General features: G+C 54.8%; 112 protein-coding genes, 7 tRNA genes and 1 pseudogene (2 of these 120 running past the window's edge). 53 read left to right on the forward strand and 67 right to left on the reverse strand.

Going from position 1 to position 113973, the window contains the following annotated elements; translation table 11 throughout:
* The 3 genes from fadJ to ACXIZX_RS13095 all read right to left on the reverse strand — a co-directional run.
* Positions 1–1699: the 5' portion of a fatty acid oxidation complex subunit alpha FadJ gene (gene fadJ / locus ACXIZX_RS13085; protein ID WP_479404326.1), read on the reverse strand. It extends 431 nt beyond the left edge of the window; 1699 of the gene's 2130 nt are visible here — the first part of the coding sequence; it begins with the start codon at positions 1697–1699; its stop codon lies beyond the left edge, outside the window.
* The gene (fadI, locus tag ACXIZX_RS13090) at positions 1699–3009 is read right to left on the reverse strand and encodes an acetyl-CoA C-acyltransferase FadI (protein ID WP_479404327.1); all 1311 of its coding nucleotides are present in this window, start codon (positions 3007–3009) and stop codon (positions 1699–1701) included. The genes fadJ and fadI overlap by 1 nt, the downstream gene beginning before the upstream one ends.
* Positions 3010–3175: 166 nt before the next feature.
* Positions 3176–3472, reverse strand: a complete 297-nt coding sequence (locus tag ACXIZX_RS13095; RefSeq protein WP_479404328.1) for a YfcZ/YiiS family protein — start codon at positions 3470–3472, stop codon at positions 3176–3178.
* A 359-nt stretch (positions 3473–3831) separates the two neighbouring features.
* Between ACXIZX_RS13095 and fadL the strand changes: the two genes are divergently transcribed.
* The gene (gene fadL / locus ACXIZX_RS13100; RefSeq protein ID WP_008101276.1) at positions 3832–5115 is read left to right on the forward strand and encodes a long-chain fatty acid transporter FadL; all 1284 of its coding nucleotides are present in this window, start codon (positions 3832–3834) and stop codon (positions 5113–5115) included.
* Between the two features lie 49 nt (positions 5116–5164).
* On the opposite strand, the gene ACXIZX_RS13105 is transcribed toward fadL, so the two are convergent.
* Positions 5165–6070 (reverse strand): LysR family transcriptional regulator, encoded by a 906-nt coding sequence (locus ACXIZX_RS13105; RefSeq protein ID WP_179449990.1) that lies wholly within the window; start codon positions 6068–6070, stop codon positions 5165–5167.
* 107 nt (positions 6071–6177) lie between these two features.
* Here ACXIZX_RS13105 and ACXIZX_RS13110 point away from each other — a divergent pair, with 107 nt between their 5' ends.
* Positions 6178–7689 (forward strand): MFS transporter, encoded by a 1512-nt coding sequence (locus ACXIZX_RS13110; protein ID WP_479404329.1) that lies wholly within the window; start codon positions 6178–6180, stop codon positions 7687–7689.
* A gap of 30 nt (positions 7690–7719) precedes the next feature.
* On the opposite strand, the gene mlaA is transcribed toward ACXIZX_RS13110, so the two are convergent.
* The 10 genes from mlaA to ccmA are packed head-to-tail and all read right to left on the reverse strand — an operon-like array spanning position 7720 to position 15478.
* The gene (gene mlaA / locus ACXIZX_RS13115; RefSeq protein WP_479404330.1) at positions 7720–8487 is read right to left on the reverse strand and encodes a phospholipid-binding lipoprotein MlaA; all 768 of its coding nucleotides are present in this window, start codon (positions 8485–8487) and stop codon (positions 7720–7722) included.
* 35 nt (positions 8488–8522) lie between these two features.
* On the reverse strand, positions 8523–9734 hold the full coding sequence (ccmI, locus tag ACXIZX_RS13120; protein ID WP_061717874.1) for a c-type cytochrome biogenesis protein CcmI: 1212 nt from the start codon (positions 9732–9734) through the stop codon (positions 8523–8525).
* The gene (locus tag ACXIZX_RS13125) at positions 9734–10189 is read right to left on the reverse strand and encodes a cytochrome c-type biogenesis protein (RefSeq protein ID WP_008101286.1); all 456 of its coding nucleotides are present in this window, start codon (positions 10187–10189) and stop codon (positions 9734–9736) included. Before ACXIZX_RS13125 ends, ccmI begins: the two co-directional genes overlap by 1 nt.
* A complete protein-coding gene (locus tag ACXIZX_RS13130) occupies positions 10186–10743 on the reverse strand; it encodes a DsbE family thiol:disulfide interchange protein (protein ID WP_061717875.1) in 558 nt (185 codons plus the stop codon). Before ACXIZX_RS13130 ends, ACXIZX_RS13125 begins: the two co-directional genes overlap by 4 nt.
* The gene (locus ACXIZX_RS13135) at positions 10740–12698 is read right to left on the reverse strand and encodes a heme lyase CcmF/NrfE family subunit (protein WP_479404331.1); all 1959 of its coding nucleotides are present in this window, start codon (positions 12696–12698) and stop codon (positions 10740–10742) included. Before ACXIZX_RS13135 ends, ACXIZX_RS13130 begins: the two co-directional genes overlap by 4 nt.
* On the reverse strand, positions 12695–13180 hold the full coding sequence (gene ccmE, locus ACXIZX_RS13140; protein WP_008101293.1) for a cytochrome c maturation protein CcmE: 486 nt from the start codon (positions 13178–13180) through the stop codon (positions 12695–12697). Before ccmE ends, ACXIZX_RS13135 begins: the two co-directional genes overlap by 4 nt.
* Positions 13177–13410 (reverse strand): heme exporter protein CcmD, encoded by a 234-nt coding sequence (gene ccmD / locus ACXIZX_RS13145; protein ID WP_061717878.1) that lies wholly within the window; start codon positions 13408–13410, stop codon positions 13177–13179. The genes ccmE and ccmD overlap by 4 nt, the downstream gene beginning before the upstream one ends.
* Complete coding sequence (locus ACXIZX_RS13150; RefSeq protein ID WP_061717879.1) at positions 13407–14147, reverse strand: heme ABC transporter permease; 741 nt, start codon at positions 14145–14147, stop codon at positions 13407–13409. The genes ccmD and ACXIZX_RS13150 overlap by 4 nt, the downstream gene beginning before the upstream one ends.
* Before the next feature lie 57 nt (positions 14148–14204).
* Positions 14205–14864, reverse strand: coding sequence for a heme exporter protein CcmB (ccmB, locus tag ACXIZX_RS13155; RefSeq protein ID WP_008101298.1), 660 nt, complete (start codon positions 14862–14864; stop codon positions 14205–14207).
* Complete coding sequence (gene ccmA / locus ACXIZX_RS13160) at positions 14864–15478, reverse strand: cytochrome c biogenesis heme-transporting ATPase CcmA (protein WP_061717880.1); 615 nt, start codon at positions 15476–15478, stop codon at positions 14864–14866. The genes ccmB and ccmA overlap by 1 nt, the downstream gene beginning before the upstream one ends.
* A 243-nt stretch (positions 15479–15721) precedes the next feature.
* Here ccmA and ACXIZX_RS13165 point away from each other — a divergent pair, with 243 nt between their 5' ends.
* The 3 genes and pseudogenes from ACXIZX_RS13165 to ACXIZX_RS13175 all read left to right on the forward strand — a co-directional run.
* Positions 15722–16636, forward strand: coding sequence for a formate/nitrite transporter family protein (locus tag ACXIZX_RS13165; protein WP_479404332.1), 915 nt, complete (start codon positions 15722–15724; stop codon positions 16634–16636).
* An 87-nt stretch (positions 16637–16723) separates the two neighbouring features.
* A tRNA-Arg gene (locus ACXIZX_RS13170) sits at positions 16724–16795 on the forward strand.
* A 163-nt stretch (positions 16796–16958) separates the two neighbouring features.
* Positions 16959–17764 (forward strand): annotated as a pseudogene (locus tag ACXIZX_RS13175) (tyrosine-type recombinase/integrase); the annotation flags it as partial.
* 91 nt (positions 17765–17855) lie between these two features.
* Here ACXIZX_RS13175 and ACXIZX_RS13180 read toward each other — a convergent pair.
* The 7 genes from ACXIZX_RS13180 to ACXIZX_RS13210 all read right to left on the reverse strand — a co-directional run bounded on the left by ACXIZX_RS13180 (position 17856) and on the right by ACXIZX_RS13210 (position 21858).
* Complete coding sequence (locus ACXIZX_RS13180; RefSeq protein WP_479404333.1) at positions 17856–18362, reverse strand: hypothetical protein; 507 nt, start codon at positions 18360–18362, stop codon at positions 17856–17858.
* Complete coding sequence (locus ACXIZX_RS13185) at positions 18359–19207, reverse strand: ParA family protein (protein WP_479404334.1); 849 nt, start codon at positions 19205–19207, stop codon at positions 18359–18361. The genes ACXIZX_RS13180 and ACXIZX_RS13185 overlap by 4 nt, the downstream gene beginning before the upstream one ends.
* A gap of 670 nt (positions 19208–19877) precedes the next feature.
* A complete protein-coding gene (locus tag ACXIZX_RS13190) occupies positions 19878–20150 on the reverse strand; it encodes an ogr/Delta-like zinc finger family protein (protein WP_479404335.1) in 273 nt (90 codons plus the stop codon).
* A complete protein-coding gene (locus ACXIZX_RS13195; protein WP_479404336.1) occupies positions 20084–20293 on the reverse strand; it encodes a hypothetical protein in 210 nt (69 codons plus the stop codon). Before ACXIZX_RS13195 ends, ACXIZX_RS13190 begins: the two co-directional genes overlap by 67 nt.
* Positions 20294–20318: 25 nt before the next feature.
* The gene (locus ACXIZX_RS13200; RefSeq protein WP_479404337.1) at positions 20319–20549 is read right to left on the reverse strand and encodes a hypothetical protein; all 231 of its coding nucleotides are present in this window, start codon (positions 20547–20549) and stop codon (positions 20319–20321) included.
* A gap of 21 nt (positions 20550–20570) precedes the next feature.
* Positions 20571–20801 (reverse strand): hypothetical protein, encoded by a 231-nt coding sequence (locus ACXIZX_RS13205; RefSeq protein WP_036647387.1) that lies wholly within the window; start codon positions 20799–20801, stop codon positions 20571–20573.
* Positions 20802–20988: 187 nt separating this feature from the next.
* Entirely contained in the window at positions 20989–21858 is an 870-nt protein-coding gene (locus ACXIZX_RS13210; protein WP_479404338.1) for an AraC family transcriptional regulator, read from the reverse strand.
* Between the two features lie 180 nt (positions 21859–22038).
* On the opposite strand from ACXIZX_RS13210, the gene ACXIZX_RS13215 reads away from it, so the two are divergent.
* Positions 22039–22938 carry a DMT family transporter gene (locus tag ACXIZX_RS13215; protein ID WP_479404339.1) on the forward strand — a complete coding sequence of 300 codons (900 nt, stop codon included), beginning with the start codon at positions 22039–22041 and terminating at the stop codon, positions 22936–22938.
* Positions 22939–22976: 38 nt separating this feature from the next.
* Here ACXIZX_RS13215 and ACXIZX_RS13220 read toward each other — a convergent pair whose 3' ends face one another.
* On the reverse strand, positions 22977–23216 hold the full coding sequence (locus tag ACXIZX_RS13220) for a hypothetical protein (RefSeq protein WP_008101313.1): 240 nt from the start codon (positions 23214–23216) through the stop codon (positions 22977–22979).
* Positions 23217–23485: 269 nt separating this feature from the next.
* Between ACXIZX_RS13220 and ACXIZX_RS13225 the strand changes: the two genes are divergently transcribed.
* Positions 23486–24703, forward strand: a complete 1218-nt coding sequence (locus ACXIZX_RS13225; RefSeq protein ID WP_479404340.1) for an L-lactate MFS transporter — start codon at positions 23486–23488, stop codon at positions 24701–24703.
* A 514-nt stretch (positions 24704–25217) separates the two neighbouring features.
* Here ACXIZX_RS13225 and ACXIZX_RS13230 read toward each other — a convergent pair.
* The 4 genes from ACXIZX_RS13230 to ACXIZX_RS13245 all read right to left on the reverse strand — a co-directional run bounded on the left by ACXIZX_RS13230 (position 25218) and on the right by ACXIZX_RS13245 (position 27809).
* Positions 25218–25499 carry a putative periplasmic lipoprotein gene (locus ACXIZX_RS13230; RefSeq protein WP_154190406.1) on the reverse strand — a complete coding sequence of 94 codons (282 nt, stop codon included), beginning with the start codon at positions 25497–25499 and terminating at the stop codon, positions 25218–25220.
* A 251-nt stretch (positions 25500–25750) separates the two neighbouring features.
* Complete coding sequence (locus ACXIZX_RS13235) at positions 25751–26554, reverse strand: hypothetical protein (protein ID WP_479404341.1); 804 nt, start codon at positions 26552–26554, stop codon at positions 25751–25753.
* Positions 26555–26563: 9 nt separating this feature from the next.
* Complete coding sequence (locus tag ACXIZX_RS13240) at positions 26564–27016, reverse strand: universal stress protein (RefSeq protein ID WP_101763602.1); 453 nt, start codon at positions 27014–27016, stop codon at positions 26564–26566.
* A 7-nt stretch (positions 27017–27023) separates the two neighbouring features.
* Entirely contained in the window at positions 27024–27809 is a 786-nt protein-coding gene (locus ACXIZX_RS13245; protein ID WP_008101326.1) for an IclR family transcriptional regulator, read from the reverse strand.
* Between the two features lie 150 nt (positions 27810–27959).
* On the opposite strand from ACXIZX_RS13245, the gene ACXIZX_RS13250 reads away from it, so the two are divergent.
* The 3 genes from ACXIZX_RS13250 to ypdK all read left to right on the forward strand — a co-directional run bounded on the left by ACXIZX_RS13250 (position 27960) and on the right by ypdK (position 30870).
* On the forward strand, positions 27960–29561 hold the full coding sequence (locus ACXIZX_RS13250; protein ID WP_479404342.1) for an MFS transporter: 1602 nt from the start codon (positions 27960–27962) through the stop codon (positions 29559–29561).
* A 5-nt stretch (positions 29562–29566) separates the two neighbouring features.
* Positions 29567–30595 carry an HlyD family secretion protein gene (locus tag ACXIZX_RS13255; RefSeq protein WP_479404343.1) on the forward strand — a complete coding sequence of 343 codons (1029 nt, stop codon included), beginning with the start codon at positions 29567–29569 and terminating at the stop codon, positions 30593–30595.
* Between the two features lie 203 nt (positions 30596–30798).
* Positions 30799–30870: a membrane protein YpdK gene (gene ypdK / locus ACXIZX_RS13260; protein ID WP_099686956.1), complete on the forward strand. Its 72-nt coding sequence runs from the start codon at positions 30799–30801 to the stop codon at positions 30868–30870.
* 41 nt (positions 30871–30911) lie between these two features.
* On the opposite strand, the gene alaC is transcribed toward ypdK, so the two are convergent.
* Together alaC and ACXIZX_RS13270 are read right to left on the reverse strand one after the other, a co-directional pair.
* On the reverse strand, positions 30912–32150 hold the full coding sequence (alaC, locus tag ACXIZX_RS13265) for an alanine transaminase (RefSeq protein ID WP_008101332.1): 1239 nt from the start codon (positions 32148–32150) through the stop codon (positions 30912–30914).
* Positions 32151–32268: 118 nt separating this feature from the next.
* Complete coding sequence (locus ACXIZX_RS13270) at positions 32269–32793, reverse strand: GNAT family N-acetyltransferase (RefSeq protein ID WP_479404344.1); 525 nt, start codon at positions 32791–32793, stop codon at positions 32269–32271.
* Positions 32794–32917: 124 nt separating this feature from the next.
* On the opposite strand from ACXIZX_RS13270, the gene ACXIZX_RS13275 reads away from it, so the two are divergent.
* The 3 genes from ACXIZX_RS13275 to ACXIZX_RS13285 are packed head-to-tail and all read left to right on the forward strand — an operon-like array spanning position 32918 to position 35514.
* A complete protein-coding gene (locus tag ACXIZX_RS13275) occupies positions 32918–33073 on the forward strand; it encodes a hypothetical protein (protein ID WP_479404345.1) in 156 nt (51 codons plus the stop codon).
* Positions 33074–33100: 27 nt separating this feature from the next.
* Entirely contained in the window at positions 33101–34792 is a 1692-nt protein-coding gene (locus ACXIZX_RS13280; protein WP_036647392.1) for a sensor histidine kinase, read from the forward strand.
* Positions 34789–35514, forward strand: coding sequence for a LytR/AlgR family response regulator transcription factor (locus tag ACXIZX_RS13285; RefSeq protein ID WP_008101343.1), 726 nt, complete (start codon positions 34789–34791; stop codon positions 35512–35514). The genes ACXIZX_RS13280 and ACXIZX_RS13285 overlap by 4 nt, the downstream gene beginning before the upstream one ends.
* A 31-nt stretch (positions 35515–35545) precedes the next feature.
* On the opposite strand, the gene glk is transcribed toward ACXIZX_RS13285, so the two are convergent.
* Together glk and ACXIZX_RS13295 are read right to left on the reverse strand one after the other, a co-directional pair.
* The gene (gene glk / locus ACXIZX_RS13290) at positions 35546–36511 is read right to left on the reverse strand and encodes a glucokinase (RefSeq protein WP_061717891.1); all 966 of its coding nucleotides are present in this window, start codon (positions 36509–36511) and stop codon (positions 35546–35548) included.
* Positions 36512–36671: 160 nt separating this feature from the next.
* Entirely contained in the window at positions 36672–38324 is a 1653-nt protein-coding gene (locus tag ACXIZX_RS13295) for an alpha-keto acid decarboxylase family protein (RefSeq protein ID WP_479404346.1), read from the reverse strand.
* Between the two features lie 214 nt (positions 38325–38538).
* On the opposite strand from ACXIZX_RS13295, the gene mgrA reads away from it, so the two are divergent.
* Both mgrA and ACXIZX_RS13305 read left to right on the forward strand, forming a co-directional pair.
* Positions 38539–39528, forward strand: a complete 990-nt coding sequence (mgrA, locus tag ACXIZX_RS13300) for an L-glyceraldehyde 3-phosphate reductase (protein ID WP_479404347.1) — start codon at positions 38539–38541, stop codon at positions 39526–39528.
* 159 nt (positions 39529–39687) lie between these two features.
* Positions 39688–40044 (forward strand): DUF2502 domain-containing protein, encoded by a 357-nt coding sequence (locus ACXIZX_RS13305; protein WP_008101350.1) that lies wholly within the window; start codon positions 39688–39690, stop codon positions 40042–40044.
* Positions 40045–40089: 45 nt separating this feature from the next.
* Here the strand turns inward: ACXIZX_RS13305 and ACXIZX_RS13310 are convergent, their stop codons facing one another.
* Positions 40090–41331 (reverse strand): Nramp family divalent metal transporter, encoded by a 1242-nt coding sequence (locus ACXIZX_RS13310; RefSeq protein ID WP_479404348.1) that lies wholly within the window; start codon positions 41329–41331, stop codon positions 40090–40092.
* A gap of 369 nt (positions 41332–41700) precedes the next feature.
* On the opposite strand from ACXIZX_RS13310, the gene ACXIZX_RS13315 reads away from it, so the two are divergent.
* The 4 genes from ACXIZX_RS13315 to ACXIZX_RS13330 all read left to right on the forward strand — a co-directional run bounded on the left by ACXIZX_RS13315 (position 41701) and on the right by ACXIZX_RS13330 (position 46377).
* Entirely contained in the window at positions 41701–42891 is a 1191-nt protein-coding gene (locus tag ACXIZX_RS13315) for a NupC/NupG family nucleoside CNT transporter (protein ID WP_008101354.1), read from the forward strand.
* Positions 42892–43083: 192 nt separating this feature from the next.
* Entirely contained in the window at positions 43084–44172 is a 1089-nt protein-coding gene (locus ACXIZX_RS13320) for an LLM class flavin-dependent oxidoreductase (protein WP_479404349.1), read from the forward strand.
* A gap of 5 nt (positions 44173–44177) precedes the next feature.
* A complete protein-coding gene (locus ACXIZX_RS13325) occupies positions 44178–44768 on the forward strand; it encodes a cysteine dioxygenase family protein (RefSeq protein ID WP_479404350.1) in 591 nt (196 codons plus the stop codon).
* Positions 44761–46377, forward strand: a complete 1617-nt coding sequence (locus ACXIZX_RS13330; protein WP_479404351.1) for a rhodanese homology domain-containing protein — start codon at positions 44761–44763, stop codon at positions 46375–46377. The genes ACXIZX_RS13325 and ACXIZX_RS13330 overlap by 8 nt, the downstream gene beginning before the upstream one ends.
* Positions 46378–46503: 126 nt before the next feature.
* Here ACXIZX_RS13330 and ACXIZX_RS13335 read toward each other — a convergent pair.
* Positions 46504–46579 (reverse strand) — tRNA-Ala (locus ACXIZX_RS13335).
* Between the two features lie 42 nt (positions 46580–46621).
* Positions 46622–46697: transfer RNA gene (locus ACXIZX_RS13340), tRNA-Ala, on the reverse strand.
* Between the two features lie 362 nt (positions 46698–47059).
* On the opposite strand from ACXIZX_RS13340, the gene ACXIZX_RS13345 reads away from it, so the two are divergent.
* Together ACXIZX_RS13345 and ACXIZX_RS13350 are read left to right on the forward strand one after the other, a co-directional pair.
* Complete coding sequence (locus tag ACXIZX_RS13345) at positions 47060–47848, forward strand: formate/nitrite transporter family protein (RefSeq protein WP_008102137.1); 789 nt, start codon at positions 47060–47062, stop codon at positions 47846–47848.
* A 111-nt stretch (positions 47849–47959) separates the two neighbouring features.
* Complete coding sequence (locus ACXIZX_RS13350) at positions 47960–48313, forward strand: YfeC-like transcriptional regulator (protein ID WP_008102134.1); 354 nt, start codon at positions 47960–47962, stop codon at positions 48311–48313.
* A gap of 35 nt (positions 48314–48348) precedes the next feature.
* On the opposite strand, the gene gltX is transcribed toward ACXIZX_RS13350, so the two are convergent.
* On the reverse strand, positions 48349–49770 hold the full coding sequence (gltX, locus tag ACXIZX_RS13355) for a glutamate--tRNA ligase (RefSeq protein WP_258143715.1): 1422 nt from the start codon (positions 49768–49770) through the stop codon (positions 48349–48351).
* Between the two features lie 273 nt (positions 49771–50043).
* On the opposite strand from gltX, the gene ACXIZX_RS13360 reads away from it, so the two are divergent.
* From ACXIZX_RS13360 to ACXIZX_RS13380, 5 genes are all read left to right on the forward strand, one after another.
* Positions 50044–50119, forward strand: a tRNA-Val gene (locus ACXIZX_RS13360).
* Between the two features lie 49 nt (positions 50120–50168).
* Positions 50169–50244 (forward strand) — tRNA-Val (locus ACXIZX_RS13365).
* A gap of 40 nt (positions 50245–50284) precedes the next feature.
* Positions 50285–50360 (forward strand) — tRNA-Val (locus ACXIZX_RS13370).
* A 4-nt stretch (positions 50361–50364) separates the two neighbouring features.
* Positions 50365–50440: transfer RNA gene (locus ACXIZX_RS13375), tRNA-Lys, on the forward strand.
* A gap of 162 nt (positions 50441–50602) precedes the next feature.
* Positions 50603–50932: a FlxA-like family protein gene (locus ACXIZX_RS13380; RefSeq protein WP_154155757.1), complete on the forward strand. Its 330-nt coding sequence runs from the start codon at positions 50603–50605 to the stop codon at positions 50930–50932.
* Here ACXIZX_RS13380 and ACXIZX_RS13385 read toward each other — a convergent pair.
* Positions 50929–51849 carry a LysR substrate-binding domain-containing protein gene (locus tag ACXIZX_RS13385; RefSeq protein WP_479404352.1) on the reverse strand — a complete coding sequence of 307 codons (921 nt, stop codon included), beginning with the start codon at positions 51847–51849 and terminating at the stop codon, positions 50929–50931. The genes ACXIZX_RS13380 and ACXIZX_RS13385 overlap by 4 nt on opposite strands.
* A 102-nt stretch (positions 51850–51951) precedes the next feature.
* Here ACXIZX_RS13385 and ACXIZX_RS13390 point away from each other — a divergent pair, with 102 nt between their 5' ends.
* Positions 51952–52953: a bile acid:sodium symporter family protein gene (locus tag ACXIZX_RS13390; protein WP_008107781.1), complete on the forward strand. Its 1002-nt coding sequence runs from the start codon at positions 51952–51954 to the stop codon at positions 52951–52953.
* Between the two features lie 31 nt (positions 52954–52984).
* Here the strand turns inward: ACXIZX_RS13390 and ACXIZX_RS13395 are convergent, their stop codons facing one another.
* The 3 genes from ACXIZX_RS13395 to zipA all read right to left on the reverse strand — a co-directional run bounded on the left by ACXIZX_RS13395 (position 52985) and on the right by zipA (position 56269).
* Positions 52985–53203, reverse strand: coding sequence for a DUF3820 family protein (locus tag ACXIZX_RS13395; protein WP_061717899.1), 219 nt, complete (start codon positions 53201–53203; stop codon positions 52985–52987).
* A gap of 1 nt (position 53204) precedes the next feature.
* Positions 53205–55223, reverse strand: coding sequence for an NAD-dependent DNA ligase LigA (gene ligA, locus ACXIZX_RS13400; protein WP_154155753.1), 2019 nt, complete (start codon positions 55221–55223; stop codon positions 53205–53207).
* Between the two features lie 68 nt (positions 55224–55291).
* Positions 55292–56269, reverse strand: coding sequence for a cell division protein ZipA (zipA, locus tag ACXIZX_RS13405; RefSeq protein ID WP_479404353.1), 978 nt, complete (start codon positions 56267–56269; stop codon positions 55292–55294).
* 217 nt (positions 56270–56486) lie between these two features.
* On the opposite strand from zipA, the gene cysZ reads away from it, so the two are divergent.
* The 5 genes from cysZ (at position 56487) to crr (ending at position 61433) form a co-directional block, all read left to right on the forward strand.
* A complete protein-coding gene (gene cysZ, locus ACXIZX_RS13410; RefSeq protein WP_036649317.1) occupies positions 56487–57245 on the forward strand; it encodes a sulfate transporter CysZ in 759 nt (252 codons plus the stop codon).
* A gap of 140 nt (positions 57246–57385) precedes the next feature.
* Positions 57386–58357 (forward strand): cysteine synthase A, encoded by a 972-nt coding sequence (cysK, locus tag ACXIZX_RS13415; protein ID WP_008107790.1) that lies wholly within the window; start codon positions 57386–57388, stop codon positions 58355–58357.
* A 388-nt stretch (positions 58358–58745) separates the two neighbouring features.
* Positions 58746–59003, forward strand: a complete 258-nt coding sequence (gene ptsH, locus ACXIZX_RS13420) for a phosphocarrier protein Hpr (protein WP_008107792.1) — start codon at positions 58746–58748, stop codon at positions 59001–59003.
* Positions 59004–59160: 157 nt separating this feature from the next.
* Positions 59161–60888, forward strand: a complete 1728-nt coding sequence (ptsI, locus tag ACXIZX_RS13425) for a phosphoenolpyruvate-protein phosphotransferase PtsI (protein WP_008107802.1) — start codon at positions 59161–59163, stop codon at positions 60886–60888.
* Positions 60889–60929: 41 nt separating this feature from the next.
* Positions 60930–61433 carry a PTS glucose transporter subunit IIA gene (gene crr / locus ACXIZX_RS13430; protein WP_008107804.1) on the forward strand — a complete coding sequence of 168 codons (504 nt, stop codon included), beginning with the start codon at positions 60930–60932 and terminating at the stop codon, positions 61431–61433.
* Between the two features lie 114 nt (positions 61434–61547).
* On the opposite strand, the gene ACXIZX_RS13435 is transcribed toward crr, so the two are convergent.
* From ACXIZX_RS13435 to ACXIZX_RS13485, 11 genes are all read right to left on the reverse strand, one after another.
* Entirely contained in the window at positions 61548–62909 is a 1362-nt protein-coding gene (locus ACXIZX_RS13435; protein ID WP_008107807.1) for an ATP-binding protein, read from the reverse strand.
* Entirely contained in the window at positions 62906–63586 is a 681-nt protein-coding gene (locus ACXIZX_RS13440; RefSeq protein WP_061717906.1) for a response regulator transcription factor, read from the reverse strand. The genes ACXIZX_RS13435 and ACXIZX_RS13440 overlap by 4 nt, the downstream gene beginning before the upstream one ends.
* A 177-nt stretch (positions 63587–63763) precedes the next feature.
* Positions 63764–64645 (reverse strand): cysteine synthase CysM, encoded by an 882-nt coding sequence (gene cysM, locus ACXIZX_RS13445; protein WP_479404354.1) that lies wholly within the window; start codon positions 64643–64645, stop codon positions 63764–63766.
* Between the two features lie 72 nt (positions 64646–64717).
* The gene (gene cysA, locus ACXIZX_RS13450; protein ID WP_008107812.1) at positions 64718–65806 is read right to left on the reverse strand and encodes a sulfate/thiosulfate ABC transporter ATP-binding protein CysA; all 1089 of its coding nucleotides are present in this window, start codon (positions 65804–65806) and stop codon (positions 64718–64720) included.
* Entirely contained in the window at positions 65796–66668 is an 873-nt protein-coding gene (gene cysW, locus ACXIZX_RS13455) for a sulfate/thiosulfate ABC transporter permease CysW (RefSeq protein ID WP_008107814.1), read from the reverse strand. Before cysW ends, cysA begins: the two co-directional genes overlap by 11 nt.
* A complete protein-coding gene (cysT, locus tag ACXIZX_RS13460) occupies positions 66668–67501 on the reverse strand; it encodes a sulfate/thiosulfate ABC transporter permease CysT (RefSeq protein ID WP_008107816.1) in 834 nt (277 codons plus the stop codon). The genes cysW and cysT overlap by 1 nt, the downstream gene beginning before the upstream one ends.
* Positions 67501–68517: a sulfate ABC transporter substrate-binding protein gene (locus tag ACXIZX_RS13465; protein WP_154155744.1), complete on the reverse strand. Its 1017-nt coding sequence runs from the start codon at positions 68515–68517 to the stop codon at positions 67501–67503. Before ACXIZX_RS13465 ends, cysT begins: the two co-directional genes overlap by 1 nt.
* 208 nt (positions 68518–68725) lie before the next feature.
* Entirely contained in the window at positions 68726–69622 is an 897-nt protein-coding gene (locus ACXIZX_RS13470) for a Dyp-type peroxidase (RefSeq protein WP_479404355.1), read from the reverse strand.
* A gap of 102 nt (positions 69623–69724) precedes the next feature.
* On the reverse strand, positions 69725–70345 hold the full coding sequence (locus ACXIZX_RS13475) for an RpoE-regulated lipoprotein (RefSeq protein ID WP_479404356.1): 621 nt from the start codon (positions 70343–70345) through the stop codon (positions 69725–69727).
* Between the two features lie 63 nt (positions 70346–70408).
* Complete coding sequence (locus ACXIZX_RS13480; RefSeq protein ID WP_479404357.1) at positions 70409–70870, reverse strand: DUF2919 domain-containing protein; 462 nt, start codon at positions 70868–70870, stop codon at positions 70409–70411.
* Complete coding sequence (locus ACXIZX_RS13485) at positions 70870–71295, reverse strand: GNAT family acetyltransferase (RefSeq protein ID WP_007889032.1); 426 nt, start codon at positions 71293–71295, stop codon at positions 70870–70872. Before ACXIZX_RS13485 ends, ACXIZX_RS13480 begins: the two co-directional genes overlap by 1 nt.
* Positions 71296–71506: 211 nt before the next feature.
* Between ACXIZX_RS13485 and amiA the strand changes: the two genes are divergently transcribed.
* A complete protein-coding gene (amiA, locus tag ACXIZX_RS13490) occupies positions 71507–72364 on the forward strand; it encodes an N-acetylmuramoyl-L-alanine amidase AmiA (protein ID WP_008107837.1) in 858 nt (285 codons plus the stop codon).
* Between the two features lie 48 nt (positions 72365–72412).
* A complete protein-coding gene (hemF, locus tag ACXIZX_RS13495) occupies positions 72413–73324 on the forward strand; it encodes an oxygen-dependent coproporphyrinogen oxidase (protein ID WP_479404358.1) in 912 nt (303 codons plus the stop codon).
* Between the two features lie 48 nt (positions 73325–73372).
* Here the strand turns inward: hemF and maeB are convergent, their stop codons facing one another.
* A complete protein-coding gene (gene maeB, locus ACXIZX_RS13500) occupies positions 73373–75652 on the reverse strand; it encodes an NADP-dependent oxaloacetate-decarboxylating malate dehydrogenase (RefSeq protein ID WP_479404359.1) in 2280 nt (759 codons plus the stop codon).
* A 341-nt stretch (positions 75653–75993) separates the two neighbouring features.
* On the opposite strand from maeB, the gene tal reads away from it, so the two are divergent.
* The 3 genes from tal (at position 75994) to ampH (ending at position 80339) form a co-directional block, all read left to right on the forward strand.
* Complete coding sequence (gene tal / locus ACXIZX_RS13505) at positions 75994–76944, forward strand: transaldolase (protein WP_008107843.1); 951 nt, start codon at positions 75994–75996, stop codon at positions 76942–76944.
* Between the two features lie 69 nt (positions 76945–77013).
* On the forward strand, positions 77014–79023 hold the full coding sequence (gene tkt / locus ACXIZX_RS13510) for a transketolase (RefSeq protein WP_479404360.1): 2010 nt from the start codon (positions 77014–77016) through the stop codon (positions 79021–79023).
* A 146-nt stretch (positions 79024–79169) separates the two neighbouring features.
* The gene (gene ampH, locus ACXIZX_RS13515) at positions 79170–80339 is read left to right on the forward strand and encodes a D-alanyl-D-alanine-carboxypeptidase/endopeptidase AmpH (protein WP_008107847.1); all 1170 of its coding nucleotides are present in this window, start codon (positions 79170–79172) and stop codon (positions 80337–80339) included.
* Positions 80340–80379: 40 nt separating this feature from the next.
* On the opposite strand, the gene ACXIZX_RS13520 is transcribed toward ampH, so the two are convergent.
* Positions 80380–81453 carry a DUF1176 domain-containing protein gene (locus ACXIZX_RS13520; RefSeq protein ID WP_179449946.1) on the reverse strand — a complete coding sequence of 358 codons (1074 nt, stop codon included), beginning with the start codon at positions 81451–81453 and terminating at the stop codon, positions 80380–80382.
* Positions 81454–81943: 490 nt separating this feature from the next.
* On the opposite strand from ACXIZX_RS13520, the gene ACXIZX_RS13525 reads away from it, so the two are divergent.
* The 8 genes from ACXIZX_RS13525 to ACXIZX_RS13560 are packed head-to-tail and all read left to right on the forward strand — an operon-like array spanning position 81944 to position 89870.
* Positions 81944–82774, forward strand: a complete 831-nt coding sequence (locus ACXIZX_RS13525) for a DeoR/GlpR family DNA-binding transcription regulator (protein ID WP_154190452.1) — start codon at positions 81944–81946, stop codon at positions 82772–82774.
* Positions 82775–82786: 12 nt separating this feature from the next.
* Positions 82787–83770, forward strand: a complete 984-nt coding sequence (locus ACXIZX_RS13530) for a substrate-binding domain-containing protein (RefSeq protein WP_061717926.1) — start codon at positions 82787–82789, stop codon at positions 83768–83770.
* 2 nt (positions 83771–83772) lie between these two features.
* Positions 83773–85278, forward strand: coding sequence for a sugar ABC transporter ATP-binding protein (locus ACXIZX_RS13535; protein ID WP_479404879.1), 1506 nt, complete (start codon positions 83773–83775; stop codon positions 85276–85278).
* Positions 85271–86260: an ABC transporter permease gene (locus tag ACXIZX_RS13540; protein ID WP_271461319.1), complete on the forward strand. Its 990-nt coding sequence runs from the start codon at positions 85271–85273 to the stop codon at positions 86258–86260. Before ACXIZX_RS13535 ends, ACXIZX_RS13540 begins: the two co-directional genes overlap by 8 nt.
* 16 nt (positions 86261–86276) lie before the next feature.
* Complete coding sequence (locus ACXIZX_RS13545) at positions 86277–87326, forward strand: ABC transporter permease (RefSeq protein WP_179449942.1); 1050 nt, start codon at positions 86277–86279, stop codon at positions 87324–87326.
* Entirely contained in the window at positions 87326–88018 is a 693-nt protein-coding gene (gene alsE, locus ACXIZX_RS13550; RefSeq protein WP_061717928.1) for a D-allulose 6-phosphate 3-epimerase, read from the forward strand. Before ACXIZX_RS13545 ends, alsE begins: the two co-directional genes overlap by 1 nt.
* Positions 88015–88908, forward strand: a complete 894-nt coding sequence (gene alsK, locus ACXIZX_RS13555; protein WP_061717929.1) for an allose kinase — start codon at positions 88015–88017, stop codon at positions 88906–88908. Before alsE ends, alsK begins: the two co-directional genes overlap by 4 nt.
* Entirely contained in the window at positions 88908–89870 is a 963-nt protein-coding gene (locus ACXIZX_RS13560) for a ribokinase (RefSeq protein ID WP_008107858.1), read from the forward strand. The genes alsK and ACXIZX_RS13560 overlap by 1 nt, the downstream gene beginning before the upstream one ends.
* Positions 89871–89953: 83 nt before the next feature.
* Here the strand turns inward: ACXIZX_RS13560 and nudK are convergent, their stop codons facing one another.
* The 8 genes from nudK to ACXIZX_RS13600 form a co-directional block, all read right to left on the reverse strand.
* Entirely contained in the window at positions 89954–90532 is a 579-nt protein-coding gene (nudK, locus tag ACXIZX_RS13565) for a GDP-mannose pyrophosphatase NudK (protein ID WP_061717931.1), read from the reverse strand.
* Positions 90533–90680: 148 nt separating this feature from the next.
* Positions 90681–91265, reverse strand: a complete 585-nt coding sequence (gene napC, locus ACXIZX_RS13570; protein WP_455852742.1) for a cytochrome c-type protein NapC — start codon at positions 91263–91265, stop codon at positions 90681–90683.
* A 7-nt stretch (positions 91266–91272) separates the two neighbouring features.
* Entirely contained in the window at positions 91273–91704 is a 432-nt protein-coding gene (gene napB / locus ACXIZX_RS13575) for a nitrate reductase cytochrome c-type subunit (RefSeq protein ID WP_479404361.1), read from the reverse strand.
* An 11-nt stretch (positions 91705–91715) separates the two neighbouring features.
* A complete protein-coding gene (gene napA, locus ACXIZX_RS13580) occupies positions 91716–94202 on the reverse strand; it encodes a nitrate reductase catalytic subunit NapA (RefSeq protein ID WP_479404362.1) in 2487 nt (828 codons plus the stop codon).
* Positions 94199–94477, reverse strand: a complete 279-nt coding sequence (locus tag ACXIZX_RS13585) for a chaperone NapD (protein ID WP_008107865.1) — start codon at positions 94475–94477, stop codon at positions 94199–94201. The genes napA and ACXIZX_RS13585 overlap by 4 nt, the downstream gene beginning before the upstream one ends.
* Entirely contained in the window at positions 94467–94937 is a 471-nt protein-coding gene (gene napF / locus ACXIZX_RS13590; RefSeq protein ID WP_479404363.1) for a ferredoxin-type protein NapF, read from the reverse strand. Before napF ends, ACXIZX_RS13585 begins: the two co-directional genes overlap by 11 nt.
* A 163-nt stretch (positions 94938–95100) precedes the next feature.
* Positions 95101–96591, reverse strand: a complete 1491-nt coding sequence (gene ansP / locus ACXIZX_RS13595) for an L-asparagine permease (protein WP_008107869.1) — start codon at positions 96589–96591, stop codon at positions 95101–95103.
* Between the two features lie 296 nt (positions 96592–96887).
* Positions 96888–97160 (reverse strand): YdgH/BhsA/McbA-like domain containing protein, encoded by a 273-nt coding sequence (locus tag ACXIZX_RS13600; RefSeq protein ID WP_008107875.1) that lies wholly within the window; start codon positions 97158–97160, stop codon positions 96888–96890.
* A gap of 237 nt (positions 97161–97397) precedes the next feature.
* On the opposite strand from ACXIZX_RS13600, the gene narQ reads away from it, so the two are divergent.
* The 3 genes from narQ to acrD all read left to right on the forward strand — a co-directional run bounded on the left by narQ (position 97398) and on the right by acrD (position 103153).
* Positions 97398–99086, forward strand: a complete 1689-nt coding sequence (narQ, locus tag ACXIZX_RS13605) for a nitrate/nitrite two-component system sensor histidine kinase NarQ (protein ID WP_479404364.1) — start codon at positions 97398–97400, stop codon at positions 99084–99086.
* Between the two features lie 123 nt (positions 99087–99209).
* Positions 99210–99842 (forward strand): response regulator, encoded by a 633-nt coding sequence (locus tag ACXIZX_RS13610; RefSeq protein ID WP_179449931.1) that lies wholly within the window; start codon positions 99210–99212, stop codon positions 99840–99842.
* A 194-nt stretch (positions 99843–100036) separates the two neighbouring features.
* Positions 100037–103153: a multidrug efflux RND transporter permease AcrD gene (gene acrD / locus ACXIZX_RS13615; RefSeq protein WP_061717936.1), complete on the forward strand. Its 3117-nt coding sequence runs from the start codon at positions 100037–100039 to the stop codon at positions 103151–103153.
* Between the two features lie 290 nt (positions 103154–103443).
* On the opposite strand, the gene ypfM is transcribed toward acrD, so the two are convergent.
* Positions 103444–103506, reverse strand: coding sequence for a protein YpfM (gene ypfM, locus ACXIZX_RS13620; protein WP_139221414.1), 63 nt, complete (start codon positions 103504–103506; stop codon positions 103444–103446).
* Between the two features lie 406 nt (positions 103507–103912).
* Here ypfM and ACXIZX_RS13625 point away from each other — a divergent pair, with 406 nt between their 5' ends.
* From ACXIZX_RS13625 to ACXIZX_RS13635, 3 genes are read left to right on the forward strand one after another with little or no spacing between them, the layout of a single operon-like run.
* The gene (locus tag ACXIZX_RS13625; RefSeq protein WP_008108371.1) at positions 103913–104281 is read left to right on the forward strand and encodes an ArsC family reductase; all 369 of its coding nucleotides are present in this window, start codon (positions 103913–103915) and stop codon (positions 104279–104281) included.
* Between the two features lies 1 nt (position 104282).
* Positions 104283–105410, forward strand: a complete 1128-nt coding sequence (gene dapE / locus ACXIZX_RS13630) for a succinyl-diaminopimelate desuccinylase (protein ID WP_479404365.1) — start codon at positions 104283–104285, stop codon at positions 105408–105410.
* 21 nt (positions 105411–105431) lie between these two features.
* Positions 105432–105620 (forward strand): YpfN family protein, encoded by a 189-nt coding sequence (locus tag ACXIZX_RS13635; RefSeq protein ID WP_008108368.1) that lies wholly within the window; start codon positions 105432–105434, stop codon positions 105618–105620.
* 46 nt (positions 105621–105666) lie between these two features.
* Here ACXIZX_RS13635 and ypfH read toward each other — a convergent pair whose 3' ends face one another.
* The 6 genes from ypfH to dapA form a co-directional block, all read right to left on the reverse strand.
* Positions 105667–106362, reverse strand: a complete 696-nt coding sequence (gene ypfH, locus ACXIZX_RS13640) for an esterase (protein ID WP_179449923.1) — start codon at positions 106360–106362, stop codon at positions 105667–105669.
* 73 nt (positions 106363–106435) lie between these two features.
* Positions 106436–108394, reverse strand: coding sequence for a tRNA(Met) cytidine acetyltransferase TmcA (locus ACXIZX_RS13645; RefSeq protein ID WP_479404880.1), 1959 nt, complete (start codon positions 108392–108394; stop codon positions 106436–106438).
* Positions 108394–109266 (reverse strand): KPN_02809 family neutral zinc metallopeptidase, encoded by an 873-nt coding sequence (gene ypfJ / locus ACXIZX_RS13650; protein ID WP_061723539.1) that lies wholly within the window; start codon positions 109264–109266, stop codon positions 108394–108396. Before ypfJ ends, ACXIZX_RS13645 begins: the two co-directional genes overlap by 1 nt.
* A gap of 165 nt (positions 109267–109431) precedes the next feature.
* Complete coding sequence (gene purC, locus ACXIZX_RS13655) at positions 109432–110145, reverse strand: phosphoribosylaminoimidazolesuccinocarboxamide synthase (protein ID WP_061718438.1); 714 nt, start codon at positions 110143–110145, stop codon at positions 109432–109434.
* Between the two features lie 266 nt (positions 110146–110411).
* Positions 110412–111440 carry an outer membrane protein assembly factor BamC gene (bamC, locus tag ACXIZX_RS13660; protein ID WP_436332558.1) on the reverse strand — a complete coding sequence of 343 codons (1029 nt, stop codon included), beginning with the start codon at positions 111438–111440 and terminating at the stop codon, positions 110412–110414.
* 14 nt (positions 111441–111454) lie between these two features.
* A complete protein-coding gene (gene dapA / locus ACXIZX_RS13665; protein WP_007884824.1) occupies positions 111455–112333 on the reverse strand; it encodes a 4-hydroxy-tetrahydrodipicolinate synthase in 879 nt (292 codons plus the stop codon).
* 143 nt (positions 112334–112476) lie between these two features.
* Here dapA and ACXIZX_RS13670 point away from each other — a divergent pair, with 143 nt between their 5' ends.
* Both ACXIZX_RS13670 and bcp read left to right on the forward strand, forming a co-directional pair.
* A complete protein-coding gene (locus tag ACXIZX_RS13670; RefSeq protein ID WP_036649519.1) occupies positions 112477–113043 on the forward strand; it encodes a glycine cleavage system transcriptional repressor in 567 nt (188 codons plus the stop codon).
* 141 nt (positions 113044–113184) lie between these two features.
* Positions 113185–113652 carry a thioredoxin-dependent thiol peroxidase gene (bcp, locus tag ACXIZX_RS13675; protein WP_008108351.1) on the forward strand — a complete coding sequence of 156 codons (468 nt, stop codon included), beginning with the start codon at positions 113185–113187 and terminating at the stop codon, positions 113650–113652.
* Positions 113653–113686: 34 nt separating this feature from the next.
* Here bcp and ACXIZX_RS13680 read toward each other — a convergent pair whose 3' ends face one another.
* Positions 113687–113973: the final stretch of an AI-2E family transporter gene (locus ACXIZX_RS13680; RefSeq protein WP_479404366.1), read on the reverse strand. The gene runs 787 nt beyond the window's last position; the window shows 287 of its 1074 coding nt (coding positions 788–1074); its start codon lies off the right edge, out of view — the gene reads right to left on this strand; the stop codon is at positions 113687–113689.

Consider the following 113973-nt stretch of genomic DNA (forward strand, 5'->3'; position numbering starts at 1 on the left):
TGGCGTTCGCGGCGTTGGGTGCGCTGAAGCGAGAACCGTAAGCCTGCTCAAGAATCGGGCTGATTTTGCTGCCGACATCAATCCCCACTTCGTCCAGCAGTTGCAACGGCCCAACAGGAAAACCGAATTTCACTAAAGCACGATCAATATGCTCAATCGGCTCACCTTCCTGCAAACATTGCATCGCTTCATTTATATAAGTTGCGAGAATGCGGTTAACGTAAAAGCCGGGACGATCCGCCACTACCACCGCTGTTTTACCCTGTTGCCGCGCCAGCTGCACCGTGTTCGCCAGCGTTTGCGCCGAGGTATTGGCGTGCGGAATCACCTCCACCAGCGGCATTTTGTCCACCGGGCTGAAGTAATGCAGGCCGATAATATTTTCCGGTCGCTGCGCATGGGCGGCAATGTCGGCAATCGGTAGCGACGAGGTATTGGAGGCGAATATGGTGTGCGCCTGGCAATGACTTTCGATTTCGCTGACCATCTGCTGCTTGAGCGCCAGATCCTCAAATACCGCTTCGATCACCAGATCGCGCTGGCTGAACCCTTGATAATCGATGCCGCCGCTGATGCGCGCCATCTGCTGCTGACGTTCAGCCGCTTTCATTTGACGCCGCTTCACCTTGTTGCTCAACAAGTCCCAGCTGTATTGCAGCGCATGATTCACGCCATTGAGATTGATGTCTTTAATGCGCACCGGCAAACCGGCTTTCAGCGCCGTGACGCTGGCGATGCCGCCGCCCATCAATCCGCCGCCAAGCACGCCAATCTGCTTCAGCGCTTGCGGTTCAACACTGGCCATCGACTCTTTCTTTAAGGCGGTTGAGGCGAAGAACAGGCTGCGCAGCGCTGCCGATTCTGGCGTCATCGCCAGTTGACCAAAGGCGCGCGCTTCCGCTTCGTGTCCGGCGCTGCTGCCCTGCTCCAGACCGATGCGCACCACTTCAAGAATACGGTCAGCCGCAGGATAGTTGCCCTGGGTTTTGCTGTGGGTTTGACGCTGTGCCAGTGAAAACAGCACCTGACGCGCAATCGGTCCCTGCAGCAAACGATCGCGGCGCGAAAGTTCACGGCGAGCGCCTTTTCCTTTATGTACGCGCGCAATCGCCGTTTCCAGCAGAATCGATTGCGGCACCGCGTCATCCACAATCCCGAGCTTGAGCGCCTGTTTGGCGCGCAGCTGTTTGCCAGTGAGAATCAGCGGCAGCGCCTGCTGCACGCCAATCAGGCGCGGCAAACGTTGCGTACCGCCAGAACCCGGCAGCAAACCGAGCTGTACTTCCGGCAAACCGAGGCGCGTTTTGTCATCCAGCGAACAGATGCGCGCATCGCAGGCCAGCGCCAGTTCGAGGCCGCCGCCAAGGCAGGCACCGTGAATCGCCGCCACCACCGGAAACGGCAGCGCGGCAATCATCGCCATCACATCTTGTCCCTGCTTTGCCAGCGCTTCAGCTTCTTCAGCCGTTTTGCAGCTGGCGATCATGCTGATATCCGCACCGGCAACAAAGTTGTCTGGCTTGCCGGAGATCAACACTAATCCGGCTAAATCATGATGGCTGCGCGCTTCATCCAGCACCGCTTTGATCTGCGGCACAAATTCGGCCTTCAGCGTGTTCATCTTCTCGCCTGGCACATCGATGGTAATCACACCGACATGGTCGAGGCGCATATGTAAATGAAAGGCGGATTCGCTCATTATTCGGCCTCCAGAACCATTGCCGTGCCCAGGCCGCCCGCCGCGCAGGCGGTGACCAATCCTAAACCGCCGCCGCGCCGCCGCAGTTCCTGCAGCGTTTGCGTGATCATACGCGCGCCGGTGGCGGCAAACGGATGACCATAAGCAATCGATCCGCCGAGCACGTTAAAGCGTTCTTCATTCACTTCGCCCAGCGCATGCGGACGATTCAACACCTCGCGCGCAAAGCGTTCATCGCGGAACATTTTCAGGTTGGCTAAGGTTTGTGCGGCAAAGGCTTCATGCATATCAATCAGCGTCAGATCGTTGAGCGTGATGCCAGCGCGGTCCAGCGCCAGCGGCGAGGCGTACGCCGGTCCAAGCAACATGTCCTGCCAGACATCAATCGCCGTAAAGGCGTAGCTGCGCAGATAGCCGAGCGGCTGGATGCCGAGTTCACGTGCGCGCCTTTCGCGCATCAGGATCACTGCCGCCGCGCCATCGGTCAGCGGCGTGCTGTTGGCGGCGGTCACTGAACCGTGGCGACGATCAAATGCCGGACGCAGTTTGGCGTAATCGGCGGCGCTGGCGTTGAAGCGAATATTGTTGTCCTGCTCGATGGGCGCTTTCCACGGCGGCACAAATGCCGGCATCACTTCCTGAGTTAGCACGCCCGATAGCCAGGCGCGCGCCGCATGCTGGTGCGAACGCAGCGCTAACGCATCCTGCTGTTCACGCGTGATGCCGTGACTTTTCGCCATCTGCTCGGCGGTATCGCCCATGCGTAATCCGGTGGAATACTCCGCCACCGCCGGTGGCACTGGCAACAAATCGCGCGGACGCAAACGACGCAGGATGCTGAGTTTTTGACTGAAGCTGCGCGCTTTATTGAGATCCACCAGCGCACGCGCCAGCGTTTTACTGACGCCGATCGGCAGCACCGAGGATGAATCCGCGCCACCGGCAATGCCGACATCAATGGTGCCCGCCATCAAACTTTCCGCGACGTTTGCCACCGCCTGAAAACTGGTGGCGCAGGCGCGACTGACGCTATATGCATCGGTATGCACGCTTAATCCGCTGCTCAGAACAATTTCACGCGCAATATTCGGCGCTTCCGGCATCTGCACCACCTGGCCAAACACCAGTTGATCGATAACCTCGACCGGTAATTCACTGCGCGCCATAAGTTCGCTGATCAACATGCGTCCCAACTCCAGCGCGGGAATGCCGTGAAAATCGGTCGCCTGACGGGCAAAAGGGGTGCGTAATCCGTGGGTTATGGCGATACGTTCGCCCTGACGCGTCAGCAGCGGCTGCGCTTTGCTCATTGCAATCACCTGTAATTTTCGACCGGGGCATCATTGCCAAACAGGTCTGACCTGATCATCAGTGTTAACTAAATGTTGCTAAGTAGCCAATACGCAGAGGAAAAAAGTGCGAGGGAATACACGAAAATGAGTTAAGGCTGCCGAAGGGGTTTCGGCAGCGGCGGGATTAGCGTAGGCCGAGTTGGAAAATCAGGGTTTCCGCCTGGCAGGCAAAGGTGAAGTCGATAGACAGGCGCACTGCATCGCCTTCATTGGCAAATTCTGCACAAATATCGCAGGGATCGGATTCCACCTGACGTGCGCGCTCCGTCAAATGCGCCAGCATCGCATCTGCCGCATGACGATCGGCAAACACGCCAGACCAGCTGGCGGTGCAATCGGTATTGTCCATCACGGTTCCCACATCTACGCAGCAGCAGGCGGCCGTTTCGTTCGCACTACATTTTTTAATGGCATCAGTCATGGTTTTCTCCTGACGATAAATTCAACACAATCGGATCATTTTCTGCCGCAAAGTGTACGCCTGCTGGGTTTTCACATCCACGATCAAGCCGCTAAGTGACGAATATCACACTAAAAATTGATCCAGAACAAAATTGAAAGCTATGTTGAAGGCGAACCGCTAAGATTTTGTTAAGCAGATCTGATTTTATCGATCAAATCAGAAATATTTAAAAAACAATATTGCAACAAATACACAGGTCGGACCTATACTCGTCGCACTGGTCTGATATGTGGTTTTGACGTCAGTCCCTACAATTCGCCGCTCTTTGTTACGCGACGTAACAACGTTAAATAATAAATCTAGATGAGGTTGTGGTCATGAACCATAAAAACCTGTTTGCAAAGTCAGCTGTGGCAGCTGCAGTAACGCTCGTCTGTTCTCATGTTTACGCCGCGGGCTTTCAACTTAATGAATTCTCAGCAATTGGTTTAGGTCGTGCGTATTCCGGTGAAGGTGCGATGGGTGATACCGCCGCCTCTGCCAGCCGTAACCCGGCAACCATGGCGTTAATGGATCGCCCTTCTTTCTCGATTGGTGCGGTTTATATTGATCCTGAAGTCGATATTAGCGGCCAAAGCCCGTCTGGTCGCAGCCTTGATGCCAAGAATATTGCACCGAATCAGTGGATCCCTAATCTTCACTACGTGCATCCGATTAACGATCAGTGGTGGATTGGTGCGTCTGCAACCTCCAACTATGGTCTGGCAACCGAATTTAATAATGGCTATACCGCTGGTGGTTATGGCGGCAAAACCGACCTGATGACCGGCAACTTTAATATCAGCACCGCTTATCGACTGAATGAGAATTTCAGCTTCGGTATCGGCTTTGATGCGGTTTATGCCAAGGCGAAAATTGAGCGTTATGCCGGTGAATCTGGCGCAGCGCTGGGCATTCCTGCCGATACCCAAATTGCCCATTTAAAGGGCGATGAATGGGGCTACGGCTGGAACGCCGGCATTTTGTATGAAGTGGATAAGAACAACCGCTTCGGTTTCACTTATCGTTCAGAAGTTAAAATCGACTTTGACGGCGATTACAAAAGCAGTCTGCCGGGTTACGTGAACTCCCTGCCGCAGGCGCAGTTGTTAGGTCTGCCTTACGGTACCGGCGGCTCAACCATTCCGGGTTCTCTGACGCTGAATCTGCCTGAGATGTGGGAATTGTCCGGCTACCATAAAGTCGCACCACAATGGGCGGTTCACTATAGCCTCACGTATACCAGCTGGAGCCAATTCCAGGAGCTGAAAGCCACCGGCAGCAATGGCCAGACGCTGTTCTATAAGGATGAAGGCTTCCACGATGCTTATCGCATCGCGTTAGGTACCTCGTACTTCTATGACGACAACTGGACCTTCCGTACCGGTATCGCCTTTGATGACAGCCCGGTTCCGGCCGATAAGCGCTCTATCTCCATCCCGGATCAGGATCGTCTGTGGCTGAGCGCCGGTGCGTCATACGCGTTCAATGAAGATGCTTCCGTCGACTTGGGTATTTCTTACATGCACGGTCAGAAAGTCACCGTCAAAGAAGGCCCGTATACCTTTAACTCTGAAGGTAAAGCCTGGCTGTACGGCGCGAACTTCAACTACAAGTTCTGATGTGCAGATAGCAATGAAAACGGCGACAGTGATGTCGCCGTTTTTATTATTAAACCTGCACGCGATGTACCATCGGCCAGTGAGCCGCAAGAAAATCGACAAAGCAGCGCACGCGCGGCGACAGATAACGGCTGGCGGGCCAGATAGCAGAAAAACGGCTCTCCCGCACGCAACTGCCCGGCAACACTTCCTGTAACTCGCCTCTTTTCAGCAGTTCACCCACGACAAAATCCGGCACATAGCTGATGCCCATTCCTGCCAGTGTGCTATGCACCATCGCTTCGATGTTGTTGACGGTTAATAGTTTTAACGGCTGGAATTCGCCAGTCACACGCAAATTTGCCAGCTCCCAGCTTTGAAGCAAGCCGGTTGCCGGGAAGCGAAACAGAATGCAGTGATGTCGGGATAACTCGTCGCTGCGCTTTGGTGGCTGATGGCTTTGCAAATAGCCAGGACTGGCGCACAACACAAAGCGAAACGCGCCCAGCGTGCGCGCCTGCAGGCGTGAATCCTGCATTTCACCGCTGCGAATCGCCACATCAAATCCTTCATCAATGACGTTCACCAGCCGATCGCTAAAATCCAACTCCAGTTCAATATCCGGATAAAGCCGGCTGAAGTGCGGCAGCAGCGGCGTGATCAGCCGATAACCAACCACCGGCAGCGAAATGCGCAGTTTGCCACTGGGATGGCTTACCGCCTGAGTGATCTCCGCTTCGACATCGCGAATTTGTTCGAGGATAAGCCGCGATCGTTCCAGCAACAATGCGCCCTCAGCCGTCAGGCTGACACTGCGCGTACTGCGATGGAACAGGCGCACGCCAAGCTGCTGCTCTAATCGTGCCACATTCTTCCCCACCGCAGACGCGGAAATGCCAAGCAGCTGCGCCGCTTGCACAAAACTCAGCGTCTCTGCAGTACGCACAAAGGAAGTTAACGACGTCAAACTGTCCATGCTGATAAACCTTTTGTCCGCAAAGAATGGATATCCACCCCATTTATTCATCTTTATATCCGCAATAGCATCCTTCGTCATCCCTTCACTTTTTGCGAGACCCTTTGATGACGGAAATCAGTACGGCACTTACTATCAGCGCTAAAAGCAGTGCAACGCTGGCGATTCTGCTGGCAGCGTTATTATTGCCACTGAGTTTTACCGGCGGTGTTGTGACAACACCGGCGATCAGTCACGAACTGCAGGGCGGACCGCTTTCTCTGGCCTGGCTGACCAACGGCTTTATGCTGACCTTCGGCAGCGGTCTGCTTGCTGCAGGCGTCGCCGCCGATAAGCTCAGCTACAAACGCATTTTTATCGCCGGTCTGGCGCTGTTCGCTGTTAGTTCTCTTTTGATTTTTCTCACCCAAAGTGCGTTTGCCCTCGGCGTCTATCGCGCGCTGCAAGGCATTGCCGCCGCCATGACGTTAGCGGGAGGCGCTACCGCGCTGGCGCATCTACACAGTGGTAATGCGCGTACGCGGGTGTTCAGTTTGCTCGGTACGCTGTTTGGTGTCGGATTGGCATTTGGTCCGTTGATGATGGGATTGATTACCGATGGATTTGGCTGGCGCTGGGTTTATCTGGTGCTGGCGTTAATAGCCACGCTCATCGCGTTAACCAGCCAGCTATTCCTCGCCGCACCGCAGGTGCGCGCATCCGGACCTGTGGATATGCGCGGCACCGCGCTATTCAGCATGGCGCTGCTGGCCTTCACCATTGCGCTAATTCTGCTGCCGCAATACGGCGCGATTTCATGGCCGCTGCTGCTGTGCGCAGTATTAACGCTGCTGGCGGGCGGGGAATTTTATCGTCATACCAAGCGGGCTGAGATGCCGGTGTTTAGTTTGACGCTGCTGCGCCAGCCGCACTTTGCTGGCGTGCTATTGCTGCCCGTCGCCACCTGTTACTGCTATGTGGTGCTGCTGATTGTTATCCCGCTGTTTTTGATGGGCGCACAGGGATTGAGCGAAACGCAAAGCGCCGTCACTTTGCTGTCACTGACCGCGCCGATGCTGATTTTTCCCGGTATCGCGGCCTGGCTAACACGCTGGTTCCGTGCTGGCAATGTAGCGGTATTTGGCTTGCTGCTGGCGACATTGGGATTGCTGGGCATGGCACAGGCCATCGCAACTGCCGATATCACCGGATTAAGTATCGCGATGTTCGTTACCGGCGCAGGCGCGGCGTTGCCCTGGGGTTTGATGGATGGATTGGCGGTTTCTGCCGTATCGGTAGAACGAGCGGGCATGGCGGCCGGTTTGTTTAATACGGTACGTGTGGCCGGTGAAGGTATTGCGCTGGCGGTAGTGATGGCGCTGCTGACGCTGTTCAATCAGTGGCAACTTCACCAGACATTACCTGCGCTGGACGCCAGCACGCACGAGGCCGTGGCTGGCTGGCTTTCCGGTAGCCATATCGCAGAAGCCAGCAAGTTGCTGCCGCAACTGACGGCTCGCGAACTGGTGCACAATGTTCAATATGCTTATCAGGTTTTGTTGTACGGATTAGCGGCGATCACGCTGGTGTGTACAGGGATGATTGGATTTTTACTGACACGGCCAACGCTACCGAGATAAAAAAATGGCGACTCAATGAGTCGCCATTTTTTATTGCGAATCGATATCTTTCAGATCATCCTGAATCGCGCTGGCGTTCGGATTATCTTCCGGCTTCAGCTTACCGCCGTTGGCGATAAAGTCATGTCGCTGGAAGTAGGCATTACGAATGAAGGCATATGGATCTTGCTGCTGACGCAAAATGGCGTCTGAATCCAGCAACTGCGCACGGGTTTCAATCCCTTCCAGCGTCCATTTGCCCACCGAAATCGGCCAGCTCAACCAGCTTAATACCGGATAGAGCGTATCAACGAAGTCACCGCCATCTTCACGGATGGTGAAGCTGCCGTAGGCCGGCAATTCAACATACGGACCATAACCGACGCCATAACGTCCCAGCGTGCTACCAAAGCGATGCGGCACTTCACGCGCCAGCTCCGGATTGGCTTTGCCCGCCACGTCGATAAAGCCACCCAGCCCTAATACGGTGTTCAGGAAGAAGCGGGTAAAGTGGATACCTGCCTGGCGCGGCTCACCAACCAGAATGGCGTTGACCATGCTGGCAGGTTCTTCCACGTTAGCTAATACATTACTTATGCCGCTACGTGCCGGAACCGGCACATAATCGCGCCAGGCTACCGCCACCGGGCGCAGAACATACGGATCCAGCACGTTGTAGTTGAAGTTAAACATCGTGCGGTTAAAGCCTTCCAGCGGATCGCTGCGCTGCGCAGGTTCCGTATTGTCAGCCGGTTTTGAGCTGGCACAACCTACCAGCAGTAAGCTGGCTAACGCCAAACTTGTCAGGCGGTTATTCATTCTTCTCTCCCTGTGCGGATCAGTAAGGTATCGCTTCAGGGCTGCTGTTGATTAATTTCCACAGCCAGTTGCTGATGACCATTCCAGGGTGTGACCGCGCTTAATCCAAACCAGTCGCCAGACTGCGGATTGGCACTGCCGTCGCGCGAAATGCGCACCCTGACTTGCACCTGATGCTGCGCCGAAAGCAGGCGATCGGGCATCATGGCATTGCTGTCATCTAGCGTGAGCGATAACGGGAAGTGGCTCAGCGGTAAACGCTTCACAGCCACAGGCACCGGTGAAACACCGTCAGACACAGAAATATACAACACTCCGCCTTGCGGTAACATTTTTTCTGCCTGCGGCGTCAAACTCACCGTCAATGCCAGATTACTATTTTGCTGTCCCGCGTCGGTTTTCGCTTGTTCAATGCTGCGCTCGATCATGGTGATGCGGCGGTCGCCTGCCGGTAACAGTTTCAGCATCACCTGCCACGCACCAATCGCCTCGTTGTACTGCTGCTGTTCAAAGGCGTTAAACGCCAGCAGACTCAGCGTGCGCACATCGCTGTGATCGCGTTTGAGCAGCTCTTTCAGCAACACGTTGGCCTGACGATTGTCCTGCGGATCGCTGGAGCGCGTCAGCACTTCGGCGTAATCCTGCTGCAGTTCGATATTGTCTGGCGCCAGCTGCAGCGCATGTTCAAATGCCTGGCTGGCATCGGTGGCGTTATTCAGCACCATGCCAAGTCGGCCCAGCATCGCCCAATCGTTAAGGTTCGTAGAGTCATTTTGCAGCGAACTGCGCAGACCCAGCTGCAGACGCGCCAACTCTTCCATAGTCAGCGGCTGCGCTTTGGGATCCATCACGCGCGCACGTAAGGCAGGATACTCTTGTTGCACGCTAACAAACGCGGTTTGCTGCGCCAGTCCGCCGGTTTTCAGATACATGCCAACCGACACCACCAACAGCACAATCACGCCCGGCAGCAATACCCAGCGGCTGCTGCGATGAATGGTGGCAGCATCCTGCTGCGGCACATCGGTTAACAGCGTTTGTTGCAGCTCGCGCACCATTTCCGGGCGCTCAGCCACCACGCCCTCTTCTTCATCACGCTCCAGCTCGCGCAGGCGCTGCTGATAGAAATCGGTGTTGAGACGATCGCGATCGCCACTGCTGGCCTCGCGCTGACGCCAGCCGGCACGCAGAAACAGCGCGATAGCCGCCAGCAGTAAAATAATCAGGGTAATCCAGAATCCAGTCATTACGGCTTCCCGTCACGCTTAAGTAACGCCGCAAGGCGCTGTTGTTCACTGTCGTCGAGTTCGCTACGCGCTCTGCCGCGGCGATTGCGCAGAATAATGATCAGCGCGCCCAGCACCACAAACAGCGCTGGACCCACCCACAAAATCAGCGTGGAAGGTGTTACCGGCGGCTCATACGTCACGAAATTACCGTAACGCGCCACCATGTAATCAATGATCTGCTGGCGATTTTCGCCCTGCTTCATCAACTCGTAGACTTTGAGCCGCATATCAGCCGCGATCATCGCATTGGAATCGGCAATGCTGTTGTTCTGGCATTTCGGGCAACGCAACGATGCGGTGAGATCGCGGTATTGCTCTTCCTGCTGCACCGAATCGAATTGATAAGTATCAATCGCCGCCCACAGGCTAGTGCTGAGCAGTATTCCCGCTAAAAGGAGAAGCAGCCGTTTCATACGCCCGCCTCCTTGCTGTATTTGTCCCACAGCGGTTTCACTTCTTCGAGCCAGACGCGATCGTTCATGTCGCCTGCGTGGCGATAACGAATGATCCCTTTGCCGTCGATCAGGAAAGTTTCCGGCGCGCCGTAAACGCCAAGATCCAGACCAAGCATCCCGTTGCCGTCATACAGGCTAAGCGCATACGGATTACCCAGCGTGTTCAGCCAGGTCACCGCTTTGGTACGATCGTCCTTATAATTCAGGCCAACCACGCGAATGCCTTTTTCCGCCAGCGTATTGAGGTATTGATGCTCAGCGCGGCAGGTTGGGCACCAGGTCGCCCAGACATTGAGTAGAATCGGCTTGCCGTCGGTTAGCACCTGCTGATCGTAGATTTTACCGGGCTGATCCAGCGCTTCGAGTTTGAACACTGGAACCGGCTTGCCGATCAGCGCCGACTCAAGACGCGTGGGATCATCGCCGTTGGCGTTGCGCGACAGCTGCCACAGCAGCGCCGCAGCCAGCAGCAGAAACAGAACTAACGGGATAAACAGGATTTTTTTGTTCATGCCAGCTCCTCGCGCTCTTCTTTTTTACGTGAGCGATAGCGCGGATCGAACAGGCAGAACAAGCCGCCCACCGCCATAAACACGCCGCCGTACCAGATCCAGCGCACGAACGGTTTGTAGTAAATCCGCACTGCCCATGAACCGTCGTCCAGCTCTTCGCCCAGCGCCGCATAGAGATCGCGGGTGAAACCGCCGCTGATCGCCGCTTCGGTCATCATGGTGCGCGCTGCTGCATAGAAGCGTTTTTCCGCCTGCATCACCGCTTCCAGCTTACCGTTGCGCGTCACTTCAATCACCGCCACGCCGCCGCTGTAGTTCGGCCCTTGCAGATTGCGCACGCCGTGGAAGGTAAAGTGGTAATTGTGGATATCGACGGTATCGCCCGCCTTCATGCGTACATCACGCTCAACGCTGTATTGAGTGCTAAAGGCGATACCGACCACGGTCACCGCCACGCCCAAATGCCCCAGCACCATGCCCCAATGGCTGCGCGACAGATGACGCAAACCTTTGAAGAAGGCGTGACGATTGGTGGCGCGCTCGTGCAGTTCCATCAACGTCAGCATGATCACCCAGATCGACATCAGCAGGCCGATAACCGTCATCGCCTCAATGCGATCCTGCAGCAGCCACGGCAGCGCGATCGACAGAATCAGCGTGACCAACAGGCCAACGCCAAGGCGTTTCCACAGTTTCTGTGGCTGGTCACGACGCCAGCGCACCAGCGGACCGATACCGAGCATCAGCGCGAACGGTGCCATCAGCCAGGTAAACATGGTGTTAAAGAACGGTTCGCCCACCGAGATGCTGCCGAGACCCAGCTGTTTATGCACCAGCGGCAGCAGCGTGCCGAGTAACACCACCAGCATCGCGGCGATCAGCAGCACGTTGTTACCCAGCAGGAAGGATTCGCGTGACCAGGCTTCACTCTGCACACGGCTGCGCACCTGACCGCCTTTCAGCGCGTACAGCAGCAGCGAACTGCCAATCACAATCACCAGGAAGGCGAGAATAAACATGCCGCGCGCCGGATCGGAGGCGAACGAGTGCACGGAAACCAGCACGCCGGAGCGCACGAGGAAAGTGCCAAGCAGGCTTAATGAGAACGCGGTGATCGCCAGCAATACCGTCCACGATTTGAAGCTACCGCGTTTTTCCGTTACCGCCAGCGAGTGCATCAGCGCGGTACCGGCCAGCCACGGCATAAAGGAGGCGTTTTCGACCGGATCCCAGAACCACCAGCCGCCCCAGCCGAGTTCGTAATAGGCCCATGCCGAACCGAGCACGATGCCGATGGTCAGGAACACCCACGCGGCGGTGGTCCACGGACGTGACCAGCGCGCCCATGCGGTATCCAGACGTCCGGCCATCAGCGAGGCAATGGCAAACGCAAACGCCACCGAGAATCCAACGTAACCCATGTACAGCAGCGGCGGATGGAAGATCAGACCGATGTCCTGCAGCATCGGGTTGAGGTCGCGCCCGTCAATCGGGAAGTTTGGCAAAGTGCGGGTAAACGGATTCGAGGTGAGAATAATAAACAGCAGGAAGCCGAGATTAATCATGCCCATCACCGCCAGCACGCGCGCCAGCGCATCCTGCGGCATGCCGCGACTGAAGATCGCCACCGCCAGCGTCCAGGTGCTGAGCAGCAGCACCCACAACAACAGTGAACCTTCGTGCGCGCCCCAGGTTGCGGCGATGCGATAGTAAACCGGCAACAAGGTGTTGGAGTTGGTGGCGACATAGCCAACGGTGAAATCATTCACCACAAAGGCGTGCACCAACACGGCAAAGGAGGCGGCGACACAAATAAACATGCCCCAGGTTAGCGGGCGCGCCATCGCCATCAAACGTGCATCCTGACGCGCAGCGCCCCATAGCGGATAGACACTCAACAGTAGCGCTAAACCCAGCGCCAGACACAGCAGGAAGCTACCAATTTCCGGCATCATGATTGCGCACCTGACTGCTGATAAGCTGCCGCAGGTCCCGTGTGATTCTTCTTCATCGCATCTTCAATTTCAGGTGGCGTGTATTTCTCATCGTGTTTCGCCAGCACTTCTTTGGCGTTCACCAGATTGCCCTCTTCGAGCACACCTTGCGCCACCACGCCCTGCCCTTCACGGAACAGGTCCGGCAGAATGCCTTCATAAGTAACACTGACCACGCCGTTGGCGTCATACAGTTTGAAAGAGACCGCGAGGGTTTTTGGATCGCGCTTAACGCTGCCCGGCATCACCATGCCGCCAATGCGCAGGCGCTGGCCCGGCTCAGGCTTCTGATGATCTTCGCCCTTGCCGTTGATAATTTCACTCGGGGTATAAAACAGGTCGATGTTGGAACGCAGCGCGTACATCACCAGCGCGGTCGCCAGGCCAAGCCCGATCAACACCGCGATCGCCACATATAGGCGATTACGACGACGGATATTCACACGGATTCTCCCGCTGCTTCATCGGCAGCTTTTTTCGATTTAGCCGCGCGAATGCGGCGCTCCCTGGACTGACGCTGGCGAATGTCCGCCAGCAAACGGCGGCGGAACAGCACGGTGTGCAGCACCAGGCCGAATAATGGGATCAACGTGAGGATAACGGCAAGCCAGACGTAAAAGGCATAGCCGCCCATGGCGAAGAAATCGCTCCACGATGCAAAGGCTGGCGTCATGATTTGCTTCCTCGCTGCGCCACATCAATCGCCCACGGACGATGACGCTCAGTAAACAGAATCAGGTTACGCAGGCGCATTAAGGTCAGTGCACCAAACACCAGCAGATAGCCGAGAATGGACCAGCGCAGCGGTGTGCGCATGCTCGGATCGATGGCCTGCTGCAGAATACCGGATGAGCCCTGATGCAGCGTGTTCCACCACTGTACCGAGAAGTGAATGATCGGCAGATTAACCACGCCAACCAGAATCAAAATACCGGCAGCGCGCCCGGCGGTGCGGCGATCTTCAAAGGAGTGATAGAGCGCGATAACGCCCATATAGAGGAACAGCAGCACCAGCTCGGATGTCAGGCGGGCATCCCAGATCCACCAGGTTCCCCACATCGGTTTACCCCAGGCGGAACCGGTGATCAGCGCGACAAAGGTGAACACCGCGCCAATTGGCGCCATCGCCGCTGAAACCAGATCGGCCATCTTCATCTGCCACACCAGGCCGATAAACGCTGCGATAGCCATTGACGCGTACACGCCCATCGACCACATCGCCGCAGGCACGTGAATGTACATAATCCGGAAGCTGTTGCCCTGCTGATAATCCGCCGGTGCAAAGCCGAAGCCCCAAACCCAACCGAGTAACAGCGTGCCAACACCCAGCACCGCGAACCACGGAATTAAGCGACCGCATAGCTGGTAAAGCCGCTCAGGCTTTGCCCACTGGTGTAACCATTTCCACATTTTGCATAGCTCACAATAAAGAGAATTCAGGTTTCGGCCGCTCTGAGGCGACACGATTTAATGCAGACTGATACGCAAAGCCGCTGCTGTCGCAAACGGCGACAGCGTTGCGCTGACGGCCAGCATCGCGCCGAGAATCGCCAGATAACCACCAATCGGCAATCCCATTCCGGCGGCATCAATCGCCGCGCTGGCGAATATCAAAACCGGTATCGACAACGGCAATACCAGCAAACTCAGTAATACACCGCCGCGCCGCAGCCCAACGGTTAATCCGGTACCAATTGCGCCGAGAAAGCTCAGCGTTGGCGTGCCAAGTAGCAGCGTTAATGCCATCGCGCGCCAGCCGGCAAAATCCAGCGACAGCAACAATGCCGCCAGCGGCGACAGTAAAATCAGCGGTAGCCCGGTAATCAGCCAGTGAGCAATCACTTTGCCCAGCACGGTGACCGGCAACGGCGTTGGCAACAGAAGTAGTTGCTCAAGCGAACCATCAAGAAAATCGTCACGAAACAGCCGCTCCAGCGCCAGCAATGAGGCCAGTAACGCGGCAACCCACGCTACGCCCGGCGCAATGCGCGCCAGCTGCTGCGGCTCCGGTCCGATACCTAACGGAAACAGCGTGATAACAATCAGGAAAAACCACAGCGGATTGATCACTTCCGCGCCGCTGCGAAAGGCGATTTTTAATTCGCGCTGAATGACCCGGCCTAACATCAAGCCCACTCCGAAGTAAGACGAATTTTACGCACGCGCGCGCTGTTATCGGGCAGATCCTGATGCGTGGTCAGAATCACCGCTCCGCCGTTATCGGCATGGGTGGCGAATCGCGCCATTAATTTTTCTACGCCGCCTTTATCGATGGCGGTTAAGGGCTCATCGAGGATCCATACCGACGCCGGGCTGAGCCACAGGCGGGCTAATGCCACGCGCCGCTGCTGTCCGGCAGAGAGTTGCGCCACCGGCACCTCTTCAAAACCCAGCAGATCGACCTGCTCAAGCGCATCAAAAATCGCGTCTTCATTGCTGCTGCCGTGCCAGAAATGCAGGTTCTCCAGCGGTGAGAGTACCGATTTCACGCCGGGGTGATGGCCGAGATAGAGCAGATTTTGTTGCCATATTTCGCGCTGCTGACGAATAGGCTGTGACTGCCACATCACGTCGCCCTCTTCCGCCCGGCTTAATCCCGCCAGCAGGCGTAGCAGCGAGGTTTTCCCGGCTCCGTTTGGCCCTTCAATTTGCACAATGTCACCCGGTTGCACACGGAAGCTCAACCCATGAAACAAGGTTCGCTCATCACGAACGCATGAGAGATTAATGACTTCGAGCATAGAAGGGAGAATCACGGCAATGAATGAGGCGGCGATAATACCACATTGAATCTGTGGGCCGAAGTCTGTGAGCTGGCTCCCACTTACCCCAAATGGGGTATTCGTGCGCATCAGATCAAGAAATTGCTCAAAAAACCGACTCGGTTAAAATTTCGTTACTCTTAAATTGAATCTTCGTAACAAATTGACCTTGCCAAAACCAGCTACGCTTATTACGCAATGGCATTATCACCCGAGGGAAACATGAAACAATCACCATCGATTTCAAAGAGTGACAACGATGTAGAGAGTGAAGAGAAGGAGCAAGGCAAGGAGATTGAAGTCGATGAAGATGCTCTGCCCTCGCAGGCTGCTGCAATTCATGAGGAGATACGTCAGGACGGTGAAAAAGAGCTTGAGCGCGACGGTATGGCGCTGCTTTGGTCTGCGGTAGCGGCGGGATTGTCGATGAGCGCTTCGCTGATGGCGAAAGGCATTTTTCAGGTCCACCTCAAAGGCGTGCCCGGCGCATTTTTACTGGAAAATTTGGGTTATACCTTTGGCTTTGTCATTGTGATTATGGCGCGCCAGCAACTGTTCACCGAGAACACCGTTACCGCCGTTTTACCGGTAATGCACAAACCCACCGGCAGCAACTTTGCGCTGCTGTTGCGTCTCTGGTGCGTGGTGCTGCTCGGCAATCTGATTGGTACCGCATTGGGCGCGCTGGCCTTTAATCATATGCCGATATTCGACGATGCGACGCGTCAGGCATTTACCGCCATCAGTGAAAAAGTGATGGTCAATTCACCCAGCGAAATGTTCGCCAATGCGGTGATTTCCGGCTGGATTATCGCCACCATGGTGTGGATGTTCCCGTATGCGGGCGCAGCAAAAATTGTGGTGATCGTCATGATGACCTGGCTGGTGGCGTTAGGGGATTTAGCGCATATCGTGGTCGGTTCGGTCGAGGTGCTTTATCTGGTGTTTGCCGGCACGCTGCCGTGGTACGAATTCTTCTGGCCATTTGCTCTGCCAACGCTGCTTGGCAACATCACGGGCGGTACGCTGATATTTGCCTTGATTAGCCATGCGCAGATTCGTAACGATATGAGTGAAGCGGCGAAAGCCAAAGCGCGTGCGGAACAGAAGCGGAAAGAGAAGCAAAAACAGGCGTAAGCCTGGTCTTAAATTGCTGATAGATTGAGCAAACAACCGCTGCATAGTTAAAATCAGGTTCGCGGTGCGCTATACTGCGCGCCCGGCGTCTCCTTAGTTAAATGGATATAACGAGCCCCTCCTAAGGGCTAGTTGCAGGTTCGATTCCTGCAGGGGACACTTTTTGCAAGTCTCAGCTTGTCTCGTAAAGCCTAAAATCCCTTCTAAAACATACTTATACACCACGCATCATGTCCAGCACCGTCCAAGAAAGTTCAATGTAATCTATACACAGATGTGTATAAAATTGCGTATAACTCAGTTCGATCTTTTTTCTATACACATGCTGCTATCTGATATTCAAATTAAACGTGCTAAGCCGCAAGACAAGCCCTATACGCTCAACGATGGCGCAGGGCTGTCTCTGTTGGTTGATGTCAATGGTGCTAAGGGCTGGCGCTTCTGTTACCGCTTTGTAGGCAAACCCAAAATGATCTCATTTGGCGTTTACGGGGAAGTTTCGCTTGCCGAGGCACGCCGCAAAAGTGAGGAGGCGCGTGCGATGCTAGCTAAGGGGATCAATCCCAGCGACGCACGTAAAGCCGATAAAATAGCGCTGCGTTTCTCGCATGAGAATAGCTTTGAAGCCGTTGCCAGAGAATGGCACAGCGGTAAGAAGTCAACCTGGACGGATGGCTATGCTAAAGAAGTTTTAGGCTGCCTTGAACGCGAAATTTTTCCTTACATTGGCCACAGGCCCATTGAGCTAATAGAGCAGCTAGAGCTATTGGCCGTGCTGCAAAAAAAAAGAGAACCGAGGCCCACTTGAGCAGGCAAGCAAGATCCGCCGCCGCTGCGGTGAAGTCCTGCGTTTTACTGTTGTAACTGGCCGAGCAAAGTACAATTTTGCTCCCAATTTGGCCATCGCCTTAAACAAGCCAAAACAGAACCACTTCCCATTCCTGACATAAAAAAGAAATCCCAGCTTTTGTTGAAGCGCTTGAAGGCTATCAGGGCAGCTTAATGACTAGATACGCAACTCAGCTACTTATGCTTACTGGTGTCCGCACTGTTGCACTCCGAGAGGCTTCATGGTGTAAGTTTGATTTGGATAACGCTCTATGGGAAATCCCGAAAGAACGAATGCAATATCTAACAGGAAGGCGTGAGGTGATTAAATGGTATAGTAACATGCTTCTAAATTTATTTGGTTGTGACTGTCACATCACAACCAATTATCTTATTTTTTTGGTGAGATTATATAATTAGCCAGTTCATTAAAACCCTTATCATCAGTGTTAGATGGAGCTTTAATCTTACCTTTAATTATATCTCTAATATCATTCAGGTTTTTCCTTGAGAGATAAATCAAAATATTATTAACGGTTGATGATTTATTAGTTGAAATCAATGACACCTGATCAATTCTTGCAAGAAAATCTTTGACATCATTGAAGTTCTTTAAAATAACCCCAGATCTAATGCTTATTTTCAGATCATTTAAAAGGATGTATTTATCTGGATCACTTAATTTCAACTTATTTAAGACATTCTCCGCACTTATAGTTGCGCTGACATTATCTCGCTTTGACTTAGCAGTACTGGATTCAATTTTGTTTTCAGAGAATATATCGATCACTGATATTCTGTTGACCTCAGCGATTACATTAGCATATTCAGTAGAAGTTAAACCTTCTTTGATAGCTAACACTTGTAAAATTGCGATTTTTTCTTTCTTACTAATCATAGACCGACCTCATTGAGGAATTCTTCTGCAACTAAATCGAACTCATCTTTAACGTAATCCCTAGCATGCTTAGTCCTGAAGATAGGACTACCATCCCTTGAGCCTGTTGGATACGAATCAGAGTGGTACGCCTGATTAGCCAAAACGGGCCAATTGAATTGTAGTGCCAACTCCTTCACATTGCTAATTGACTGGATGTGCTCTGGAGAGGTTCCCGTTCTCTTCGAATCATTGAACACAATTCCAGCCATGTCTAAGCTTTGCTTAGGATTTCTCAATTTAAATTCATTCACTGAGCGGGCTAATAAAGGGAGACCAATTGTTGCTAAAAACTCAGGTTTTACTGGAACAAATATGTATCTACTTGAAAGGTACGCAGCTGTGGTTAAAATCGATTCTGTTGGAGCACAATCAATCAAAATCAAATCATATCGGTCTGCAACCTTTGCTATAAACTGAGGAAGCAGGCTAGCTTTTTCTGTTGGATTCTTTAAAGTCCATGCTAACTCTAGACTAGAAGCAACAAGATGAATACAACTTTCATCAGCCCAATCTTTAAACTCATGAATCATATCATCTGGATTTAATACAGCAGGAGATCCAGTTTTCCTATCAGGGGATGAATATTGTTCAAAGATTTCAACAACAGTCTTATTTTGATCATTAAGGAAGCTAAGATATTTTTCAGCTCCCATAAAATATTGGCTGAGATTAGCTTGCGGATCTAAGTCAATCGCCAAAACCTTCAAATTTCTGATCCATGCAGAGTACCATGCTAAATTAAAAGTTAATGTAGTTTTACCAACACCACCTTTCATATTAATCATTGAAACAACTACTGCCATTATAATCTCCTTATTTAACGATGAGTTAATAACTAAATATATGTATTTAACAAACCTAATGACAACAGGTCATAGATTAACGTCTAAACATAAAAAAATCTTTACATTTTTAATGTTCATCGTCGTTACATCATTTAACGCAAATTTAAACGAAAAAACTATGATATGACCAAAACGGCGCTACACCGCACCCGCCTGCGGTTTCTGTATCAAGAAATTATTTCATTTTCGCTTTTCTTCAAAGCACCATTTCCGCCCGCTGCAGCAGGGGGTTTACGACTCATACCCCTAACTGAAATTAATGAAAGGAATCTCACTCTTTTCAGTTTTGCAACAACTTCAAGTCACCCAAAATTAGTTCAACTTATTGATATTTATTGAAATTTTATTTTTACGTGATCAAGAAAATGAATCTCAGTCAAAATGAATGGCATATAATGCATTGATATTTAATGACTTTATTAAAAGGTCTACTGAGATATTTCATCCAAAAAGTAAGCCGGGCGCTCACGTTCTACCCGGCATAGTAATTAACTCTTAATCTCTTCCTCTTTGAGTAACTCAAGCACCTGTTTACGCTCATCCCGACCAAGTGCGTTTAGCAGCTCCCTTACCCTCCCATCTCCAGCTAACGCACTGGGACTGATGGTTTGTGAAAGCGAGACGTTCATTAAAAGGTGTGCCCACATTCCAGATTTGTGCACTGGCAATAAACATCCGACAGCTGAGGATGCTTTCTGTTGGTTTTGCGTATCGTTGCGTCCGCTAGACAAACTGGGCAAGTCATTTTCATTATTCGCATGGTGGTTCCTTCAAACATGCCCGCCAGAATGAAGGCATTTGGCACGGCACACCAGATTCTCATCGTTCTCCCGCTTAAAACAGCCATCTCGCCAGAGCAAGTGTCAGTCCAGCGGTACTCATTATTCCCGCCACAATCCATTTCGTTTGTTGGTTTATCGCCTGATGAAGATCGCTTTTAGTGGCATAGTTCGATTTGATCACCGCAATGTCCGTTTTCATCAGCGCCATATTGGTTTTGATATCGTCGATATCCGCTTCCAGCATTGAAACACGCTTTTCCATGATCACTCCTTACTCATCAATTCACTCAAAACAACCAGCGAGCCAGTGCCAGCGTCATACCCGCAGTACTCATCATCCCCGCGACTATCCATTTTGTCTGCTTGCTCAACTCCTGATGAATTCTCCCAATATCCTGATGCACTTTACCGAACGCCTGATAAAGATCGCTCTTGGTGACGTAATTCGATTTGATCACCGCGATATCCGTTTTCATTTCATGAATATCCGCTTCAAGCTTTGATACGCGCTTTTCCATGTTCACTCCTTGATCATTCACTTAAAACAACCAGCGAGCCAGCCCCAACGTCATACCTGCGGTGCTCATCATGCCCGCCACGATCCATTTCGTCTGTTTGCTGATCTCCTGGTGAATTTTGCCGATCTCCTGATGAAACTCACTTTTGGTGACGTAATTCGATTTGATCACCGCAATATCCATTTTCACCTGGGCCATATCGGTTTTAAGACCATCAATATCCGCTTCCAGCTTTGAAACGCGCTTTTCCATAATTACGGCCTCTCGTAACTTGTCATTGTAATCAATGCGATAGCTTAATACTCCTGCGAAGCATCCTACTCCAAAATCCATGGAAAAAATGCCCTACTGAATGTGAGAATGCCTAACTGAGAGATGTGTTCAGAAAAAAACAGGGATTATTGCAGCGGATTACATCGGTTTAAGAGTGAGATCGTAATCAGGCCTGATCATGCCGCCATGCCGATGGCGTTACGCCATATAGTTGACGAAAGCGGTTACTGAAGTGACTTGAGGAGTGAAAACCGCAGCGCAGCGCGATTTCTGTTAGCGGTAAACGGCTGAATTTCAGTAGCTGCAACGCAGCATCCATGCGGCAGCGCATCACATATTGGTGCGGTGCCTCGCCAACGCTGCTACGGAACATGCGTGCAAAATGGTATTCGCTCAGTGCCGCTTCGGCAGCCAGCTGCGCCAGCGTTAACGGCTGATCGAGCTGCGCATCAATATACGCCATCACTCGCCTTAACACGGCGGGCGCCAGTCCGCCACGCACCTGCGGCGCTTGCCATTGCACATCGCTGTAGCGTTGCAACAGATGCGTCATCAACAAGGTTGAGGCGCTGCTGAGCATCAATTGATTCGCCGGCTGTTGCCAGTCACTGCTCAGCAAGAAGTGACGATAAAGTTGGGTGATACGATCGTCCGCCGCGAAGATCTTTTCATGCAGATTGAGCTGCGACGGACTGCGGTCCCAGATCTGTTCGCCCAGATGGCGCAGATGTTCATCGGTGCAGTAGAGATGCACAAACGATAAATCGGCACGAATATCCCACACCGATTCAACTCCGCTCGGCATCAGGCAAAAGCGATCCGGGCCACCGCCGTTGCGCCAGCCGTGCTGGGTTTTATGCCAGGTTTCATAGCCGTCGGCGGTATACAGGCTCAACGTGTGATGATCGCTAAGATTGGTGACGCGATCGCCGCTGTTAAACCAGGCCGCCAGCTTAATGCCGCTCGACAACTGCACGCTGTCGCGCAGCTGCGCTTTGTGGCGCTGTAGCATGTTGAAGGTCTGGTAATCGGCCATGGTTGATATCACTCGCAGTTCATGAGCGCCTAGTGTACGGATCTCCGCAGACAGAAAACAGGTCACAGCCGGACGCAAAAGTAAAAAGCGCAAGATTTTGCAATTGCCGCGCAAAAACGTGCAAGCCGCGCGTTGCTTTTCACGCCACACTGCGGGCCAGATTGTGTCGGAGAGTGCGTTATGAATGTGATGTTATACCTTGCCGTGGTGATGATTTGGGGAACCACGTGGATTGCCATTTTCCTGCAGCAGGAAGCGGCTGATACGCCGGTTCTGGTGGCGGTATTTTGGCGCTTCTTACTGGCGTCGCTGGTGATGCTGGTGATCCTCAAACTGCTGCGTCGGCTGCGAACGCTGGATAAGCGCGATCATCTGTTTTGTCTGCTGCAGGGCTGCTGCGTGTTTGGTTTCAACTTTGTCTGCTTCTATCATGCTGCCGCGTGGATCAGCAGCGGACTGGAGTCGGTGATCTTCTCGATGGCCGTGCTGTATAACGCGCTCAACAGCTGGATCTTCTTCCGTCAGCGCCCTTCGTTTCGCCTGTTGCCAGCGGCGGTGCTTGGCCTGGGCGGCATTGTTGCGCTGTTCTGGAATGATATTCAGGCGGCGCATCCCGCTCCGCAATTGCTGTGGGGCGTAGGCCTCAGCGCACTTGGCACGCTAGGCTTCTCCTTCGGCAATATGATTTCAATGCGCCATCAGCGTCGTCAACTCGATATTCTGACCACCAATAGCTACGCGATGCTGTATGGCGCTTTGGTGATGGCCGCACTGGCGTTAGTGAATGGCGATTCACTGGCACCCGCGCTAAATATGCAGTGGTTGGGTGCGATGAGTTATCTGGCAATATTTGGTTCGGTATTGGGATTTGGCGCCTACTTCACGCTAGTCGGTCGCATTGGTGCCAGTCAGGCCGCCTACAGCACCTTGCTGTTCCCGCTGGTAGCGCTCACGCTCTCCACGCTTTATGAAGGTTATCAATGGCATAGCAATGCGATTATCGGATTGGTGATGATTCTGGCGGGGAATATGGTGATGTTTGTACGCTGGCCGACGATGGGTCGATTACGTACCGCCTAAATAACGAGAGCGGGCATTGCGCCCGCTCTTTTGTTCCTCTAACGCCAGCCCTGAACGCCGATATTGAGCTGGTGAGGTTTAGTTATGGCTTTTCTGGCAATCCAGTAAAGCAGGACGCGTTCATCATCTTTGTCGCGGTCGGCCATTGCCAGTAATTTCAGCGACAACGTGGATTTGTTCACTGGTTGATGCTCATCGCTTAACTCGATCACCGCCTGACCGATAATGCAGCAAACCTCATCCTCATTAGACGCGGATTCATATGTTCGGTCTTTCATATTTCCTCCTCTTGAATGAATTCTAAGCCTGGCAAACATCCGCGACTTTGCAGGCATTATGGCGCGATCGATACAAATACTTACACATGGTTACCCGTAGCAACCGCTACGCTTTAAATGACATCACTTACTGTCATCACAATGTCATTCATACCCGTTTAGCTGCATTTCATGCCACCGTCGGGTTCATTCACGCCACGGTTTCCCCCGCACGCGCGAGAGCAACTTATTATCTCCACAGATTCCGCTTTCTCGAGTGAGAGATAAAAATGACAACAGCAACCCCCGCGAATTACCAACGTACCCGCACGTCGACCCTTATCGGCACCATTATCACGCAGTTCGCTTTGGGCTCGGTTTATACCTGGAGCCTGTTTAACGGCCCGCTGGCAAATAAGCTGGATGCGCCTATCAGTGAAGTGGCGTTCTCGTTTGGTTTGCTCAGTCTTGGCCTGGCGATCGCTTCTTCGCTTGCCGGGAAATTGCAGGAACGCTTTGGCGTGCGCAACGTCACCATCGGCGCGGGCATTTTGATGGCTGTCGGTTTCTGGCTGACCGCGCATGCCGATAATCTGATGATGCTCTACCTCAGCGCCGGGATATTGGTGGGACTGGCCGATGGTGCCGGATATCTGATGACGCTCTCTAACTGCGTGAAGTGGTTCCCGGAGCGCAAAGGGCTCATTTCGGCCTGCTCAATTGGTGCGTATGGGTTGGGTAGCCTCGGCTTCAAATTCATCTGCGGCGCACTGCTGAGCGCACAAGGTCTGGAGAATACCTTCATGATCTGGGGCGTGCTGGCGATGAGCATGATCATTGTCGGCGCGTTGCTGATGCGTGATGCGCCAATGCAGAAGAGCAGCGGCAATGCGCAGTTGGAAGCCAAAGATTACACGCTGGCGCAATCGGTGCGTTTACCGCAGTACTGGATGCTGGCGCTGATGTTCCTGACTGCCTGCATGAGCGGCCTGTACGTGATTGGCGTGGCAAAAGATATTGGTGAAGGCATGGTGCATCTTAGTGCGCAAACCGCAGCCAATGCGGTTACGGTGATTGCGATTGCCAACCTTAGTGGTCGCCTGATTCTTGGCGTGCTGTCGGATAAAATGGCGCGCATCCGCGTGATTACGCTGGCGCAAATTGTCTCGCTGGTGGGCATGAGCATTCTGTTGTTCACCCATATGAACGAATCGACCTTCTTCCTCTCCTTAGCCTGCGTAGCCTTCAGCTTCGGTGGCACCATTACTGTGTTCCCATCGCTGGTCAGCGATTTCTTTGGTTTGAACAATCTGACCAAAAACTATGGATTGATTTACCTTGGCTTCGGTATCGGCAGCGTGCTGGGTTCACTGGTTGCCTCCGCCTTTGGTGGCTTCACCGTCACCTTCAGCCTGATTATGACCTTGCTGGTGATTTCACTGGTGTTGTCGCTGAGCATCCGTCTGCCAAATCGCCAAAACGTGGCAGAACCTTTACTGCATAATTAAGTTCGCTGGGATACCGCACTAATTCGCGGCATCCCATTTCTCCACAATTGATCCACAATAAACCGTTAATTGAGAACCACTATTATTAATTCTTGCCTTTCGGAGTAATCTCGCTATTATTAGCAGGCATTCAGCTTATTCCGATTGGTTTATTTTACCCCGCGACTTTTTTAGCATTTAATTGACACACTCCGTAATACATTCAGCAATAACTCTACATTTCCTGCATCTTCACTCCACTATTCCCCTGTAATCTGGCGTCATTGGAACAGAGGAGGACTCTCCATGAAGAAAGTTATTAAGGTTGCATCGGTTGTAGCCATTATGACGATGTTGAGTGGCTGTATTATCGATCATCATCGTGGAGGCGGCGGCCCAGGTTGGGGCCATCATGGTGGCGGCGGCTGGCATCATGGGTACGGCGGCTATGGACACCGCAGATAGTTGGGCAAAGAACATACACAGCAAATAATAAGAAAATAAAAAGGGCGGGGAATTATCCCGCCCTATTTTTTTAGCTTTTTACCGCGTAATTACATTGATACCAGGCTTTCTTTAATCCGGGCAAATGGCTATTTTGCGACGGCAGTGATTCCACCTTATCAAATCCACGCTGACTGCAATAATTCGCAAGGTCGATCTCCATTGCGTCTTTATTCAGCGTGTGCGGATCGTAACGATACTGCACGGTATTTGAGCTGGTATCTTCATCGACACGCTCAAATCCTCCTGGTTTGCTGACGCTACAACCGGCCAGCATAAAAAGCGCCATTGCGCTAATTAGCATTTTTTTCATTAGGGTTTCCTCTAAAGCGTCGCAGTCTAAAATGCAACGCCGCGCTTATCTATAGGATTAAAGCGCGAAATGTCCGGGATTAGTGAAGCTTTTGCCAATCAAATCGATAAAACCAAACGGTTTCCCTTATCAACTCGGCGGTGCGATTATGTACCCAGACAAAACGAAGTCTGCACCACACCAGGTGAGTTAATAATAAACATACTGATAGTGACCTTCATGCCCGCGCTGAGCGGGCTTTTTTTTGCCCGCTAACCGGTAAGGCTGACCATCTTACGTAAAAGATTGGCCGCTTGTTTGTCAGGCAATGCGAGAATCCCGCTATAGAGATCAATCGACATCGCGCACATTGCGCCGCGATCGACCGCGGTATCCGCCGGCATGTTCAGCTGTTGCAGTCGATCGCCCCACTTGCCATACAGCTTTTCCACCACGCTTTGCAGATCGCGCTGCGCGGCAGCCTGATCCAGCTGCTGTTCATTGCCGGTGCTTTGCTGTAGCAGTGTTTCGAGCGCCTGCGCATCGCGCTGATTCAATTCCGGTGACAGCACCTGTTGCAAATTGACGCCGCCATTCACCTGCGGATAGAGGAAACGGAAGCAGCGCTGCGGTTCCTGCTGCTGCAACGCCTGCATCTCCTCGACCGAGACGCGGATGTAATCAATAATCGCCGCATCGCTGGCACGTGTCAGACGTTGATTGACCAGATCCATCAACCAGCCGCGCATATCCCCCAGCGCCTGATCGGCAGGAACGCCTTCCAGCCGTTTATGCAGCAGTTCGCGATTGAGCAACTGCCACAATGCCGGTTCCTGAATTTTTAGCAGACGATAACCGGGCGCGAGGCTGAGTTGGGTTGCCACCTCTTCCACCAGCGCCTGACGCTCCTGACGCGGATGCAGCCAGCTGAACCACAGCAGATTCGCCAAAATCAGCGGCAAGATAAACAACAGCACGCCTTGCCACAGTCGTAAAGAAGTGGTGCGCACCAGCAGAATAATAATGATCGCCAGCAGCGCGAACGCCGCTAGCGTAATCGGAAAAAGCGAGAGCATCGAACGGGGTTAATCCTTACGCACATCGATTAAAACGGGGCAATTGGCGCGCTCAATCACTGCGGCGCTGACCGAACCTTTCAGCAGACGATTAAATGGCGACAGATGGCGGCGCCCCATGATGATCATGCTGGCATGCAAGAGTGTGGATTGCGCCACAATGGTTTCCGCCGCTTCACCGGCCAGAATCAATCCCTTTGCCGCCACGCCCGCGCGCAGCAGCGGCGCCAGCGCATGACGCACCACCATTTCGGCGGTGTTCTGCTCATCTTTCGCCGCCACAAAGTCATCCGGGTCTTCACCGGCATCAATCTCAATCGGTTGATTGCAGGAGGAGTAAGCGGGATCAACGCAGCACAGCACCGTGACCTGCGCCTGATGCGCCAGCGCTTGTTCAATGGTCAATGCAATCACTTTTTCCGCCACCGGAGAGTTATCGATGGCCATCAGCAAGGTTTTCATCAGTTGGTTATCCTTCCACAGCGGTCATTTTGCCAATTTCACGAATCAAGGCGTCTTTGCACTTGATGATTTGCTCACGATAGTGCGCTTCCTGCTTATGAAAACGCGCCGTCGGCACCAGCAATGAGATGGAGAAGCGGCCAAACAACGTATCAATGGCAACCGCCATGGTCGAAATGCCCTCCAGCGTCTCGCCGCGATCGATCGCCAATCCGCTGGCGCGCACTTCGGCAATCAGCTCCAGCAATTGCGGCAGGGTTTTCACCGTCATCTCGGTTAACTCTTTATAGGCTTCGCCCACCATCACGCGCACATCTTCATCGCTCTCCAGCGCCAACAACGCGCGGCCGCCCGATGTGCTGTAGAGCGGCAGATTCAGACCAATGCGCGGCACCACACGCAGTTCGCGCGAGGCCACCACATAATGCACGATCGCCAGCTGCGTGCCGCTGGCCCGCGCCAGCGATACCGTTTCATTGATTTCGGCAGAGAGTTGTTCGAGGAACGGACGCACGATTTCCACCACGTCGCTGTGCACGCTGGAGATCAGCTTGAGCAGCGCCGGACCGAGACGTAAACCGCCGGCACCGCTGCTGCGTACCAGCTGTGCGCTGTCCAGTGCGCCAATAATGCGCTGCACCGTTGAGCGCGGCAGATCAACCACCTGCGCAATTTCACCCAAACTCATGCCGCCGGGATGCTCACCCAGCGCATTCAGAATTTTTGCCGCACGCGCGATGACCTGAATGCCACCCGCTTTTTCATCCTCACGGCTTGAGGGAAGTTCAACCATGATGCGTTCCTTTTTGGCCTGCCCTACTTTAACGCGAATGATCGCACTTTTACACCCTGTATCACATTGCAATACAGCATATCGATATGTAAGATGCCATCTGTATCACATCGCAATACACTGCATCAACAATAGAACGAGAAGCCTGCTATGAACGCCCAGCCCATTGCGGCTCCGGCACCCCATCCGTTTACTCTGCGCCTGGCGCTGGGATTGGTTGGCGTGCTGATTGCCGCGCTCACATCGGGATTAAACGATCGCGTCACCGATATCGCGCTAGCCGATATCCGCGCCGCCATCGGCATCAGTTACGATCAAGGCAGCTGGATCATCTCCGCGTACCAGGCTGCTGAAGTGGCGGCAATGATGATTGCGCCCTGGTTCGCCGTCACCTTTTCTTTGCGCCGTTTTGCGCTCACCGTCTCGGCCGGATTTATGCTGAGCGGCCTGCTGCTGCCGCTGATGCCCAATGCCACGCTATTTATCGCCTTGCGCGTGGTACAGGGATTGTTTGGCGGTGCGCTGCCGCCGATGCTGATGACCGTTGCGTTGCGCTTCCTGCCGCCGCCGATCAAATTATACGGTTTAGCAGGTTATGCGCTGACGGCCACCTTCGGCCCGAATATGGCCGCTTCGCTGGCGGCGTTCTGGACCGATGACGTCAGTTGGCTGTTTGTCTTCTGGCAAGTAGTGCCGGCAATGCTGATTGCCATGCTGCTGATTAGCTGGGGTTTACCGCAGGATCCGCTGCGCCTCGAGCGTTTAAAACAGATCGATCTGTTTGGCATGCTAACCGGTTGTTCCGGTATGGCGCTGCTGATTCTGGCACTGACGCAGGGCGAGCGGCTCGACTGGCTCGAATCGCCGTTATTCAGCGGCCTATTATTCAGCGCGCTGGCGTTGCTGACTGTGTTCTTTATTAATGAATGGTTTCACCCGCTGCCGCTGTTCAAATTGCAGATGCTGGGACGGCGCAATCTCGCGCACGGCTTGCTGGTGCTGGCGGGCGTTTTGATTCTGTCACTGTCAGGATCGGCGCTGCCGTCGGCCTATCTGGCGCAGGTGCAAGGTTTCCGCACGCTGCAGTTCGCCCCGCTGGCGCTGACCATTGGCTTGCCGCAGCTGCTGATCGCCCCTTTTGTTGCCGCGCTGCTGAATATTCGCTGGGTGGATTGTCGCTGGATGTTGACGGCGGGCGTGGCGCTGTTGGTGACGTCCTGCCTGATGGGCATGCACATCACTACCGATTGGGCGCGGCAGAATTTCTGGCTGATGCAGATTCTGCAGGCGTTCGGTCAGCCGATGGTGATTTTGCCAGTGCTGATGAGTGCCACCAGCGTGGTCGCGCCGCCGGAAGGCCCGTTCGCCTCGGCGATGTTCAACACCGTGCGCGGCTTCTCCAGCATCGCCGCGGGCACACTGGTGGAGTGGTTTATCAGCCATCGTGAAAAATTCCACTCCAACGTGCTGGTCGATAGCGCCGCCAGCCGTGCGTGGCTGATGAGCGCACCGAACAGCGCGCAATCCAGCAGCAGCTTGCCGTTGCTGCCAGACGGCAGCGCCAGCAGCGCAGAAAACCTCAGCGGCTTCGCCACCTTGCTGAAGCAGCAGGCGATGGTGCTGAGCCTGAGTGATTGCTACCAGATGCTGATTGCCTTCGCCGCCCTGCTTTTACTGTTAACCGCCTGGCTGCCGAAACGCGTGTGGCCACCGCAAACTCTGATTCAACCTGTTACGACGACGTCGAGATAATTGATATGCAAGCTTTTGCTCTGAAAAGAACGGTGCTGTTGAGCGCCTTATTACTGGTGTTATTAGCGATGGCCTTTTTTGTCTGGTCATCGATGACCGGTAACGATCATCGCACCACCGATGCCTATGTGAATGCCGATTACACGCTGGTTGCGCCGAAAATTTCCGGCTACATCGCCAGCGTGAACGTGCAGGATAACCAGCGCGTGAAGGCCGGCGAACTGCTGGCCACGCTCGACGATCGTGATTACCACGTGGCGTTAGAAACCGCACAGGCCAATTTGCAGGTCAGCGAGGCCAAGCGTTTGAGTAGCCAGGCGCAGCTGGAACAGCAGCAATCCACTATCGACCAGGCGAAAGCCACGTTAGCGGCGAGCCAGGCTTCAGCGCAGTACGCCGGACAGAGCGCCGCACGTTACAACCAGCTGTATAAAAGTGGCACCATCGCCGCAGACGATCAGCAAAAAGCCAACTCGACGCAGCGTTCCGCCTCAGCCACCGTGCGCCAGAGCGAAGCAGCGCTGGCTTCCGCCGTCAAGCAAGTTGGCGTGCTGCAAGCCGCAGTGCGTCAGGCTGCCGCCGATGTCACCGCCGCGCAGGCCAGCGTCGATCAGGCGCAGCTTAATCTTTCCTATACGCGCATTGTGGCGCCGGTGGATGGCATGGTCGGCCAGCGTTCAGTGCGTCTCGGCGCCTACGTTAGCGCGGGCACGCGTTTGCTGGCGGTGGTGCCGCTGCAGCAAACCTATATCACCGCTAATTATCTGGAAACGCAGCTGGCGGATGTGCAGCAAGGGCAGAAAGTGAACGTGAAGGTGGATGCCTTGCCGGGCAAAGTATTTACCGGTCGCGTGGATAGTATTGCCCCGGCGACGGGCGCGACGTTTTCCGCCATTTCACCTGACAACGCCACCGGCAATTACACCAAAGTGGTGCAGCGTTTACCGGTGAAAATTGTGCTCGATGAGAACCAGCCGGATCTGGCAAAACTGCGTGTGGGAATGTCGGCGATACCGGAGATTGAGACCCGCTGAAAATGTGAGCGATATCTCAGAAGCGGCCTATTTATTTTTGGGACAAATCCGCGTAAATTAGCCCTCGATCCTGTTCCGGGCTTGCCTGGAGCGACCTGAGAAGAAAGCGTGTAGCGCTGATGAACTCCACCTTTCTCTTATTCTGTTCGGGTTACGCGGGTTTGGGATCGCCCGCCGGGTAGCCGCTCAGAGGAGTTGTTTTTGTGAGATACGCTTTGATGGGAATTTCTTTCTTCCTGTTGCTTTGGGTCGGTACCTTTGTACTGATGCTGTAGAGCCGCCAGGCGGGGCGACGCTGAGTCGCCCCACTTACTGTTTATTCCTCTTCTTCTTCCAGCGCTTTCACCGTTCCCGGCAAAATGCCATCGGCACGGAACATCGATTTAATCCCCCGCACCGCCTGACGAATACGATCGCTGTTTTCAATCAGCGCGAAACGCACATGGGTATCACCGTAATCACCAAAACCGATGCCTGGCGAGACGCACACTTTGGCTTCCTGCATCAGTAATTTGGCGAACTCCAGCGAGCCAAGATGCGCGTAGTGATCGGGGATTTTCGCCCAGACATACATCGATGCCTTTGGCAGATCGACCATCCAGCCCGCTTCATGCAGGCCTTTCACCAGCACATCACGGCGGCGTTTGTACTGCTCAGCGATATCGCGCACGCACTGTTGATCGCCTTCCAGCGCCGCAATCGCCGCCACCTGTAAAGGTGTAAAGGTGCCGTAATCGTGATAACTCTTAATACGCGCCAATGCGGAAACCAGCTCTTTGTTACCGACCATAAAGCCGATACGCCAACCGGCCATGTTGTAGCTTTTTGACAGGGTAAAGAATTCCACCGCCACATCGCGCGCGCCTGGCACCTGCATAATCGACGGCGCTTTCCAGCCATCATAAGTGATGTCGGCATAAGCGAGATCGTGGATAACCAGCACGTTGTACTGCTTCGCCAGCGCAATGACGCGTTCGAAAAAATCGAGTTCAACACATTGCGCCGTAGGATTCGACGGGAAGCCGAGAATCATCATCTTCGGTTTGGGGTAGCTTTCGCGAATCGCTCGCTCCAGCTCGTTGAAGAAATCAACGCCCGCCACCAGCGGGACAGAACGCACCTGCGCACCGGCAATCACCGCGCCGTAAATGTGAATCGGATAGCTGGGATTCGGCACCAGCACAGTGTCGCCATGATCGAGCGTGGCCAGCATTAAGTGCGCCAAACCCTCTTTGGAGCCGATGGTGACAATCGCTTCCGATTCCGGATCGATTTCCACCTGATAACGGTCTGCATACCAGCGCGAAATCGCGCGACGCAAACGGGGAATGCCTTTCGAGGTTGAATAACCGTGCGTATCTTCGCGCTGCGCTACCTGACAAAGTTTTTCAACGATGTGCGGCGGCGTAGGACCATCCGGATTGCCCATTGAGAAATCGATGATGTCTTCGCCGCGCCGACGCGCAGCCATCTTCAATTCAGCGGTGATGTTAAAAACATACGGGGGAAGGCGTTCAATACGCGAGAAACGACGGGGTGTGCTGTTATCAGCCATGATGTCCTCTGGTTTACGTAAGCGCCCGGACCGTCCGAGCGACGTGGGTCACTGTGGTGACCGCATCAAGAACATAACGCGCTGATAACAAGATTGTCGAGAGCGGAATAAAATAATTTTAATTATTTGGATTCAGGCGGCCAAACACCCAATCGCTTACCCATTGGCCGTTTAGCAGATAATTATCCCGTAATGTGCCCTCAAGAGCGAAACCATTCTTCTCCAGAATACGGCGCGACGGCCAATTCCCCTCAATCACCATCGCTTTTAACTTATGAAATTCTGCCTGCAGTAAAAATTGGCACAGCGCGTCGAGCGCTTCACTGCCATAGCCCAAGCCGGTAAACGCCGCACGCAGCATGTAACCCACTTCGGCCTGACGATACGGATGCCATTCGGCGCTACAGCCAAACAACCCAATCGACTCACCGCTTTCCCGGATGCGCGCCACCAGACACAGCATATGAAAACTGCTCGCCTGCCACGGCGCCAAACGCTCGTTAAAGCGTTGACGGATATCGTTTTCATCCGGGATTTCACTGACCCACGTCATGGTGGCGGCGTCCTGGTGTATCGCTTTGAAAATCTGCCAATCTTCTGGCTGAAGCCGGCTGAGGGATAAACGTGGAGTGAGTAATTGCATGGTTGAGCTCCCATTTTTTTATACGGCAACATAGCAAACCGGCGTATTCACAACCAGCGATCGGCGCACGCTTTCGCTAATCCTCTTTTTGTTAGTCAGGTATTCCTCTTTTCGGGAGGTCGCCATGAATGGCGACCCTGCAAAGGCGGAGTACGATTGCCATGTATGGCGACCTGGTATTTTAAAAATTGATCTCGACTACGAGAAAGGTCTGCAGATTGCCGTGGCGCTGGCGGATCGTGATCACATTTTTTATCATAGCCTCCCGTTTCTTGCCTGAGAGATGCCCTTGCCTTCCCACTTCGACATGCTGCTGGCGGTTTTTGACCGCGCGGCGCTGATGCTGATTTGCCTGTTCTTCCTCACTCGTACGCGGGTGTTTCGTCAGCTGCTGCAAAAAGATGAGCATTCGGTGCGCGAAAAAGTGGTGGTGACGGCAATATTCTCGCTGTTTGCGCTATTCAGCACCTGGTCGGGCATTAACGTCGACGGTTCGCTGCTCAATGTGCGTGTGATTGCGGTGATGTCCGGCGGCATTCTGTTTGGTCCGTGGGTGGGCATCGCCACCGGTGTGATTGCCGGTTTGCATCGCTATCTGATTGATATGGATGGCGTCACGGCGGTGCCTTGCCTGATCACCAGCATCATTGCCGGCATCGCTTCCGGCGTGATTAATCGCCGGGTGAGTAAAGAGCAGCGCTGGCGCGCCGGTATTCTCGGCGGCATGTTGTGCGAAAGCCTGACCATGCTGCTAATTGTATTGTGGGCCAAGCCTATGACGCTGGGCCTGGCGATTGTGTCCGAGATTGCGCTGCCGATGATTCTGGGCGCATCAAGCATCGGTTTAATCGTGCTGCTGGTGCAAAGCGTTGAGGGCGAGAAAGAGGCGATTGCGGCGCGTCAGGCCAAGCTGGCGCTGGAGATCGCCAACAAAACATTGCCGCTGTTTCGTCAGGTTGATAGCCAGTCACTGCATAAAGTGTGTGACATCATCCGCAGCGACATTCACGCCGATGCGGTCGCCATCACCAATAACAAACAGATCCTCGCTTACGTCGGTTACGGCGAGCAGAACTATCACAATGGCGATGATGCCATCAGCCCGACCACCGCGCAGGCGATCGCCAGCGGCAAAATCATCATCAAGAACAACGATGAGGCGCACCGCACCAAAGATATTCACTCAATGCTGGTTATTCCCCTTTGGGAAAAAGGGGAAGTGACCGGCACGCTAAAAATCTATTATCGCCGTGCGCATCGCATCACCGGTTCGCTCAAAGAGATGGCGATTGGGCTGTCGCAAATCATCTCCACCCAGCTGGAAGTGTCGCGGGCTGAGCAGTTGCGCGAGATGGCGAACAAGGCTGAATTACGCGCGCTGCAGAGCAAAATTAACCCGCATTTCCTGTTTAACGCGCTGAATGCCATCTCCTCCTCGATTCGCCTTAATCCAGATACGGCGCGCCAGTTGGTGATCAACCTGTCGCGTTATCTGCGCTACAACCTCGAACTCAACGATGACGAGCTTATCGATATCAAGAAAGAGTTGTGGCAGGTGAAGGACTACATCGCGATTGAGCAGGCGCGTTTCGGCGACAAGCTGTCGATGATTTATGACGTGGATGAAGATCTGCACTTCACGCTGCCGAGCCTGCTGATTCAACCGCTGGTGGAGAACGCCATTGTGCACGGCATTCAACCTTGTCGCGGCAAAGGCGTGGTGACGCTGAGCGTGAAGGATTTGGGCGATCGTGTGCGCGTCGCGGTGCGCGATACCGGCGACGGCATCAGCGAGGATGTGATGAGCCGCGTTGCGCGAAATGAGATGCCCGGTAACAAGATTGGTCTGCTGAATGTGCATCATCGCGTGAAATTGCTCTCCGGCCAGGGTTTGGTTATCACCCGCCATCATCCCGGCACTGAAATCGCCTTTACGCTTAGCAAGAATGGTCAGCCGCTACCTGCGCCGCTGCGCCCCACCACGGAAACCGCCACGTGAAAGCCATCATCGTTGAAGACGAGTTTCTCGCCCAGCAAGAGTTAAGCTGGATGATCCAGCAACACAGCCAAATCAGCGTTGAGGCCTGCTTTGATGATGGGCTGGAGGTGCTGAAATATCTGCAGAACCATCGGGTGGATGTGATTTTCCTCGACATCAACATTCCGTCGCTGGATGGCATGCTGCTGGCGCAAAACATCAATCAGTTTGCCCATAAGCCGTTGATTGTGTTTATTACAGCATGGAAAGAGCATGCGGTTGACGCGTTTGAACTGGACGCGTTTGACTACATTCTCAAGCCTTATCACGAGTCGCGCATCATGACGATGCTGCAAAAACTGGAAGCCAGCGCCCAGCAGCAGTCGCAACCGCAAAACGCGGCGGCCAGCTCGCCGCAAACCGTCAATCTGGTGAAAGATGAACGCATCATCGTCACCGACATCAATGAGATCTATTACGTTGAGGCGCACGAGAAGCTGACGTTTGTTTATACGCGGCGCGAAGCCTATGTGATGTCGATGGTGATCAGTGAGTTTTGCAGCCGTTTGCCGGAACAGCAGTTCTTCCGCTGCCATCGATCTTACTGCGTCAATCTGAGCAAGATTCGTGAAATCGAGCCGTGGTTTAACAATACCTATTTGGTGAAGTTGCGTGATTTGGATGCGCAGGTGCCGGTGAGTCGCAGCAAGGTGAAAGCCTTTCGGCAGTTGATGAGGTTATAAGGCGAACGGCGGATGCCGCTCGCCTGCGTGCTTACAGTTCGCGGCCCAGCACCTGACGCAGGTGCGCACCGGCGCCCAGCAAGCCCGGCTGATCGTGAGTGATCATATACACCGGAATATCGACCAGGTAATCGCGGAAGCGACCTTTATCTTCAAACGCCGCGCGGAAACCTGACGCTTTAAAGAAGTCGAGGAAGCGCGGCACGATACCGCCGGCGATATAAACGCCGCCGAAAGTGCCCAGATTCAGCGCCAGGTTGCCGCCGAAACGACCCATAATGACGCAGAACAGCGACAGTGCGCGACGGCAATCGATGCAGCTGTCTTGCAACGCGCGCTCGGTAACATCTTTTGGCTTGAGGTTTTCTGGCTCACGCTCATCAGACTTCACGATGGCGCGATAAAGATTGACCAAACCGGCACCGGACAGTACGCGTTCAGCCGAAACGTGACCAATCTCCGCGCGCAGTACTTCGAGAATTTCACCCTCTTCTTCGCTGTTCGGCGCGAAGTCAACGTGGCCGCCCTCGCCCGGCAAGCTGATCCAGCGCTTATCCACGTGCACTAAATGGCTGACGCCGAGGCCGGTGCCGGCACCGTAAATCGCGATAGGCTTGCCTTCAACGGGCGCTTTGCCGCCAAACTGAATCACTTCCTTTTCGCTCAGCATCGGAATCGCCATCGAAACGGCGGTGAAATCGTTGATGATTTCCAGGCTTTCCAGCGCCAGATGCTCTTTCATCACTTTGGTGGAGAACGCCCAATCGTGGTTGGTCATCTCTACCCAATCGCCGGTGATCGGACAGGCAATGGCGATACAAGCGTGCTTAATGTCCTGTTTTTGCTCGTCAAGATAGTGACGGATCACCGCTTCAAGATTGTCGTAGTCTGATGTTGAGAAGGTTTGGGCTTGCGAGATAGCACCGTTTTCTACCTCACACAATGCGAGACGGGCATTGGTACCGCCCACATCGCCGACCAGGGCGTATGTTGTCATTCTTCTGCTGCTCCGCTTGGGTCATAAACAATTGCAGGACACTATAAAAGCCTGCCAATAAAACAACAACGCCCACCTGCACGATGGGCGTAATCCATTTAAAGATGCTGCACAGCCTACCGATCGCCTGCCCGACTTCACAGCGGCAACTTTCCGAAATTTAGCCACTATTACGCTGATGCAGTGCGGCGGTGACCTTACGCAGCAGCGGCGGCAAGTCCTGTTTGTCCATCACCACTTCCACCAGCGACAGACGACGATTCCGCATTAATTGCGCCATCACCGCGTCCAGCTGCACCGTTTCGCTGACGCGCCAGCTCTGCGCCGCGCACTGTTGGCTCAGCGCCTGCGGCAGCGCGGTCCAGTTCCATTGCGCGATATCGTTGTAACGTTGCTCAGCACCGTGAATCGCGCGCTCAACCGTGTAGCCATCATTGTTAATCAGGAAAATGATCGGCTGCTGGCCGTCGCGTAGCATCGAACCCAACTCCTGAATCGTCAACTGCGCGGAGCCATCGCCAATGATCAGGATGACCCGGCGATCCGGTTGCGCGGTTTGCGCACCAAAGGTGGCGGGTAAAGTATAGCCAATCGATCCCCACAGCGGTTGCACCAGCAATTGTGCATCTTGCGGTAACCGCAGCGCCGCGGCGCCAAAGGCCGCAGTGCCTTGATCGGCGAGGATAATATCACCCGGCTGCAGGAAGCGCTGCATCGCCTGCCAGAATGCCTGCTGACTGATTACCGCCGCAGCAATTTGCTCACTTTCTTCGCACTCAGGCGCATCCGCCAGCCGCCAGTGCGCACAGTGACGCTGATAAATCGGCGTCAGCGCCGCCAGCGCCTGCTGCATGCTCAACGGCGCAAACACCTCGCCAGCGACTGTGGCCTGAAACGGCTGCAGATCGATCACACGTTCGGCAGGCAGATTTTGCGTGAAGCCGGCGGTTAAGGTATCGGTAAACCGCACGCCGACGCACAGCGTGACGTCGGTATCTTCGATCGCCTGGCGCACCGCATCGCTGCTGCCTTGCGCGGCGTAAGTGCCGACGTAACCTGGCTGCTGCTCGTTGAGCACGCCTTTGCCCATCAATAAGGTGGCGGCAGGAATCGCGCGCAGCTGGCGCAACGCCTCAAGCTGCGGCTGCAACTGCCAGCGCGCGGCAAGGAAATCCGCCAACAGCGCCACGTGCTGCGCCGGTGCCAGCAAGCGCTCTGCCGCATCGGCAAAGGCTGCAGCAACCTGCTGATGGTTATCTGCGGCTGTGGCTTTTTCCTCTGGCAGCGAAATCTCAGCCGCCGCCACATCCACCGCCAGCAATAAATAGCCGGGACGATGTTGCGTTAGCGCCTCGCTGATAACGCGATCGATCTCCACCACCGCGTTCTCCGCCGTCAGCACCGCAGATGCCACACTCACTTCCTGCGCCATTCGCAGGAAATGACCAAAATCGCCATCACCCAGCGAATGGTGCACGCAATCGCCCTGCTGCTGCGCCTGACTCGCGGGCGCGCCAACGATATGAATCACCGGCACATATTCGGCATAGCTGCCGGCGATGCCGTTGATAGCGCTAAGCTCGCCGACGCCAAACGTGGTCAGCAGTGCCGCCGCGCCGTTGCAGCGCCCGTATCCATCCGCCGCATAGGCCGCATTCAGTTCATTGGCGCAGCCAACCCAGGCAATTTCGGGATGCGCAATCACACTGTCGAGGAATTGCAGGTTGTAATCGCCCGGCACGCCGAACAGATGTCGGATGCCGCTTTGCTGTAATCGGTGCAGTAAATAATCGCCAACGTTGGGGGTTTTCATCGACAACTCCTTGTTAAGGGGATAATCAGGAGTATTAGCGATGTGGCTGAATTGGCGAGATATTCACCATCGTATGGTGCTAATTTGTGGCAAGCATTCGTTACGACGACAGATAATTCTGTAAGTTGCGATCTTCGGCGCGTTTCGCCTTAGTGTAAACGCATACACTGCTATGCTGATGTCACTTTCTCCCCTATTGAGACAGGAACGCTGCATGAGTGCTTTTCCCCATCCCGAACGTTATCAACAGATGCAATACCGTCGCAGTGGCCGTAGCGGCCTGAAGTTACCGGCGATTTCGCTGGGTTTGTGGCATAACTTTGGCGACAGTACCCGCGTCGATAATAGCCGTGAACTGCTGCGCCACGCCTTTGATCGCGGCATCACCCATTTCGATCTCGCCAATAATTACGGTCCGCCGCCGGGATCGGCTGAATCTAACTTTGGTCGCATTCTGCGCGAGGATTTTCAGGGACTGCGCGATGAGCTGGTGATCTCAACCAAAGCAGGTTACACCATGTGGGATGGCCCGTACGGCGATTGGGGTTCACGCAAGTATCTGATTTCCAGTCTCGATCAAAGCCTGAAGCGTATGGGACTCGAGTACGTTGATATCTTCTATCACCATCGTCCCGATCCCGAAACGCCGCTGGAAGAGACCATGCGCGCGCTGGATCAGGTGGTGCGTCAGGGCAAAGCGCTGTATGCCGCCATCTCTAACTATCCGGCAGACAAAGCCGCCGAAGCGATTGCCATTTTGCGCGACCTCGGCACGCCATGCCTAATCCACCAGCCACGTTATTCGATGTTTGAACGTACGCCAGAGCAGGGTTTGCTGGATGTGCTGTGCGACAACGGCGTTGGTTGCATTGCCTTCTCGCCGCTGGCGGGTGGCGTGTTAACCGACCGCTATTTGCAGGGCATTCCGCAAGATTCGCGCATCGCCAGCGGCAGTAAGTTCCTGAATGAAAACCAGTTGACGCAAGAGAAGATGGAAAAAGTGCGTCAGCTGCAGGCGATTGCCCAACAGCGCGGCCAGAAGCTGGCGCAGATGGCGCTGAGCTGGGTGCTGCGCGATGCGCGTGTCACCTCGGTTTTGATTGGCGCCAGCAAAACTGCGCAAATTGATGATGCGGTTGAGATGTTGAGCCAGCCGGTGCTGAGCCAGGACGAGATCGACGCCATCCACAATATCTTAGTGTAAACGTTTACCCGCCCGGCATTTGTCGGGCGTTTTCCGCAGCAGAAAATTCTCATTTCAGATTTCCCTCAGCGTTTTCAGACTGATTCTCAAGGCTTGCCTGGTCCGATGTGGCAAACTAGCGCAACGGTGGCAGTGATAAGCTACTGAAAAGGAGAAGTTATGAAACGTGCCATTTTGTTTGCCGCCTTGCTGGCAACTTTATCCCCGTTGGCTATCAGCACAGCACAAGCCGACAGCGCCACCATCAATTTGGGTCCGGGCGTTACGCTGCATCTCGGCGATCGCGATCGTCACGGTAATTACTGGGACGGCGGTCGCTGGCGTGAACCGCGCTGGTGGAACGATCGTTATCGTTACGATGACCATCGCTGGTGGCGTCATGAAGAGTGGAAACGTCATCGCGCCTATGAACGTGAGCGCGAACGTCGCTGGCATGAACGTGAACGTCGTGACCATTGGCGTCACGATCATCGCCATGATGATCGTCGTGATCACCGCGATCACCATCATCACTAAACAAAAAATCCCGCTAATGAGCGGGATTTTTCTTTTATAGGTCCGTTACCAACCGAGCGCTTCGCCGACCAGTAAGTAGAGATTGAGGGCGATAACCAGCAACACAATCAACCGACCGGCATTCTGCATCAGGCGCGAGTTCACCATCTCATCACCCATCAGTTCCCGGTTGCCGGTAAATGCCAGCAACGGAATTAGCGCCAGCGCGATACCGAAACTCAGCAGCACCTGGCTCATTACCAGAATGCGCGTGGGATCCCAGCCCGCCCAGATGACAATAAACGAGGGCAACATGGTAATAGTGCGGCGGAACCACAGCGGAATGTGGAAACGAATAAAGCCCTGCATCACCACTTGTCCCGCCAGCGTGCCGACCACGGTAGATGAGAGACCGGCAGCCACCAGACTCAAACCAAACACAATCGCCGCCGCTTCACCCAACAGCGGTTGCAGCGTTAAGTAAGCCTGATCGAGATCGACAATGCTGGAGTGACCGCTGAAGTGGAACGCTGCGGCGGCGGTTGCCATCATCGCCAGGTTCACAAAGCCAGCGATGGTCATGGCAATCGCCACATCCAGCTTGGTTGAGCTGTAGCGTTGCGCCTTGCTGCCTTTATTACCGTGCTGCGTCAGCGCCGAGTGCAGATAAATGACATGCGGCATAATGGTGGCGCCTAACACGCCAGCGGCGAGGAAGACCGCATCTGACGTCGGCAACGATGGCAGCGCCATGCCGACTACCAACTCACTGACTTTCGGTTGGGAGAAAAACAGCTCGACAATATAAGCCGCCGCTACGAACAGCAGCAGGCCGCCAATCACCAATTCCAGTGGCTTCTGCCCGCGACTTTGCAGCATCAGAATCAGGTAAGTTGCGATACCGGTTAACACCGCGCCCTGCAGCAGCGAAATGCCGAGTAACAGTTTGAAGCCGAGCGCCGCGCCGATAAATTCAGCGAGATCGGTGGCCATGGCGATGATTTCCGCCTGCACCCAATAGAACCACACCGCCGGACGCGGGAAGCGATCGCGGATGTGTTCTGCAAGATTTTTGCCGGTGGCAATGCCGAGCTTGGCGGACATCAGCTGGATCAGCATCGCCATGACATTGGCCCACACCACCACCCACAACAGCTTGTAGCCGTAGGCGGCGCCTGCCTGAATGTTGGTCGCGAAGTTACCGGGATCGATATAGCCAATCGCCGCAATAAAAGCGGGGCCCAGCAACGCGAGTTTGATCTTTCTGGCTCCGCGAGCGGCGCGCTCAGCGGTGCGGCTTTCTAGCATAGTTTTACCCTGTCTTAACGCTTGTTGACCCGACCAGATTAAGGGTCATTCAAGGCAGATGAAATTTGGTTATAGTTATTGTATTAATAGATGGTGCTATGAAGTATAGCCATTGCTATACATTGCGGTAAAGCCAGTTCTTGCCAAAAATAAGTGCAACGCAAATGACTCTACGCTTGGGTCATTTTATAGACAATGTTTTTGTGGATATTTCTTGTGATGGATTTGTAATGGGGTTGTGAGCGGTCAGACTTATCTGAGAAAAATCGCGATAGCGAATACTTATAATGTGGTTTTGATCTCGTTTTTAAGTAACGCGTTACATAGAATACGCAACAAAATACAACCCTCCTCAAATTTGGAGCCGACATGTCCCATGTTTTGCATTTTATTTTAGCACTAGTGGTGGTAGCGGTGCTGGCCTTGCTGGTCAGCAACGATCGTAAAAGCATCCGTCTTCGTTTTATCGTACAGCTTCTGGTCATCGAATTGTTGTTGGCGTGGTTCTTCCTGAACTCCTCCATCGGTCTCGGCTTCGTGCAGGGCTTCGCTGGTTTCTTTGATCATCTGCTCAAATATGCCGCCGAAGGCACCAACTTCGTGTTTGGCAATATGAGTGAAAAAGGTCTCGCCTTCTTCTTCCTCAACGTGCTTTGCCCAATCATCTTCATCTCTGCGTTGATTGGTATTTTGCAGCACTTCCGCATCTTACCTTGGGTGATTCGCGGTATTGGTACCGTACTGTCAAAAGTAAACGGTATGGGAAAACTGGAATCTTTCAACGCCGTAAGCTCTCTGATTTTGGGACAGTCAGAAAACTTTATCGCCTATAAAGATATCCTCGGCAAAATGTCACAGCGTCGCATGTACACTATGGCAGCGACCGCCATGTCGACGGTTTCCATGTCGATTGTCGGGGCCTACATGACCATGCTGCAGCCAAAATATGTGGTTGCCGCGCTGGTATTGAACATGTTCAGCACCTTTATCGTGCTGTCGCTGATTAACCCGTACCGCGTTGATAGCGAAGAAGATCTGCAATTGCAGGACCTGCACAAAGGCCAGAGCTTCTTCGAGATGCTGGGCGAATACATCCTCGCCGGTTTTAAAGTGGCAATGATTGTCGCTGCGATGCTGATTGGTTTTATTGCCTTGATTACTGGTCTGAACGCGCTGTTCGATCTGATTTTCGGCATCAGCTTCCAGGGCGTGCTGGGTTATGTGTTCTATCCATTTGCGTGGGTGATGGGCGTTCCTTCACACGAAGCGCTGCAAGTGGGCAGCATCATGGCAACCAAACTGGTTTCCAACGAGTTCGTGGCGATGATGGATCTGCAGAAAATCGCCGGTCAGCTGTCACCTCATTCGGAAGGCATTCTCTCTGTGTTCCTCGTCTCCTTTGCTAACTTCTCCTCTATCGGGATTGTGGCGGGTGCGATTAAAGGTCTGCACGAAGAGCAAGGTAACGTGGTTTCACGCTTCGGCCTGAAACTGCTGTACGGTTCAACGCTGGTGAGCGTGCTGTCAGCCGCTATCGCTGGCCTGGTGTTGGCCTTCTGATCAAAGGGGCGAGCTACGGCTCGCCCTTCTCTTCTTATTTATTTCAATCGGTTCTATCCCGCCTCGCCCCGGCGTTTCCCCCGCCATCACCCGCTTCACCGTGAAACGCAAAACCTTTGCACAATATTGAATTTCCGTTCACACCGCCTGCGCCCGTAGTTTTTCTCCATGACGTCACTTCAGGAGAACCGCATGAGCATTCAATTCCTTGGCATGATTGGCCACCGCCTCGCCTCCGAGATTATCCCGGCTAGCGGACCGCTGTTTGATAAAGAGTACATTGCGCGTTTTGCGCGTGCGCACGAAGACGCCGGTTTTGATCGCATTCTGGTGGGCTATTGGTCTGATCAGCCAGATGGCTTTCTGGTCACCGCGCACGCGGCGGCGCACACCTCAACGCTGAAATTTTTGCTGGCGCATCGCCCCGGCTTTGTATCGCCGACGTTAGCGGCGCGCAAACTGGCTTCGCTTGATCACCTCACCGACGGCCGTTTAGCGGTGCACATTATCAGCGGCGGCAGCGATGCCGAGCAACGCCGCGACGGTGACTTCCTCAACAAAGCCGAGCGCTATGCGCGCAGCGATGAGTTTCTCACGGTGTTGAAGCAGAGCCTCGAATCCGTTCAGCCGTACGATCATCAAGGTCAATTTTATCAGGTCGAGCAGGCGTTTTCGGCCATCAAACCGTTGCAGAAAAAACTGCCGGTCTATTTTGGCGGATCGTCGCAGGAAGCGATTGATGTCGCAGCACGGCATGCCGATGTGTTTGCGCTGTGGGGCGAACCGCTGAAAGGCGCGGAGGAGACGGTACGCAACGTGCGCGCTGCTGCTGCCAGACAGGGGCGCGAAATCAACTTCAACATCTCGTTCCGACCGATTCTTGGCAAAACTGAAAAAGAAGCCTGGGAACGCGCGGAACACATCCGCGCCACGGCAGAGAAACAGCTCAACGAAACTGGCTTTGCCTTTGGCAAGGCGAAACCACAAAGCGTTGGCGCACAGCGTTTACTCGCCGCCGCCAATGAAGGCGAACGTCTGGATAAAGTGCTGTGGACCGGCGTCGCAAAACTGGTTCAGGGCGGCTACAACTCCACCGCGCTGGTGGGAACGCCGGAACAAGTCTCCGATGCGCTGCTGGAATATTATCGCCTTGGTATCCATAGCGTGCTGATTCGCGGCTTCGACCCGCTTAACGATGCGGTGGAATATGGCCGTGAGCTGATCCCGCTAACGCGCGAGAAAGTCGATGCGCTCTCCGCTGCCGATAAAAGGAGCGCCTGAATTTGATGAGCCATTATCAGCACCAGCGCCTGCGCGATTTCGTCGCCAATCTGGCTAATCTGCTGGATACAAAGCCTGAGGAAGCCACGGTGTTACAACGTGGCAGCGAGTGGCTTGGCGAGCTGATTCGCCACGACGATTGGCTGGACGACGCCTTTAGCCAACCTCATCCCGAACACTATCAACAATATTTGTTGTATGCCGATGCGCAGCAGCGCTTCTCAGTGGTGAGTTTCGTCTGGGGACCGGGCCAGCAAACGCCGATTCACGACCATCGCGTATGGGGATTGATTGGCATGCTGCGCGGCGCGGAAATTTCACAATCCTGGCAGCCGGGGCCGAAAGGATTGCAGCCGGAAGGCGCGCCCGTTCGACTCGATCCAGGCAGCGTTGAAGCGATATCGCCAACGGTGGGCGATATCCATCGCGTCAGCAACGCCTATGACGACCGCGTCTCCATCAGCATTCACGTTTATGGCGCCAACATTGGCGCGGTCAAACGCGCGGTCTACCGCCAAGACGGCAGCGAAAAAACGTTTATCTCCGGTTACAGCAACCGCTACTTACCGAACATTTGGGACCTTTCACATGACTAAACCGGTTTTCCCTTTACGCCAGGCGGCGGAACTTATTGATGCGCTGCGTCAGCAGCAGGAAGTGGCGATTGTCGATGTGCGCGATGAAGCGCTGTTTGCCACCGCGCATCCGCTGTTTGCGGTGAATATTCCGCTGTCAAAGCTGGAGCTTGAGCTACTGGACCGCATTCCGCAGCGCACCACCGCCATCACGCTGTATGACGGCGGCGAAGGCCTGGCGCAAACCGCTGCCGAGCGCATTGCCGCACTGGGTTACAGCAATGTCGCGCTGCTGGCAGATGATTTGGCTGGCTGGCAAGCGGCGGGCGGCGAACTATTTATCGACGTTAATTCACCCAGCAAATCGTTTGGCGAGCTGGTTGAGCATCACAATCACACGCCCTCTTTGTCAGCGGACGAAGTGCATCAGCTGATTAACAGCGATGCTAACGTGGTGGTGCTGGATGCACGCCGTTTCGATGAATATCAAACCATGAGTATTCCAGGCGCTACCAGCGTGCCGGGCGGTGAGCTGGTGCTGCGCGTGCGTGATATCGCCCCATCGCCGGAGACCACGGTGATTGTCAACTGCGCCGGTCGCACACGCAGCATCATCGGTACGCAATCGCTGGTCAATGCCGGAATTCGCAATCCGGTGTTTGCACTACGCAATGGCACCATCGGCTGGACGTTGGCCGGACATGCGCTGGATAAAGGCCAGTCGCGCCGCTACGGCGAGGCCAGCGAAACGGCTCAGCGTCAGGCGGCGAACAATGCGCGCAGTATCGCCGATCGCGCCGGCGTGGAACGTATCCCACTCGCTACGCTCAAGCGTTGGCAGCAGGAGGCGCGCACCACTTATCTGTTTGATGTACGTGATGCCGACGAGTACGCCGCCGGGCATCTGCCGGGCAGCCGCCACGTGCCGGGGGGCCAATTAGTGCAGGAGACCGATCACTACGCCAGCGTACGTGGGGCACGTATCGTGCTGATTGATGATGATGGCGTGCGCGCCAATATGACCGCATCCTGGCTGGCACAGCTTGGCTGGCAGGTTTCAGTGCTGGAGGAGCTGCAGGCCAGTGATTTCAGTGAAAGCGGTAACTGGAAAGCGCAGGTGCCGCCCGTTGCTCAACCCGAACTCATCTCACCGCAGCAGTTAGCGGAATGGTTGCAGGAAGGGCAAACGCAGGTGCTGGATTTCACCACGCGCGCAAACCATCTTAACAGCCATATTCCGGGCGCGGCCTGGTTGCTGCGCTCTACTCTGCAACAGCAAGGCAAAGCGTTGTTGCCGGAGGCGCGTCGCTATGTATTAACCTGTGGCAGCAGCCTGCTGGCGGGTTATGCGGTGGAACAGGTGGCTGAGCTGACCGGCAAGCCGGTGTTTGTGCTGGAAGGCGGTAACGCTGCATGGCGCGGCGCGGGTTTGCCAACGGAGCAAGGAGAGCAGCAACTGCTGTCACCGGCTATCGAGCGCTATCGTCGCCCGTATGAAGGCACCGATATTGAAGCGGGCGTGATGCAGGCTTATCTGGACTGGGAATACGGTTTAGTGGCGCAGCTGGATCGCGATGGCACGCACGGTTTCCGTGTGCTGCAATTGCAGCCGCAAGCTGTTACAGCCTGACAATAATTCCGCGTTATGCAGTAATGTGGTCGCCATAAATGGCGACCCTACAAACGACAAAACCGCAATTTATTGCGTTGCGTTTAGAAGGTGATTTTTTGAATGTGTTCAGAACGAACAGAGATTTGGTGGAGATAAGCGGGATCGAACCGCTGACCTCTTGCATGCCATGCAAGCGCTCTCCCAGCTGAGCTATACCCCCACATCTGGAAATCATTTTTCGGTCAAACCGTTGGGAGCGGTTTGGTGGAGATAAGCGGGATCGAACCGCTGACCTCTTGCATGCCATGCAAGCGCTCTCCCAGCTGAGCTATACCCCCGAACCGAAAAACTGCCGAGTAAACTCGACGGACGGGATAATATGAAACCGCCTCTTGAGTGTCAACGTCAAATTCTCGTTCTGTGTTTGATCGCTGAAAAAGGCGTCAACCCCGCGTCAGCATGGCTTTTTTTTCTACACTTCATCCCAAATCGTCTCTATTTATATGCGCTATCCAACAATGCTCGCCAAACCCAACCTCAACCCAGCGTTAATTTAAGGTTAAAGATGTTAGGAGCAGTCTTGTTTTCGTTAAAAGTGCGTGTAAAACTTAGCGCGCTAATTAACCGGTCATCCTGCCAGGGTGTTCTCTCAATGACCGGCCAGCAACGTCCCCATTAATCCATATAAGAAAAGTGAATTATGTCGCTGCATACACCTAAAGAGATCGCTCAACTGGCGATTCAAGCTGGCGTGGCTAAAAGCCGCCTTCCTATCTCCACCTTGTTAATTCTTGGCTTTATGGCCGGTGCGTTCATCGCTACCGGTTTCCTGCTCGATCTGCATGTGATTAACCAACTGCCTGCTGAATGGGGCTCATTCGGCGTGCTGCTCGGCGCTGCGGTGTTCCCGGTTGGTTTGATCATGACGGTGCTGGCGGGCGGTGAGCTGCTGACCGGCAATATGATGACGATGCCAATCGCCTGGTTCGCGCGTCGCATCAGTGGCTTCAGCGTACTGCGTAACTGGTTTTGGGTTACCGTCGCCAATTTTATTGGCAGCGTTGCAGTAGCATGGTTTTTTGGCCATATGCTGGGCATGACCGAGGGCGATTACCTGAAGAAAACCGTGGCGATTGCGCACGCTAAAGTGAATGCCGATTTCCTGCACGCCTTTATTTCCGGCGTAGGCTGCAACTGGCTGGTGTGTTTGGCGGTGTGGCTCGCCTTCGCCAGTAAAGATGTGGTAGGTAAAATCTTCGGTATGTGGTTCCCGGTGATGGCGTTCGTGGCGATTGGCTTCCAGCACGTTGTCGCGAACATGTTTATTGTTCCGGCAGCGATTTTTGCCGGCCAGATGAGCTGGGCGGAGTTTGCGCCAAACGTAATTGCGGTGTTCCTTGGTAACGGCGTGGGCGGGGCAATTTTTGTTGGCCTCACCTATTTCATCGCTTTCCGTCCTGAACAACCCGCAGTGAGCGAAGCGCAATAACCGAATTTTGCCTTTTGTTGGAGAGCAGAAGGCATTTTCTGCCCAGGTTACTTTTCCCCGTTACGTTTTGTTGTAATATGTAGAACTAATGTATTTAACAGGGATTGCATCGTGAAAAAGGAATGGCTTACCCCCGAGGAGCTCGCGCTGGAAACGGGCTACAGTCGGCAAACGGTGAATAAATGGATCAAACGTGAAAACTGGACAACCACGCCAAAGCCCGGTGTTCAGGGCGGTAAAGCGCGATTGATCCATATTGATGAGCGTGTAAAGAGCTTTGTTCAGTCCACCCGCCACGCGAACGAACCGGCGGCTAATTACGGTGCACAACAAAATACGTTACCTGCGTTATTAATAAATTCTGTCCAGCAAATGACGGCAGCGGAGCAAGAGCAATTTGCGGCGTTGTTATTGCGGGAGGGAATTCGAGGCGTACTGGAGCGTCTGGGGATTCAGGAAGAATAAATAAGCCGGAAGCAGATGCTTCCGGCTTTTTCATATTATGCGTTGGCTTCACGCTCAGCGATGAAGGCCAGCGCTTTCTCAATACGCGCAACGCTGCGGCTGCGACCAATCGCTTCCACCGTCACATCCAGCGCCGGTGACTGGCCTGAACCGGTCACCGCAACACGCAGTGGCATACCGACTTTACCCATGCCCAGCTCCAGCTCATCTGCCGCAGACTGAATTGCATGATGCACATTCTCAGCGTTCCAGTTGCTGTCGCTGATCGCGGCCAGTTTGTCACGCACCACTTCCAGCGGCTGACGCGCGACCGGACGCAGATGCTTCTTCGCCGCGTCAGCATCAAAGGCTTCGAACTCTTCATAGAAGTAACGGCAAGATGCCGCGATCTCTACCAGAGTTTTGCAACGCTCGCCCAGCAAGGTAACCAGCTTAGCCAGTTCCGGACCGGTGCGGGTATCAATCTTCTGCTGCTCAATATGCCATTGCAGCTGTGTAGCAACGTATTCCGGCGGCAGCGTATTAATGTAGTGATGGTTCAGCCACTGCAGCTTTTCAGTGTTGAAAGCACTGGCCGATTTGCTCACCGCATCCAGGGTGAACAGCTCTGCCATTTCCGGCACGCTGAAGATCTCCTGATCGCCATGTGACCAGCCGAGGCGCACCAGATAGTTGAGCAGCGCTTCCGGCAGATAACCGTCATCGCGATACTGCATCACGCCAACCGCGCCATGACGCTTAGACAGCTTCTTACTGTCATCGCCAAGGATCATTGAGACGTGCGCGTAGGTTGGCACTTCTGCACCGATCGCTTTCAGGATGTTGATCTGGCGTGGCGTGTTGTTGATATGGTCTTCACCACGAATCACGTGAGTGATACCCATATCCCAGTCATCCACTACTACACAGAAGTTGTAGGTTGGCGAACCGTCAGTACGACGAATGATCAGATCATCCAGCTCCTGATTGCTGAATTCAATCGGGCCACGAATCTGATCGTCAAAGATGACAGAACCTTCCTGCGGGTTGCGGAAGCGCACCACGCACGGCTCATCAGCGGCGTGATGTTCATGGCTATCGCGGCAGCGGCCGTCGTAACGCGGCTTTTCGCCCTTTTCCATCTGCTCTTCACGCAGCGCATCAAGACGCTCTTTACTGCAGTAGCATTTATAGGCCGTGCCCGCTTCCAGCATGTCGTCGATCACCGCGTTATAGCGATCAAAACGCTTGGTCTGATAATACGGACCTTCATCCCAGTTAAGGCTCAGCCAGTTCATACCATCCATGATGGCTTCAATGGCTTCCGGTGTGGAACGCTCCAGATCGGTATCTTCGATACGCAGAACAAATTCGCCCTTGTTATGACGAGCATAAAGCCAGGAGTAAAGAGCAGTACGAGCACCGCCTACGTGCAGATAGCCGGTTGGGCTGGGTGCGAAGCGAGTTTTGATTTTCATTCAGCATTGCCTTAAATGCGCAGGTTTCATTGTCTGGATGACAAAAAAACGGGTTAACGCGAAAAAACAGTGCGCACATTCTAGCAGGTGAGGCTGATTCCTCAATGATTGTCGCGGTGGCATCCCGGTTTGCTGTGCGCTTTTCTGCTAATAAAACCAGCACATTGGCGAAAAGCGCCCCACGATGATTATTTTTAAAGCGAACGCACATTTAAGTTTTAAAAACCGTTGACTCACTTTGAAGGATCCCTATAATGCGACTCCACACAGCGGGGGTGATTAGCTCAGTTGGTAGAGCATCTCCCTTACAAGGAGGGGGTCGGCGGTTCGAGCCCGTCATCACCCACCACTCTTTAGAAGGTTTAAAGGTGGCCCGCAGTGAACAAGAGATAAGATATGGGTGATTAGCTCAGTTGGTAGAGCATCTCCCTTACAAGGAGGGGGTCGGCGGTTCGAGCCCGTCATCACCCACCATATCTTAGTCAGATGACGCTCTTGTTAAGCAGTACGAAGTGGGTGATTAGCTCAGTTGGTAGAGCATCTCCCTTACAAGGAGGGGGTCGGCGGTTCGAGCCCGTCATCACCCACCACTTCGGGTCGTTAGCTCAGTTGGTAGAGCAGTTGACTTTTAATCAATTGGTCGCAGGTTCGAATCCTGCACGACCCACCAATTCAGAGAAAAGCGCCTTTTAGGCGCTTTTTTCGTTTCTACAGTTGGCACTTTAGCGTACCAAATCCCAACAAAACCTTTTCGCAAGCTTAACACTCCCTGCCCTCAAGCCTCCCGCTGCTCTGACCGATAACGATAATGGTCTATTGCAAGGAGAAAACCATGTCTATATCCAGCGTTAGTAGTGTCAGCACCGCAAGTAGCGGCGGCGGATCGACCTCAGAAATCGCCAGCCTCAACAAACAGATTCAATCCATCACCAAGCAGCTGAAAGATCTTTCCAGCGACGATACGCTCACCGATGAACAAAAATCGGAACAGGAGCAGATGCTGCAATCACAGATTCAAATGATTGAAGCGCAAATCGCGCAGATTGAGCAGCAGCAAGCCGAGAAAGCGCAGCAGAAACAGGAAGCTCAGCAACCAGCGGCGAACAAAGCCGATGGAATTAACCGTCCGACGGATACCAATCAGATCAACGTGTACGTTTAAAACGCCGGCTTCAGCATGCGTTGTTGCGTCAGCAGGGCCGCCTGCTGACGCACTTCCTGCCAGATCGCTTCTGCGGCGGGTGTCAGCGAGCGGTTTTTGCGCTTTATCAGCATCAGGCTGCGATTAATTTCCGGATAGAGACGTCGCACCGTGAGTTTGCGTCCTGACGGCAACGGCAAGGCCAGCGCGGGCAGAATACTGATGCCAATTCCCGCTTCCACCATCGGATAAAGCGTGGCGGGATGGCCGATTTCCTGCACCACATTCACATTTAACGCCAGCTGTTGCAGCGCGGCATCGACTAACACGCGACTGCCAGAAGCATAATCCTGCAGCACCATATTGCGTCCGGCCAGCATCGACCACTTTGCCTGTTTAATTTGCGCCAGCTCGTCATCTTCATGACACAGCAGTAAAAAAGGCTCCTGCAGAATCTCTTCGCTATCGAAATCGGTGTCGTTGAGCGGGCCAATCACAATACCAAAATCAACCTCCGCATTGCGTACGCTTTGCAGCACCCATTGCTGCACGCGGTCATGCAGGATGACGCGGATATCCGGATAGCGCTGCTGGCTGCTGGCCAGACACTGCGGCATCAGGTGGGCAGAAGGCGTTTGACTGGCGGCAACACGCACCGTGCCGCTGCGCTGTTCGCCATAGCTGCGCACATCCAACACGGTGGTATTGAGATCTTCCAGCAGACGATTAAGCCGCGTAGCCAGCTGCTGCCCCGCTTCGGTCAGCATCACTTCTCGCGTGGTGCGATCCAGTAAGCGTACGCCCATTTCCGCTTCCAGCTCTTTAATGCTGTGGCTAACCGCAGACTGACTCAAACCAATCGCTTGTCCGGCCAAACTAAAGCTGCCGTGATGCGCCACGGCTACAAAGGTGCGCAACTGACGTAAGGTGTAATTCATCGATATCGCTCATAGATTAATGCAATAAATCAATTTTATTTCTAAACCCAGCGGGCGCACAATCAGCACCATCAATTTTTTAAATTTAACCGGATTTTAACAATGGGATTTTTACGCCTCGATCCGATGATGATTAAACTCATCATCACCGTGCTGCTGGCCAGCTTTATTCCTGCCAAAGGCGTCTTTGTCGACATCTTTGAATATTTGACCACCGCCGCCATCGCCCTGCTGTTCTTTATGCATGGCGCTAAACTGTCGCGCGAGAAAATCATTGCCGGCAGCAGCCACTGGCGTTTGCACTTGTGGATTATGTGCAGCACCTTTGTGGTATTCCCAATTTTAGGATTGCTGCTGGTGTGGTGGCATCCGGTGAATGTCGGTCCGGAGATTTATACCGGCTTTATCTATCTCTGCATTCTGCCTGCTACCGTGCAGTCAGCCATCGCCTTTACCTCGATGGCGGGCGGTAATGTTGCCGCAGCGGTATGTGCAGCGTCGGCATCCAGCCTGCTCGGCGTATTTATCTCGCCGCTGCTGGTGAATCTGGTAATGAATGTACATAGCGAAATGCCGGGTAATGGGCTGGAGCAGATTGGCAAAATCATGCTGCAGTTACTGGTACCGTTTGTTATTGGTCATCTGTCACGCCGCTGGATCGGCGGTTGGGTGGAAAAAAATCGCAGCCTGATTGGTAAAACTGACCAGACATCCATTCTGCTGGTGGTTTACTCAGCCTTCAGTGAAGCGGTTGTGAATGGCATTTGGCACCGCGTCGGTTTGGATACGCTGTTATGGATTCTGGCAGGCAGCCTGCTCATTCTGTTTGTTGCGCTGGCGATTAATCTCGGAGCATCACGCCTGTTTGGCTTTAGCCGTGCCGATGAAATCACTGTGCTGTTCTGCGGCTCGAAAAAGAGTCTGGCGAACGGTGTCCCGATGGCTAACATCCTGTTCCCGGCCGCTTCAGTGGGGATTATCGTGCTACCGCTGATGATCTTCCATCAGGTGCAATTAATGGTGTGTTCTTTCATTGCCCAACGCTATAAAGCCGGGAATGAAAAACGGCTGGCTCAGCAGCAAGTAGAAGCGCAGAAGTCCTAAGTAAAACGGCCCGCAAATGCGGGCCGTTTGGTTATTCATTGCGTTTGAGCGGTTTGATTAAACCTTCGAGACCTTCGATCTTAATCGTCAGCGTCAGCTGCATCAGTTCGCCTAACTTACCGGCCGGAAATTCATCTTTGCGGGCGAACCACAGCAAATACTCCTCCGGCACATCAATCAGCACTCTGCCCTTGTACTTGCCGAACGGCATCACGGTATTGGCGATTTCAACCAGTTGCTGTTTATCCACGTTAGGCTCCGAGCAGGCGAATCATTTCCGCTTCATCGATCACCGGAATGCCGAGTTCCTGCGCTTTCGCCAGCTTTGAACCGGCCGCTTCGCCCGCAATCAGCAAATCGGTTTTCTTCGACACGCTGCCGCTCACTTTAGCGCCCAGCGCCACTAAACGCTCTTTGGCATCATCACGATTCATCTGCGACAAGGAACCAGTCAGCACCACGGTTTTACCGGCAAACGGACTATCAATCTCTTCGACATTCACCACTTCAACCTGCGGCCAATGCACGCCAATCTCTTCGGTAAGATCGCGAATAACGGCGCGATTGCTCTCTTCATCCATAAAGTTACGCACATGCGTCGCCACCACTTTGCCGACATCCTGCACTTCAATCAGCGCATCCAGATCGGCGTTCATCACCTTTTCCAGCTCGCCAAAGTGATTGGCAAGGTTAGCAGCGGTGGCTTCGCCGACTTCACGAATACCCAGCGCATAAAGGAAACGTGCCAGCGTGGTGGATTTGGCCTTTTCCAGCGCATCAACCACGTTCTGCGCCGATTTTGGCCCCATGCGATCGAGGCCGGTCAGCTTACCGGCCGTAAGACGGAACAGATCGGCTGGCGTTAAGACGTACTCTTTCTCTACCAGCTGATCGATGATTTTGTCGCCCATGCCATCGACATCCATCGCACGACGCGAAACGAAATGCTTGAGCGCTTCTTTGCGCTGCGCGCCACAAATCAGGCCGCCGGTGCAGCGCGTTACCACTTCACCTTCCACGCGCTCAACGTCTGAACCGCAAACCGGACAATGACTCGGGAAGACGATTTCACGCGTCTCTTGCGGGCGCTCCGATTCCACCACATTGACCACTTGCGGGATCACATCACCGGCGCGGCGAATCACCACTTTGTCGCCGATGCGCAAACCCAATCGGGCGATTTCATCAGCGTTATGCAGGGTAGCGTTGCTCACCACCACGCCCGCAACCTGAACCGGCTCCAGACGCGCGACTGGCGTAATCGCGCCGGTGCGGCCCACCTGGAATTCGACATCGCGCACGAACGTCATCTGTTCCTGCGCCGGGAATTTAAATGCCACGGCCCAGCGCGGCGCACGCGCCACAAAGCCGAGTTGCTCCTGCAGCGCCTGTGAATCGACCTTGATAACCACGCCATCAATGTCGAAGCCGAGCGACGGACGCTCCTGCTCAACCTGACGATAAAACGCCAGCACTTCATCGGCGCTGTGAGCCAGACGAATACGATCGGTGACCGGCAATCCCCACGCCTTAAACTGTTGCAGACGTTGCCAATGGCTGGCGGGCATTTCACCGCCTTCCAGCAGACCAAAACCGTAGCAGAAGAAGGTCAGCGGACGTTTGGCGGTAATGCGCGGATCGAGCTGGCGCAGCGAACCGGCCGCTGCGTTACGTGGGTTTGCAAAGACTTTCGCGCCGGTGCGACGCGCTTCTTCATTCAGCTTTTCAAAGCCGCTTTCGGTGATAAACACTTCGCCACGCACTTCAACGCGAGCGGGAATGTTATCGCCATGCAGACGCAGCGGAATGGCATGAATAGTGCGCACGTTCGCCGTGATGTTCTCGCCGGTGGTGCCATCTCCACGCGTTGCCGCGCGCACCAGCAAACCATCTTCATACAGCAAACTCACCGCTAAGCCATCCAGCTTGAGCTCGCAGCAATAAGTCAATTCGTCAGTGCTTTTAAGGCGATCCTGCACGCGTTTGTTGAAGGCAAGGAAGCCCGCTTCATCAAAGGTGTTATCCAGCGACAACATCGGCACTTCATGCCGCACTTGCTCAAAAGCTGCCAGCGGTGCCGCGCCCACGCGTTGTGTCGGAGAATCAGGTGTAATCAAATCAGGATGAGCGCTTTCCAGCTCGCGCAGCTGAACCATCAATCGGTCATACTCTGCATCCGGAATCTCCGGCGTATCCATCACGTGGTAGAGATATTCGTGGTGACGTAACGTGGTGCGCAGCGCGGTGATCTGCTCCTGAACCGATTTCATAGTCTCTTATCCGATAAAAAACCCCCGACATGCGGGGGTTGTATTTGTTTTGACTCAGCTAGCGGCAATTAACCGATAACTTCGCGAATACGCGTTTTGTAGGTTTCCAGCTTCTGCGGCGTCATCATGCGACGCTCATCATCCAGCACCACGCCGCCCACATCATCGGCAATACGCTGCGCGGATTGCAGCATCAGCTTGAAGTTCTGGTTCGCATCACCGTACGACGGCACCATCATGAAGATGGAGATGCCAGGCGTTGAGAAATTGCCCATCTGATCCGGATCGAATGAACCCGGTTTCACCATGTTCGCCAGGCTAAACAGCACCGGACCGCTGCCTGCTGGACTCAGGTGGCGATGGAAAATGTTCATCTCACCAAACTGGAATCCGGCCTGCAGAATTCCCTGCAACAGCGCTTCACCGTTCAGTTCGCCGCCCGCATGGGCAGCAACGTGCAGCACTAATACGGCTTCTTTTTTACTGCCCGGCGCAGCAGCCGCTGGCTGTGGTGCTTCCGGTTGATGTGCGACTGGCGCTTCAGGTTCGAATTCTGGCTCTTCTGCCGCTTGGAACTCTGGCGCAGGCTGCGTTGCGGAAAGCGGTTCGTTATCCAGCAGCGGATCGGCCTGAATCGGTTGTGGTGCAGGCGCTGGAGTAGGCTTCGCCACGGGCGCTTGTGGCGCCACCGGCTTACGCACTTCAGGTTCGTCATCCAGCAGCGGATCGCCCAATAACGGGTCGGCCTGACGTGATGCCGGTTGACGCACAGGTTCAGGCGCTCGCGGCGCGCTCGCTGGATGTGCAGTGAATTCAGGTTCTTCATCCGCATCACGATGACGACGTACACGGACTTCGCCGACGCCATCATCTTCTTCGCTCAGCAGATCTTCATCGGCTTCTTCGCGCTGTTTCAGACGTTTGTGCGGGCGATCACGAAACACGGAGGAGCGCTCTTTACGGCTGGTCCACAGTCCATGAAGTAGCAGCGCTATTATGGCGATCGCGCCAACAACGATTAATATCAGACGCAAATCCTGCATCATTGTATTCTCTGTTGTTCCAATACCTTGCCACCACGGCAAACTTTATCCTCTAACTGTATTTGCCCAGCTAAACAAGTGCAAGTCTGTGCAGTATTTTCTGACAAATTAGATAGCTGCCCCACGCTTTTTTGCTGTTTTTTCGCGCAAACCAGACCTGAAGCTGACAAAAAGCCAGGTTATGATGGTCGCGCCGCTATATTTAGGAGAAAGGCTCGCTATGCCCGCAGGAAATTCGGTCTCAACATTTAATGGTGTTCACTACTTCGCTGAAGGATGGAAACTGGTGCGCCTGCCCGGCATTCGTCGCTATGTCATCATGCCGCTACTGATCAACATTGTGCTGCTTGGCGGTGCCTTTATCTGGCTGTTTCAGCGTTTGGGGCAGTGGATCCCAGCTTTAATGTCACATATCCCCGACTGGTTGCAGTGGCTGAGTTATCTGCTGTGGCCGCTATCGGTGATTTCGATTGTGTTGGTGTTCAGTTACTTCTTTTCGACGCTGGCAAACCTGATTGCTGCGCCCTTCTGTGGCTTGCTCGCCGAGCAGCTTGAAGGGCGATTGACCGGAACGCCACTGCCCGATAGTGGCTGGATGGCCATGGTTAAAGATGTACCGCGCATCATGAAACGAGAGTTACAGAAGCTCGGCTACTATTTGCCGCGTGCGCTTGGTTTGCTGTTGCTGCACTTCATCCCCGGATTTGGACAAACGGTGGCGCCGGTTCTATGGTTTTTATTCAGTGCGTGGATGCTGTCCGTTCAATATTGCGATTACCCCTTTGATAACCACAAAGTGAGTTTTCAGCAGATGCGTCAGGCGCTGCGCCAGCACAAAAGCGCCAATATGCAGTTTGGTGCGCTGGTGAGCCTGTTCACCATGATCCCGATTATCAATCTGGCGATTCTGCCAGTGGCGGTATGCGGTGCGACGGCCATGTGGGTTGATCGTTATCATGCACAACATGCGCGCCGCTAAAGCTTTAAAATGCCTTATGCATTTTTGCGTAAGGCTTATGGTTGTGCGCTATATAGATATGCGATTTCTTTCCTTCCGCACATCATTAGAAAAGGTATGCTCTGAGGGTTCCCAATATTTCATACAGTTAAGGACGAGCTATGAGTAAGATCTATGAAGACAACTCTCTGACAATTGGTCATACGCCGCTGGTTCGACTGAACCGCATCGGTAACGGCCGCATTCTGGCTAAGGTCGAGTCGCGCAACCCGAGCTTCAGCATCAAATGCCGTATCGGTGCCAATATGATTTGGGACGCGGAAAAACGCGGTATTTTAAAACCGGGCGTTGAGCTGGTTGAACCAACCAGCGGTAACACCGGTATTGCGCTGGCTTACGTTGCCGCAGCGCGCGGTTACAAGCTGACGCTGACCATGCCAGAAACCATGTCAATTGAGCGCCGCAAGCTACTGAAAGCGTTAGGTGCTAACCTGGTGCTGACTGAAGGTCCAAAAGGCATGAAAGGTGCCATCGCGAAGGCGGAAGAGATTGTCGCCAGCGATCCGGATAAATATGTGCTGCTGCAGCAGTTCAGCAACCCAGCCAACCCGGAAATCCACGAGAAAACCACCGGCCCAGAAATCTGGGAAGATACCGATGGCGAAGTTGACGTGTTCATCGCGGGCGTGGGCACCGGCGGTACGCTGACTGGCGTGAGCCGCTACATCAAGAACACCAAAGGTAAAAAAGAGCTGATTACCGTTGCCGTTGAGCCAACCGATTCACCGGTCATCGCTCAGGCGCTGGCGGGCGAAGAGATTAAGCCGGGTCCACATAAAATTCAGGGCATCGGTGCCGGATTCATTCCTGGCAATCTTGACCTTAAATTGATTGACCGTGTAATCGCCATCACCAACGAAGAAGCTATTAGCACCGCACGTCAGCTGATGGAAGAAGAAGGCATTCTGGCGGGTATCTCTTCAGGTGCTGCCGTTGCTGCCGCGCTGAAGCTGCAAGAGGATGAAGCCTTCGCCAACAAGAACATCGTGGTGATCCTGCCCTCCTCCGGCGAACGCTATTTAAGTACCGCACTGTTTGCCGATCTCTTCACTGAGAAAGAGCTGCAGCAGTGATGCTCAAAGTCTGAAACTGACGAAAAAAGCACCCGAATGGGTGCTTTTTTGTGGTGCAGATCTCACTTTTATCACCAGACAGATTGCTTTCAGTGATGCGGCTCTGGTATTTAAGCTTCCAATTATTTCGGTGCCTGAAATTAATCTGCCTTTGAAGTGGATCAAGCTGAATCGATTTACTGATTTGGCGAAACGGCGAATCACGGCATAATGAGAAGAGTGACGCATTCGTGCAGTTTTTGATCTGTCACTGTTAATGACGTACTCATTCGAGCGCATTTTGTGGTGAGCTTAAAGCCATACCAGCGCACCTACACAGGCTAAAGTTACGGCTCCAGGCTAGACTTTAGATCCATAACACCAAACCTGATAAAGTTGGGGAAATAGAATGTTCCAGCAAGAAGTTACCATTACCGCACCTAACGGCCTTCATACTCGTCCTGCAGCCCAGTTCGTTAAAGAAGCAAAGGCTTTCCAGTCAGAAATCACTGTGACTTCCAATGGCAAATCTGCCAGCGCGAAAAGCCTGTTCAAACTGCAGACTTTGGGTCTGACTCAAGGTACGGTTGTTACGCTGTCTGCCGAAGGTGAAGACGAGCAGAATGCGGTTGAGCACCTGGTCAAGCTGATGGCTGAGCTGGAGTAACCGGCTCAGTTCGCAACTAAACCGACCCCTTTGCCCCATTGAGTGCAAATATCTTGATCGCGGACAACCTGTCCGCGTTATTGCATCTTTAGAGTACTGCTCCGCGACAGTGGCGACGCATCGGGTCAATGAGCCATCGTGATTAAAAGGTAGGGTTATGATTTCAGGCATTTTAGCATCACCGGGTATCGCTTTCGGCAACGCACTTTTGCTGAAGGAAGATGAGATCGTCATTAGCCGTAAAAAAATTACTGACGATCAGGTTGAGCAGGAAGTTCAGCGCTTCCTCGATGGACGCAGCAAAGCTGCTTCACAGCTCGAAGCCATTCGCATTAAAGCCGGTGAAACCTTCGGTGAAGAGAAAGCTGCGATCTTTGAAGGTCACATCATGCTGCTCGAAGACGAAGAGCTTGAGCAGGAAATCATCGACCTCATCAAAAAAGACCACGCTACCGCTGACGCCGCCGCTCACACCGTGATTGAAGGCCAGGCTGTTGCCCTGGAAGAGCTGGATGACGAATACCTGAAAGAGCGTGCAGCTGACGTACGTGATATCGGTAAGCGTCTGCTGCAGAACATTCTCGGTCTGCACATTGTTGATCTGAGCGCGATTGCTGAAGAATCTATTCTGGTGGCGAAAGATTTAACGCCGTCAGAAACCGCACAGCTGAACCTGAAAAAGGTGCTGGGCTTTATCACCGATATTGGTGGACGTACCTCTCACACCTCTATCATGGCGCGTTCACTCGAGCTACCAGCCATTGTTGGCACCGGTAACGTGACCACCACCGTGAAAAACGGTGATTTCCTGATTATTGATGGCGTGAACAACAAGATTTACGTCAACCCTTCAGAGCAGGAACTGGAAGAGCTGAAAGCGATCCAGACGCAATATCTGTCTGAGAAGCATGAACTGGCGAAACTGAAAGATCTGCCAGCGATTACGCTGGACGGCCATCAGGTTGAAGTCTGCGCTAACATCGGTACCGTGCGCGATGTCGCCGGTGCAGAGCGCAACGGCGCAGAGGGCGTTGGTCTGTATCGTACCGAGTTCCTGTTTATGGACCGCGATTCACTGCCAACCGAAGAAGAGCAGTTCCAGGCTTACAAAGCGGTTGCTGAAGCGGTGGGTTCGCAGGCGGTTATCGTGCGTACCATGGACATCGGCGGCGACAAAGATCTGCCTTACATGAACCTGCCGAAAGAAGACAACCCGTTCCTCGGCTGGCGCGCGATTCGTATCGCCATGGACCGCAAAGAGATTCTGCATGCGCAGCTGCGCGCGATTCTGCGTGCTTCCTCTTTCGGTAAATTGCGCATCATGTTCCCAATGATTATTTCAGTAGAAGAAGTTCGCATTCTGAAAGGCGAGCTGGAGCTGCTGAAAGCGCAACTGCGTGAAGAAGGCAAATCCTTTGATGAGTCCATTGAAGTGGGCATCATGGTTGAAACGCCAGCATCCGCAGTGATTGCTCGCCATCTGGCGAAAGAAGTCGACTTCTTTAGTATTGGGACAAATGACCTGACGCAGTATACTCTGGCGGTCGATCGTGGTAATGATTTGATTTCACACCTCTATAACCCAATGACGCCGTCTGTTCTGGGCCTCATTAAGCAAGTGATCGACGCATCACATGCCGAAGGGAAATGGACCGGCATGTGTGGTGAGCTGGCTGGTGATGAACGTGCTACACTACTGTTATTGGGAATGGGGCTGGACGAATTCAGCATGAGCGCCATTTCAATCCCAAGCATCAAGAAAATCATTCGTAATACTAATTTCGAAGATGCGAAGGCATTGGCGGAGCAGGCTCTGGATCAACCAACAGCGGATGATTTGATGAATTTGGTCAACAAGTTCATTAAAGAAAAAACGCTCTGCTGATCCACGGACGCTAGCCTCAAATTACTGCTTAGGAGAAGATCATGGGTTTGTTTTCTAAACTTTTTGGCGAAAAATCAGAGAGCGCGTCAGGCACTATCGATATCGTTGCGCCTCTGTCAGGCGAAATCGTAAATATCGAAGACGTACCTGATGTGGTATTCGCTGAGAAAATCGTGGGTGACGGTATCGCAATCAAACCAACCGGCAACAAAATGGTTGCACCGGTTGATGGTACTATCGGCAAGATTTTCGAAACTAACCACGCATTTTCAATCGAGTCTGATAACGGCATCGAACTGTTTGTTCACTTCGGTATCGACACGGTTGAGCTCAAAGGTGAAGGTTTCAAACGCATCGCTGAAGAAGGCCAGAAGGTTAAGAAAGGCGACGTGGTGATCGAGTTTGATCTGGCACTGCTGGAAGAGAAAGCGAAATCCACGCTGACGCCGGTTGTAATCTCGAACATGGACGAGATTAAAGACCTGATCAAACTCTCCGGTCAGGTAACTGTGGGCGAGACTCCGGTTATCCGCATCAAGAAGTAAGCTTCGGCTGATTCGTGAGAATTGTAAAACGGCACCCAATGGGTGCCGTTTTTGTTTGCTTAAAAATTAGAGTTCTGAATGCGCGAGGTGCGGTCAGGACGACCACACCAAGCCTCATTCCTGCTTCCAGCGCGGCAACCTTAACGTCAGCTCCAGACCACCTTCCGGGCGATTTACCGCCTGCACTTCACCGTGATGCGCCAGAATCACCTTACGCACAATTGAAAGCCCCAAACCGTAGCCTTTGCCCATCAGCGGAGAATTCACGCGGACAAAAGGATCGAAGATACTTGAGAGCTTCTCATCGTCAACTCCCGGCCCTTGATCGCGCACGCTAATCGCCAGCCACTGATTCTCCGCCTGCAGGCGCACATTGATGTGCTGACCTTTATGCGAGAAACGCAGCGCATTGCGCAGCACATTCTCCACGCCACGGCGAATCAGCTCTGCATTGCCGTGCACGGTGTAATCCGCATTCTCATCAACCTGAAAATCGACTTTCACGCCAGGAATTTGCGCCTCATAGCGCACATCAGTCACCACCGCATGCAGCAGGCCGGTAAGGTCGAAATACTGTTCGCCCGGCATACTCTCGTGTTCAGCACGCGAAAGCGTCAGCAGTTCTCCAATCATCTTGTCGAGGCGTCGGGCCTCCTCATCAATACGATTGAGTGAGGATTCCACGGATTCCGGTGTCTGCCGCGCTAAGCCAGTCGCCAGCTGCAAGCGTGCCAGCGGTGAACGCAGCTCGTGGGAGATGTCATGCAGCAGCTCCTCACGCGCTTTCACCAGCGTATCGAGGCGCTCTACCATCGCATCAAAATCCTGCGCAACGTTTGACAGCTCATCATGGCGTTTACGCATCACCGGATAGAGCCGCACCGACAAATCACCGCTGGAGACACGCGCAAAGCCCTCGCGCAACTGCCGCATCGGTCGCGTCAGGTTCCACGCCAGCAACAGGCTAAACAGCAGCCCCAGCGCACCGGCGAAGGTAAACATCGGTTCTGGGATATTGAGGATGCGACGCGGGCCGCCGCCGCCCATCGAGCTATCTTCACGCAGGCCTTTAACGTCATAACGCAACTCGTACTGTTTACCATCCTGTCCTTTCACCCAGCGCACAATCACATTGGGAAAAGGACCATGAAACGGAGCGCTAAAGGTTTCCGGTGGCGCATCGCCCGGCGTGGTAACGGGTTTATCGTGCTGAATGACGGAGAAAAACTGACGATCGTTCGGCTCCCAATCCGCCATCATGTCATCCAGCGAGCTCAGCCCGCCGCGTTCCAGCACTGAGACGGCGGAAGCCATTTGCAGATTAACGATACGGCGAATCGCGACAATCTCGGGCGGCTCATGTCGATTACCGGAGAGCGTAAAGCCCAGCCACAACAGCTGGCTGATGATGACAAACACGATCCAGAAACCGAGCAAAATCTTCCAGAACATGCGGCCGCGATAGCTGTGTTTCATCGAATGCGATAACCAATACTGCGCACAGTTTCAATGTTGACGCTGTCGGCGGTTAACGCAGCCAGCTTTTGACGGATGTTGCTGATATGCACATCAACGCTACGATCGTAAGCTTCGCGCGGACGGCCAAGGCCTTTTTCCGACAGCTCATCTTTCGATACCACGCGGTCCGGCGCACGCAGCAGCAGATCCAGCAAATTGAACTCTGAAGCCGTCAGGTCGAACGGTTTGCCCTGCCATTCGGTGATACGTGTCGCAGGATTAAGGCTCAGATCGCCCCAGCGCAGCAGCTCTTTCTTATCCGGCAGCGGAGTTTGATCTTCAAAGCGACGCAGCACGGCACGCAGGCGGGCCACCAGTTCACGCGGATAGCACGGTTTCGGCATGTAATCATCCGCGCCCATTTCGAGGCCGATTACACGATCAATGTTATCGCCTTTCGCCGTCAGCATAATCACTGGCAAACGGCTGTTCTGGCGCACCTGACGCAGCACATCGATGCCGCTCATATCAGGCAGCATGATGTCGAGAATCATCGCGGTATAATTACCCGACAGCGCACCTTCAACACCGGCGCTTCCGGTTAAAACCAATTGCGTTTCAAAGCCTTCCGCAATCAGGTATTGGCTCAGCATGGTGCCAAGCTCTACATCATCATCTACCAGCAGGATTTTCATTTTTATCTCTCGTACAAAATTGCCGCTATTTTGTCCTGACTCCACCGCGAGCGCAGCCGGTTTTACGCGATCCTTACAGTGCTTACGCTAGACGATTATTAGGGGAACTATAGACAAAAATGGCCCAGTCATACTTTAAAGGTATGCATAGGCCAAATTAAATGCGGGGAAAATCACTCAATGGAAAACGCCAGTGGAGAGATAGCGATCGCCACGATCGCAAACAATCGCCACCACCACGCTGCCTGGCTGAGCCGTCGCAATACGCAATGCGCCAGCCACCGCGCCGCCAGAGCTAACGCCACAGAAAATCCCTTCACGCTGTGCCAGCGCGCGCATGGTCTCTTCCGCCTCGCGCTGCGCCATATCGATCACCTCATCCACTAGCTCCGGACGGAAAATGCCGGGCAGATAGGCTTCGGGCCAGCGACGTATACCGGGAATGCTGCTGCCCTCTTGCGGCTGCAGGCCAATCACCTGCACCGCAGGCGCGAACTCTTTCAGGTAACGTCCCACGCCGGTAATGGTGCCGGTAGTGCCCATGCTGGAGACAAAATGCGTCATGCGGCCAGCGGTTTGCTGCCAGATTTCCGGGCCCGTGGTGAGATAATGACCCAGCGGATTATCGGGATTGTTAAACTGATCCAACACGCGCCCTTCGCCACGATCGGCCATCGCCTGCGCCAAATCACGCGCCCCTTCCATGCCTTGCTCGCGCGTTACCAGCAGCAATTCAGCGCCGTAAGCACGCATCGCGTCCTGACGCTCCTGGCTCATGTTATCGGGCATCAGCAGGCGCAGCTTGTAACCTTTCATCGCGGTGATCATCGCCAGCGCAATGCCGGTATTGCCGCTGGTGGCTTCGATTAGGGTATCGCCCGGCTTGATATCACCGCGCAACTCCGCCTGATGAATCATCGACCAGGCCGCACGATCTTTCACGGAACCCGCTGGATTGTTGCCTTCCAGCTTTAGCCAGATCTCGCTGCCGTTATCAGGCGTCAGGCGCTGCAACTTAATCAACGGCGTATTGCCGATGGTATTTTCCAGTGTGGTCACGGTTTGATTCCAGACGAAAGAAGTGCAAATAAAACGGGCGGGAAAGTCCCGCCCGAAGGAGTGTCAAAAATATCAGGCGCTCTCGGCAAAGGCAACCGGGCGCAGCGGCGTAGTGCCATGGTAAATTCGCGCCTGTTGCAGGCCAACGAACAGGCGTTCACCGCGAATCGGCGCGTTATGGTCGCCATCAAACACCACCGAGAACACGTCGCCTTGCCAGCCGCTCGGCTGCACCACCAACTGCCAGAAGTGACCACGCGGGCTGATCTCCAGCACCTGCACCGGCAAAGGCGTTTCCAGACTGCTCTGGCGTGAAATATCGATTTCCCACGGACGCAGGAACAGCTCAACTTCGCCCTGATGCGCCGGCGTGTAGCCCAGCGGCCAGCGATGTGCGGCAACATGGAACTGCGAGCCGTGCACTTCGCCTGCAAAGCGATTCACTTCACCGAGGAATTCGAGCACAAAGCGCGTCGCCGGATCGCGCCACACGTCATCTGGCGTGCCAACCTGTTCGATGTTGCCCTGGCTCATCACCACCACGGTGTCCGCCACTTCCATCGCCTCTTCCTGGTCGTGGGTAACGAACACGCTGGTGAATTTCAACTCTTCATGCAGCTGACGCAGCCAGCGACGCAGCTCTTTACGCACCTGCGCATCAAGCGCGCCAAACGGCTCATCCAGCAGCAGAATTTGTGGTTCTACCGCCAACGCTCGCGCTAACGCCACACGCTGTTTCTGTCCACCAGACAACTGCGCCGGGAAGCGGTTGCCCAGATGGGAAAGTTGTACCATCTCAAGCAGACGCGTAACGCGCTGTTTGATCTCAGCAGCACTCGGACGTTCGCGACGTGGCAGCACCGTCAGGCCAAAGGCGATGTTGTCGAACACCGTCATGTGGCGGAACAGCGCATAGTGCTGGAACACGAAGCCCACCTGACGATCGCGCGCATGGATGCGGCTGACGTCTTTGCCATTGAAATGGATTTGTCCGCTGTTCTGATGTTCCAGCCCGGCGATAATACGCAGCAGCGTCGTTTTACCGGAACCGGACGGCCCCAGTAGCCCTACCATCTTGCCGGAAGGAATATCCAGAGAGATGTCGTTCAGAACCGACGTGCGGTCAAACGATTTGTTGATTTGTTTAATCTCAATGCTCATGATTTTCCTCCTGTAGGCGCTTCTGCTGATGCTCTAACCGCCACTGCACCACGCTTTTCAGAAACAGCGTTACAATTGCCATCAGGGTCAGCAGCGCGGCGGCGGTAAAGGCGCCCACGGTGTTGTAATCCTGATGCAGTAATTCAACCTGAAGCGGCAAGGTATAGGTTTCGCCGCGAATCGATCCCGAAACCACCGAGACCGCACCAAATTCACCAATCGCACGTGCGTTGGTCAGCACCACACCATACATCAGCGCCCAGCGGATATTCGGCAGCGTCACGCGGCGGAACATCTGCCAGCCAGATGCGCCCAGCAGCACCGCAGCTTCATCTTCGTGGCTGCCCTGGCTCAGCATCACCGGCACCAACTCACGCACCACAAACGGACAGGTAACGAAGATGGTGGCCAGCACCATGCCCGGCCAGGAGAACATAATCTGAATGTTGTGCGCATCCAGCCAGCCACCGGCAGGTCCGTTAACGCCCCAGAACAGCAGATACATTAAACCGGCAACTACCGGCGACACCGCAAAGGGGATATCAAACAGCGTCAACAAGAGCTGGCGGCCGGGGAAAGTAAAGCGCGTTACCAGCCACGCCAGAAGCGTACCGAACACCATGTTGACCGGCACGGTAATCAGCGCCACTAACAGGGTCAGCCAGATGGCGTGCAACATGTCGCCATCTTTCAGGTTATTCAGCGAGGCAACCAAACCCTGGTTGAGCGCTTCCCAGAAGATGGAAACCATCGGCACCACCAGCAGCAGGATGGAAACCAGCGCGCCGATGCCAATCAGCAGCCACTTACCCCAGTTGATTGGCTGGCGGTCAGCGTGATTAATGTGTGAAATCTCCGCCATCAGTGGCCTCCTAAGCGACGGCCAAAGCGGCTCTGCAAGGTGTTAATCGCGAACAGTAGCAGCAAGGAAGCGGCCATGATCACTGAAGCGATGGCGCTCGCCGCCGGATAATCAAACTCCTGCAGACGCACGAAAATCATCAGCGAGGTCACTTCGGTTTTCCACGCAATGTTACCGGCGATAAAGATCACTGCACCGAACTCACCGATGCTGCGGGTAAACGACAGTGCAGTACCGGCCAGCAACGCCGGCGCCACTTCTGGCAGCACCACGCGACGAAAGCTCTGCCAGCGCGTTGCGCCGAGGGTTTCCGCCGCTTCTTCATATTCCGGACCTAACTCTTCCAGCACCGGCTGCACGGTACGCACCACAAACGGGATGCTGGTAAAGGCCATCGCCACGGCAATGCCGAGCCAGGTGTAAGAGACTTTGATATCAAAATGCGCCAGCCACTGACCGTACCAGCCGTTGACCGAGAACAGGCCTGCCAGCGTTAAGCCCGCAACAGCGGTTGGCAGCGCAAACGGCAGATCCATCAAACCATCCAGCAGCGTGCGTCCGGGGAAGCGATAGCGCGTCAGAATCCACGCCATCAGCATGCCGAATACCGCGTTGAACAGCGAAGCCACGCCCGCCGCCAGAATCGTCACTTTGTACGCGGCAATTAGCTGCGGATGGGTGATCACCGCCCAGTATTGCGCCAGCGTCATCTGCGACAGCTGCATCAGCAAAGCGCTGATTGGCAGCAGCAGAATCAGGCAGGTGAAGAGTAAGCTGGTGCCGAGGCTCAATCCAAAGCCCGGCAAGACACGTTTTTGAGCAAGCGCAAACATTAACCGCGCCCCGCTGCCAGTAATTTATCCAGCTCACCGTCACTGGCGAAATGGACTTTCATCACATTGTCCCAGCCGCCAAAGGCATCTTTGACGTTGAACAGTTCAGTCTGCGGGAAGCGATCTTTCTGCTCCGCCATCAACTGCGGATTGTTCACGCGATAGTAGTAACTGGTGATAATTTTCTGCGCTTCAGGCGTGTAGAGATAATTCAGATAGGCTTTGGCCGCGTCTGTGGTGCCGTTGTGCTCGACATTTTTGTCGACCCAAGCCACCGGGAACTCCGCCAGGATATTGGTTTTCGGCACGATCACTTCGTACTGGTCTTTGCCGTATTGATTACGGATGTTGTTCACTTCCGATTCAAAGCTGATCAGTACATCACCCAGCCCGCGCTCGGCAAACGTAGTGGTAGCGCCGCGACCGCCGGTATCAAACACTTCAACGTTCTTCAGGAACTTCGCCATAAAGGCTCTGGTTTTGGCTATATCTTTGCCATCGGCCTGATCGGCAGCGCCCCACGCGGCGAGATAGGTGTAACGCCCATTACCGGACGTTTTAGGATTCGGGAAAATCAGCTTCACGTTATCGCGCGCCAGATCGGCCCAGCTGTGAATCTGCTTCGGGTTACCCTTACGCACCAGAAACGCCATGGTGGAGTAAAACGGTGAGCTGCTGTTTGGCAGACGCTGTTGCCAGTCAGCGGGAATCAGTTGGCCTTTGTCATGCAGCACCTGCACATCAGTAACCTGATTGTAGGTCACCACATCGGCGCGCAGACCTTGCAGAATTGCCAGCGCCTGCTTAGAAGAACCGGCGTGCGACTGCTTGATGGTCAGCTTGTCATTGGGATGCGCAGCGTCCCACTGCTTTTCAAAGGGTGCATTCAGGGCAACAAACAGTTCGCGCGAAACGTCGTAGGAGCTATTCAGCAACTCAGTTGCTTGCGCCGCACTGGCTAAAGCACACGACAGCGCGATACCGCCAAGCCATTTTTTCGAAATCGGAAGTGTCATGCTGCACCCTGAAAGACGGCAGTTAAGCCAATGCCATTAGATGCTGTCAGTGTATTTATAACTCAGGGGAAAGCTGTAACGGTTTTATATATCGTTTAGGGATTTCAAAGTCTAAAAAGGCATAAGACGGCGGGAGAGTTTATGCGGTGAATGGGATTGAATCGTGCGGCGTTTTGGCCAGGTCGCCATAAATGGCGACCTCCCTCAATCACAGCGCCTTAAGCACATCCAATGACGGCGCAAAGAAATAGCTACCACTCACCGGTTTAGTGAAGCGCAGCATGGCGTCCATTTTGCCGTCGCGCTCGCCGAACATGCTCAGCAGCTGTTGCTCAATGTTATAGAGGCGATGACAGTAAGAGATGAAGTACAGGCCATGCGTACCGCTGGCGCTGCCGTACGGCAGGCTTTGGCGCAGAATCTTCAGCCCTTTGCCCTCTTCTTTCAGATCGACACGGCTGAGATGCGACGTCGCAGGACGCTGATCGCCCGGCAACTCTTCGTCCGTCTCTTTAGTACGACCAATAATCGCTTCCTGCTTCTCTACTGCCATGCGATTCCACAGCTTGAGGTTATGCTCCCAGCGTTGGGTAAACACATAGCTTCCGCCCGCATCCGCGCCCGCGCTGATAATCGCCACATCCTTACGCGCTTCGCCCTGCGGGTTTTCCGTGCCATCGACAAAGCCCGACAGATCGCGGTCTTCAATCCAGCGGAAGCCGTGTGTCTCTTCTTCGATATTGACGGCAGCAGCAAAGGCGCTGAGTGCCGACTGAGCCAGCGCGAAGTTCACGTCGTGTCGTTGAGATTGAATATGGATCAGCAAATCGCGCTGCGTGGCCGGCGCAATGCCGTTGCCGAGCGGCGCAAACGCTTTGAGTTCAGGTGCGGAAGCGTTACCTTGCAGATCGCGCCACAGCGCATCGCCAAAGGCGATCACCGCGCCCAATCCGGCATCACTGAATTTGGTTTGCAGCGCTTCAAGCTGCTGCAGGAAGGATTTGCTGCCCTGGCGCAGCGCGTCAAGATCGCCCGTGACGCGGGCTTCGAGCCAAATGGCGAAACGGCGGTGTTCCAACAGGATCCCGCTCTGAAACTGAGACATTACACTGCTCTCCGGCATGAAAGTTAGACGATGTTTTTTTCGCCCGTATCATACCGGAAAGCCACACTCTTTGAGCGGGTGTTTAAGCAAGTTTTATCTTGTTTAACGCTGCCAGACGATCTTGCTGATTTTCCAGCTTTTCAGGGTATCGTCCGACGGCATCAAGCCTTCCGGACCATGCCATTCTCCGCTGTAGATGTAGGAGATGTGCTGGCTACCCGGCGCACGGCACTCAACATCACGTGCATCAAGACCGGTTACCATTTTGCAGTTATTAAAGGCTTTGCTGAACTTCGCGCTGAACAGATCGCCGATCTTGCTGCCGTCGGCCGCTTTGGCATCGGCATCCTGCACTTCAATGCGCTCAACGCTGGTGCTGCCGTTAATCACCAATTTAACTTTATCTCCATCCAGCGCCTGCCAGAAATCCACCACCTGACCATTTTGCGTGCGCATGCCCTGACGCAATTTGTAATCGCCGTTCAGCGCTTTATTAATGGCGTCTTCCGACGTTGAAGTGGTGCTCGTCAGGCCCGCAACGCCTTGCTCGGTGACCTCCAGCGATCCACCAAACCAGCCGAGCGGATTGAGCGCCGACCAGTGATAGCTCAGCGGATTGTACCAATGGCTTTCGCTATCGCTCGCGTTGGTTGAGGAACCCGAACTGGCGCAGCCGGCCAGAATCATGCTGCTAACCAGCAGTGCGTGACGAACAACTTTCATGAAAACTCCTTGATCTGCTAAGCCGATTGGCGTGCCTGTTGGAGTCGCAAACCGGCAAAAAGTTTATTCGATGTGCTGATGTTCCGGCAGAAAGCAGTCGCGCAGGCGATGTTGCGTTTGCAGCCAGAACAGCGCCAGCAAGTCAAACAGCGTCAATAACAGCGGCAGCGGCGAGTCGGGAAAGGCACCTTGCAGCAGACTGATACCTTGCCACAGCAGGCTGATGAGTAACGATGCACTTAATACATGGCGCCAGCTTTGCCACAGGCGCGGCCAGCGCTGACGATAGCCGGTCAGCAACAAGCCGATAGCCGCCGGAATGCCTAACGCCAGTCCCAGCCAGAAGCTTTGGCGATCGGGATAAAACAGCGCCAGCAAATCATTGCCCTGCTGACGCGATGCGCCCGCCATCACCAGCAGCAGCCAGGTGCGCGCCTGCAATAACAGGATCAGCCAGAAAAGAAACGGCAGCCGCAGCTGCCCTTTCGCATCGTACTCTTCGGGAAGGTATTTCAAACCGACCATTAATACTCGCGATCTTCAATCAAACGCTTGCCCAGCAGCAGCGAATCCACCGGCTCGTACTCAAGCTTTTCATAGAACGCCACCACCTGATCGTTCTCTTCGCGCACCATCAAATTGATTTTTGGGCAACCGCGCGCAATCAGCTTCTTCTCAAGACGATTCATCAACGCATTGGCAAAGCCACGGCCCTGATAATCAGGATGGACCGCCAGATAGTAGACGGAGCCGCGATGGCCGTCGTAGCCGCCCATCACCGTCCCGACCACTTCGCCACCGACTTCAGCGACCAGAAACAGTTCCGGGTCGTGGTTCATTTTGCGTTCTATGTCCAGCTCGGGATCGTTCCATGGGCGTAACAAATCGCAACGCTCCCAGAGCGTGATCACTTCTTCAAAATCTTCCTGGCGGAAAGAACGGATTTCCATCGACGTTACCCTGCTGTTAGGCACAATTCGCTGATTATCACGCATTCTTTGCCAGGCGCAACCCTCACGCGTGACAACGGGGCAAAAAAAGCGCGACATCGCTGTTAGTCAGTTGCAATAGAAAGTAAACACTTGAAATAGTTACGAGGTCGCCGCCTGGCAATTGTTACGCTATAACACTGGGCAGGATTTACCTGCCATGGACCCGTAAATGAAGAAGATTTCACTGCTTAAGCGCCTTACCAATCGTCGCCAACTGATACTTTCCGGTTTAGCGCTGGCGGTGTTGTCACCGCGCGCGGTACAGGCCAAAGAACAAAACAGCGATTTGCGCGTCAGTCCGCGTCATACGCCACCGAAACCCGCCAGCAACGGCAAACGCATCGTGATGATCGATCCCGGCCACGGCGGCATTGATTCCGGTGCTGTCGGCGAAGAGGGTTCAGAAGAAAAACACATCGTGCTGGCGATCGCTAACACCGTGAAGACGCTGCTGCAATCGCATCCGCGCATCGAAGTACGCCTGACGCGCGACAGCGACCACTTTATTCCGCTCTATCAGCGCGTTGAAATTGCCCATCAGCACGGCGCTAACCTGTTTATGTCGATTCACGCCGACGGCTACACCAGCCCGGATGCTAACGGCGCATCGGTGTTTGCCCTCTCCAATCGCGGTGCCAGCAGCGCGATGGCGCGTTACCTGTCGCAGCGTGAAAACGACGCCGACAAAGTGGGCGGCGCCGAGGTGCAGGATAAAGATCATTACCTCAACCAGATTCTGTTCGATCTGGTGCAGACCGATACCATCCGCAACAGCCTGACGCTCGGCAAGCACGTGCTGGATCAGATTCGCCCGGTGCATCATCTGCACAGTCAGCACACCGAGCAGGCCGCGTTTGCAGTGCTGAAGTCGCCGTCGATTCCGTCGGTGCTGGTGGAAACCTCCTTCATTACCAATCCGCGTGAAGAGCAGTTGCTCGGCACGCAGGCGTTCCGCCAGAAAATTGCCAGCGCCATTGCCGACGGCATCGCCCGCTACTTCGATGAGGTCGATCGTCGCGAAGCATAGCCTTTATCCTGTGGTAGAATCGCGGCAAATTTCCGGAACGAGTGACTGATGAGCAATCCCGATATTTCCCGCGTCAAAGCCTTTTTGCTGGCGCTGCAAGATGATATTTGCGCCCAATTAGCGGCGGAAGATGGCAAGGCGAGCTTTGCCGAAGATGAGTGGCAGCGTCCCGGCGGCGGCGGCGGACGCAGTCGCGTCTTGCGTGATGGCGCGGTATTTGAACAAGCTGGGGTTAACTTCTCGCACGTGCACGGCGATCAAATGCCCGCTTCCGCTACCGCACATCGTCCCGAACTGGCTGGCCGCAGCTTTGAAGCGATGGGCGTGTCGCTGGTGGTGCATCCATCCAATCCTTACGTGCCAACCAGCCACGCCAACGTGCGTTTCTTTATTGCGGAAAAACCGGGTGCCGATCCGGTGTGGTGGTTTGGCGGCGGTTTTGATCTCACGCCTTACTACGGCTTCGAAGAGGATGCGCTGCACTGGCATAAAACCGCACACGATCTGTGCCAGCCGTTTGGTGAAGAGGTTTATCCGCGCTACAAAAAGTGGTGCGACGATTACTTCTATCTCAAGCATCGCGACGAGCAGCGCGGCATCGGCGGCCTGTTCTATGACGATCTGAACACGCCTGATTTCGATTACTGCTTCGATTTCATGCAGGCGGTCGGCAACGGTTTCGCCGATGCCTATCTGCCGATTGTGGCCAGGCGCAAGGCGCTGCCGTGGGGCGATCGCGAGCGCCAGTTCCAGCTTTACCGTCGTGGTCGCTACGTCGAGTTCAATCTGGTGTGGGATCGCGGCACGCTGTTTGGCCTGCAAACCGGCGGTCGCACTGAATCCATTTTGATGTCGATGCCACCGCTGGTGCGCTGGGAATACGATTATCAGCCAGCAGCCGACTCCCCCGAAGCCGCGCTGTACCGCGATTTCCTGCCAGTCAAAGATTGGCTGAAATAACCCGTAGGGTCGCCATTCATGGCGACCTTTTTGATAACCGTGATTGTTCTACAACGGCTCGGTCTGCGCCTCCACCACCGCTAACGCCACCATATTCACAATGCGTCGCACCGATGCGATGCGCGTCAGCACATGCACCGGTTTGCTGATCCCCATCAGCACCGGTCCCACCGTGACACCTTCGGAGCAGGAGACGCGCAGCAGGTTATAGCTGATACGCGCCGCTTCAACGTTCGGCATAATCAGCAAATTTGCGGTGCCTTTCAGCGGGCTATCTGGCATCAGTTCGCGGCGAATGCTCTCGACCAGCGCCGCGTCGCCGTGCATCTCGCCGTCGATCTCCAGATCCGGGGCGCGTTGCTGAATCAGCGCCAGCACTTCGCGCATTTTGCGCGCGCCCGGCGCATTCGAAGTGCCAAAGCTGGAGTGCGACAGTAGCGCCACGCGTGGTTCAATGCCGAAGCGTCGCACCGTTTCTGCCGCCAGCAGCGTGATATCCGCCAGCTGTTCCGCGCTGGGATCTTCATTAACGTAGGTGTCGGTGATAAAGGTGTTACCGCTCGGTAGCAGCAGCGCATTCATCGCGCCCGCCACCTTCACGTCCTCTCGCAGCCCAAACACTTTCTCCACCACCTCGTAATGTTCCTGATAATCGCCGATGGTGCCGCAGATCAGCGCGTCAGCCTCGCCGCGATGCACCATGATCGCGCCAATCAACGTAGGATTGCCGATCACCGCGCGCTGGGCGGTTTCCGGCGTCACGCCGCGCCGTTTCATAATCTGGTAATACTCGTTCCAGTACTCTTTGAAACGCGGATCGGACTCGTTATTAACGATCTCAAAATCTTTACCGGCCTCGATCTTTAAACCCTGCTTTTGCAGACGCATAGCGATGACGTTCGGCCGACCAATCAGAATCGGCCTCGCCAGCCCCAGCGTCACCAACTCCTGCGTGGCGTGCAACACTCGCACCTCTTCGCCTTCGGCCAGCACCACGCGTTTCGGATCTTTACGCGCCTGCGAGAAGATCGGTTTCATAAACAGGTTGGTTTTGTAGACGAACTCGGTGAGCTGCTCGCGATAGGCATCAAAATCTTCAATTGGTCGCGTGGCGACGCCCGATTCCATCGCCGCTTTCGCCACCGCGGGCGCGATCTGCACAATCAAGCGCGGATCGAAAGGTTTCGGGATCAGGTATTCCGGGCCAAAACTCAGATCCTGATCGTCATATGCCGATGCCACCACATCGCTCTGTTCCGCCTGCGCCAGCGCCGCAATCGCGTGGACCGCCGCCAGCTTCATCTCTTCATTGATCGCCGTGGCACCCACATCCAGCGCACCACGAAAGATAAACGGGAAACACAGCACGTTGTTCACCTGATTGGGGAAATCAGAGCGGCCGGTGCAGATAATCGCATCGGGCCGCACCTGTTTTGCCAGCGGCGGCATGATTTCCGGTTCGGGATTGGCCAGTGCCAGAATCAGCGGATCCTGCGCCATCTTCTGCACCATCTCCGGCGTCAGCGCTTTGGGGCCGGAACAGCCGAGGAAGATATCCGCGCCGCCAATCACCTCATCCAGCGTGCGTGCGCCGCTGTCGTCTACTGCGTAAGCTGCTTTGGTTGGCGTCATATTCGGCTCGCGATCGCGATAGATCACGCCTTTGGAATCGCACACCACAATGTTGCGCTGCTGCATGCCGAGCGCCACCAGCAGATTCAGACAGGCAATCGCCGAAGCACCCGCGCCTGAAACCACCAGCCGCACATCGCTGATGGCTTTTTTGACGATGGTTAAGCCGTTGAGCACCGCTGCAGTACAGATGATCGCCGTGCCGTGCTGATCGTCGTGGAACACCGGAATCTGCATGCGTTCACGCAGCTTTTGCTCAATATAGAAGCACTCAGGCGCTTTGATATCTTCCAGATTGATACCGCCAAAAGTGGGTTCCAGCGCGGCAATCACCTCTATCAACTTGTCGGGATCGCGCTCATCGATTTCGATATCAAATACGTCAATGCCAGCGAACTTTTTAAACAGCACACCCTTGCCTTCCATCACCGGCTTACTCGCCAGCGCGCCAATATTGCCCAATCCCAGCACCGCCGTGCCGTTAGAGATCACCGCTACCAGATTGCCGCGCGCGGTGTATTTGCGCGCCGCCAGCGGATCGGCAGCAATTTCCAGACAAGGTGCGGCGACGCCGGGCGAATAGGCCAGCGCCAGATCGCGCTGTGTGGCTAACGGTTTGGTGGGTGAAACCTGAATTTTTCCGGGCGTGGGGAATTGGTGAAAATCGAGAGCGCTTTGCTTGAGTTGATCGTCCATTAGGCATCCTTTGGCGCAGCTAAGTGAGCGTTCAGTATAGGAATGTGCGGCACAAAAGAGGGTGAAGGCGCTCAAAGAACGCACAGTCTGAAAGGCACAGATTGCCACCGCTTCGCCTGCGGGATCGGCACAGCCTGCTATTCTTATTGATGGCAAAAAGCGTAGCTGAACCGTTTAGGCTAGACCTCCTTTCACTATCGCACCTCTTAAGCGCCACGACGTCACAATCAGAGAAAACGCATTTTCTTCGTGCAACGTCTGTAGCACTGTGTTGGACCAATACTTAACAGGAATGGGTGCAACACCTTTGCCCACATTATTGCTAATCAAGGAGTTAAGTGATGAACCAGCTAGATGCATTAAAACAGTACACCACCGTGGTGGCGGACAGCGGCGATATCGAATCCATTCGCCATTACCACCCGGAAGATGCCACCACCAACCCATCATTGATTCTGAAAGCCGCCGGCCTTGACGCTTATAAACATCTGATTGATGACGCCATCGACTACGCAAAAAAACAGGGCGGCAGCAAAGAGACGCAAATCATTAACGCCAGCGACAAAGTGGCGATCAACCTCGGTATGGAAATTCTGAAGAGCGTACCGGGCCGTGTTTCGACCGAAGTGGATGCGCGCCTCTCCTTCGATCGTGGCATGTGCGTTACCAAAGCCGAGAAGCTGGTACGTCTGTACGAAGAGTACGGCATCGACCGCTCACGCATTCTGATCAAACTGGCTTCGACCTGGGAAGGCATCAAAGCCGCCGAGGAGCTGGAAAAAAACGGTATTCAGTGCAACCTGACGCTGCTGTTCTCCTTCGCTCAGGCGCGTGCCTGTGCCGAAGCCGGCGTGTTCCTGATCTCGCCGTTTGTTGGTCGTATTTATGACTGGTACAACTCACGCAAACCGATCGACCCGTATGTGGTTGATGAAGATCCGGGCGTGAAATCTGTGCGTCGTATCTACGATTACTACAAGAAACACCGTTATAGCACCGTCATCATGGGTGCCAGCTTCCGTAAAGTGGAACAGATTCAGGCTCTTGCCGGCTGCGACCGACTGACCATTTCCCCTAACCTGCTGGAAGAGCTGGCCAACAGCGATGCGCCACTGGAGCGTAAGCTGGAGCCATCAACCGAAGGCTTCCATCAGCCTGCTTCACTGTCTGAAGCGGAATTCCGCTGGGAACACAATCAGGATCCGATGGCGGTAGAAAAACTGTCAGACGGCATCCGTCAGTTCGCCATCGACCAGCAGAAGCTGGAAGACGTGCTCTCTTCTCGTCTGTAATCCGCACTCACTCTTATGGCGGATGGGCATTGGCTCATCCGCTATCGCCAAATCACAAGGGAGAACCTTATGTCTTCACGCAGAGAGTTGGCTAACGCGATTCGTGCACTCAGCATGGATGCGGTACAAAAAGCAAATTCCGGACATCCCGGCATGCCGATGGGCATGGCCGATATCGCCGAAGTTTTATGGCGCGATTTCCTCCACCATAATCCTAATAATCCGGCATGGATTGATCGCGACCGCTTTATTCTTTCCAACGGTCACGGTTCGATGCTGCAATACAGTTTGTTGCATCTCACCGGTTACGATTTGCCGATGGAAGAGCTGAAAAACTTCCGCCAGTTGCATTCCAAAACGCCAGGTCACCCGGAACTCGGTTACACGCCAGGCATCGAAACCACCACCGGTCCGCTCGGCCAGGGTTTAGCCAATGCCGTGGGCATGGCGATTGCCGAGCGCACGCTGGCGGCGCAGTTTAACCAACCCGATCACGATATTGTTGACCATTACACCTACGTGTTTATGGGCGATGGCTGTTTGATGGAAGGCATCTCGCACGAAGTGAGCTCGCTGGCCGGTACGCTCGGTCTTGGCAAGCTGATTGGTTTCTACGATCACAACGGTATCTCGATTGATGGTGAAACCGAGGGCTGGTTCACCGACGATACCCATAAACGCTTCGAAGCCTATAACTGGCATGTGATCGGCAGCGCAGAAGGTATTGATGGCCACGATCCAGAAGCCATTGCGGCGGCGATCAAGGAAGCGCAAAGCGTTACCGATAAGCCGTCACTGATCATCTGCCGCACGGTGATTGGTTTCGGTTCGCCGAATAAAGCCGGTAAAGAAGAGTCGCACGGCGCAGCGCTGGGCGAAGAGGAAGTGGCGCTGACGCGACAGAAACTCGGCTGGAAATACCCGGCATTTGAAATCCCTAAAGAGATTTATCAGCAGTGGGATGCTAAAGAAGCCGGCAGCCAGCGTGAAAAATCCTGGAATGAGAAATTTGCCGCCTACAAAGCCGCCCATCCGCAGCTGGCAGAGGAATTCAGCCGCCGCGTGAGTGGAGAAATGCCGGTAAATTGGGAAACGGAAACCCAGAAATTTATTGAGCAGTTGCAGGCCAATCCGCAAAAAATCGCCAGCCGTAAAGCCTCACAAAATACGCTGGAAGTGTACGGCAAGCTGCTGCCGGAATTCCTCGGTGGTTCGGCGGATTTGGCACCGAGCAACCTCACTATTTGGTCAGGTTCGAAATCGATCAAAGATGATCTCGCCGGTAACTACATTCACTACGGCGTGCGTGAGTTTGGTATGACGGCGATTGGCAACGGCATCGCCACGCACGGCGGCTTCGTGCCGTACACCGCCACCTTCCTGATGTTCGTCGAGTATGCGCGTAACGCGGTGCGCATGGCGGCACTGATGAAGGCGCGTCAGGTGCTGGTGTATACGCATGACTCTATCGGCCTCGGCGAAGATGGCCCGACGCACCAGCCGGTTGAGCAAATTGCCGGCTTGCGCGTTACGCCAAACCTCAGCTTGTGGCGTCCATGCGATCAGGTAGAAACCGCTGTAGCCTGGAAAGCGGCCGTTGAGCGCCATCACGGGCCAACCGCGCTGATTCTGTCGCGTCAGAATCTGTTGCAGCCGGATCGCAGCAAAGAGCAGGTGGCGAATATCGCGCGCGGTGGTTACGTGCTGAAAGATAGCGCGGGCACACCGGAAGCGATCATTATCGCCACCGGTTCAGAGATTGAAATTGCGCTGGGCGCGGCGGAAAAACTCTCCGCCAACGGCCACAAAATTCGCGTGGTGTCGCTGCCGAGTACCGACGTATTTGATAAGCAGGATGCCGCTTATCGCGAATCGGTGCTGCCATCCGGCGTGAAAGCGCGCGTGGCAGTCGAAGCCGGTATCGCTGATTACTGGTACAAGTATGTCGGGCTGGACGGCGCGATTGTCGGTATGACCACCTTTGGTGAGTCAGCTCCCGCCGGCAAACTGTTCCCGGAATTCGGTTTCACCGTCGAGAACATCGTCAGCCACACCGAAGCATTACTCAAGCCGCACTAATCGATCTGGCCCTGCGTCTTTTTGGCGTAAGGGCCATTTTTTGATCACAGCCTGATACAGAAAAAAATCTGCCCTGCCCTCTTCACGCCTCGCTCAAACTGATTACTATAAGCTTTCCTCCGATTCCTATAGCGGACGCTTTCCCGTTGAAAAAACGTACTCCTTTTTTACTGGCCTTAATGGTTTCAGTGCTTCCATTAAAAAGCATGGCGCAGTCATCGCCCGATCCACTGTTGGCATCGCAAATTGTTGATCGCTACGCCGAGCACATTTTCTATGGCAGCGGCGCAACCGGCATGGCGCTGGTGGCGATTGATGGCAATCAGCGGGTTTTCGCCAGCTTTGGTGATACGCGCCCCGGCAACAACGTGCGTCCGCAGCCCGATTCGGTGATTCGTATTGCCTCACTCAGCAAGCTGATGACCAGCGAAGTGATGGTGAAGATGGCCGAACGCGGCCAGCTGCGTCTTGACGATCCGCTAAGCAAATACGCGCCGCCTGGCGCGCGCGTGCCGAGCTATAACGGCCAGCCAATTCGCCTGATTAACCTCTCCACGCATACCAGCGGCCTGCCGCGCGAGCAGCCCGGCGGTAAACCGCATCGTCCGGTGTTTGTCTGGCCGACCAAGTCCGATCGCTGGCAATGGCTGAGCGGCGCCGCATTAAAAGCCGCGCCGGGCACCAATGCCGCCTATTCCAATCTTGGCTTTGATCTGCTGAGCGATGCACTCGCCAAAGCGGCGGGCATGCCGTATCCGGCGCTGTTTCAGCAGTTGATAACGCGTCCGTTGGGCATGAAAGACACCACTTTCACGCCGTCACCGGATCAGTGTCAGCGTCTGATGATTGCGGAGAAAGGCGCCAGTCCGTGCAACAACACGCTGGCGGCTATCGGCAGCGGCGGCGTTTACTCAACGCCAGACGATATGGGCCGCTGGATGCAGCAGTTCCTCAACTCGGCGGTGAATCATCGCACGCCGCAAATCGATCGCCTGCAAACGCTGATCTACCGCCGCGACCAGTTGACCAAAGTGGAAGGCATGGATGTGCCGGGCCGAGCCGATGCGCTGGGCATGGGTTGGGTCTATATGGGGCCGAAGGAAGGTCGTCCGGGGATTATTCAGAAAACCGGCGGCGGCGGCGGTTTCATTACCTATATGGCGATGGTGCCGCAGCACAACGTTGGTGTGTTTGTGGTGGTGACGCGCTCGCCGTTAACGCGTTTCACCCCGATGAGCGATGGCGTGAATAATATGCTGACCGAGCTGGTGGGCAATCAGTCGGGTTCACCGATGACGGTGCAAGCGATTCGTTAATCATATGGGGCAAGGTCGCCATTAATGGCGACCCTACGGATTAACGCGACTGCACCGGATTCTGCGATTCGGTAACCCACAGAGTTGGCCAGTCTTCACTGCTGTGCCACGCATCGCAGGTCTTCTCTTCCGCATACTCCGCCAGCACAAATTCGTTGCCGTCATACTGCCAGCGCGTCGCCACGCCGCAATCACCCAATCCACGTCCTTTACTGAAGGTGTAGAGCAATCCATGGCTGGCATCGAACTCCGCATTCACCAACTCCAGCTGATTATCGCTGCGTGATGCTGGGGTAAACGGCAGCGTTAAGCTCAAGCCACGCGACACATAAGGCGCATCACGCGTCACTTCAAATGCCAGATCGATAACGTTATAAGCACCGGTTTCACAGCTGATCAGCAGCAGCGCTTTGCTGTCGGTCAGCGGTGAAACGCTCACTTCACGTCGCAGCGGATCGAGCGAGCAGTTATCGGTATTTACCCGCCAGGTACCAAAATCAATCAAACCGCTGGTCTCTTCCTGCGTCAGCGGTGGCGGCGACGGTAACGGCGCAGGTAACGCCGGCAACGCGGGCTGCGGCGGCACATCCCACTGCACGCGGTCGCCACGTTTTACCCAGGCGCTGGCACCGTTAACGCGGCCCTGCACATCATCCATCAACAATAACGCTGCCTTCATGCCGCTGAGCGGAATGGTGGCGTTGGCTTTGTAGGTCAATTGCAGATTTTGCGCATCCAGCGTCTGCGCCAGGAACTCGTCGATGGCGATAGCATTGCTGGTCGCCAGATGGTGCGGCTCCACCGTCCAGTGTTTGAGATCCGGCGTCAGACGACGTTGATCGAGTAGCAAATTATCCTTAAGCGGGCCGCCCGGCAGCTCACCGCTGTAGCCGCTGCCGTAATCAATGCGCAACAAGGGGCGATCGTTGACGCCAGCATGACGTGAGATCGTCATCACTAAGCCGTTGTCACCGGGAAAACTGCGTGCCACGCAAAAAGCCGCATTGTTGCAGGTCAGTTGCCAGTCAGAAAATGACTTTTGCAGTGGCTGAGCCTGTACGCACGCGACAAAAAGAAAGGGCAATAAAAGCAGTAACTTCATCCAATACGACATCAAAAAAATCGGTCCCCAAATTCCTGGAAAGAAAATAATAGCGCAACGGGAACGCTGTCAGCAGGCCTAAACTGTGAGCCGGCCCTAAAAGCGGGGTCAACCGCTGAAAAAGCCATCACCTTGTGGCAATCGGGTATTGGATAACGCAATGGCTCATCATCCTTTTTGACCGATTCCTGCTCAATCGGATTCGTCGCACTCTTGTTGACGCATCACAAAACGGTCAAATACACACAAACGGTCATAAACAGTCATGCTAGGTTAAATCCATGTTGCGGCTATGCAACGCGCGTAGAACGCGGATTTCGCGACGTCAGGCGCATTTATGTGAAATGCATCACGTAATTTTGATAACCAGACATCTCATTTACATTAAATACAGATCCAGATCACTCTAATCAGCTAAGGCGTTTTGGTGACTGTGGACTCGTGCGCAGCCCACACTTTCCAAATGCGCTATCCAGTAATTTATATCCATCGGAGGTTAGTTATGTTGCCGATTGAAAGACAGCAGCGAATTATTGACGAATTAAATGTAAATGGTCGGGTCATTGTCGCTGAATTAGTCACGTTATGTCAGGTTTCACAAGAAACCATTCGGCGTGATTTAACCCAGCTGGAGAAACGTGGTCTGTTACAACGCAGTCACGGTGGTGCGGTACCAGCAAAACGACAGGCCGCTAACATTCAGGGGAATACAAGAGGCGTTAACGAGTATGAATTATCTTTCCGCCAGAGAATAAATGAACACGTTGATGCCAAGATGGCTATTGCCAAACGCGCACTCGATTTCATCAGCCCTGGCGATTGTATATTACTCGATAGCAGCACCACTTGCTGGTATTTAGCGCGACAGCTGCCAGATATTGAATTAACGGTATTAACCAACTCCATCAGGATTGTGCAAACCCTTGCGGCACGCGGCAGTATCCGCACCATCTGTCTGGGGGGAGAGTATTCTGACCGTTATGAAGATTTCCACGGCGTAGTCGCCGAGCAACCGCTCAGGGAATTTCAGATTAATAAGATCTTTTTTTCCTGTAGCAGTTTAGGCAATGACGGTTATTTACGCGAAGGTAACGAAAACAACGCACATTTAAAACAGCAAATGTTATTAGCAGCGGAAAGAAAACATCTGCTGCTGGACGGAAGTAAATTCCTGCGGCCCTCATTCGCGCGTATTTGTCATTATCGCGATGTGGACTTTCTCATTACTGACCAATTAAAAGACAAAGAGCTGGAACAAGAATTAGCGTGGAACGGCGTCAATATTATTGATTGCTCCCAGCGCAGCCATTCTATGCAGCTAATAAAAAATTAAATCGGAGTCTTTATGAAAAAACATCTTATCGCCTGTTCTCTACTCGCCCTGTTTGCCGCCTCCGGTGCGCACGCTGCTGACAAATTACGCATGGGCATCGTGGTGAAAATTGGCGGTATTCCGTGGTTCAACGCCATGGAAGCGGGCATCAAGAGTGAAGCGGCGAAACGCGGCATTGACGCGTGGATGGTTGGCCCAACCGCGGCCGATCCGGCTCTTCAGGTACGCGCTATCGAAGATTTGATTGCCCAGAAGGTCGACATCATTGGCGTGGTGCCGAATGACCCGAAAGTGCTGGAGCCGGTGCTGAAGCGCGCCCGTGATGCCGGCATTGAAGTCATCACCCACGAATCGCCGGATCAGAAAGGCGCCAACTGGGACTTCGAACTGGTGGATGCGCCGACGCACGGCATTAACCATATGAAAGCGCTGGCGAAATGCATGCATGAAGAGGGCAAATACGCCATGTACGTCGGCAGCCTGACCGTGCCATTGCATCAGCAGTGGACCGATGCCGCGCTAAATTACCAGAAAGAACACTATCCGAAGATGCAGATGGTCACCGACAAGTTTGGCGTCGGCGAATCACTGGATGACTCGATTCGTACTACCAATGAGCTGATGTCCAAGTACCCGGATTTGAAAGGGATTATGGCCTTTGGTTCACAAGGTCCTATTGGCGCCGGTCGTGCGGTGATGAACCGTAACAAGATGGATCAGGTTTGCGTGATTGGAGCCTTCAGTCCTGGTCAGGGCGCGTCACTGGTGCAGCGCGGCGCGATCAAAGGCGGCTACATCTGGAATCCGCAGACCGCAGGCGAAGTGTTCGTGCGCATCGCCGACATGATGCAGAAGAAAGAGCCAATCACCGACGGAATGACCATCGAGGGTTTGGGCAAAGTGAAAGTTGACGAGGCGACCCACACCATCCTCGGCAATAACACCGAAAGCCTGGACAAAGAGAACCTGCCAAAACTGGTGAAAATGGGGCTGTAATGATGAAAGAGGTGATCCCACAGACGCTGATTGCGCTCGACAACCTGTCGAAAACATTTGGTGGCAACCGCGCACTGAGCGATATCTCGCTGACCTTACTGGCTGGCGAAGTGCACTGTCTCGCTGGCACCAACGGCTGTGGCAAGAGCACCTTAATCAAAGTCATTTCCGGGGTTCATGCCCCGGATAGCGGCAGCCGCATCACGCTGGGCGAAGGCCCAAGCTTCCCGCGTCTGACCACACGTCAGGCGCGTGACTTCGGCATCCAGGTGATCTATCAGGATCTGTCGCTGTTCCCCAATCTCAGCGTGGCGGAAAACATCGCCTTCGAGCACAACCTGGCTAGCCTGCTCGGCTGGCACCGCAAAGCCAAACTGCGTGAATCGGCGCAGCGCATCATTGATGAGCTGAAGTTTGACCTCGACCTCGATGAGAAAGTGGCATCGCTGTCGATTGCCGCCCGCCAGCAGGTAGCAATTTGCCGTGCGCTGGTCGCCGATGCGCGGCTGGTGATCATGGATGAACCAACGGCGTCGCTGACGCGCACCGAAGTAAACCAGCTGCTGCGCACCGTGCGTTACCTCAAAGACAAAAACATCTGCGTGGTGTTTGTCAGCCATCGTCTGGATGAAGTGCTGGAAATCTCTGATCGCGTGACGGTGATTCGCGACGGCCGCAAAATGGGCTGCTGGCCCGCCAAAGAGATGACGCCGCACCATCTGACCGAACTGATGACCGGCCTGAAGCTCGACTACCAGTTAAAAACGCCGACGCGCAATGACGACCGCCTGATCCTCGAAGTCGAAAAACTGACGCGTGCCGGACAATATCACGACGTTAATTTCAAACTCTATCAGGGCGAAGTGCTGGGCCTGTGCGGCCTGCTGGGCTCTGGCCGCACCGAACTGGCGCTGTCGCTGTTTGGCATGACCAAACCGGACAGCGGCAAGATCTGGCTCGACAGCAAACCGGTGCGCTTCCGTGGACACGAAGACGCGATCAAAGCCGGTATCGGCTACGTCTCTGAAGATCGCTTAACGCTGGGCTTAGTGCAGCAGCAATCGGTGGCCGACAACATGGTGCTGCCGATCCTCGACAAACTGCAAAACCGTTTCCACCTGATTGACGAATACCGCAAGAACAAGCTGATCCTGCAGTGGATTCAGCAGCTTGGCGTGCGCGTTGCCGATCCCAACCTAGCGATCTCTACGCTTTCCGGCGGCAACCAGCAGAAAATCGTGCTGGCGAAATGGGTGCTGACCCAGCCGCGCATCCTGATCCTCGATTCGCCCACCGTTGGCGTGGATGTCGGCGCTAAAGCCAGCATCTATCAGCTGATTCACTTACTGGCGAAAGAAGGTCTGTCGATCATTCTGATTTCCGACGAAGTGCCTGAAGTTTGGTACAACTGCGACCGCATCCTGCACTTCCGTGATGGCACCGTTCATGCCGAATACCAACCCGATACCGTTGAGCAACAGCAGCTGGCGGAGGTGATCAATGCCTGATTTTTCTCGTTTACGTCCGAGCTCCAGCCAGGGCTGGCTTGCCTGGGTTTTGCTGGCGTTCATCGTGTTTTTCTCTGCCGCCAGCGATCAGTTCCTGACGGTACAAAACCTGCTGGATCTGGCCGAAAGCTACGCCGTGACCGGCATCTTTGCCCTCGGCCTGTTTGTGGTGCTGGTGACCGGCGGCATCGATATCTCCTTTGCTGCGGTGGCGTCGGTGGTGCAATACCTGATCGCCTCGCTGTTCGTGCAGTTCCAGTTTGATAACGCCCTGCTCAGCATTCTGCTGGCGGTGGTGTGCGGCACGCTGTTTGGCGTGATCAACGCCCTGCTGATTACCTCGCTGCGCGTGGTGTCGATCATCATCACCATCAGCATGCAGTCGCTGCTGTTCGGTCTGTTGATGTGGGTGACCGGCGGCAAAAGCCTCTATTCGCTGCCGGATTGGTGGATCACGCTGCGCAGCGTGCTGCCGTTCACCTGGCAAGGCAACAGCTTCCAGATTGGATTACCGCTGGTGACCATGCTGGTGATTGCCGGACTCACCGCGCTGCTGCTGAACAAAACCAATCTTGGCCGCCAGCTGTATGCGGTGGGCGGCGATGCGGAATCGGCGCGCCGCATTGGTATTCGCGTCGGTCTGATTCATGTCTTTGCTTACGGCTGGCTGGGTGCCATGGCGGCGATTGGCGGCTTAGTGCAGGTCTATCGCATGGGTGAAGTGGTGCCGAATGCGCTGGTCGGCGGCGAGCTGGATGTGCTGGCTGCCACGGTGCTGGGCGGTGCCAGCCTGATGGGCGGCAAAGGCACGGTGAGCGGCACCTTAATGGGCGTGTTCCTCATCGCCATCCTGAAGAACGGCCTCAACCTGATTGGCGTCTCCAACTACTTCATGAACATCGTGGTGGGCGGCGTGATCATGGTGGCCATCGCCGTGACTCACTACAAAAAACGTAAAGAAACTGATGTCAGTTTCGTCTAACGGAAGGCGCATTCACATGAAATCACTCTCTGCTCTGCGTCCGGACGGCACCAATATCGGCCTGATGCTGCTCATTGCGCTGGCGCTGGCGACCTTCACCATCATGCTGCCGGGCCGCTTTCTCACGGATTCGACCTTTATGAGCATGGCGTTCCAGCTGCCCGAACTCGGCTTGCTGACGCTGGCGATGTTTATCGCCATTCTCAGCGGCGGACTGAATCTGGCGATCATCGCCACCGCCAACCTGACGGCGCTGTTTATTGCCTGGACGCTGATGCGCGCCCTGCCCGCCGATGCGGGAACCGGCATGCAACTGCTGTGGCTGTTCATCGCAATCATCGGCGCGATGCTGATTGCTGCGCTGATTGGCGTGATTACCGGCGTGATGGTAACGCGCATTGGTGCGCACCCGATTTTGGTGACGCTAGCGACCATGATGACGCTGAACGGTATCGGCATCTGGCTGACCAAAGGTGCTGCCGTCAGCGGCATGCCGTCGGTGGTGCAGGCGCTCGGTTCTAACACATTGCTTGGCGTTCCGCTGCCGCTGTGGGTGTTCCTGATTGCTGCCGCGCTGCTGGCGCTGTTCCTCGGCAAAACCCGCGCCGGTAAATGCATCTACATGGGCGGCAGTAACATCAACGCCACCTGGTTTAGCGGCATCAACACCCATCGCATGGTGATTCTGGTGTACGTCATCTCCAGCCTGCTGTGCGTGTTGGCCGGATTGATCATGATGGCGCGCTTCAACTCAGCGCGTATGGGTTACGGCGATGCGTATCTGCTGCTGACGGTGCTGGCGATCATCCTTGGCGGTACCGATCCCAACGGCGGCTTTGGTCGCGTGACTGGCGTGGTGCTGGCGCTGATCGCCCTGCAAGTGCTCTCCACCGGCTTCAACCTGATGAACATCAGCCAGCACGTCAGCCTGGCAATGTGGGGCGCGGTGCTGATTGTGGTACTGGCCTTCAAACAATTTAAAACCCGCTTTAACGAACATCGTGCCGTCAAACTCAGCAAGCTGGCTGCGGCGCTTAACCCTTTGACCGAAAAAAAGGAAGTATGATGCGTATTCAAGTCTCCCCGTCGTTGATGTGTATGAATCTGATGGAGATCAAGCACCAGCTCGCCGTGCTGGACTCCCGCGCCGACTTCCTGCATATCGACATTATGGATGGTCACTACGTGAAAAATATCACGCTGTCGCCATTCTTTATTGAGCAGATTCGCCCGTTCACCAAAGTGGCGCTGGATGTGCATTTGATGGTCGAGCAACCCACCGATTTCATTGAAGTGATTGCCAAAGCGGGCGCGGATTACATCTGCCCGCACGCCGAAACCATCAACCGCGATGCGTTCCGCGTGATCAATATGATCCGCAGCTTCGGCAAAAAAGTCGGCGTGGTGCTCAACCCGGCTACGCCGGTCTCCTTTATCCATCACTACATTCATCTGGTGGATAAGATCACCGTGATGACGGTGGATCCGGGCTACGCCGGGCAACCGTTTATTCCGGAAATGGTGCAGAAGGTACAGGAGCTGAAAGCGCTGAAGCAGGCCAACGGCTATCAATACCTGATTGAGATCGACGGCTCCTGCAACACCCGCACCTATAACACGCTGGTTGGCGCAGGCGCAGAAGTGCTGATTGTTGGCACCTCCGGTTTGTTCAATATTCACGACGATCTGGAAACCGCCTGGAATATGATGCGCGAAAGCATCGATGAGGCTCAGGGATTGGCGCAGGTATCCGCATGAAAAAATGCTGGCTCGGTATCGACATTGGCGGCACCGGCACACGTCTGCAGCTGATGGAAGCAGGCCGCGTTTGGTCGAGCTTCCGTAAAGTGCCGACGGCCAGCTGGGCGCAGCAACCTGATGCGCTGAGCGCGTTGGGCGAGTTAATCAGTGAAACGCTGGAGCAGCAGCCGGTGAGCGGCGTGATGCTCGGATTACCCGGCATTCTCAGTCGCGACCGCCAGCAGGTGATTTCGCTGCCGTTTATCCAGGCGCTGGATCAACAACCGGTTGCCGCGCTGCTGACCGAACGTCTTGGCGTGCCGGTAGCGATGGATAAAGATGTTAACCATCTGATGCTGTGGGATTTACTGCAGCTGGAGCAGCTGCCGGACAGCGCGGTGGGTTTGTATCCCGGCACCGGCATGGGCAACAGTTTGTGGATCAACGGCCAGTTTTATCATGGTCAGCACGGCGGCGCAGGTGAGCTCGGCCATGTGCCGATTACTGGCAACGATCTGCCCTGCCCGTGCGGCAATCGTGGCTGTGCGGAAACCGTCACTTCCGGCCACTGGCTAAGCCGCTGGGCGAGCGCCAACGTGCCGGAAACCAATATGTCGGTGCTGTTTACCCAGCATCGCGAGCATCCGGAGCTACAGGCTTTTGTGCAGCGCCTGGCGCAGTTGATTGCCACCGAGATGAACATCCTCGATCCGGAATACCTGATTCTGGGCGGCGGCGTGCTGGCGATGGCGGACTTCCCGCTGGCGCAGTTACGCAGCCAGATTCAGCAGCATCTTCGTCCACCCGCCACGCGTGACGGTTTGAAGATCGTGTTTAGCCAATCCACCGATCACACCGGTTGTCGCGGTGCCTGTTTAGCCGCCGAACGTCTGTTCAGGAGTGCATGATGAAAGGAAAAGTGTGTGTGTTTGGCTCGTTCAACCTCGACGTGGTCGCGGTGATGAACCGTTTTCCGATGCCGGGCGAATCGCTCACCGCCCATACCAGCATGATGGGACCGGGCGGCAAAGGTGCCAACCAGGCAACGGCCGCGCTGCGTGCCGGAGCGCGCGTGCACTATATCGGAAAGATTGGTAATGATGACTTCGGCATGTTTGCGCGTCGTCATCTGGAAAAGACCGGTTTCGATGCCATTACCTTGTTCACCTGCAAGGAGAAACCGACCGGCAATGCGCTGATTTACGTTGCCGGTGACGATGCCGAGAACATGATTTCGGTCTATCCCGGCGCGAACACCACGGTAACAGCCGCAGAAGTGACGCGTTGCCAACCCACCGTTGCCGCCGCCGATATTCTGCTGGTGCAGCTGGAGAATAATCTCAGCGCCATTCAGCGCATGATCGACAACGCGCGCGCTGGCGGCACCTTTGTGATTATGAATCCCGCGCCGTGGCAGAAAGTCACTGATGCGCTGCTGGCGAAAGTGGACTTGTTGACGCCGAACAGCACCGAAGCGATGCAGCTGACCGGCGTGAAGGTCACAGACTTCGCCAGCGCGCAGCAAGCGGCAGAAAAGCTGCATCGTAAAGGCGCGCGTCAGGTGATTATTACCTTGGGAGTTTCCGGCGCGTTACTTTCAGTAGCCGAGCAGCCACCGCTGCGTATTCCGCTGTTCCCGGCGCAGCCGCTGGATACCACCGGCGCGGGTGATGCGTTTAACGGCGCACTGGCGGCGCGGCTGGCTTCTGGCGATGAATTGCCGCAAGCGGCGCTGTTTGCTTCGGCTTATGCTTCGCTGTGCGTGGAACGCTCCGGTGCGGCACATTCGATGCCCTCTTACGCAGAAGCACTGGCGCGTTTGCAGGCGTATCCCGAGTGCGTGCCGGAAGCGTTGGGTGAGTTGGTATAATCCTGTGCGGTAATGGACAAGGTCGGCATGAATGCCGCCCCTACGGGTGTTGTAGGGTCGCCATTTATGGCGACCTGGCCAAATTACGGCTTTAACCAACCGGCAATCTGCGCATGCTGCAACAGCATAATGGCTTTACCGTCACGAATGCGGCCATCTTTTACCATCGCCAGCGCTTCCGGGAAACTCAGCTCCAGTACGGTAATCTCTTCATCCTCAACACCACCGCCATTGTTGGCGCGCTGCGCATCGCTGTATTGCGCGGCGAAGAAGTGGATCAATTCGGTCACGCCGCCCGGCGACATATAGACTTCGTAGAGTTTCTCCACCTTGCCCACCTGATAACCGGTCTCTTCAATCGCTTCTTTGCGAATGCACTCTTCCGGCGAGTCGTCATCCAGCAGCCCCGCGCAGGTCTCAATCAGCTCGCCGCTTTCGTTGCCATTCACATAGGTGGCAATGCGGAACTGACGCACCAGCAGAACGCTATTTTTTTCAGTGTTGTACAACAGGATGGTGGCGCCGTTACCGCGATCGTAAACTTCGCGCTTGTGACGCACGACTTCGCCGTTGTTGCGGGTGAGTTCGTAGGTGAAGTTGCGCAGCACAAACCAGTTTTCTGACAGCAACTTGTCTTTGATGATGTTGATCTTTAACGACATAACCGCTCCACTGCTAAATTGAGGGAGCCTGAGATAATAGGCCGAAGCGGCAGGGAAAACTATCTGAATTGTGAGCGAGGTCGCCATAAATGGCGACCCTACGGGTGAAACACGCTCGAACGTAGGGTTGCCATTTATGGCAACCGTTTCAAAAACCGTTTGGCTGGTCTTTCATATCCGGCAGATGGTGCGCGATGCCTTTGTGACAATCGATACAGGTTTTCCCTTCCTCAACTGCTTTGCTGTGCATCTTCGCGGCCACGGTTTTCTGCGCGGTGAAATCCATATAATCGAAGTTGTGGCAGTTACGACACTCCTGCGAATTGTTGTTTTTCATCCTGCGCCACTCGTTTTGCGCCAGCTCGATGCGGTGATCCTCAAACTTTTGCGGCGTATCGATGATGCCGAAAATCTTGGCATACACCTCTTTGCTCGCCTGGATCTTGCGCAGCATTTTCGGGCCCCATTCGTGCGGCACGTGACAATCCGGACAGGTGGCGCGCACGCCGCTGCGGTTGTTGTAGTGCACCGTCTGCATATATTCCTGATAGACGTTATTGCGCATTTCATGGCAGCCGATACAGAACTGCTCGCGGTTGGTCATCTCCATCGCGGTGTTGAATCCGCCCCAGAAAATAATCCCGCCAGCAAAGCCCAGAATCAGCAAGGTGCCGAGCGCCAGACGACTTGGACGTCGCCACCAGCGCCAGATGCGCAGAAGTTTCTCTTTCATCATTTCCTCACTTACCGAAGCCGTCAGCCGGTTTGAAGGTGTTTTCCACCACCGGTTTGGCATCGGTTTGCGGTACGTGACACTGCAGGCAGAAGTAGCGGCGCGGCGACACGGTGCTGCTCACCAAACCATCGCGATCGGTGAAGTGCGTTGGGCTGACGCGTGGCGCGCCAGTGGTGAGGTTGCTCTGCGTGCCGTGACACTGCAGGCAACGGTTAACGTTTTTCGTCACCTGATAGCCATCCACGCTATGCGGGATCACCGGCGGCTGATTCACGTAGTTCAACGGCTTGCGGCTCTGCTCTTTAGGCTGATGAATAGTGCCCTGCTGCGTGGCCGTCACTTCCGGTGACTGGTTGAGATCGACGCCGTTATTGGCGTAAACCGTGCCGCCCAGCATCAGGGCGGCCAAAGTAACGAGTGTGATTAAGGGTTTCATTGCATCCTGCCTTAAATTTTAACCAGCTTGACGGCGCATTTTTTGTAATCGGTCTGCTTCGACAGCGGATCGGTGGCGTCCAGCGTGACGTTGTTGGCCAGCACGCCCGCATCGAAGAACGGCATAAATACCAGACCTTTTGGCGGCTGATTGCGGCCGCGCGTTTCCACGGTGGCAAGGGTTTCGCCACGACGCGACACCACGCGGACTTTCTCGCCGCGACGGAAATTGCGCTCTTTGGCATCCAGCGGATGTATATAGAGTAGCGCCTGCGGCACCGCACGATGCAGTTCCGGCACGCGACGCGTCATGGTGCCGGTATGCCAGTGTTCCAGTACGCGACCGGTACAGAACCACAGGTCGTACTCTTCATCCGGCGATTCCGCAGGTGCTTCGTATGGCAGCGCGAAGATGGTGGCTTTGCCATCCGGCTTGCCGTAGAAACGCACGCCTTCACCGGCTTTGACGTAGCTGTCGTAACCTTCGCGATAGCGCCAGCGCGTCTCTTTGCCATCGACAACCGGCCAGCGCAAGCCGCGCGCCTGATGGTAAACATCGAACGGCGCGAGATCGTGGCCGTGACCGCGACCAAAGCTGGCGTACTCTTCGAACAAGCCTTTTTGGATGTAGAAGCCAAACTCGCGCGCTTCATCATTCAACTGGTCATCTGCCACTTCACTTAGCGGGAACTGGTTGACCTGGCCGTTGGCATACAGCACATCAAACAGCGTTTTGTCGCGCAGCTCAGGATTCTGCGCCAGCAGCGCTTCCGGCCACACTTCAGCCACTTTGAAACGTTTGGAGAAGTTCACCAGCTGCCACAGATCGGATTTCGCATCGCCCGGCGCTTTCACCTGCTGATGCCAGAACTGGGTGCGACGCTCGGCGTTGCCGTAGGCGCCCTCTTTCTCCACCCACATCGCGGTCGGCAGAATCAGGTCAGCCGACAAGGCGCTGACGGTGGGATAGGGATCGGAAACCACGATGAAGTTGCGCTCATCGCGCCAGCCCGGCATACGCTCCTGCGTCAGGTTCGGACCAGCCTGCATGTTGTTGTTACACATCACCCAATAGGCATTGAGCTTGCCATCTTTCAGCGCGCGATCCTGCGCCACGGCGTGCAAGCCAATTTTGGCCGGCACAGTGCCCTGCGGCAGCTTCCACAGCTTCTCGGCGGTGGCGCGGTGTTTGTCATTATTAACCACCATGTCCGCCGGTAAGCGGTGGGCGAAAGTACCGACTTCACGCGCCGTGCCACACGCCGACGGCTGACCGGTCAGCGAGAACGGACCGGTGCCCGGACGCGAAATTTTACCGGTCAATAAGTGCAGGTTGTAGCACAGGTTATTGGCCCACACGCCGCGCGTATGCTGGTTGAAGCCCATGGTCCAGTACGACACCACGTTCACTTTCGGGTCGGCATACAGTTCGGCGAGGGCGATCAGCTGATCTTTCTCCACGCCGCTCATTGCGCTGGTTTTTTCCACCGTATACTCGGAAACAAACTTCGCAAACTCTTCGAAGCTCATCGGCGTGGATTCGCCGCTGTCCGGGTTCTTCGCCGCAGCCTGACGCGGATCGGTGGGACGCAAGCCGTAACCGATGTCAGTCACGCCTTTGCGCAGTGTCACGTGGTTCTGCAGGAAGGTTTTATCGACCTTGTTGTTCTGAATAATGTAGTTGGCGATGAAGTTGAGGATCACCAAATCGCTCTGCGGCGTGAACACTATCGCATTATCGGCCAGCTCGAAGCTGCGATGACGATAGGTTGAAAGCACCGCCACTTTGACGTTGTCATTACTGAGACGACGCGCGGTGATACGTGACCAGAGAATCGGGTGCATCTCCGCCATGTTCGAGCCCCACAGCACAAAGGCGTCGGCCTGCTCGATGTCGTCGTAGCAGCCCATCGGTTCATCCATGCCGAAGGTGCGCATAAAACCGACCACCGCTGAAGCCATGCAGTGACGCGCATTAGGATCGAGATTGTTGGTGCGGAAACCGGCTTTCATCAGCTTGGAGGCCGCGTAACCTTCCCATACCGTCCACTGACCGGAACCGAACATGCCGACCGAATCCGGGCCGTTGGCTTTCAGCGCCGCTTTGAACTTCTCTTCCATGATGTCGAAGGCTTGATCCCAACTGACCGGCGTGAACTCGCCCTCTTTGGCATATTTGCCGTCGGTCATGCGCAGTAGCGGCTGGGTCAGACGATCTTTTCCGTACATGATCTTCGGCAGGAAATAGCCTTTGATACAGTTCAGACCGCGGTTCACTTCTGCCTGCGGATCGCCCTGCGAAGCCACTACGCGGCCATCCTGGGTGCCGACCAGCACGCCACAGCCGGTGCCGCAGAATCGGCACGGCGCTTTTTCCCAGCGAATCGGCGCAGCCAGCGAGGTCGCGGCTTTGGTCACGGTAGGAATGGTGAGTCCTGCAGCCGTGGCAGCAGCCGCCGCCGCATTGGCCTTCATAAAATCACGACGACTTATACTCATGATGCTTCCTTACAAGGTTCTTCAATTTCGTCTTGCTGGTGATACACCAGCGATACCGCCAACACGCCAGCGATGTTGCGGCTCTCTTCAATATTGCGCAGCAGCGCGGCGCTATCTGCCGCACCCAGCGTCACCGCCAGCGTGCCGCGCGCGGCGTCTTCGGCAGCGATATCGCAATCGTCAAAGGCCAGCAACGCACTTTTCACGGCGGGAATCGACGCCGGGCGCGCCTGAATCACCAGGCCGCAGACGTGCCAACTGTGTTCATGGTTCATGATGTAATCCTGTGGCTGAGACCGGGCAAGGCGCGATGCAGGCGCCGCAACCGGTACAATGCTGCGGAAGGGTTTCAGGCTGTGCGATGCCATTCGGCATCAAATGGAAACGGATGGCTTGCTGTTCGCAACTCTCCTGACAGCTGCGGCAATTCACGCCAAGAAAGGTGATGCAGCGGTTGTCGATGCGAATGCGTTGCGGAAACGGCTCGGTTTCACGCGCGTGAAACAGCGGCTGCGGGCAAGCGTCTACGCAGGCGGCGCAGAACGTGCATTCGCCCTGCAGAAAATCGAGGTGCGGCACTTCACCGGCAGCCAGGCGGATGATATGGGTTTCGCAGGCCGATACACATTTGCCGCAGCCATCACAACCGTTCTCTCCCCGCCACCACGGCAAAGCGATGCCGTCAGCAGACGCTACGCGCTGCCCGGTAAAGAGTTCACGTCGCGACAGCGCCATCGGTTCACCTTAAACGGGGGAAAGAGAGATGGTGCGTAAAATAACCTGACGCTAATGAGGGCTATATCACCCCAAAGGGGTAAATCCCGACGTGGGATCAAGTGAAGGGGAATTGAAATAAAAACGGGGGCCAAAAGGCCCCCGCAGATGAGAATCGCTGTGATTAGCGCGGTGAATCTTCCGCCAGCGTATCGTGATTCTCAGCATGATGTTCATGCTCTTTCTGCGCTTCAGCATGCACGCGTTTGCGCACGCCAAACCAGCCCAGCACCAGAATCACGGCAATTAACGGAATTGAGGCGATGGTGTAGGTGCCGTTTGGATAGTCAAACGCCATCAACACTAAGACGCTCGCCAGGAACAGCAGCGTCAACCATGAAGTAAACGGCGCCCACGGCAGTTTGAAGCTGACATCGTCTGCCTTGCCTTCTTTAATCGCTTTGCGCAGACGCATCTGACACACCACGATAAAGCCCCACGACGAAATGATGCCGAGCGAAGCAAAGTTCAGAACGATTTCAAATACCTGAGAAGGCACGTAGTAGTTGAGTACCACACCAAATATGTATACACCGATGGTCACCAGAATACCGGCATACGGCACCTGCTGTTTGCTCATCTTCGACATGAACTGCGGTGCAGAACCGCCCATCGACATCGAACGCAGGATACGACCGGTAGAATAAAGCCCCGAGTTGAGGCTCGACAGCGCAGCGCTCAGCACCACGATGTTCATCACGCTACCAATATAAGGCACGCCAAGTTTAGAGAAGAAGGTCACGAACGGACTTTGCCCCGCCTGATAGGCATTCCACGGCAGCAGCAGCACCAGCAGCACCACGGAACCGACGTAGAACAGGCCGATACGCCAGATCACGCTGTTGATGGCTTTCGGCAGCATGGTTTTGGGATCTTTACACTCGCCCGCCGCCGTACCGACCAGCTCAATCGAGGCGAAGGCGAATACTACGCCCTGCACCAACACCAGCGCTGGCAGCAAACCGTGCGGGAAGAAGCCGCCGTTATCGGTGATCAAGTGGAATCCTGTGGTGTTGCCGTCGAGCGGCTTACCGCTGCCCAGGAATATCGTTCCCACAATCAGGAACGCCACAATCGCCAGCACTTTGACCAGTGCGAACCAGAACTCCATCTCGGCGAACCACTTCACGCCGATCATGTTCATGGTGCCGACAATCGCCAGCGCACCCAACGCAAACACCCACTGCGGCACATCGCCAAACGCGCCCCAATAGTGCATGTAAAGCGCGACGGCGGTGATATCGACGATACCGGTCATCGCCCAGTTAACGAAGTACATCCAGCCCGCTACGTAAGACGCTTTTTCCCCAAGGAATTCACGTGCATAAGAAACAAAGCTGCCGCTGGAAGGACGGTGTAATACCAGTTCGCCCAACGCACGGAGGATAAAGAAGGAGAAGATACCGCACACCAGATAAACCAGCGCCAGTGCAGGACCGGCCATTTGCAGGCGCGCGCCAGCACCGAGGAACAGACCGGTACCGATAGCACCGCCGATGGCGATCATTTGTACCTGACGATTACCCATTGCTTTGTGGTAACCGCTGTCGTGCGAGTTGAGCCAGCGTCTTTTCGCAGCGCGTTGTTCGGCTGCGGTTTTTTTAGTTGATTTCATAGCTATCCTGTTTGTCCTGACCATCAATCACCGCTGAACCAAACGATTGCGTATGGCGGTGCGAAATGGGGTAAAAACCCGGTGTCACGCGGCGGAACGATGTCGCGTGGCGGGGTGGGAATTTACGGCGATGAATCCTACCCGTTCTGCAAGAACGAAGCAAAAAATACCGCCAGGCTGCACAAGATGAATTGTAATAATCCGTCGCGGTGCACAAAAAAACCGGTCAGAGGGCTGACCGGTAAAAGGGATGGCTACAGGGATAACTACTACTACAGGGATACTACTGGAGGGAATTAACGATAAATCTCTGCGGTGCCGCTCCACAGGCTGGAATCGCCTGGAGTTTGTACACCAATAACGCGATAGCCGCTGGCGCCTTCCTCCTGCGCTTTTTGCGACAGATGGCGCGTTGCATCATCCAGCGTACCGCGCACGCCGCTGATGGAAACGGTGCCCGCGCTTTGCAGGTTTTGCGCTTGTGTGGCGCTTACGGGCTGGGCTGCCAGCGTCGAGAAACTTGCGGTGGCAAGCAGTGCAGCAGTCAGAACGGCATAACGTCTCTTCATGTGATGCTCCTGTTGTCTTCCGTTAAGGGTTACAGGACTCATTATCACGCAGGGAATGAAAACCAGGTTGAGCAAGCGGTAAAGGCGTTTAATATTTCGCCAGCTAAGCGCGGGTTATTTAGGGAAAGGTAAAGAGAAAGGGTTTTATCTGTTAAAAGTAACCTGATGTGACGAGATCGAACTCGCCGTTACCGCACGGCTGCCCTATAATCCCCCGCTCTTACAAGGGTTATTACTGTGATTGTGAAACGTCCCGTTACTCGAACCATTGCCCGCGCACTCAGTGTGATTGTGCTGCTGTCGCTGTTAACCACCGGGCTGGCGCTGATGACGCTCTCCAGCAGCCTGCGCGATGCCGAAGCGGTAAATGTCGCCGGATCGCTGCGCATGCAGATTTACCGGCTGGCGTGGGACAGCACGCGCGATCCGCAGCAGCTGGAACATCACATTCAACTCTACCGGCAAACGCTGGAATCCCCGGCACTACAACATCTGGAGCGCGCGTGGGTGCCGCTTGAAGTGAGCAGCCGCTATCGCTATCTGCGTGACAGCTGGCCGATGTTGCAGGAGACATTACAGCCCGAGCGGGCGCAAATCTACCAGCAGCGTGTCGCGGGTTACGTCAGTGAGATCGACCGCTTCGTGCTGGCATTGCAGCATTACGCTGAGCTGAAAATGCATCTGGTGGCCGCCAGCAGCCTGTTTGGTTTTCTGGCGATTGTGGCGCTGGCGCTGTGGACGATTCGCTTTATCCGCCGCAACGTAGTGCGGCCGCTCAACGCGCTGGTGACCGCCAGCCAATATGTTGAGCAGGCGAATTTCGCTTTTCCGCCGCTGCCGGTGCAACAACCCAATGAACTGGGCGTGCTAGCGCAGGCCTTCACCACCATGGCGGAACGGCTGCATTCGCACTATCGCCTGCTTGAGTGCGCGGTGCGGGATAAAACAGAAGATCTCACGCAAGCCAATCGCACGCTTTCCCTGCTGTATGAAAGCTCACAAATTCTCACCAGCAGCCCACCCAATCCCGAACTGTTTCAGGGATTGCTGCGTCTGGTGCAGCGGCGTGAAGCATTAACGGTGCTGCAAATTGCCAGCGAGGGGATTGAGTTTCAGGCCGGCGTGGCGGCGGATGATTTAAGCTGGCAGCGATTACCGTTAATGCAGGAAGAGCAGCGGCTGGGCGAGCTGTGCTGGCAAACCCGCCGCGCACCGCCCGCCGACGAACTGATGCAGAGCCTGGCGAACATGCTGGCGCGCGCGCTATGGATCTGGCAGACGCAAAAACAGTATCAGCAGATGCTATTAATAGAAGAGCGCGCCACCATTGCGCGCGAATTGCACGATTCGCTGGCGCAGTCGCTCTCTTTCCTGCGCATCCAGTTGGCGCTGCTGCGGCGTAATGTCGATGAGTCGCAACCGCAGGCGCTGGCGATTATCGCTGATTTTGATCGCGCGCTGGCCGAAGCCTATCAGCAACTGCGCGAGCTGCTGACCACTTTCCGCCTGACCATCGAACAGGCTGATTTGGTGCAGGCGATGCAGGCGATGATTGCGCCGCTGCAGGAGCAATCGCAGGCGGCCATCGACTTCGATTATCAGCCCGGCCTGCAGACGCTGGATGCCCAGCAGCAAGTGCATGTGCTGCAGATTGCGCGCGAAGCGCTGCTCAACGCGATTCGGCATGCGCAGGCGCAGAATATTCAGATTCATTATCAGCGTGTCGCTGATGAGGACCACCTGCTGACGATTGAAGACGATGGCTGCGGTATTAGCAGCCTTGAAGAGCCGCCGGGACATTATGGATTAACGATTATGGCGGAGCGTGCCGCGCGCTTATCCGGCACGTTGATGATTACCCCGCAGGCGCAAGGCACGCGCGTTACGCTGCGTTTTCCGCCGCGCCCGGCGCATCGGTTGAGTTAACAATGAGAATGAGGTCGCCATGAATGGCGACCCTACGGTGGTTTGGTAGGGTGCGCATTCATGCGCACCTGGAACCAGGTCGCCATGAATGGCGACCCTACAAAATGAAATATTGGAGAGATTATGGCTAACCCTTCCCTGACAATTATGATCGTTGACGATCATCCGCTGATGCGCCGTGGTATTCGCCAGCTGCTGGCGCTGGAGCCTCGGCTGGAAGTGGTGGCCGAAGCCAATAACGGCACTGAAGCGCTGGCCGAAGCGCGGCGTTTGTCGCCGGATGTCATCCTGCTCGATCTCAACATGAAAGGTATGTCCGGGCTGGATACGTTAAAAGCGCTGCGTAACGAAGGCATCGCCGCACGCATTTTGGTGCTGACGGTTTCTGATGCGCGCAATGATATCTACGCGATGGTGGATGCCGGTGCCGACGGCTATTTGCTGAAAGACAGCGAACCCGAACTGCTGCTGGCGCAGGTGATGCGCGGTGCGAAGGGTGAAAACGTGTTCAGCGATGCGGTGGCCGATTATCTTGCGACGCGCCAGCCAACGTCGAATCCGTTCAAACAGCTGACGGAACGCGAGCTGGATGTGCTGCAGGAAGTGGCGCGCGGATTATCGAACAAGGAGATCGCCACCACCTTGCATATCTCCGAAGAGACGGTAAAAGTGCACATTCGCAACCTGCTGCGCAAGCTGGATGTCCGTTCGCGCGTTGCCGCGACGGTGCTGTGGCTGGAGAGCCGACATGTGTAATCGCGCACATAAAATCGTCACTACATTCACACTTTCTCCATAATTTACTCACGATTCTCTAATTTGCTCAGCGTAAAGTATTATCAGCAGGCGTTTTCGTTAGAGGACCTTGCACTCCGCCAGCGTGACGCCATCCGCGCATCGCGCTCATCATAATAAAAGTAAAAAATACGCAGTTGAGGAGTGTCGGTTACATGTCGAATTTTTTTATCGACCGCCCCATTTTTGCCTGGGTTCTGTCTATTTTGCTCTGCCTGTGCGGCACGCTGGCGATCATCTCGCTACCGATTGAACAATATCCCGACCTCGCACCACCCAACGTGCGCATCACCGCCAACTATCCCGGCGCATCCGCAGAAACACTGGAAAACACCGTCACGCAAGTTATCGAACAGAACATGACCGGCATCGATAATTTGATGTACATGTCCTCCAACAGCAGTAACACCGGCCAGGCCCAAATCACCCTCACCTTCACCGCCGGCACCAATCCCGACGAAGCGCGTCAGCAGGTACAAAACCAGTTGCAAAGTGCGCTGCGCAAACTGCCCGCAGCGGTACAGTCACAAGGCGTGACGGTGAATAAAACCGGTGATAGCAACATCCTGATGATTGCCTTCGTCTCCACCGACGGAAGTATGGACAAACAGGATATTTCAGATTATGTCGCCAGTAACATTCAGGATCCGCTCAGCCGTATCGATGGCGTCGGCCAGGTTGATGCCTACGGCTCGCAATATGCAATGCGCATCTGGCTAGATCCTAACAAGCTGATTGCCTACGCGCTGACCACCGAAGACGTGGTGAGCGCGATTGAATCACAGAACGCGCAGGTGGCGGTGGGTCAGGTTGGCGGATTGCCGTCGGTGGACAAGCAAGCGCTCAACGCCACGGTAAATGCGCAGTCGATGCTGCAAACACCTGAGCAGTTCAAAGCGGTGACGCTGAAAACCAACAGCGACGGATCGGTGGTGACGCTCGGCGATGTGGCGGATGTGGCGATGGGCGCGGAAAAATATGACTTCCTCAGCCGCTACAATGGCCAGGCGGCATCGGGACTTGGCATTAAGCTGGCTTCCGGCGCCAATGAGATGAACACCGACAAACTGGTGCGAGCGCGCATTGCTGAGCTGTCGCACTACTTCCCGCACGGGCTGGAAGCCAAAGTCGCCTATGAAACCACGCCGTTCGTTAAGGCCTCAATTAAAGACGTGGTAAAAACCCTGCTGGAAGCGATCCTGCTGGTGTTCCTCGTGATGTATCTGTTCCTGCAAAACTTCCGCGCCACGCTGATCCCAACCATTGCAGTGCCGGTGGTGCTGCTCGGCACCTTTGCGGTGCTCTACGCCTTTGGTTACAGCATCAACACCTTGACGATGTTTGCGATGGTGCTCGCCATCGGCTTGCTGGTGGATGACGCCATTGTGGTGGTGGAAAACGTCGAGCGCATCATGAGCGAGGAAGGTCTGTCGCCGCGCGCCGCCACGCGTAAATCGATGGGGCAGATTCAGGGCGCACTGGTCGGTATTGCGCTGGTGCTGTCGGCGGTGTTTGTACCGATGGCGTTCTTTGGCGGCACCGTCGGCGCCATCTATCGCCAGTTCTCGATCACTATCGTTTCGGCGATGGTGCTGTCGGTATTGGTGGCGATGATTCTGACGCCCGCGCTCTGTTCCACGCTGCTGAAACCATTGGAGCAAGGCCATCATCACGGCCGTCGTGGCTTCTTTGGCTGGTTTAACCGCACCTTCAACGCCAGCGCGGAACGCTATGAACGCGGCGTCGCCAAAATTCTGCGCAAAGGCGGCCGCTGGCTGCTGCTTTATCTCGCGATTATCGGCCTGATGGCGTTCCTGTTTATCCGTCTGCCCACCTCGTTCCTGCCGTTGGAAGATCGCGGCGTGTTCCTGACGCAGGTGCAATTACCTGCCGGTGCAACGCTGGAGCAGACCTCAAACGTGGTGGCGAAGGTCGAGAACTACTACATGACCCAGGAGAAAGACAATGTGGTCTCGGTGTTCTCCACCATCGGTGCGGGCCCCGGCGGTAACGGCCAGAACGTGGCGCGCCTGTTTGTTCGTTTGAAAGATTGGGAAGAGCGTCCGGGCAGCGATCGCACCTCTTTCGCCATCATTGAGCGCGCAACTAAAGCCTTCCACAAGATCAACGAAGCGCGCGTTATCGCCAGCAGTCCGCCCGCGATTACCGGTATGGGCAGTTCGTCGGGCTTCGATATGGAGCTGCAGGATCACGGTGGCATCGGCCACACGCAGTTAATGGCGATGCGCGATAAGCTGCTGGAGCTGGCTGACAGCAATCCGGCGCTGTCGCGCGTGCGTCACAACGGCCTCGACGACAGCCCGCAGTTGCAGATTGATGTCGACCAGCGCAAAGCGCAGGCGCTGGGCGTGTCGCTGGATACCATCAATGACACCTTAACCACCGCGTGGGGCTCGACCTACGTCAATGACTTCCTCGATCGCGGTCGCGTGAAGAAAGTCTACGTGCAGGCAGCGGCAGAGTTCCGCATGCTGCCGGAAGACGTCAACAAGTGGTACGTGCGTAACAGCAGCGGCGGCATGGTGCCCTTCTCTGCTTTCGCCACCAGCCACTGGCAAACCGGTTCACCGCGCCTTGAACGCTACAACGGTTACTCCGCACTGGAGATTGTTGGTGAAGCGGCGAACGGCGTCAGTAGCGGTACAGCGATGGACGTGATGGAAAAACTGGTTGGGCAGCTGCCGCTCGGCGTCGGCTTCCAGTGGACCGGCGCATCCTATCAGGAACGCTTGTCCGGCTCGCAGGCACCCGCGCTGTACGCGATTTCGCTGCTGGTGGTGTTCCTGTGTCTGGCGGCGTTGTATGAGAGCTGGTCAATCCCGTTCTCGGTAATGTTGGTGGTGCCGCTCGGCGTAGTCGGTGCGCTGGTGGCAACCTGGATGCGCGGGCTGGAGAACGATGTCTATTTCCAGGTGGGCTTGCTCACGGTGATCGGCTTGTCGGCGAAGAATGCCATTTTGATTGTGGAGTTCGCTAATGAGATCAACAGCAAAGGGCGCGAACTGATGGAGTCGACGCTGGAAGCGTCACGTCAGCGCTTGCGTCCGATCCTGATGACCTCGCTGGCGTTTATCTTCGGCGTGTTGCCGATGGCCATCAGCAGCGGTGCCGGTTCCGGCAGCCAGCACGCTGTGGGTACCGGCGTGATGGGTGGGATGATTTCCGCTACCGTGCTGGCGATTTTCTTTGTGCCGCTGTTCTTTGTGGTGGTGCGCCGCCGCTTCCCGCTGAAAGAGAAGCCGCACGATTAAGCATGCCATTCCGCTGCGTGTATTTATTCGGTCGCCATGAATGGCGACCCTACATCCATGCATACTTCCCCCGTAGGGTCGCCATTTTTGGCGACCTTTTTGATGGCCGCAGCGTGCGTTTATTCGGTAGCCATAAATGGCGACCCTACATCCATGCATACCTCATCCGTAGGGGCGCCATTTATGGCGACCGTACAAAAAAAGCCGCCATGAACGTCATGGCGGCTTTATTGTTGTGTGTGGTAAGAATTACAGCAAGTGGGGAAATGCCCTGCTTTTCTCTTCACGCGTTACTTGTTACGTAACATCGCTTCGATGAATTCTTTCCAGTTTCCCATTTCGGTGTCGACCATAAAAATCCTCTCTTATTGTAGCGGCAATTCTACGCCGTTTTTTTCTACAGGTGAATACGTTTCCACCTGTTATCACTATCGGCAAAAGCATAGAAAAGCTGCAATCTGTTGAAATTGCGTACTGACGCACATTTCAGCAACTCTATAAAACGACTCAGAAAATGCCTGACTTAAATCGTGTAGCAGAAAATGGCAATTAGGATAATCCTTAGTGGCTTAATGATGTCACAGGCAATTATTAAGTGCGTAAGTGAAAGCGCTTCCCGGCCCTAAGTAATAAAATTTATAACGGCAAAATGGTCATGAAAAATACCTGAATCAGGCAGGCTTTCGCCGTCAGCGCTCACAGCCCTTAGGGCGCTGTGGTAAACTCGCGCTTTATTTTTTTACTAAACGGGAATAAACGATGACAGCGCAGTGGGTGATGTACGGAATTAAAAATTGCGACACGATTAAAAAAGCACGCAACTATTTAGCGTCTTCCGGTATCGACTACTGTTTTCATGACTATCGCGTGGATGGCATTGATGACGCGCTGCTGCAATCGTTTATCGATCAGCTCGGTTATGAGGCGCTGCTCAACACGCGCGGTACAACGTGGCGCAAGCTGCCGGAAGCCGAACGCGACGCGGTAAACGATGCCGCCAGTGCCAAAGCGGTGATGCTGGCGCAGCCTGCCATCATCAAGCGTCCAGTGTTAGCCGCACCGAATGGCGATCTGCTGGTCGGTTTCAACGATTCCCTTTATTCCGCCTTTATCCAGGAGAAGTCATAACATGTTCTGTCCGGTTATTGAGCTGGCTCAGCAGCTTATCCGTCGCCCGTCTCTCAGCCCGGATGATGCCGGTTGTCAGGCGCTGCTGATTGCGCGTCTGGAAGCCATCGGCTTCACCGTTGAGCCGATGCACATTGGCGATACGCTGAACTTTTGGGCGACGCGCGGCCAGGGCGAAACGCTGGCGTTTGCCGGTCATACCGATGTGGTGCCGCCGGGTGACGCCAACCGCTGGATCAGCCCGCCGTTTGAACCAAGCATCCGCGACGGCATGCTGTTTGGTCGTGGCGCGGCAGATATGAAAGGCTCGCTGGCAGCGATGGTGGTGGCAGCGGAACGCTTTGTTGCCGCTAATCCGCAGCATAAAGGTCGTCTGGCGTTTCTGATTACCTCCGATGAAGAAGCCAGCGCGGTTAACGGCACGGTGAAAGTGGTTGAATGCCTGATGGCGCGCAACGAACGTATGGATTATTGCCTGGTCGGCGAACCGTCGAGCACCGAGATCGTGGGTGATGTGGTGAAGAATGGCCGGCGCGGCTCGATGACCGCGAATCTCACCATTCATGGCGTGCAGGGCCACGTGGCCTACCCGCATCTGGCGGATAATCCGGTGCATCGCGCCATGCCTGCGCTGAATGAGCTGGTGGAGACAGTTTGGGATGAAGGCAACGAATTCTTCCCGCCGACCAGCATGCAGATCGCTAACGTGCAGGCCGGCACCGGCAGCAACAACGTGATTCCTGGCGAATTCTTTGTGCAGTTCAACTTCCGTTTCAGCACCCAATTGACCGACCAGATGATCAAAGATCGCGTGGCGGAGCTGCTTGATCGTCATCAGCTGCGCTACACGCTGGAGTGGAATGTTTCCGGTCAGCCGTTCCTGACCTCACGCGGCAAGCTGGTGGATGCCGTGGTAAACGCTGTGGCGCACTATAATGAGATTAAGCCGCAGTTACTGACGACCGGCGGCACCTCCGATGGGCGCTTTATCGCGCGCATGGGTGCGCAGGTGGTTGAACTGGGCCCGGTGAACGCCACCATTCATAAGATCAATGAGTGCGTGAAAGCGTCAGATTTGCAGATGCTGAGCCGTATGTATCAGCGCATCATGGAACAGCTGATCGCCTAAGCGCGCAGAAGGAGAAAGGGGATGGAATTCTTTAAAGAGTACTGGTGGATCCTGGTGATCCTGCTGATGGTTGGTATTTTGATGAACGTTTACAAAGACCTAAAACGTATCGATCATAAAAAATTCATGGATAACAAACCGACGTTGCCGCCACATCGTGATTTCAACGATAAATGGGACGACGAAGACGACTGGCCGAAAAAGAAATAACCTCCATATCGCTAACGGCGCGAAAATCGCGCCGTTACGCTTTCTGCTACATCATTATCACCACATCATCATCGCCCGGCTTGGCACCGCTGAGCGCCTCATCGAAGTAACGACGCGGCACGGTATAACGCAAATGATTCAGCGCCAGCTCCATGCTGCGATCGTTAATGGCGTGCGGTAAATCTTCCACCACATCCAGCGTGACATCGCCGCCCAATGACATCAGACGTTGCTTCGCCTCTTCGGCGCGTTGCAGCGGGATCTGTTCGTCGTAATCACCGTGAATCAGATGAATGGTGTTACGCGTACTGGCCCGCAGCGGCAGCGTTGCATAGCGGCCGCTGAACACAATCGCGCGTCCGGCTAAATCCGGCTGCGCTTTTATGCCTTCCAGCACCATGATGCCGCCCTGTGAAAAACCCACCAGCGCCGTTGCTTCGGCACGCACGCCGCTCTCCTGCTGCCAGTGACGCACCGATCCCACGAATTCTGGCATGATCGCATCCACGCCCTGCTGTTCCGAACGATCGTGCGGCGGAATATCGGCAAACCATTGGCGCCCTTGCGGCACGCTGCCTGCGTAAGGTGCGCCGACCGAAACCACCAGCGCCTGCGGGAACGCTTTCGCGAACCAGCTGCCAATCTGCGCCATTGAATCCGGATTGTCGTTGATGCCGTGATACAGCAGGAACAGCTGCGCTGCACTGCTGGGTTGCTGAACAATTACATATCGTAGTGCCATAAGATCCTCCTCAAATCACTATACGCCGCTGCTGGCACAGAGATATCGGGAAAATTTGAACGAGATAATGGATTTATTGCAATGAACGCAGCCGCTGCGCGGCATCGGGATTGAGGTGAATCAGTGCTGCGGCAGCTTCCGAGCGCAGCTGGTTTATCAAGGCTTTACGCCCGCTGAGACCGGCATGTTGCGCGGCTTGGGTTAGCGTCTGTTTTTGCAGCAGGATGGCATTCAACAGCGGTGAAGGAGACTGCCGCACCAGCCGCTGTAGCGCCGCGTAACTGGCTTCGAACGGGCGCTGCGCCCAGGCAAAACCGGCTAACAATGCCCAATCATCGTCGTTGAGTTGCTGGCTGGCATCGCTTGCCAGCGCTAACGGCAGTTCGATGATTTCTCGCAGCCACGGCCAATCCCGCGCCAGCCGCTGCGCTGCCTGCTGTTGTAGAACTTCACCTTCCGCAGATGTTGCCAGGATCGCCATCGCCGCATAGCAACCGCTGCTCGCTTCGCGTTGCGAGCCAATACGCACCAGCGTAAAACCGCAGGCGCGCCAGAAGTGCCACAAAGAATCGGTGTAGCCGAAACTCACGGAAAGATAATCACAGCCCTGCGCCTGCTGACGTGCGGTGGCCACCAGCGCTTTGCCGATCCCACGCTGACGCTGTGACGCCTGCACCGCAATCCGGCTTATGCGCTGTGAACGCAGCGTCGCCGCCTGCGCGAAACCGGCATGGGCCGCCAGCGATTGCGCCACCAGATTGCCGCGCGGCCGACGATAACCCGCCCACACCGCATCGGCCAATGGCTGATCCAATCCGCCCTCTTCCACCAGCCACAGCGCGCCAGTTACCTGATCGGCTTCACCCGCCAACCAAAAGCGCATGCCGGGCGCATCCAGCATGCGCCGCAAATCCAGTGGCGAAGTGCGATAGTGCGCGCTGGCAAGCAGGCGATATCCCGCTTCCAGCGCCTGGAGATTGTTTTCTGGTGTGGCTGGATAAATCGCGATCTCACCGCTTACGTAGCTCTCCTGCGCATCTTCAAACAGCAATGCCTGGCTGAGCCACTGCTCAAGCGGATCGTTTGGCGACCAGCGCAACGGCTCTTCGAGCTGGAAATAGCGCACATCCGGCAAGGTGGCGCAGAAGCGCAGCATAAAGCCGCGTCCGGTGCCTTCGTAACCTTGCACGGTGGTAATGAGCAGCACGCGCGGGAAACGATGCACCAGTTGCTGCAGGATCGGCGCGGGAATGGCGGCAGCTTCATCGACAATCAGCCACTGCGCCTGAGGCGGCGCTTCCTGTGCAAGGATCGCATCGGGTGCCATGAAACTGAAATGCTCACCGGCGAACTCTGCCAACACCGCCGTGGAGACTTTGGCTGGCGCCGTGACTAAACAGTGTTGATTGCGCTGCGCCAGCATGCCGGCCAACGCGGATTTGCCGCGACCGCGCGCGGCGGTGATCACCGCAACGCCATGTGGCATCGCTTCAAGCTGTTCGAGGATTCGCGCCTGCTGCTGCGGCGCCTGACAGCGCCAGTCGGGCAGATGGATTTCAGCGGGATGGCGCACAGCTTGATGCTGACGTTGCAACATCACTTGTGCATCGTTAAGCATGAGGAATTGCAGATGGCGGATAAAGTGCGGCGTGGCGATCGGCTCGGCGACATCCGCCCAGCGCAGGCTGTCGGCATCGGTTTGGTTGGGCCAACGTTCCCAGGCAGGCGTTAACAGCAACAACCAACTGCCCGCGCGTAAGGTTCCGGCCAGCGCGGCAAAAGCTTCGGCGTGAAAACCGCTGCGCGCATCGAATATTGCGTGCTGGAATTCACGTCCCAGCAAGGTACGTAAAGCAGCGGGCGCGACGGCCTGTGGGAAATCAACGCTGTCGCTCACCGTCAGCCAGTCGCCGGGCAGCGCGGTGTGCCAATTTATGGCCTGCTGCTGCGCCCAATCCACATCACCCGCTATAACGCAAAGGCGGCGAATGCCTGCACGCTGCATCGCCGCCGTCTGTTCAATCAAGGAGATCACTTGCTAGCAAAGGTGTTGCACTGGCCAGGATCGCCGCTATCGAAACCGCGTTTCAGCCAGGTGTAACGCTGCTGAGAGGTGCCGTGCGTGAAGCTGTCCGGTACCACGCGGCCCTGACCTTTCTGCTGCAGACGATCGTCACCAATCGCTTCAGCGGCGTTGAGCGCTTCCTGCAGATCGCCCACTTCCAGAATGTTTTGCTGCTGCATGTAATGGCCCCAAACGCCGGCAAAGCAGTCCGCCTGCAGTTCCATTTTCACCGACAGCTGATTCGCCTGCGCCTGGCTCGCGCCCTGCTGCATCTGACGCACTTTCGGCTCAATGCCCAGCAGTTTTTGTACGTGATGGCCGACTTCATGGGCGATCACGTAGCCTTGCGCAAAGTCGCCACCGGCACCGAGTTTGGTTTTCATGTCATCGTAGAACGACAAATCGATATACACAGTTTGATCGGCAGGACAGTAAAACGGCCCCATCGCCGATTGTCCGGTTCCGCAGTTGGTGCGCGTCGCCCCGCGATACATCACCAGCTTCGGCGGCACGTACTGTTTGTTCATCTGCTGGAACAGCTTGCTCCAGGTATCTTCGGTGGTCGCCAGAATCACCGAGGTGAATTTAGCATCTTCGTTGCTCTGCGCGCTGTTTACCTGCCGCTGCTGCGAAGTTGGTGCAACACTGCCGCCGCCGCCTTCCAGCAGCGCGGTGAGGTCGTAGCCGTAATAGCCGGCAACGGCGACCACCACCAGCAAGATAAGGCCGCCTTTGCCGCGTGGAATGCGGATTTGTCGTCCACCGCCGCCGCCAAGGCCAGGTGAATCATTGCGTCGATCTTCTACGTTGTCGCTCTCACGACGCCCTTGCCAGCGCATGGTCTAACTCCTTTAAACATGTTTGGCATGATTTTAGTTGGCGGCAGCAGGAAGCACCAGTGTTGTCGTTGCAGAACATTGTAGGGCCGTGATTTATGACGACCTGAATTGCGGGCATAAAAAAGGTCGTCATAAATGACGACCCTACGAGAGAGGTGGACGAACTTAGTCCAGCTTGACACCTAAACGGTGTGCAACTTCTTCGTACGCTTCGACCAGGCCACCGAGGCTCTGACGGAAACGGTCTTTGTCCATTTTGTCCATGGTGTTTTTGTCCCACAGACGTGCGCCATCTGGTGAGAACTCATCGCCCAGCACCACTTCGCCGTTGAACAGACCAAACTCCAGTTTGAAGTCGACAAGGATCAAACCTGCGTCATCAAACAGTTTGCTCAGCACTTCGTTGGCTTTGAAGGTCAGCTCTTGCATGCGTGCAAGATTCGCTTTGCTCACCCAGCCGAAGGTTTCGCAATAGGATTCGTTGACCATCGGGTCGTGTTTGGCGTCATCTTTGAGGAAGAGATCAAACAGCGGTGGATTGAGCACAATGCCCTCTTCCACGCCCAGACGTTTTACCAGCGATCCTGCCGCACGGTTGCGTACCACGCACTCTACCGGCACCATCTCCAGCTTTTTCACCAGAGCTTCGTTATCCGACAGCAGCGCTTCCATCTGGGTCGGAATGCCCGCTTCCTGCAATTTGGTCATGATGAAATGGTTAAACTTGTTGTTTACCATTCCTTTGCGATCAAACTGCTCGATTCGTGCACCGTCTCCTGCTGACGTATCGTTGCGGAATTCAAGTACCAGCAGATCCGGATTATCGGTGCTGTATACGGTTTTCGCTTTACCGCGATACAACTCAGCTCGCTTTTGCATCTTGTTAACTCCAAACATGAAAGAACCCGTGTTCAGCGGTGTTTCACCGCGCGCCGATTGCGTGACGCAATCGTTTACTTCGCCGGGCGCTATTATACACAAAATCATTCGAGATGCAGGAAGGCGGCAAACGAATGAATCCCGATGAGCTTACTCAAGTAAGTGATTCGGGTGAATGAGAGCAGCCAACGCATCTGCAGCTCGAAGGATTTGTGTATATGCCAAATCAAAACAAAAAGGCCGGAAATCTCCGGCCCTTTGGCAATTTATTTCAGCGCGCCTTGAATCACCTGCACCAGCGCGTCGTTCTGCGCCTGGGTTAGCACGTGACCTTTCGGATCGATGAACTGCAGACTGCTGCGGTTATCCAGATCGCCAACCTGCAATTTGTAATCGCCGTTGGGTAATTCTGGATCTTTGGCGCCGATCTGATCCCACACGCCGCTGCCCGGCTGTTTGTAGGTCACTTTCAGGCTGCCCTGCGAACGGTTGTCATCAGTGATTTCCATGCCCACGCGTTTCAGCGCCGCTGGCAAACGCTGCCAGGTGACGTTAAACGGTGCGCGCAGAATCAACAGCGGTAAACCGGTGTCATCCGCGCCGCTCTGGACATCAATCTGTCCGGTGGCACGGTTGGCCGCCGCATCCTGGCTGGCAGAATCCACTTTATCCAGACCGGTGCTGATGTCGTTCAACATCTGGCCGGTATAGCGTTGAATCTGTGCCGGAGACGTCACCGCCTGACCAGACTGCTGCAGTTCCAGCAGACGAACGGTCAGCACTTGCTGATAGCTCTGGTTCTGCACGCTGATCTGATAGCGACCGCGATACTGGTTATCTTCGTCAGCACGGTTCCACTGCACCCAATCAGTGGTCAGCTGTTGGCCAGCATCATCACGTTGCGCGATCGGGAACTTGTACGACTGAACCACACCAACCACTTGCGACCAGATCGAACCACGGCTGCTTTCGACTGCCAGCACGCCGGTATTACCGGTGAACTGTGCACGCGTGCCGTTTAACAGCGCCAGCGGCTGGGCTGGCGGACGAATATCCAGCTCTTTGCCAACCGCGCCTTTCGCCACGTTATGCGGAACATCGTAATCACCATTCTGCAACGGCAGAATCATGCCCGCTGGGGCTTTTAAATCGTGCAGCTCAGGCGCCTGCAGGTAAGATTCATCACCGCTGACCTGGCGCTTATAACGCTGATCGTTGGAACACGCTGTTAGCAGCATCAGGGTGGAAAGGCCCACTACCGTTGCCAGCGTCGAGCGCTTAACTGAATAACTCATTGATTCTCCCTAAATTATCGCAGACCCGCTTTAATCAGCGCTTGCGCCGTTTTCGCCTGACCGGCTTCGGTCAGTGGCGTCATTGGCAAACGCAGCGTGTCATCCGCGATTAATCCTAGCTGTTTTGCTGCCCATTTCACCGGGATTGGATTGGGTTCACAGAAAAGCGTCTGGTGCAGATGCATCAGACGCTGATTCAGGCGACGCGCTTCGGCGAATTTGCCCTGTTGCGCCAAGGCACAGAGTTCAACCATTTCACGCGCTGCAATGTTAGCCGTGACCGAAATTACGCCTTTGCCGCCCAGTTGCATGGAGTCCAGCGCCGTCGCGTCATCGCCGCTGACGATGATGAACTCATCATTAACCAGCTCTTGGATCTGTGAGATACGTGATAAGTTCCCGGTGGCTTCTTTGATTCCGATAATATTTTTAATTTCGGCCAGACGCGCGACGGTTTCCGGCAGCATGTCGCAACCGGTACGCGAAGGAACGTTATACAGCATCTGCGGCAGATCGGTACTTTCAGCAATGGCTTTAAAGTGCTGGAACAAGCCTTCCTGCGTCGGACGGTTGTAATAAGGCGTGACCGTCAAACAGCCCACGACACCGCTGCCGGTAAAGCGTTTGGTCAGAGAGATGCCTTCAGCAGTAGCATTTGCGCCGGTGCCAGCGATAACCGGAATACGGCCATCCGCCAGTTCCAGCGTTTGCATAACTACATCACCGTGCTCGTCATGGCTGAGCGTGGCAGATTCGCCGGTGGTGCCAACAGAAACAATCGCCGCGGTGCCGCTGGCAACATGATAATCAATCAGTTTTTTCAAACTTTCGCGGCAGACATTACCTTTTTCATTCATTGGCGTAATGAGCGCAACAATACTTCCGGTGAACATGGGCTATCCCCTCGACAAACAAGTGCCTCATGTTACGTTTTACATTGAAAGAAAAGCAAGCGAGCCACGCCATTCCCGCGCTTGTCAGCAGTTTTTTTTATGTTTACCTTATAGTTATTAGCGAACGTACAGGAAATGCCATTTTGTCGCAGTCACAGCCTCACCATCTGGTGATCACCGCACTGGGCGTTGATCGTCCGGGTATCGTCAATACCATCACCCGCCACGTCAGCAGCTGCGGCTGTAATATCGAAGACAGCCGTTTGGCGATGCTGGGCGATGAGTTCACCTTTATCATGCTGCTTTCCGGTAGCTGGAACGCGATAACCCTGATTGAATCAACGCTGCCGATGAAAGGGGCCGAGCTGGAACTGCTGATTGTGATGAAGCGCACCAATGCACGCGTCACGCCACCGATGCCTGCCACCGTATGGGTGCAGGTTGAAGTGCCGGATTCACCACACATCATTGAACGCTTTACCGATCTGTTCGATAAACATCAAATGAACATCGCCGAACTGGTCTCGCGGATTCAACCTGCTCAGGACGACGTTGCGCCCACGCTCTATATTCAAATGACGGCGCACAGCCCGGCCAATCAGTTCAGTGCGCCCATCGAACAGGCTTTCAATCAGCTGTGCGAAGAACTGCATGCACAAGGCTCAATTCGTCTTTATAGTGTCACCGACGATGCTGACAGCACCGTTTAATCAGGCTCCGGGTTATTTCGCCACACACTCTGCCGCTGCGGCAAACCGTGTTGTGAAATAACCCTGACGGTAAACACCACCTGGCACTTTTGCTCTTGATGGTGTATTACCCACAGCATGTAGAAAAAATGGAGAGTTGTGATGAATCCACTGAAAGCCGGTGATACTGCACCGAAATTTAGCTTGCCCGATCAGGACGGCGAACAAGTAAATTTGGCCGACTTCCAGGGACAGCGCGTTCTGGTCTATTTCTATCCGAAAGCCATGACGCCGGGTTGCACCGTGCAGGCTTGCGGACTGCGCGACAACATGGATGAGTTGAAAAAAATTAGCGTTGAGATTCTGGGTATCAGCACCGACAAGCCAGAGAAACTGTCGCGCTTTGCCGATAAAGAGTTGCTGAACTTCACGCTGTTATCGGATGAAGATCATCAGGTGTGTGAGCAGTTTGGCGTTTGGGGTGAAAAAACCTTTATGGGCAAAACCTATGACGGCATTCACCGCATCAGTTTCCTGATTGATGCCAATGGCAAAGTTGAGAAAGTGTTCGACGATTTCAAAACCTCAAACCATCACGACATTGTGCTGGATTATCTGAAGTCAGCCTGATGTAAACGGGTGCGCAGGTCGCACCCGTTTTCTTTTACTCAGCGCGCGGCTCGTCGAGCGCCGAGGTTTCTGGCCACGCACGCACCACCGCTTTCACCAGCGTCGCCAGCGGAATCGCAAAGAACACGCCCCAGAATCCCCACATCCCGCCGAAAATCACCACCGACAGAATGATCACCAACGGATGCAGGTTGACCGCTTCAGAGAACAGAATCGGCACCAGCACGTTGCCATCCAGCGCCTGAATCACCAGATAAATGGCGATCATGGTCCAGAAATCGCTGCCCAATCCCCACTGGAACAGGCCAACGCCAATCACCG

Source organism: Candidatus Pantoea symbiotica (genome assembly GCF_056491525.1).

What these genes read in the sequence shown, in the direction of transcription:
- fadI (WP_479404327.1), bottom strand. Translation starts at nt 3,009, where the DNA reads ATGAGCAAAGCGCAGCCGCTGCTGACGCGTCAGGGCGAACGTATCGCC.
- ACXIZX_RS13095 (WP_479404328.1), bottom strand. Translation starts at nt 3,472, where the DNA reads ATGACTGATGCCATTAAAAAATGTAGTGCGAACGAAACGGCCGCCTGC.
- fadL (WP_008101276.1), top strand. Translation starts at nt 3,832, where the DNA reads ATGAACCATAAAAACCTGTTTGCAAAGTCAGCTGTGGCAGCTGCAGTA.
- ACXIZX_RS13105 (WP_179449990.1), bottom strand. Translation starts at nt 6,070, where the DNA reads ATGGACAGTTTGACGTCGTTAACTTCCTTTGTGCGTACTGCAGAGACG.
- ACXIZX_RS13110 (WP_479404329.1), top strand. Translation starts at nt 6,178, where the DNA reads ATGACGGAAATCAGTACGGCACTTACTATCAGCGCTAAAAGCAGTGCA.
- mlaA (WP_479404330.1), bottom strand. Translation starts at nt 8,487, where the DNA reads ATGAATAACCGCCTGACAAGTTTGGCGTTAGCCAGCTTACTGCTGGTA.
- ccmI (WP_061717874.1), bottom strand. Translation starts at nt 9,734, where the DNA reads ATGACTGGATTCTGGATTACCCTGATTATTTTACTGCTGGCGGCTATC.
- ACXIZX_RS13125 (WP_008101286.1), bottom strand. Translation starts at nt 10,189, where the DNA reads ATGAAACGGCTGCTTCTCCTTTTAGCGGGAATACTGCTCAGCACTAGC.
- ACXIZX_RS13130 (WP_061717875.1), bottom strand. Translation starts at nt 10,743, where the DNA reads ATGAACAAAAAAATCCTGTTTATCCCGTTAGTTCTGTTTCTGCTGCTG.
- ACXIZX_RS13135 (WP_479404331.1), bottom strand. Translation starts at nt 12,698, where the DNA reads ATGATGCCGGAAATTGGTAGCTTCCTGCTGTGTCTGGCGCTGGGTTTA.
- ccmD (WP_061717878.1), bottom strand. Translation starts at nt 13,410, where the DNA reads ATGACGCCAGCCTTTGCATCGTGGAGCGATTTCTTCGCCATGGGCGGC.
- ACXIZX_RS13150 (WP_061717879.1), bottom strand. Translation starts at nt 14,147, where the DNA reads ATGTGGAAATGGTTACACCAGTGGGCAAAGCCTGAGCGGCTTTACCAG.
- ccmB (WP_008101298.1), bottom strand. Translation starts at nt 14,864, where the DNA reads ATGTTAGGCCGGGTCATTCAGCGCGAATTAAAAATCGCCTTTCGCAGC.
- ccmA (WP_061717880.1), bottom strand. Translation starts at nt 15,478, where the DNA reads ATGCTCGAAGTCATTAATCTCTCATGCGTTCGTGATGAGCGAACCTTG.
- ACXIZX_RS13165 (WP_479404332.1), top strand. Translation starts at nt 15,722, where the DNA reads ATGAAACAATCACCATCGATTTCAAAGAGTGACAACGATGTAGAGAGT.
- ACXIZX_RS13180 (WP_479404333.1), bottom strand. Translation starts at nt 18,362, where the DNA reads ATGATTAGTAAGAAAGAAAAAATCGCAATTTTACAAGTGTTAGCTATC.
- ACXIZX_RS13185 (WP_479404334.1), bottom strand. Translation starts at nt 19,207, where the DNA reads ATGGCAGTAGTTGTTTCAATGATTAATATGAAAGGTGGTGTTGGTAAA.
- ACXIZX_RS13190 (WP_479404335.1), bottom strand. Translation starts at nt 20,150, where the DNA reads ATGGATTGTGGCGGGAATAATGAGTACCGCTGGACTGACACTTGCTCT.
- ACXIZX_RS13195 (WP_479404336.1), bottom strand. Translation starts at nt 20,293, where the DNA reads ATGGAAAAGCGTGTTTCAATGCTGGAAGCGGATATCGACGATATCAAA.
- ACXIZX_RS13200 (WP_479404337.1), bottom strand. Translation starts at nt 20,549, where the DNA reads ATGGAAAAGCGCGTATCAAAGCTTGAAGCGGATATTCATGAAATGAAA.
- ACXIZX_RS13205 (WP_036647387.1), bottom strand. Translation starts at nt 20,801, where the DNA reads ATGGAAAAGCGCGTTTCAAAGCTGGAAGCGGATATTGATGGTCTTAAA.
- ACXIZX_RS13210 (WP_479404338.1), bottom strand. Translation starts at nt 21,858, where the DNA reads ATGGCCGATTACCAGACCTTCAACATGCTACAGCGCCACAAAGCGCAG.
- ACXIZX_RS13215 (WP_479404339.1), top strand. Translation starts at nt 22,039, where the DNA reads ATGAATGTGATGTTATACCTTGCCGTGGTGATGATTTGGGGAACCACG.
- ACXIZX_RS13220 (WP_008101313.1), bottom strand. Translation starts at nt 23,216, where the DNA reads ATGAAAGACCGAACATATGAATCCGCGTCTAATGAGGATGAGGTTTGC.
- ACXIZX_RS13225 (WP_479404340.1), top strand. Translation starts at nt 23,486, where the DNA reads ATGACAACAGCAACCCCCGCGAATTACCAACGTACCCGCACGTCGACC.
- ACXIZX_RS13230 (WP_154190406.1), bottom strand. Translation starts at nt 25,499, where the DNA reads ATGAAAAAAATGCTAATTAGCGCAATGGCGCTTTTTATGCTGGCCGGT.
- ACXIZX_RS13235 (WP_479404341.1), bottom strand. Translation starts at nt 26,554, where the DNA reads ATGCTCTCGCTTTTTCCGATTACGCTAGCGGCGTTCGCGCTGCTGGCG.
- ACXIZX_RS13240 (WP_101763602.1), bottom strand. Translation starts at nt 27,016, where the DNA reads ATGAAAACCTTGCTGATGGCCATCGATAACTCTCCGGTGGCGGAAAAA.
- ACXIZX_RS13245 (WP_008101326.1), bottom strand. Translation starts at nt 27,809, where the DNA reads ATGGTTGAACTTCCCTCAAGCCGTGAGGATGAAAAAGCGGGTGGCATT.
- ACXIZX_RS13250 (WP_479404342.1), top strand. Translation starts at nt 27,960, where the DNA reads ATGAACGCCCAGCCCATTGCGGCTCCGGCACCCCATCCGTTTACTCTG.
- ACXIZX_RS13255 (WP_479404343.1), top strand. Translation starts at nt 29,567, where the DNA reads ATGCAAGCTTTTGCTCTGAAAAGAACGGTGCTGTTGAGCGCCTTATTA.
- alaC (WP_008101332.1), bottom strand. Translation starts at nt 32,150, where the DNA reads ATGGCTGATAACAGCACACCCCGTCGTTTCTCGCGTATTGAACGCCTT.
- ACXIZX_RS13270 (WP_479404344.1), bottom strand. Translation starts at nt 32,793, where the DNA reads ATGCAATTACTCACTCCACGTTTATCCCTCAGCCGGCTTCAGCCAGAA.
- ACXIZX_RS13275 (WP_479404345.1), top strand. Translation starts at nt 32,918, where the DNA reads ATGAATGGCGACCCTGCAAAGGCGGAGTACGATTGCCATGTATGGCGA.
- ACXIZX_RS13280 (WP_036647392.1), top strand. Translation starts at nt 33,101, where the DNA reads ATGCTGCTGGCGGTTTTTGACCGCGCGGCGCTGATGCTGATTTGCCTG.
- glk (WP_061717891.1), bottom strand. Translation starts at nt 36,511, where the DNA reads ATGACAACATACGCCCTGGTCGGCGATGTGGGCGGTACCAATGCCCGT.
- ACXIZX_RS13295 (WP_479404346.1), bottom strand. Translation starts at nt 38,324, where the DNA reads ATGAAAACCCCCAACGTTGGCGATTATTTACTGCACCGATTACAGCAA.
- mgrA (WP_479404347.1), top strand. Translation starts at nt 38,539, where the DNA reads ATGAGTGCTTTTCCCCATCCCGAACGTTATCAACAGATGCAATACCGT.
- ACXIZX_RS13305 (WP_008101350.1), top strand. Translation starts at nt 39,688, where the DNA reads ATGAAACGTGCCATTTTGTTTGCCGCCTTGCTGGCAACTTTATCCCCG.
- ACXIZX_RS13310 (WP_479404348.1), bottom strand. Translation starts at nt 41,331, where the DNA reads ATGCTAGAAAGCCGCACCGCTGAGCGCGCCGCTCGCGGAGCCAGAAAG.
- ACXIZX_RS13315 (WP_008101354.1), top strand. Translation starts at nt 41,701, where the DNA reads ATGTCCCATGTTTTGCATTTTATTTTAGCACTAGTGGTGGTAGCGGTG.
- ACXIZX_RS13320 (WP_479404349.1), top strand. Translation starts at nt 43,084, where the DNA reads ATGAGCATTCAATTCCTTGGCATGATTGGCCACCGCCTCGCCTCCGAG.
- ACXIZX_RS13325 (WP_479404350.1), top strand. Translation starts at nt 44,178, where the DNA reads ATGAGCCATTATCAGCACCAGCGCCTGCGCGATTTCGTCGCCAATCTG.
- ACXIZX_RS13330 (WP_479404351.1), top strand. Translation starts at nt 44,761, where the DNA reads ATGACTAAACCGGTTTTCCCTTTACGCCAGGCGGCGGAACTTATTGAT.
- ACXIZX_RS13345 (WP_008102137.1), top strand. Translation starts at nt 47,060, where the DNA reads ATGTCGCTGCATACACCTAAAGAGATCGCTCAACTGGCGATTCAAGCT.
- gltX (WP_258143715.1), bottom strand. Translation starts at nt 49,770, where the DNA reads ATGAAAATCAAAACTCGCTTCGCACCCAGCCCAACCGGCTATCTGCAC.
- ACXIZX_RS13380 (WP_154155757.1), top strand. Translation starts at nt 50,603, where the DNA reads ATGTCTATATCCAGCGTTAGTAGTGTCAGCACCGCAAGTAGCGGCGGC.
- ACXIZX_RS13385 (WP_479404352.1), bottom strand. Translation starts at nt 51,849, where the DNA reads ATGAATTACACCTTACGTCAGTTGCGCACCTTTGTAGCCGTGGCGCAT.
- ACXIZX_RS13390 (WP_008107781.1), top strand. Translation starts at nt 51,952, where the DNA reads ATGGGATTTTTACGCCTCGATCCGATGATGATTAAACTCATCATCACC.
- ligA (WP_154155753.1), bottom strand. Translation starts at nt 55,223, where the DNA reads ATGAAATCGGTTCAGGAGCAGATCACCGCGCTGCGCACCACGTTACGT.
- zipA (WP_479404353.1), bottom strand. Translation starts at nt 56,269, where the DNA reads ATGATGCAGGATTTGCGTCTGATATTAATCGTTGTTGGCGCGATCGCC.
- cysZ (WP_036649317.1), top strand. Translation starts at nt 56,487, where the DNA reads ATGCCCGCAGGAAATTCGGTCTCAACATTTAATGGTGTTCACTACTTC.
- cysK (WP_008107790.1), top strand. Translation starts at nt 57,386, where the DNA reads ATGAGTAAGATCTATGAAGACAACTCTCTGACAATTGGTCATACGCCG.
- ptsH (WP_008107792.1), top strand. Translation starts at nt 58,746, where the DNA reads ATGTTCCAGCAAGAAGTTACCATTACCGCACCTAACGGCCTTCATACT.
- ptsI (WP_008107802.1), top strand. Translation starts at nt 59,161, where the DNA reads ATGATTTCAGGCATTTTAGCATCACCGGGTATCGCTTTCGGCAACGCA.
- crr (WP_008107804.1), top strand. Translation starts at nt 60,930, where the DNA reads ATGGGTTTGTTTTCTAAACTTTTTGGCGAAAAATCAGAGAGCGCGTCA.
- ACXIZX_RS13435 (WP_008107807.1), bottom strand. Translation starts at nt 62,909, where the DNA reads ATGAAACACAGCTATCGCGGCCGCATGTTCTGGAAGATTTTGCTCGGT.
- ACXIZX_RS13440 (WP_061717906.1), bottom strand. Translation starts at nt 63,586, where the DNA reads ATGAAAATCCTGCTGGTAGATGATGATGTAGAGCTTGGCACCATGCTG.
- cysA (WP_008107812.1), bottom strand. Translation starts at nt 65,806, where the DNA reads ATGAGCATTGAGATTAAACAAATCAACAAATCGTTTGACCGCACGTCG.
- cysW (WP_008107814.1), bottom strand. Translation starts at nt 66,668, where the DNA reads ATGGCGGAGATTTCACACATTAATCACGCTGACCGCCAGCCAATCAAC.
- cysT (WP_008107816.1), bottom strand. Translation starts at nt 67,501, where the DNA reads ATGTTTGCGCTTGCTCAAAAACGTGTCTTGCCGGGCTTTGGATTGAGC.
- ACXIZX_RS13465 (WP_154155744.1), bottom strand. Translation starts at nt 68,517, where the DNA reads ATGACACTTCCGATTTCGAAAAAATGGCTTGGCGGTATCGCGCTGTCG.
- ACXIZX_RS13470 (WP_479404355.1), bottom strand. Translation starts at nt 69,622, where the DNA reads ATGTCTCAGTTTCAGAGCGGGATCCTGTTGGAACACCGCCGTTTCGCC.
- ACXIZX_RS13475 (WP_479404356.1), bottom strand. Translation starts at nt 70,345, where the DNA reads ATGAAAGTTGTTCGTCACGCACTGCTGGTTAGCAGCATGATTCTGGCC.
- ACXIZX_RS13480 (WP_479404357.1), bottom strand. Translation starts at nt 70,870, where the DNA reads ATGGTCGGTTTGAAATACCTTCCCGAAGAGTACGATGCGAAAGGGCAG.
- ACXIZX_RS13485 (WP_007889032.1), bottom strand. Translation starts at nt 71,295, where the DNA reads ATGGAAATCCGTTCTTTCCGCCAGGAAGATTTTGAAGAAGTGATCACG.
- amiA (WP_008107837.1), top strand. Translation starts at nt 71,507, where the DNA reads ATGAAGAAGATTTCACTGCTTAAGCGCCTTACCAATCGTCGCCAACTG.
- hemF (WP_479404358.1), top strand. Translation starts at nt 72,413, where the DNA reads ATGAGCAATCCCGATATTTCCCGCGTCAAAGCCTTTTTGCTGGCGCTG.
- maeB (WP_479404359.1), bottom strand. Translation starts at nt 75,652, where the DNA reads ATGGACGATCAACTCAAGCAAAGCGCTCTCGATTTTCACCAATTCCCC.
- tal (WP_008107843.1), top strand. Translation starts at nt 75,994, where the DNA reads ATGAACCAGCTAGATGCATTAAAACAGTACACCACCGTGGTGGCGGAC.
- tkt (WP_479404360.1), top strand. Translation starts at nt 77,014, where the DNA reads ATGTCTTCACGCAGAGAGTTGGCTAACGCGATTCGTGCACTCAGCATG.
- ACXIZX_RS13520 (WP_179449946.1), bottom strand. Translation starts at nt 81,453, where the DNA reads ATGTCGTATTGGATGAAGTTACTGCTTTTATTGCCCTTTCTTTTTGTC.
- ACXIZX_RS13525 (WP_154190452.1), top strand. Translation starts at nt 81,944, where the DNA reads ATGTTGCCGATTGAAAGACAGCAGCGAATTATTGACGAATTAAATGTA.
- ACXIZX_RS13530 (WP_061717926.1), top strand. Translation starts at nt 82,787, where the DNA reads ATGAAAAAACATCTTATCGCCTGTTCTCTACTCGCCCTGTTTGCCGCC.
- ACXIZX_RS13535 (WP_479404879.1), top strand. Translation starts at nt 83,773, where the DNA reads ATGAAAGAGGTGATCCCACAGACGCTGATTGCGCTCGACAACCTGTCG.
- ACXIZX_RS13540 (WP_271461319.1), top strand. Translation starts at nt 85,271, where the DNA reads ATGCCTGATTTTTCTCGTTTACGTCCGAGCTCCAGCCAGGGCTGGCTT.
- ACXIZX_RS13545 (WP_179449942.1), top strand. Translation starts at nt 86,277, where the DNA reads ATGAAATCACTCTCTGCTCTGCGTCCGGACGGCACCAATATCGGCCTG.
- alsE (WP_061717928.1), top strand. Translation starts at nt 87,326, where the DNA reads ATGCGTATTCAAGTCTCCCCGTCGTTGATGTGTATGAATCTGATGGAG.
- alsK (WP_061717929.1), top strand. Translation starts at nt 88,015, where the DNA reads ATGAAAAAATGCTGGCTCGGTATCGACATTGGCGGCACCGGCACACGT.
- ACXIZX_RS13560 (WP_008107858.1), top strand. Translation starts at nt 88,908, where the DNA reads ATGAAAGGAAAAGTGTGTGTGTTTGGCTCGTTCAACCTCGACGTGGTC.
- nudK (WP_061717931.1), bottom strand. Translation starts at nt 90,532, where the DNA reads ATGTCGTTAAAGATCAACATCATCAAAGACAAGTTGCTGTCAGAAAAC.
- napC (WP_455852742.1), bottom strand. Translation starts at nt 91,265, where the DNA reads ATGAAAGAGAAACTTCTGCGCATCTGGCGCTGGTGGCGACGTCCAAGT.
- napB (WP_479404361.1), bottom strand. Translation starts at nt 91,704, where the DNA reads ATGAAACCCTTAATCACACTCGTTACTTTGGCCGCCCTGATGCTGGGC.
- napA (WP_479404362.1), bottom strand. Translation starts at nt 94,202, where the DNA reads ATGAGTATAAGTCGTCGTGATTTTATGAAGGCCAATGCGGCGGCGGCT.
- ACXIZX_RS13585 (WP_008107865.1), bottom strand. Translation starts at nt 94,477, where the DNA reads ATGAACCATGAACACAGTTGGCACGTCTGCGGCCTGGTGATTCAGGCG.
- napF (WP_479404363.1), bottom strand. Translation starts at nt 94,937, where the DNA reads ATGGCGCTGTCGCGACGTGAACTCTTTACCGGGCAGCGCGTAGCGTCT.
- ansP (WP_008107869.1), bottom strand. Translation starts at nt 96,591, where the DNA reads ATGAAATCAACTAAAAAAACCGCAGCCGAACAACGCGCTGCGAAAAGA.
- ACXIZX_RS13600 (WP_008107875.1), bottom strand. Translation starts at nt 97,160, where the DNA reads ATGAAGAGACGTTATGCCGTTCTGACTGCTGCACTGCTTGCCACCGCA.
- ACXIZX_RS13610 (WP_179449931.1), top strand. Translation starts at nt 99,210, where the DNA reads ATGGCTAACCCTTCCCTGACAATTATGATCGTTGACGATCATCCGCTG.
- acrD (WP_061717936.1), top strand. Translation starts at nt 100,037, where the DNA reads ATGTCGAATTTTTTTATCGACCGCCCCATTTTTGCCTGGGTTCTGTCT.
- ACXIZX_RS13625 (WP_008108371.1), top strand. Translation starts at nt 103,913, where the DNA reads ATGACAGCGCAGTGGGTGATGTACGGAATTAAAAATTGCGACACGATT.
- dapE (WP_479404365.1), top strand. Translation starts at nt 104,283, where the DNA reads ATGTTCTGTCCGGTTATTGAGCTGGCTCAGCAGCTTATCCGTCGCCCG.
- ACXIZX_RS13635 (WP_008108368.1), top strand. Translation starts at nt 105,432, where the DNA reads ATGGAATTCTTTAAAGAGTACTGGTGGATCCTGGTGATCCTGCTGATG.
- ypfH (WP_179449923.1), bottom strand. Translation starts at nt 106,362, where the DNA reads ATGGCACTACGATATGTAATTGTTCAGCAACCCAGCAGTGCAGCGCAG.
- ypfJ (WP_061723539.1), bottom strand. Translation starts at nt 109,266, where the DNA reads ATGCGCTGGCAAGGGCGTCGTGAGAGCGACAACGTAGAAGATCGACGC.
- purC (WP_061718438.1), bottom strand. Translation starts at nt 110,145, where the DNA reads ATGCAAAAGCGAGCTGAGTTGTATCGCGGTAAAGCGAAAACCGTATAC.
- bamC (WP_436332558.1), bottom strand. Translation starts at nt 111,440, where the DNA reads ATGAGTTATTCAGTTAAGCGCTCGACGCTGGCAACGGTAGTGGGCCTT.
- dapA (WP_007884824.1), bottom strand. Translation starts at nt 112,333, where the DNA reads ATGTTCACCGGAAGTATTGTTGCGCTCATTACGCCAATGAATGAAAAA.
- bcp (WP_008108351.1), top strand. Translation starts at nt 113,185, where the DNA reads ATGAATCCACTGAAAGCCGGTGATACTGCACCGAAATTTAGCTTGCCC.